This is a genomic window from Amycolatopsis sp. NBC_01488, assembly GCF_036227105.1.
Taxonomy (GTDB): Bacteria; Actinomycetota; Actinomycetes; order Mycobacteriales; family Pseudonocardiaceae; genus Amycolatopsis.
On the sequence record NZ_CP109434.1, the window covers coordinates 8,580,050 to 8,693,765 of the forward strand.

At 70.8% G+C, this 113,716-nt stretch carries 107 protein-coding genes and 5 pseudogenes (2 of these 112 cut by a window edge); 41 read left to right on the top strand and 71 right to left on the bottom strand.

Annotated elements, in window-relative coordinates:
• The 3 genes in view from OG738_RS40305 to OG738_RS40315 are tightly spaced (at most 13 nt apart) and all read right to left on the bottom strand, a layout consistent with a single transcriptional unit that may run on beyond the window.
• A protein-coding gene (locus tag OG738_RS40305; protein ID WP_329048988.1) for a muconolactone Delta-isomerase family protein crosses the window boundary here: on the bottom strand, positions 1-250 show its 5' portion. It extends 50 nt beyond the left edge of the window; the window shows 250 of its 300 coding nt (coding positions 1-250); it begins with the start codon at positions 248-250; its stop codon lies beyond the left edge, outside the window.
• A 13-nt stretch (positions 251-263) separates the two neighbouring features.
• Positions 264-611 (bottom strand): SgcJ/EcaC family oxidoreductase, encoded by a 348-nt coding sequence (locus tag OG738_RS40310; RefSeq protein WP_329048989.1) that lies wholly within the window; start codon positions 609-611, stop codon positions 264-266.
• Positions 612-616: 5 nt separating this feature from the next.
• Entirely contained in the window at positions 617-1,324 is a 708-nt protein-coding gene (locus tag OG738_RS40315) for an SDR family NAD(P)-dependent oxidoreductase (RefSeq protein ID WP_329048991.1), read from the bottom strand.
• Between the two features lie 118 nt (positions 1,325-1,442).
• Between OG738_RS40315 and OG738_RS40320 the strand changes: the two genes are divergently transcribed.
• The gene (locus OG738_RS40320; RefSeq protein ID WP_329048993.1) at positions 1,443-2,417 is read left to right on the top strand and encodes a LysR family transcriptional regulator; all 975 of its coding nucleotides are present in this window, start codon (positions 1,443-1,445) and stop codon (positions 2,415-2,417) included.
• On the opposite strand, the gene OG738_RS40325 is transcribed toward OG738_RS40320, so the two are convergent.
• Entirely contained in the window at positions 2,344-3,132 is a 789-nt protein-coding gene (locus tag OG738_RS40325) for an SDR family NAD(P)-dependent oxidoreductase (RefSeq protein ID WP_329048994.1), read from the bottom strand. The two genes, OG738_RS40320 and OG738_RS40325, sit on opposite strands and share 74 nt — an antisense overlap.
• Before the next feature lie 87 nt (positions 3,133-3,219).
• On the opposite strand from OG738_RS40325, the gene OG738_RS40330 reads away from it, so the two are divergent.
• The 8 genes from OG738_RS40330 (at position 3,220) to OG738_RS40365 (ending at position 11,588) form a co-directional block, all read left to right on the top strand.
• A complete protein-coding gene (locus tag OG738_RS40330) occupies positions 3,220-4,122 on the top strand; it encodes a LysR family transcriptional regulator (RefSeq protein WP_329048995.1) in 903 nt (300 codons plus the stop codon).
• 478 nt (positions 4,123-4,600) lie between these two features.
• Positions 4,601-5,362 (top strand): 3-oxoacyl-ACP reductase FabG, encoded by a 762-nt coding sequence (gene fabG, locus OG738_RS40335; RefSeq protein ID WP_329048997.1) that lies wholly within the window; start codon positions 4,601-4,603, stop codon positions 5,360-5,362.
• Between the two features lie 5 nt (positions 5,363-5,367).
• Positions 5,368-5,820 (top strand): MaoC family dehydratase, encoded by a 453-nt coding sequence (locus OG738_RS40340; protein ID WP_329048998.1) that lies wholly within the window; start codon positions 5,368-5,370, stop codon positions 5,818-5,820.
• A 110-nt stretch (positions 5,821-5,930) separates the two neighbouring features.
• Complete coding sequence (locus OG738_RS40345; protein WP_329049000.1) at positions 5,931-6,956, top strand: phosphotransferase family protein; 1,026 nt, start codon at positions 5,931-5,933, stop codon at positions 6,954-6,956.
• A complete protein-coding gene (locus tag OG738_RS40350) occupies positions 6,956-8,179 on the top strand; it encodes an acyl-CoA dehydrogenase family protein (RefSeq protein WP_329049002.1) in 1,224 nt (407 codons plus the stop codon). The genes OG738_RS40345 and OG738_RS40350 overlap by 1 nt, the downstream gene beginning before the upstream one ends.
• A complete protein-coding gene (locus tag OG738_RS40355; RefSeq protein WP_329049004.1) occupies positions 8,176-9,360 on the top strand; it encodes an acyl-CoA dehydrogenase family protein in 1,185 nt (394 codons plus the stop codon). The genes OG738_RS40350 and OG738_RS40355 overlap by 4 nt, the downstream gene beginning before the upstream one ends.
• Positions 9,357-10,451 carry an acyl-CoA dehydrogenase family protein gene (locus OG738_RS40360; protein ID WP_329049005.1) on the top strand — a complete coding sequence of 365 codons (1,095 nt, stop codon included), beginning with the start codon at positions 9,357-9,359 and terminating at the stop codon, positions 10,449-10,451. The genes OG738_RS40355 and OG738_RS40360 overlap by 4 nt, the downstream gene beginning before the upstream one ends.
• Positions 10,452-10,700: 249 nt before the next feature.
• Positions 10,701-11,588, top strand: coding sequence for an alpha/beta fold hydrolase (locus OG738_RS40365; RefSeq protein ID WP_329049007.1), 888 nt, complete (start codon positions 10,701-10,703; stop codon positions 11,586-11,588).
• A 37-nt stretch (positions 11,589-11,625) separates the two neighbouring features.
• Here OG738_RS40365 and OG738_RS40370 read toward each other — a convergent pair whose 3' ends face one another.
• Genes OG738_RS40370 through OG738_RS40380 form a run of 3 tightly spaced genes read right to left on the bottom strand, consistent with a single transcriptional unit; the run spans position 11,626 to position 14,913 of the window.
• Entirely contained in the window at positions 11,626-12,249 is a 624-nt protein-coding gene (locus OG738_RS40370; RefSeq protein ID WP_329049009.1) for a TetR/AcrR family transcriptional regulator, read from the bottom strand.
• Between the two features lie 43 nt (positions 12,250-12,292).
• Positions 12,293-13,261 carry a phosphotriesterase family protein gene (locus OG738_RS40375; protein WP_329049011.1) on the bottom strand — a complete coding sequence of 323 codons (969 nt, stop codon included), beginning with the start codon at positions 13,259-13,261 and terminating at the stop codon, positions 12,293-12,295.
• Positions 13,261-14,913 (bottom strand): AMP-binding protein, encoded by a 1,653-nt coding sequence (locus OG738_RS40380; protein WP_329049013.1) that lies wholly within the window; start codon positions 14,911-14,913, stop codon positions 13,261-13,263. The genes OG738_RS40375 and OG738_RS40380 overlap by 1 nt, the downstream gene beginning before the upstream one ends.
• Positions 14,914-15,201: 288 nt before the next feature.
• Between OG738_RS40380 and OG738_RS40385 the strand changes: the two genes are divergently transcribed.
• Positions 15,202-16,026, top strand: coding sequence for a hypothetical protein (locus OG738_RS40385; RefSeq protein ID WP_329049014.1), 825 nt, complete (start codon positions 15,202-15,204; stop codon positions 16,024-16,026).
• A 39-nt stretch (positions 16,027-16,065) separates the two neighbouring features.
• On the opposite strand, the gene OG738_RS40390 is transcribed toward OG738_RS40385, so the two are convergent.
• Positions 16,066-19,125, bottom strand: a complete 3,060-nt coding sequence (locus OG738_RS40390) for a glycoside hydrolase family 2 TIM barrel-domain containing protein (RefSeq protein ID WP_329049016.1) — start codon at positions 19,123-19,125, stop codon at positions 16,066-16,068.
• 146 nt (positions 19,126-19,271) lie between these two features.
• On the opposite strand from OG738_RS40390, the gene OG738_RS40395 reads away from it, so the two are divergent.
• Entirely contained in the window at positions 19,272-20,075 is an 804-nt protein-coding gene (locus OG738_RS40395) for an enoyl-CoA hydratase-related protein (RefSeq protein ID WP_329049018.1), read from the top strand.
• Positions 20,076-20,133: 58 nt separating this feature from the next.
• On the opposite strand, the gene OG738_RS40400 is transcribed toward OG738_RS40395, so the two are convergent.
• Positions 20,134-22,788 (bottom strand): lectin, encoded by a 2,655-nt coding sequence (locus OG738_RS40400; RefSeq protein WP_329049020.1) that lies wholly within the window; start codon positions 22,786-22,788, stop codon positions 20,134-20,136.
• Positions 22,789-22,976: 188 nt separating this feature from the next.
• Between OG738_RS40400 and OG738_RS40405 the strand changes: the two genes are divergently transcribed.
• Positions 22,977-23,504, top strand: coding sequence for a dihydrofolate reductase family protein (locus tag OG738_RS40405; protein ID WP_329049022.1), 528 nt, complete (start codon positions 22,977-22,979; stop codon positions 23,502-23,504).
• 23 nt (positions 23,505-23,527) lie between these two features.
• On the opposite strand, the gene OG738_RS40410 is transcribed toward OG738_RS40405, so the two are convergent.
• The 10 genes from OG738_RS40410 to OG738_RS40455 all read right to left on the bottom strand — a co-directional run bounded on the left by OG738_RS40410 (position 23,528) and on the right by OG738_RS40455 (position 34,025).
• Positions 23,528-25,075 carry an acyl-CoA carboxylase subunit beta gene (locus OG738_RS40410; RefSeq protein WP_329049024.1) on the bottom strand — a complete coding sequence of 516 codons (1,548 nt, stop codon included), beginning with the start codon at positions 25,073-25,075 and terminating at the stop codon, positions 23,528-23,530.
• Positions 25,072-25,842 carry an SDR family oxidoreductase gene (locus OG738_RS40415; protein WP_329049025.1) on the bottom strand — a complete coding sequence of 257 codons (771 nt, stop codon included), beginning with the start codon at positions 25,840-25,842 and terminating at the stop codon, positions 25,072-25,074. The genes OG738_RS40410 and OG738_RS40415 overlap by 4 nt, the downstream gene beginning before the upstream one ends.
• Positions 25,839-26,591: an SDR family oxidoreductase gene (locus OG738_RS40420; protein WP_329049027.1), complete on the bottom strand. Its 753-nt coding sequence runs from the start codon at positions 26,589-26,591 to the stop codon at positions 25,839-25,841. The genes OG738_RS40415 and OG738_RS40420 overlap by 4 nt, the downstream gene beginning before the upstream one ends.
• A gap of 159 nt (positions 26,592-26,750) precedes the next feature.
• Complete coding sequence (locus tag OG738_RS40425) at positions 26,751-27,620, bottom strand: oxygenase MpaB family protein (protein WP_329049029.1); 870 nt, start codon at positions 27,618-27,620, stop codon at positions 26,751-26,753.
• Between the two features lie 174 nt (positions 27,621-27,794).
• Positions 27,795-28,439, bottom strand: coding sequence for a phosphate signaling complex protein PhoU (gene phoU / locus OG738_RS40430; protein WP_329049031.1), 645 nt, complete (start codon positions 28,437-28,439; stop codon positions 27,795-27,797).
• A 211-nt stretch (positions 28,440-28,650) separates the two neighbouring features.
• Positions 28,651-29,367, bottom strand: a complete 717-nt coding sequence (locus OG738_RS40435; protein ID WP_329049032.1) for a hypothetical protein — start codon at positions 29,365-29,367, stop codon at positions 28,651-28,653.
• Between the two features lie 325 nt (positions 29,368-29,692).
• On the bottom strand, positions 29,693-30,952 hold the full coding sequence (locus OG738_RS40440) for a serine/threonine-protein kinase (RefSeq protein WP_329049033.1): 1,260 nt from the start codon (positions 30,950-30,952) through the stop codon (positions 29,693-29,695).
• Between the two features lie 321 nt (positions 30,953-31,273).
• Positions 31,274-31,735 carry an NUDIX hydrolase gene (locus OG738_RS40445; RefSeq protein WP_329049034.1) on the bottom strand — a complete coding sequence of 154 codons (462 nt, stop codon included), beginning with the start codon at positions 31,733-31,735 and terminating at the stop codon, positions 31,274-31,276.
• 231 nt (positions 31,736-31,966) lie between these two features.
• On the bottom strand, positions 31,967-33,133 hold the full coding sequence (locus OG738_RS40450) for an MFS transporter (protein WP_329049036.1): 1,167 nt from the start codon (positions 33,131-33,133) through the stop codon (positions 31,967-31,969).
• 559 nt (positions 33,134-33,692) lie between these two features.
• A complete protein-coding gene (locus tag OG738_RS40455) occupies positions 33,693-34,025 on the bottom strand; it encodes a Sec-independent protein translocase TatB (RefSeq protein WP_329049037.1) in 333 nt (110 codons plus the stop codon).
• A 114-nt stretch (positions 34,026-34,139) separates the two neighbouring features.
• Between OG738_RS40455 and OG738_RS40460 the strand changes: the two genes are divergently transcribed.
• From OG738_RS40460 to OG738_RS40480, 5 genes are all read left to right on the top strand, one after another.
• A complete protein-coding gene (locus tag OG738_RS40460) occupies positions 34,140-34,913 on the top strand; it encodes a polysaccharide deacetylase family protein (protein ID WP_329049038.1) in 774 nt (257 codons plus the stop codon).
• 3 nt (positions 34,914-34,916) lie between these two features.
• Positions 34,917-36,107 carry a YVTN family beta-propeller repeat protein gene (locus OG738_RS40465; protein WP_329049039.1) on the top strand — a complete coding sequence of 397 codons (1,191 nt, stop codon included), beginning with the start codon at positions 34,917-34,919 and terminating at the stop codon, positions 36,105-36,107.
• Between the two features lie 119 nt (positions 36,108-36,226).
• Positions 36,227-36,733, top strand: coding sequence for an SET domain-containing protein-lysine N-methyltransferase (locus OG738_RS40470; RefSeq protein WP_329049040.1), 507 nt, complete (start codon positions 36,227-36,229; stop codon positions 36,731-36,733).
• A 2-nt stretch (positions 36,734-36,735) separates the two neighbouring features.
• Positions 36,736-40,878 (top strand): non-ribosomal peptide synthetase, encoded by a 4,143-nt coding sequence (locus tag OG738_RS40475; RefSeq protein WP_329049041.1) that lies wholly within the window; start codon positions 36,736-36,738, stop codon positions 40,876-40,878.
• Between the two features lie 102 nt (positions 40,879-40,980).
• A complete protein-coding gene (locus tag OG738_RS40480) occupies positions 40,981-41,943 on the top strand; it encodes a hypothetical protein (protein WP_329049042.1) in 963 nt (320 codons plus the stop codon).
• A 13-nt stretch (positions 41,944-41,956) separates the two neighbouring features.
• Here the strand turns inward: OG738_RS40480 and OG738_RS40485 are convergent, their stop codons facing one another.
• From OG738_RS40485 to OG738_RS40495, 3 genes are all read right to left on the bottom strand, one after another.
• Entirely contained in the window at positions 41,957-43,381 is a 1,425-nt protein-coding gene (locus tag OG738_RS40485) for an amidase (protein ID WP_329049043.1), read from the bottom strand.
• Between the two features lie 225 nt (positions 43,382-43,606).
• Entirely contained in the window at positions 43,607-44,038 is a 432-nt protein-coding gene (locus tag OG738_RS40490) for a hypothetical protein (protein WP_329049044.1), read from the bottom strand.
• 131 nt (positions 44,039-44,169) lie between these two features.
• Positions 44,170-44,544 carry a winged helix-turn-helix transcriptional regulator gene (locus OG738_RS40495; RefSeq protein ID WP_329049045.1) on the bottom strand — a complete coding sequence of 125 codons (375 nt, stop codon included), beginning with the start codon at positions 44,542-44,544 and terminating at the stop codon, positions 44,170-44,172.
• 71 nt (positions 44,545-44,615) lie between these two features.
• Between OG738_RS40495 and OG738_RS40500 the strand changes: the two genes are divergently transcribed.
• Entirely contained in the window at positions 44,616-45,542 is a 927-nt protein-coding gene (locus OG738_RS40500; protein ID WP_329049046.1) for an NADP-dependent oxidoreductase, read from the top strand.
• A 417-nt stretch (positions 45,543-45,959) separates the two neighbouring features.
• Positions 45,960-46,499, top strand: coding sequence for a hypothetical protein (locus OG738_RS40505; protein WP_329049048.1), 540 nt, complete (start codon positions 45,960-45,962; stop codon positions 46,497-46,499).
• 375 nt (positions 46,500-46,874) lie between these two features.
• Here OG738_RS40505 and OG738_RS40510 read toward each other — a convergent pair whose 3' ends face one another.
• The 3 genes from OG738_RS40510 to OG738_RS40520 all read right to left on the bottom strand — a co-directional run bounded on the left by OG738_RS40510 (position 46,875) and on the right by OG738_RS40520 (position 50,896).
• Positions 46,875-47,654, bottom strand: coding sequence for a class I SAM-dependent methyltransferase (locus OG738_RS40510; RefSeq protein WP_329049050.1), 780 nt, complete (start codon positions 47,652-47,654; stop codon positions 46,875-46,877).
• A 69-nt stretch (positions 47,655-47,723) separates the two neighbouring features.
• Positions 47,724-49,046, bottom strand: coding sequence for a jacalin-like lectin (locus tag OG738_RS40515; RefSeq protein ID WP_329049051.1), 1,323 nt, complete (start codon positions 49,044-49,046; stop codon positions 47,724-47,726).
• A complete protein-coding gene (locus OG738_RS40520) occupies positions 49,043-50,896 on the bottom strand; it encodes a phosphatase PAP2 family protein (protein WP_329049053.1) in 1,854 nt (617 codons plus the stop codon). The genes OG738_RS40515 and OG738_RS40520 overlap by 4 nt, the downstream gene beginning before the upstream one ends.
• 293 nt (positions 50,897-51,189) lie before the next feature.
• On the opposite strand from OG738_RS40520, the gene OG738_RS40525 reads away from it, so the two are divergent.
• Complete coding sequence (locus OG738_RS40525) at positions 51,190-52,575, top strand: serine/threonine-protein kinase (RefSeq protein WP_329049055.1); 1,386 nt, start codon at positions 51,190-51,192, stop codon at positions 52,573-52,575.
• A 3-nt stretch (positions 52,576-52,578) separates the two neighbouring features.
• Here OG738_RS40525 and OG738_RS40530 read toward each other — a convergent pair whose 3' ends face one another.
• From OG738_RS40530 to OG738_RS40540, 3 genes are all read right to left on the bottom strand, one after another.
• Entirely contained in the window at positions 52,579-53,634 is a 1,056-nt protein-coding gene (locus OG738_RS40530) for a LacI family DNA-binding transcriptional regulator (protein ID WP_329049057.1), read from the bottom strand.
• A gap of 149 nt (positions 53,635-53,783) precedes the next feature.
• On the bottom strand, positions 53,784-55,109 hold the full coding sequence (locus OG738_RS40535) for a serine/threonine-protein kinase (RefSeq protein ID WP_329049059.1): 1,326 nt from the start codon (positions 55,107-55,109) through the stop codon (positions 53,784-53,786).
• A gap of 218 nt (positions 55,110-55,327) precedes the next feature.
• On the bottom strand, positions 55,328-57,358 hold the full coding sequence (locus OG738_RS40540) for an AMP-binding protein (RefSeq protein ID WP_329049061.1): 2,031 nt from the start codon (positions 57,356-57,358) through the stop codon (positions 55,328-55,330).
• 28 nt (positions 57,359-57,386) lie between these two features.
• Here OG738_RS40540 and OG738_RS40545 point away from each other — a divergent pair, with 28 nt between their 5' ends.
• The 4 genes from OG738_RS40545 (at position 57,387) to OG738_RS40560 (ending at position 60,013) form a co-directional block, all read left to right on the top strand.
• On the top strand, positions 57,387-58,481 hold the full coding sequence (locus OG738_RS40545) for a protein kinase domain-containing protein (RefSeq protein ID WP_329056985.1): 1,095 nt from the start codon (positions 57,387-57,389) through the stop codon (positions 58,479-58,481).
• Positions 58,482-58,597: 116 nt separating this feature from the next.
• On the top strand, positions 58,598-59,041 hold the full coding sequence (locus OG738_RS40550) for an Hsp20/alpha crystallin family protein (RefSeq protein WP_329049062.1): 444 nt from the start codon (positions 58,598-58,600) through the stop codon (positions 59,039-59,041).
• Positions 59,042-59,111: 70 nt separating this feature from the next.
• On the top strand, positions 59,112-59,543 hold the full coding sequence (locus OG738_RS40555; protein ID WP_329049063.1) for a DUF6292 family protein: 432 nt from the start codon (positions 59,112-59,114) through the stop codon (positions 59,541-59,543).
• On the top strand, positions 59,540-60,013 hold the full coding sequence (locus OG738_RS40560) for a DivIVA domain-containing protein (protein WP_329049065.1): 474 nt from the start codon (positions 59,540-59,542) through the stop codon (positions 60,011-60,013). Before OG738_RS40555 ends, OG738_RS40560 begins: the two co-directional genes overlap by 4 nt.
• Before the next feature lie 109 nt (positions 60,014-60,122).
• On the opposite strand, the gene OG738_RS40565 is transcribed toward OG738_RS40560, so the two are convergent.
• From OG738_RS40565 to OG738_RS40600, 8 genes are all read right to left on the bottom strand, one after another.
• Positions 60,123-60,305, bottom strand: a complete 183-nt coding sequence (locus tag OG738_RS40565; RefSeq protein WP_329049067.1) for a hypothetical protein — start codon at positions 60,303-60,305, stop codon at positions 60,123-60,125.
• Positions 60,306-60,308: 3 nt separating this feature from the next.
• On the bottom strand, positions 60,309-61,775 hold the full coding sequence (locus OG738_RS40570) for an arabinofuranosidase catalytic domain-containing protein (RefSeq protein ID WP_329049069.1): 1,467 nt from the start codon (positions 61,773-61,775) through the stop codon (positions 60,309-60,311).
• A 34-nt stretch (positions 61,776-61,809) separates the two neighbouring features.
• The gene (locus OG738_RS40575; protein ID WP_329049070.1) at positions 61,810-62,070 is read right to left on the bottom strand and encodes an RICIN domain-containing protein; all 261 of its coding nucleotides are present in this window, start codon (positions 62,068-62,070) and stop codon (positions 61,810-61,812) included.
• Between the two features lie 343 nt (positions 62,071-62,413).
• Complete coding sequence (locus OG738_RS40580) at positions 62,414-63,433, bottom strand: LacI family DNA-binding transcriptional regulator (RefSeq protein WP_329049071.1); 1,020 nt, start codon at positions 63,431-63,433, stop codon at positions 62,414-62,416.
• A gap of 68 nt (positions 63,434-63,501) precedes the next feature.
• Positions 63,502-63,795 (bottom strand): RICIN domain-containing protein, encoded by a 294-nt coding sequence (locus OG738_RS40585; RefSeq protein ID WP_329049073.1) that lies wholly within the window; start codon positions 63,793-63,795, stop codon positions 63,502-63,504.
• Between the two features lie 40 nt (positions 63,796-63,835).
• Positions 63,836-64,018, bottom strand: coding sequence for a hypothetical protein (locus OG738_RS40590; protein ID WP_329049074.1), 183 nt, complete (start codon positions 64,016-64,018; stop codon positions 63,836-63,838).
• Positions 64,019-64,253: 235 nt separating this feature from the next.
• Positions 64,254-64,997 (bottom strand): FadR/GntR family transcriptional regulator, encoded by a 744-nt coding sequence (locus tag OG738_RS40595; RefSeq protein ID WP_329049076.1) that lies wholly within the window; start codon positions 64,995-64,997, stop codon positions 64,254-64,256.
• Positions 64,998-65,392: 395 nt separating this feature from the next.
• On the bottom strand, positions 65,393-65,725 hold the full coding sequence (locus tag OG738_RS40600; RefSeq protein ID WP_329056987.1) for a MerR family transcriptional regulator: 333 nt from the start codon (positions 65,723-65,725) through the stop codon (positions 65,393-65,395).
• A gap of 785 nt (positions 65,726-66,510) precedes the next feature.
• Between OG738_RS40600 and OG738_RS40605 the strand changes: the two genes are divergently transcribed.
• Positions 66,511-66,771 carry a hypothetical protein gene (locus OG738_RS40605; RefSeq protein ID WP_329049077.1) on the top strand — a complete coding sequence of 87 codons (261 nt, stop codon included), beginning with the start codon at positions 66,511-66,513 and terminating at the stop codon, positions 66,769-66,771.
• A 211-nt stretch (positions 66,772-66,982) separates the two neighbouring features.
• On the opposite strand, the gene OG738_RS40610 is transcribed toward OG738_RS40605, so the two are convergent.
• Together OG738_RS40610 and OG738_RS40615 are read right to left on the bottom strand one after the other, a co-directional pair.
• Positions 66,983-67,360 carry an SbtR family transcriptional regulator gene (locus OG738_RS40610; RefSeq protein ID WP_329056989.1) on the bottom strand — a complete coding sequence of 126 codons (378 nt, stop codon included), beginning with the start codon at positions 67,358-67,360 and terminating at the stop codon, positions 66,983-66,985.
• A pseudogene (locus OG738_RS40615) lies at positions 67,361-67,450 on the bottom strand (TetR family transcriptional regulator); the annotation flags it as partial. It lies immediately after the preceding gene.
• 16 nt (positions 67,451-67,466) lie between these two features.
• Here OG738_RS40615 and OG738_RS40620 point away from each other — a divergent pair.
• Entirely contained in the window at positions 67,467-68,363 is an 897-nt protein-coding gene (locus OG738_RS40620) for an LLM class F420-dependent oxidoreductase (protein WP_329049078.1), read from the top strand.
• A gap of 203 nt (positions 68,364-68,566) precedes the next feature.
• The gene (locus OG738_RS40625; RefSeq protein ID WP_329049079.1) at positions 68,567-69,472 is read left to right on the top strand and encodes a hypothetical protein; all 906 of its coding nucleotides are present in this window, start codon (positions 68,567-68,569) and stop codon (positions 69,470-69,472) included.
• A 175-nt stretch (positions 69,473-69,647) separates the two neighbouring features.
• On the opposite strand, the gene OG738_RS40630 is transcribed toward OG738_RS40625, so the two are convergent.
• The 8 genes from OG738_RS40630 to OG738_RS40665 all read right to left on the bottom strand — a co-directional run bounded on the left by OG738_RS40630 (position 69,648) and on the right by OG738_RS40665 (position 77,438).
• Complete coding sequence (locus OG738_RS40630) at positions 69,648-70,526, bottom strand: SIS domain-containing protein (protein WP_329049080.1); 879 nt, start codon at positions 70,524-70,526, stop codon at positions 69,648-69,650.
• 20 nt (positions 70,527-70,546) lie between these two features.
• Entirely contained in the window at positions 70,547-71,854 is a 1,308-nt protein-coding gene (locus OG738_RS40635) for an alpha-glucosidase/alpha-galactosidase (protein WP_329049082.1), read from the bottom strand.
• On the bottom strand, positions 71,851-72,789 hold the full coding sequence (locus OG738_RS40640; RefSeq protein WP_329049084.1) for a carbohydrate kinase family protein: 939 nt from the start codon (positions 72,787-72,789) through the stop codon (positions 71,851-71,853). The genes OG738_RS40635 and OG738_RS40640 overlap by 4 nt, the downstream gene beginning before the upstream one ends.
• Position 72,790: 1 nt before the next feature.
• On the bottom strand, positions 72,791-73,678 hold the full coding sequence (locus OG738_RS40645; protein WP_329049086.1) for a carbohydrate ABC transporter permease: 888 nt from the start codon (positions 73,676-73,678) through the stop codon (positions 72,791-72,793).
• Positions 73,675-74,496, bottom strand: coding sequence for a carbohydrate ABC transporter permease (locus OG738_RS40650; protein WP_329049087.1), 822 nt, complete (start codon positions 74,494-74,496; stop codon positions 73,675-73,677). The genes OG738_RS40645 and OG738_RS40650 overlap by 4 nt, the downstream gene beginning before the upstream one ends.
• A 165-nt stretch (positions 74,497-74,661) precedes the next feature.
• Positions 74,662-75,927, bottom strand: coding sequence for an ABC transporter substrate-binding protein (locus OG738_RS40655; protein WP_329049088.1), 1,266 nt, complete (start codon positions 75,925-75,927; stop codon positions 74,662-74,664).
• Complete coding sequence (locus OG738_RS40660) at positions 75,927-76,760, bottom strand: endo alpha-1,4 polygalactosaminidase (RefSeq protein WP_329049089.1); 834 nt, start codon at positions 76,758-76,760, stop codon at positions 75,927-75,929. The genes OG738_RS40655 and OG738_RS40660 overlap by 1 nt, the downstream gene beginning before the upstream one ends.
• 294 nt (positions 76,761-77,054) lie before the next feature.
• Positions 77,055-77,438 (bottom strand): hypothetical protein, encoded by a 384-nt coding sequence (locus OG738_RS40665; protein ID WP_329049090.1) that lies wholly within the window; start codon positions 77,436-77,438, stop codon positions 77,055-77,057.
• Positions 77,439-77,760: 322 nt separating this feature from the next.
• On the opposite strand from OG738_RS40665, the gene OG738_RS40670 reads away from it, so the two are divergent.
• The 5 genes from OG738_RS40670 (at position 77,761) to OG738_RS40690 (ending at position 82,433) form a co-directional block, all read left to right on the top strand.
• Positions 77,761-78,210, top strand: coding sequence for a hypothetical protein (locus OG738_RS40670; RefSeq protein ID WP_329049091.1), 450 nt, complete (start codon positions 77,761-77,763; stop codon positions 78,208-78,210).
• Between the two features lie 193 nt (positions 78,211-78,403).
• Positions 78,404-78,682, top strand: coding sequence for an ATP-binding protein (locus OG738_RS40675; RefSeq protein WP_329049093.1), 279 nt, complete (start codon positions 78,404-78,406; stop codon positions 78,680-78,682).
• Complete coding sequence (locus OG738_RS40680) at positions 78,657-81,158, top strand: ATP-binding protein (RefSeq protein WP_329056991.1); 2,502 nt, start codon at positions 78,657-78,659, stop codon at positions 81,156-81,158. The genes OG738_RS40675 and OG738_RS40680 overlap by 26 nt, the downstream gene beginning before the upstream one ends.
• Before the next feature lie 153 nt (positions 81,159-81,311).
• Complete coding sequence (locus tag OG738_RS40685; protein ID WP_329049094.1) at positions 81,312-81,602, top strand: hypothetical protein; 291 nt, start codon at positions 81,312-81,314, stop codon at positions 81,600-81,602.
• A 336-nt stretch (positions 81,603-81,938) separates the two neighbouring features.
• The gene (locus OG738_RS40690) at positions 81,939-82,433 is read left to right on the top strand and encodes a chitosanase (protein ID WP_329049096.1); all 495 of its coding nucleotides are present in this window, start codon (positions 81,939-81,941) and stop codon (positions 82,431-82,433) included.
• A 7-nt stretch (positions 82,434-82,440) separates the two neighbouring features.
• Here the strand turns inward: OG738_RS40690 and OG738_RS40695 are convergent, their stop codons facing one another.
• Entirely contained in the window at positions 82,441-84,249 is a 1,809-nt protein-coding gene (locus tag OG738_RS40695) for a glycoside hydrolase family 9 protein (protein ID WP_329049097.1), read from the bottom strand.
• Between the two features lie 76 nt (positions 84,250-84,325).
• Positions 84,326-85,465 (bottom strand): ROK family transcriptional regulator, encoded by a 1,140-nt coding sequence (locus OG738_RS40700; RefSeq protein ID WP_329049098.1) that lies wholly within the window; start codon positions 85,463-85,465, stop codon positions 84,326-84,328.
• 139 nt (positions 85,466-85,604) lie between these two features.
• Here OG738_RS40700 and OG738_RS40705 point away from each other — a divergent pair, with 139 nt between their 5' ends.
• Positions 85,605-86,441 carry a glycoside hydrolase family 16 protein gene (locus OG738_RS40705; protein WP_329049099.1) on the top strand — a complete coding sequence of 279 codons (837 nt, stop codon included), beginning with the start codon at positions 85,605-85,607 and terminating at the stop codon, positions 86,439-86,441.
• A 159-nt stretch (positions 86,442-86,600) separates the two neighbouring features.
• On the opposite strand, the gene OG738_RS40710 is transcribed toward OG738_RS40705, so the two are convergent.
• Positions 86,601-87,434, bottom strand: a complete 834-nt coding sequence (locus tag OG738_RS40710) for an SDR family NAD(P)-dependent oxidoreductase (RefSeq protein WP_329049100.1) — start codon at positions 87,432-87,434, stop codon at positions 86,601-86,603.
• Positions 87,435-87,602: 168 nt separating this feature from the next.
• Here OG738_RS40710 and OG738_RS40715 point away from each other — a divergent pair, with 168 nt between their 5' ends.
• The 3 genes from OG738_RS40715 to OG738_RS40725 all read left to right on the top strand — a co-directional run bounded on the left by OG738_RS40715 (position 87,603) and on the right by OG738_RS40725 (position 89,987).
• The gene (locus OG738_RS40715) at positions 87,603-88,148 is read left to right on the top strand and encodes an MmyB family transcriptional regulator (RefSeq protein ID WP_329049101.1); all 546 of its coding nucleotides are present in this window, start codon (positions 87,603-87,605) and stop codon (positions 88,146-88,148) included.
• Between the two features lie 227 nt (positions 88,149-88,375).
• On the top strand, positions 88,376-89,152 hold the full coding sequence (locus OG738_RS40720; RefSeq protein ID WP_329049102.1) for an SDR family oxidoreductase: 777 nt from the start codon (positions 88,376-88,378) through the stop codon (positions 89,150-89,152).
• A gap of 169 nt (positions 89,153-89,321) precedes the next feature.
• Positions 89,322-89,987, top strand: a complete 666-nt coding sequence (locus tag OG738_RS40725; RefSeq protein ID WP_329049104.1) for a cation:proton antiporter domain-containing protein — start codon at positions 89,322-89,324, stop codon at positions 89,985-89,987.
• 1,904 nt (positions 89,988-91,891) lie between these two features.
• Here the strand turns inward: OG738_RS40725 and OG738_RS44815 are convergent.
• A pseudogene (locus OG738_RS44815) lies at positions 91,892-92,416 on the bottom strand (DUF6531 domain-containing protein); the annotation flags it as partial.
• A gap of 737 nt (positions 92,417-93,153) precedes the next feature.
• Between OG738_RS44815 and OG738_RS40735 the strand changes: the two are divergent.
• Together OG738_RS40735 and OG738_RS40740 are read left to right on the top strand one after the other, a co-directional pair.
• Positions 93,154-94,203: a hypothetical protein gene (locus OG738_RS40735; protein WP_329049106.1), complete on the top strand. Its 1,050-nt coding sequence runs from the start codon at positions 93,154-93,156 to the stop codon at positions 94,201-94,203.
• 458 nt (positions 94,204-94,661) lie between these two features.
• Positions 94,662-95,453 carry an IS630 family transposase gene (locus OG738_RS40740; protein WP_329056992.1) on the top strand — a complete coding sequence of 264 codons (792 nt, stop codon included), beginning with the start codon at positions 94,662-94,664 and terminating at the stop codon, positions 95,451-95,453.
• Positions 95,454-95,701: 248 nt separating this feature from the next.
• Here the strand turns inward: OG738_RS40740 and OG738_RS40745 are convergent, their stop codons facing one another.
• The 9 genes and pseudogenes from OG738_RS40745 to OG738_RS40780 all read right to left on the bottom strand — a co-directional run bounded on the left by OG738_RS40745 (position 95,702) and on the right by OG738_RS40780 (position 103,359).
• On the bottom strand, positions 95,702-95,941 hold the full coding sequence (locus tag OG738_RS40745) for a hypothetical protein (RefSeq protein ID WP_329049108.1): 240 nt from the start codon (positions 95,939-95,941) through the stop codon (positions 95,702-95,704).
• Positions 95,942-96,172: 231 nt separating this feature from the next.
• Positions 96,173-96,358, bottom strand: coding sequence for a hypothetical protein (locus OG738_RS40750; RefSeq protein WP_329049109.1), 186 nt, complete (start codon positions 96,356-96,358; stop codon positions 96,173-96,175).
• Between the two features lie 178 nt (positions 96,359-96,536).
• Positions 96,537-97,343 carry an IS110 family transposase gene (locus tag OG738_RS40755; protein ID WP_329049110.1) on the bottom strand — a complete coding sequence of 269 codons (807 nt, stop codon included), beginning with the start codon at positions 97,341-97,343 and terminating at the stop codon, positions 96,537-96,539.
• A gap of 355 nt (positions 97,344-97,698) precedes the next feature.
• Complete coding sequence (locus OG738_RS40760; RefSeq protein WP_442875948.1) at positions 97,699-98,823, bottom strand: IS701 family transposase; 1,125 nt, start codon at positions 98,821-98,823, stop codon at positions 97,699-97,701.
• A gap of 327 nt (positions 98,824-99,150) precedes the next feature.
• Entirely contained in the window at positions 99,151-99,375 is a 225-nt protein-coding gene (locus tag OG738_RS40765; RefSeq protein ID WP_329049112.1) for a hypothetical protein, read from the bottom strand.
• Positions 99,376-99,880: 505 nt separating this feature from the next.
• Entirely contained in the window at positions 99,881-101,314 is a 1,434-nt protein-coding gene (locus tag OG738_RS40770; protein WP_329049113.1) for an MFS transporter, read from the bottom strand.
• A complete protein-coding gene (locus tag OG738_RS40775; RefSeq protein ID WP_329049115.1) occupies positions 101,311-101,709 on the bottom strand; it encodes a hypothetical protein in 399 nt (132 codons plus the stop codon). Before OG738_RS40775 ends, OG738_RS40770 begins: the two co-directional genes overlap by 4 nt.
• A gap of 58 nt (positions 101,710-101,767) precedes the next feature.
• Positions 101,768-102,196, bottom strand: a pseudogene (locus OG738_RS44820) (NAD(P)H-binding protein); the annotation flags it as partial.
• A gap of 110 nt (positions 102,197-102,306) precedes the next feature.
• A complete protein-coding gene (locus OG738_RS40780) occupies positions 102,307-103,359 on the bottom strand; it encodes an RNA polymerase subunit sigma-70 (RefSeq protein ID WP_329049117.1) in 1,053 nt (350 codons plus the stop codon).
• A 182-nt stretch (positions 103,360-103,541) separates the two neighbouring features.
• Here OG738_RS40780 and OG738_RS40785 point away from each other — a divergent pair, with 182 nt between their 5' ends.
• Positions 103,542-103,949: a tautomerase family protein gene (locus OG738_RS40785; RefSeq protein ID WP_329049118.1), complete on the top strand. Its 408-nt coding sequence runs from the start codon at positions 103,542-103,544 to the stop codon at positions 103,947-103,949.
• A gap of 76 nt (positions 103,950-104,025) precedes the next feature.
• A complete protein-coding gene (locus tag OG738_RS40790) occupies positions 104,026-104,361 on the top strand; it encodes a hypothetical protein (RefSeq protein WP_329049119.1) in 336 nt (111 codons plus the stop codon).
• A gap of 331 nt (positions 104,362-104,692) precedes the next feature.
• Here the strand turns inward: OG738_RS40790 and OG738_RS40795 are convergent, their stop codons facing one another.
• From OG738_RS40795 to OG738_RS40810, 4 genes are read right to left on the bottom strand one after another with little or no spacing between them, the layout of a single operon-like run.
• Positions 104,693-105,043: a hypothetical protein gene (locus tag OG738_RS40795; protein WP_329049120.1), complete on the bottom strand. Its 351-nt coding sequence runs from the start codon at positions 105,041-105,043 to the stop codon at positions 104,693-104,695.
• The gene (locus OG738_RS40800; protein ID WP_329049122.1) at positions 105,015-105,419 is read right to left on the bottom strand and encodes a hypothetical protein; all 405 of its coding nucleotides are present in this window, start codon (positions 105,417-105,419) and stop codon (positions 105,015-105,017) included. The genes OG738_RS40795 and OG738_RS40800 overlap by 29 nt, the downstream gene beginning before the upstream one ends.
• 2 nt (positions 105,420-105,421) lie before the next feature.
• Positions 105,422-105,790, bottom strand: a complete 369-nt coding sequence (locus OG738_RS40805; protein ID WP_329049124.1) for a hypothetical protein — start codon at positions 105,788-105,790, stop codon at positions 105,422-105,424.
• Positions 105,787-106,092, bottom strand: coding sequence for a hypothetical protein (locus OG738_RS40810; protein WP_329049125.1), 306 nt, complete (start codon positions 106,090-106,092; stop codon positions 105,787-105,789). Before OG738_RS40810 ends, OG738_RS40805 begins: the two co-directional genes overlap by 4 nt.
• A 257-nt stretch (positions 106,093-106,349) precedes the next feature.
• Here OG738_RS40810 and OG738_RS44825 point away from each other — a divergent pair, with 257 nt between their 5' ends.
• Positions 106,350-106,640: a transposase gene (locus tag OG738_RS44825; RefSeq protein ID WP_442875842.1), complete on the top strand. Its 291-nt coding sequence runs from the start codon at positions 106,350-106,352 to the stop codon at positions 106,638-106,640.
• Between the two features lie 249 nt (positions 106,641-106,889).
• On the opposite strand, the gene OG738_RS40815 is transcribed toward OG738_RS44825, so the two are convergent.
• From OG738_RS40815 to OG738_RS40845, 8 genes and pseudogenes are all read right to left on the bottom strand, one after another.
• Positions 106,890-107,225, bottom strand: a complete 336-nt coding sequence (locus OG738_RS40815; RefSeq protein WP_329049127.1) for a hypothetical protein — start codon at positions 107,223-107,225, stop codon at positions 106,890-106,892.
• Positions 107,218-108,120: a Hint domain-containing protein gene (locus tag OG738_RS40820; protein WP_329049129.1), complete on the bottom strand. Its 903-nt coding sequence runs from the start codon at positions 108,118-108,120 to the stop codon at positions 107,218-107,220. Before OG738_RS40820 ends, OG738_RS40815 begins: the two co-directional genes overlap by 8 nt.
• A 407-nt stretch (positions 108,121-108,527) precedes the next feature.
• A pseudogene (locus OG738_RS40825) lies at positions 108,528-108,713 on the bottom strand (RHS repeat-associated core domain-containing protein); the annotation flags it as partial.
• Positions 108,714-108,792: 79 nt separating this feature from the next.
• Positions 108,793-109,308 (bottom strand): hypothetical protein, encoded by a 516-nt coding sequence (locus OG738_RS40830; RefSeq protein WP_329049131.1) that lies wholly within the window; start codon positions 109,306-109,308, stop codon positions 108,793-108,795.
• 201 nt (positions 109,309-109,509) lie between these two features.
• Positions 109,510-109,830 (bottom strand): annotated as a pseudogene (locus tag OG738_RS44830) (hypothetical protein); the annotation flags it as partial.
• A gap of 520 nt (positions 109,831-110,350) precedes the next feature.
• Positions 110,351-112,471, bottom strand: a complete 2,121-nt coding sequence (locus tag OG738_RS40835) for a xanthine dehydrogenase family protein molybdopterin-binding subunit (RefSeq protein ID WP_329049133.1) — start codon at positions 112,469-112,471, stop codon at positions 110,351-110,353.
• Entirely contained in the window at positions 112,468-113,445 is a 978-nt protein-coding gene (locus tag OG738_RS40840; protein ID WP_329056994.1) for an FAD binding domain-containing protein, read from the bottom strand. The genes OG738_RS40835 and OG738_RS40840 overlap by 4 nt, the downstream gene beginning before the upstream one ends.
• A gap of 12 nt (positions 113,446-113,457) precedes the next feature.
• Positions 113,458-113,716, bottom strand: the end of a protein-coding gene (locus OG738_RS40845; protein WP_442875843.1) for a 2Fe-2S iron-sulfur cluster-binding protein. The gene runs 566 nt beyond the window's last position; 259 of the gene's 825 nt are visible here — the last part of the coding sequence; its start codon lies off the right edge, out of view — the gene reads right to left on this strand; the stop codon is at positions 113,458-113,460.

Consider the following 113,716-nt stretch of genomic DNA (forward strand, 5'->3'; position numbering starts at 1 on the left):
CCGCCACCGCCATCCAGGCGTGCAGCGGCATCGACTCGAGCACCTGCCGCAGCTCGGCCTCGCCGGCCGCGGCGAACAGCCCGATCGTGCGCCACTCGCCCGGCCCCTCCGGCGGCTTCCAGAGCCGCAGGAGGTGGCCTTGCGCCGCCAGTTCCTTGCTCCGCGCGCTTTCGCGCCGTCGCGTGTCCGCGACTGTCTCGTCGCTCGTGCCCGGCGGGACCGTGGTCGTCATGTCGACGAGGAACTCCATCGTCGTGCTCCTTTCAGAGCCGCGAGACCTGATAGTGGGCGATCAGCCAGGCGTCTCCGGCCCGGCGGACGATCACGCTCAGGTGCACCGAGAGCGTCGGCCGGTCGGTGAAGCCGAAGTCCACGCTCGAATACCCGAGGACCACGTCTTCGGCGAGGCGCCGGGTCTCCAGGATGCGGTAGTCCGCCGTCATGCCGAGCGGCTGGGAGTCGTAGTAGGCGGCCACGCTGTCCCGGCCCACGCTGTAGGGGTGCAGGCCCTGGAAGATCGCGTCCTCGGTGAAGGACGCCGCCACCCGGTCCGGGTCGTGCGCGTCGACCGCGGACTTCCAGGCGTCCAGCACTTCCGTGAGGATGTCCATGGCGGTCAGTGTCCCGCGCTCTGGCCGCCGTCGACGTGCAGGATCTCGCCGGTGACGAACGGCGCGCCCTCCAGGTAGACGACCGCGTCGGCGATGTCGCCGGTGTCGCCCATCCGCCCGAGCGGGTGCAGGCCGGCGAGCGCGTCGTGCGTCGAGGGAGGGTGCATCGGGGTGCGGATGATGCCGAGTGACACGGCGTTGACGCGGACACCCCGCGCGGCGTACTCGATGGCCAGGGACTTCGTGACCGCGTTCAGGCCACCCTTCGTCAGCGACGCCAGCGCCGACGGCACCGCGCTGTTCGCGTGGTCGGTCAGGCTGGTGGTGACGTTGACGACGTGCCCGCCGCCGGTCTCCAGCATCGCGGCGACGGCGCGTTGGGTGACCGTGAAGAACCCGCGCAGGTTCACGCCGGTCACGAGGTCGAAGTCGGCCTCGGTGTACTCGGTGAACGGCTTCCCGACGAAGACGCCGGCGTTGTTGACCAGCGTGTCGACGCGGCCGAACGTCGCCAGCGCCCGGTCGATCACGCGGGCGCCGACGGCCGGGTCGGCGATGTCGCCCGCGACGGCCAGGATCCCGGCGTCGCCCGGCGGGGTGATGGACCGTGAGTTCGCGACCACGGCGTAGCCGAGCTTCCGGTACGCCTCGACCACGGCCGCGCCGATGCCCTGCGAGGCGCCGGTGACGACCGCGACCTTCTGGATGTTCATGGTTCCTCCTGGTGGGTGTGCTTCCCGGACCGAGGATGTGCCGAGCGGAACCGGCCCCGCCACGACCGGCTCGCTTTCAGCTGGGAGGCCCGGGCTCCCACCGCACTAAGCTCCCGGTATGGAGCTACGCCAGCTTCGGTACTTCGTGGCCGTCGCCACCGAACTGAACTTCGGCCGGGCCGCGGAGCGGCTGCGCATCGCCGGGCCGTCGCTGTCCCAGCAGATCAAGGCGCTCGAACGCGACCTCGGCGTCCGCCTCTTCGACCGCGACCGCCGGTCGGTGACGCTCACCGAGTGCGGCGAGTCGCTGCTGCCGCGGGTCCTCGCGCTGCTGGAGCAGGCGGACGAGCTGCGCCGCGCGGCGGCCGGGATCGCCGCGCACGAGCCGGTGCGGCTGGGATACGTCAACTGGCGCCCCGCCGACCTGCTCGACCGCGTGGCGGGCGTCGCGCACCTGCACGTCGACACGTGGGTGCTGCCCTCGCACGCCCAGCTGCGCCGGGTCGCCGAGCAGAGCATCGACCTGGCGATCTGCTGGGCGCGGACGGCCGACCTGGCCGAGCACGACCTGGCGGCCCACCTGCTCGGCGCGGACCGCCTCCACGCGATCGGCACCGGGACCGCCGACGTGCCCGCGCAGGACGTCGTCGTGCTCGTCGACGACGACACCGCCAGCTGGGCGTCGTGGAACCTCTTCGCCGCGGAGTTCGCCCGGGTCACCGGCGCCGAAGTCGTGCGCACCCACGACGGCGGCGTCACCGGCCCGGCGTTCTTCGATCACGTCCGCCGGCTGCGCCGTCCGGTGCTCAACTCCCCGAAGGGCCAGACGACGCCGGTTCCGCCGGACCTCGCCCGCCGGCCGGTGACCGGGCCGGCTCCGCTGTGGACGTGGTCACTGGTGGCCCGCCGCGACGAAACCCGCGCGCCGGTCCTCGCGACGGTCGAGGCGCTCACCCGGGACGTCGCCGCGCTCGACCTCGACACCGGGTGGGTGCCCGCGGACGACCCGCACGCGGCGCTCAGCCGAACGCCCGCACCGCCACGTCCTGCCACGCGGTCCACGTCTTCAGCCGCTCCTGGTACTCCTCGGTGACCGCGGGCAGCGACTTGCCGAGGAACATCCGCAGCGGCGGGTCGGCGGCGTCGACGAGCGCGAGGATCGCCGCCCGGGTGGCGTGCGGGTCGCCGACGTCCCAGTGGCCTTCGCCGGCGGCCGGGTAGTCCGGGTTGGGTGTGCTCCGCCGCGAGCCCACGCTCAGCCAGTCGGTCGCGTACGGCCCCGGCTCCAGGTTGGTGACGTGGATGCCGAACTCCGCGACTTCCTGCGCCAGCGACTGGGAAAGGCCTTCCAGTGCCCACTTCGACGCGTGGTAGGCGCCGATGCCCGGGAACGCGAGCACGCCGCCCTCGCTGGTGACCTGGACGATGTGCCCGCGACGCTGCGCGCGCAGGATCGGCAGCGCCGCCTGCGTGACCCAGAGCGCGCCGAAGAAGTTGGTCTCCAGCTGGGCGCGGACGTCGTCTTCGCCGAGTTCCTCGACGCGGCCGAAGTGGCCGTAGCCGGCGTTGTTGACCACGACGTCCAAGCCGCCGAAATGGTCTGCGGCGCGCCGGACCGCGGCGAACGCGGCGTCGCGGTCGGTGACGTCGAGCTCGAGCGGGAGGACCGCGTCGCCGTACCGCTCGGCGAGGTCGTCGAGGTCAGCAGGAGTGCGTGCGGTGGCGGCGACCCGGTCGCCGCGGTCGAGGGCGGCTTCGGTCCAGTGGCGGCCGAAGCCCTTCGAGGAGCCTGTGATGAACCAGATCATGCTTCCATGCTGGGAGCTCCAAGCCATGAGCACCAGCGATGTCTGCTCATGACTGCCATGCGGTCTGCTCATGGCTAAGCTGCCGGGATGGGAGAAGTGACGCTGACCGGCTTGCGAGTCGTCCGCGAAGTGGCGGCCACGGGCTCGTTCACCGCGGCGGCCGCGTCGCTCGGCTACACGCAGTCCGCCATCTCGCGGCAGGTCGCGATGATGGAAGCCGCCGCGGGCACGGCGTTGTTCGAGCGGCACGCCCGCGGCGTACGGCCGAGCCCGGCCGGGGCGCTCCTGGCCCGGCACGCCACCACCGCGCTCGCCGTCGTCGACACGGCGGAGCAGGAACTGGCGGGCCTGCGCGACCGGCTGGCGGGGCGGCTGTTGATCGGTGTCTTCCCGGCCGCGGCGGCGGTCCTGGTCCCCCGCGCGCTCGCCGTCCTGCGCACCCGGCACCCCGGGCTGGTGGTCACCCTCGACGAGGGGGCGACCCCGGCGCTGCTCGCGCGGCTGCGCGGCGGGCGCACCGAGGTCGTGGTGATCGGGGTCGGCGAGGGGCTGCCCGGCTACGACCTCGCGGGCCTGCACCAGGACGTCCTGACCGAGGACGACCTGCGCGTCGCCGTCCCGGCCGGGCACCGGCTCGCGCACCGGCGGCCGGTGGACGTCGCCGACCTGCGCGACGAGACGTGGATCGTAGGCCGCGGCGGCCGCGGAGAGCCGCAGTTCGGCGCGTGGCCGACCCTGGACGAACCCCGGGTCGGCCACGCGGTCCGCAGCTGGACGACGCGGCTGGGGATGGTGGCGGCCGGGCTGGGGATCGCGCTGCTGCCGGGCGTGGCGGCCGCGTCGGTACCGGCGGGGGTCGTGGTCGTCCCCGTCGAGGATCCGGCCTGGCGCGGCCGATCGGCGGTCGTGCTCACCCGGCCGGGCCGCTCGGCGGGCGCCACCGCGGTCGTCGACGCCCTCCGCGAGCAGGCCGCCGAGATGCGCGGCTGATCACCGGCTTCCCGGCCACGCTTTCGCCCACGCCGCCGACGGCAGCGTCGACCTCGCCCGGATCGCCGCGGAGCTGGACACCTGCGAACCCCGGGCCAGCGACCTGGACCCGCGAGCACTCGTCGAGTGCCTGTTCTTCGGCCCGTGGGCCGTCAGCCCGCGCTTGAGCACATCCTCGACAAGCGTGCTCGCGTGCCCGGCCGCGCCCCTCGCGCCGTCGAAGTGGTTCGGCCGGGCGGTTCACCACCTCGAAGTCACCGATCCGCCGGTACGCGACCCGCCGACCCCGGTGTGACGTTGGCCACCGGCCTTCCCCGGCGCCCGCGGCTTCCTCGGCAAACCCGGTCAGCCCAGGCGGAAGCCCCGAAATCTGCGTACGTTGGCAGCGCGATACGGGCCGTTACCCGTATCGTCCGTGACCAACCGCTTAGTAGGCTCGTGGGCACGAGCCCGCTTCTCAACGACGAGGAGGTCCCCCGTGACCGATTCCCCTTCCCGTGTCGCCGTGGTCACCGGTGCCGGCCGCGGCATCGGTGCCGCCGTCGCGGCGCGGCTGGCCGAGGACGGCTTCGCCGTCGGGCTGCTGGACCTGGACGAGGCCGGCGTCAAGCAGGGCGCCGAGGCGATCGTGGCCAAGGGCGGCAAGGCCGTCGGCGTCGCGCTGGACGTCAGTGACGCCGAGCAGGTCGAGGCGGCCGTCACGCGCGTCGCCGACGAGCTGGGCCCGCCGGTCGTGCTGATCAACAACGCCGGCATCACCCGCGACAACCTGATCTTCAAGATGACCGAGCAGGACTGGGACTCCGTCCTCGGCGTGCACCTCAAGGGCTCGTTCCTGATGACCCGCGCGGTGCAGAAGTACATGACGCAGGAGAAGTACGGCCGGATCGTCAACCTCTCCAGCACGTCCGCGCTGGGCAACCGCGGCCAGGTCAACTACTCCGCCGCGAAGGCCGGCATGCAGGGCTTCACCAAGACCCTCGCCATCGAGCTGGGCAAGTTCAACGTCACCGCCAACGCGATCGCGCCGGGCTTCATCGCCACCGACATGACCGCCGCGACGGCCGAGCGGCTCGGCATGGGCTTCGAGGAGTTCAAGGCCGCGGCCGCGTCGCAGATCCCGGTGCAGCGCGTCGGCACGCCCGACGACATCGCGAACCTGGCCTCGTTCCTGGTCAGCGAAGGCGCCGGGTTCGTCTCCGGCCAGGTCATCTACGCCGCCGGCGGACCGAAGGACTGAGGGCGATGCGCGAGTTCGAGAACCTGGACGCCTTCGCCGCCGCGGTCGGCGAGCACCTCGGGTACAGCGAATGGCTCAAGGTCACCCAGGACCGGGTGAACCAGTTCGCCGACGCCACCGACGACCACCAGTGGATCCACGTCGACGAGCCGATGGCGACCGCGGGCCCGTTCGGCGGCACCATCGCCCACGGCTTCCTGACGCTGTCGCTGCTCTCGGCGTTCGGCCCGAAGATCTACCGCGTCAACGGGATCAAGATGGGGATCAACTACGGCCTCAACAAGGTCCGCTTCCCGCAGCCGGTGCGGGTCGGCTCGAAGGTGCGCGCCGGCGCCGAGCTGGCGGAGATCACCGACATCCCGGGCGGCAAGCAGGCGGTGTCGAAGTGGACGGTCGAGATCGACGGCGAAGCGAAGCCCGCCTGCGTCGCCGAATGGGTGACGCGGTTCCTGGCCTGACGCCGCGTGGCGAGCGGCGCTTTCCCGGTGAAGGTGCCGCTCGCCACGCGCACTATGCGTCATACCGACTAGTCGGTATGCTCCCGTCACACCGTGCTTGAGGAGGCTGGATGAGCCGCACCGACCCGCCGGGACTCGACCTGGGCCGCCTGCGCGCCCACCTGGACGCGCACCGGCCCGGCCTGGTAGCCGGGGAGCTGACCGCCGACGTCGTGGAGGGCGGCCGGTCGAACCTCACCTACGTGGTCGGCGACGGCCGGTCGCGCTGGGTGGTGCGCCGGCCGCCGCTCGGGCACGTGCTGCCCACGGCGCACGACATGAGCCGCGAGTTCCGGGTGATCTCGGGTCTGCGCGACACCGCGGTTCCGGTGCCCGAAGCGATCCTGCTCTGCGAGGACGCCGACGTCGTCGGGGCGCAGTTCTACGTCATGAGCTTCGTCGACGGCACGCCCTACCGGACCGCCGACGAACTCGCGGAACTCGGCGAGGACCGCACCCGGGCGATCGCCGACGCGCTGGTCGACACGCTCGTCGACCTGCACGCGGTCGACCCGGCCGCCGTCGGCCTTGGCGACTTCGGCCGTCCGGAGGGCTTCCTGGAGCGGCAGCTGCGCCGGTGGAAGAAGCAGCTCGACGCGTCCCGCAGCCGCGACCTGCCGGGCATCGAGGAGCTGCACGACCGGCTCGCCGCGGCGGTGCCGGTGTCCGGGACGCCGTCGATCATCCACGGCGACTACCGCCTGGACAACGTGCTGGTCGACGGCGACGACCGGATCTCGGCGGTGCTCGACTGGGAGATGTCGACGCTGGGCGACCCGTTGACCGACCTCGCGCTGCTGGTGGCCTACGCCGAGCGCGACAAGGTGTCGCTGCAGTTCGTCTCGAACGCCAGCTCGGCGCCGGGCTACCCGACGACCGACCAGGTCGTCGCGCGCTACGCCGAACGCTCGGGGCGGGACGTCTCGCAGCTGAACTGGTACGTCAGCTTCGCGTTCTTCAAGCTGGCCGTGATCCTCGAAGGCATCTACTACCGCTACCAAAAGGGCCAGACGGTCGGGGCGGGCTTCGAGGGCGTCGGGGCCGGCGTTCCGCTGCTCATCACGCACGGCAACGAGATTCTCAAAGAGGAGAAGTAATGGACTTCGCGTTCGACGAGAAGACCGAGGAGCTGCGCGGGAAGCTCCTCGAGTTCATGGACTCGCACATCTACCCCGCCGAGCCGGTGTTCGAGCAGCAGCTCGCCGAACGTGACGACCCGTGGGCCATCCCGCCGGTCATGGACGAGCTCAAGGCCGAAGCGCGCAAGCGCGGCCTCTGGAACTTCTTCCTCCCCGGCGAGCACGGCGCGGGCCTGACGAACCTGCAGTACGCGCCGCTGGCGGAGATCACCGGCCGCAGCATCCGGCTCGCCCCGACCGCGGTCAACTGCGCGGCCCCGGACACCGGGAACATGGAAGTGCTCTCGATGTTCGGCAACGAGCAGCAGCAGAAGCAGTGGCTGGAACCGTTGCTGAACGGCGAGATCCGCTCCGCGTTCGCGATGACCGAGCCGGACGTCGCCTCCTCCGACGCCCGCAACATCGAGACCAGCATCCGCCGCGACGGCGACGAGTACGTCGTCAACGGCCGCAAGTGGTACATCTCCGGCGCGATGAACCCCGCGTGCAAGATCTTCATCGTGATGGGCAAGACCGACCCGGACGGCCCGCCGCGCAAGCAGCAGAGCATGATCCTGGTCCCCCGCGACACTCCGGGCGTCACGGTCAAGCGGGGCATGCACGTCTTCGGCTACGACGACAGCGACCACGGCGGCCACGCCGAAGTCCTCTTCGAAGACGTCCGCGTGCCGGTCGAGAACCTGATCGCCGGTGAGGGCGACGGCTTTGCCATCGCGCAGGCGCGGCTCGGGCCGGGCCGCATCCACCACTGCATGCGCGCCATCGGGATGGCCGAGCGGGCGCTGGAACTCATGTGCCGCCGCGCGATTTCCCGTGAAGCGTTCGGCAAGTCGATCGCGCAGCAGGGCGTCGTCCAGGACTGGATCGCCGAGTCGCGCGTGAAGATCGAGCAGCAGCGGCTGCTCGTGCTCAAGACCGCGTGGCTGATGGACACCGTCGGCAACCAGGGCGCGCACACCGAGATCCAGGCGATCAAGATCTCCACCCCGAGCACCGTCGAGTGGATCCTCGACAAGGCCGTGCAGGTGCACGGCGCGGGCGGCGTCAGCCAGGACTTCCCGCTGGCAGCGATGTGGGCGGGCAACCGCACGCTGCGGCTGGCCGACGGGCCGGACGAGGTCCACAAGCGCTCACTCGCCCGGCGTGAGCTGAAGAAGTACCTCTCGGAGGGCGCGAAGTGACTGTCACCGCCGAAGACCTGAGCCGCCAGGCGACCGAGTTCCTGGCCGCGCACGACCCCAAGACGACCGACCCGATGGACTTCCTGCGGGCCCGGTTCGACGCCGGTCTCGCGTGGATCCACTTCCCCGCCGGGCTCGGCGGGCAGAACGCGCCGCGCGCCCTGCAGTCCGTTGTGGACGATGTGTTCGCGGACGCGGGTGCACCGGACAACAACCCGCGCCGGATCGGCATCGGCCTCGGCATGGCCGCGCCGACCATCCTCGCCTTCGGCACGCCGGAGCAGCGCGAGCGCTACCTGCGTCCACTGTGGACCGGCGAGGAGGTGTGGTGCCAGCTGTTCTCCGAGCCGGGCGCCGGCTCCGACCTCGCGGCGCTCGGGACGCGGGCGGTGCGCGACGGCGACGACTGGATCGTCACCGGCCAGAAGGTGTGGACCTCGGGCGCACACGAGTCGCAGTGGGCGATCCTGGTCACCCGCACCGACCCGGACGTGCCGAAGCACCAGGGCATGACGTACTTCCTGTGCGACATGACCGCGCCGGGTGTCGAGGTCCGGCCGCTGCGCCAGATCACCGGCGAGGCCGAGTTCAACGAGGTCTTCCTGACCGACGTCCGGATCCCGGACACGCAGCGCCTCGGCGCGGTCGGCGAGGGCTGGAAGGTCGCGCAGACGACGTTGATGAACGAGCGCGTCGCGATCGGCGGGCACGTCCAGCCGCGCGAGGGCGGGCTGATCGGCATCGTCGCGAAGACCTGGCGCGAACGGCCCGAGCTGCGCACGCCGGAGCTGCGTGACCGCCTGGTGCAGCGCTGGGTCGAAGCGGAGACGCTGCGGCTGGCCGGCACCCGGCTGCGCCAGCAGCTGACGGCGGGCGCGCCCGGGCCGGAGGGCTCGGCCATGAAGGTCGCGTTTTCGGAGCTGAACCAGGCGCTGACCGGCCTGGAGGTCGAACTGCTCGGCGAAGAGGGCCTGGCCTACGACGACTGGACGTTCCGGCGCCCGGCGATCGTCGACTTCACCGGCCGCGAAGCCGGCTACCGCTACCTGCGCGCCAAGGGGAACTCCATCGAGGGCGGCACCTCGGAGGTCCTGCGCAACATCATCGCCGAGCGCGTGCTGGGGCTGCCCTCGGAACCGCGCGTCGACAAGGACGTCGCCTGGAAGGACCTCCCCCGATGAGTGACCTGCTCTATTCCGACGTCGAAGAAGACCTGCGAGCCTCGGTCCGGGACCTGTTGAAGGACAAGGCTTCGGCGGAGGCGCTGCTGGCGCGCGTCGAGACGGCCGAGGGGTACGACCTGAAGCTGTGGCGCACGCTGGCCGAAGAGGTCGGCGTGGCCGGGCTGGCGGTGCCCGAGGAACTGGGCGGGCACGGCGCGTCGGCCCGCGAGGTGGCCGTGGTGGCCGAGGAGCTGGGTCGCAGCGTCGCGCCGGTGCCGTTCCTGGGCAGTGTCGTGCTGGCGACGACGGCGCTGGTCCGCGCGGGCGCGGGCGGGTTCGTCCGGCGGCTCGCGACGGGGTCGGCGATCGGTGCGCTGGCCGTCCCGTTGTCGACGGCACCGGGCGCGGGTTTCCCGTCGTCGGTGACGGCGTCGCCGTCCGGCACGCTTTCCGGCCGGGTGGGCACGGTCGCCGACGCGTCGGTGGCGGACCTGCTGGTCGTGCCGGCCGCGGGTCCGGACGGGCCGGGGCTGTACGTGGTCGAGGCGTCGGTGGCGACGGTGTCGGAGCTGGTGTCGTTCGACCTGACGCGCCGGGTGGCCGACGTGGTCCTGGACAACGCCCCGGCGGTGCTCGTGGCGTCGGGTCCGGACGCGGCCTCGGCGCTGGAGGAGGCCCTGCTGGCCGGGGCCGGGATCCTGGCGTCGGAGCAGACCGGCGTGGCCGAGTGGGCGTTGACGGAGACGGTGTCGTACCTGAAGGGCCGCTACCAGTTCGGGCGGCCGGTCGGCGGGTTCCAGTCGCTGAAGCACCGGCTGGCGAACCTGTACACGGACCTGGTGCTCGCCCGGGCGGCGGCGCGGTATGCGGCCGATTCCCTGGCGACGGGCACGGACGTGCCGATCGCGGTGGCGGTGGCCCAGGCCCGGGTGGCCCCGATCGCGGTGCGGGCGGCGGAGGAGGCGATCCAGCTCCACGGCGGCATCGGGATGACGTGGGAGCACCCGGCGCACCTGTACTTGAAGCGGGCGAAGGCGGACGAGCTGGCGCTGGGGACACCCGGCAAGCACCGGGCCCGGCTGGCCGAGCTGGTGGACCTGCCGGCCTGAGCAGGACGGCGACGGGCTGCGAGCGAGCGGTCTGCCGCGGCGGGGTCGTGAGTGGGAAACAGGGTTAGAACGCGGTTTCCCACTCACGACCGTCGGGCCCCCCGTTCGTGAATAGTATTCAGCTTTTTTCGCATTTTCGCTCATCTGAGCGAAAATTCTGTGAGCCAGGCCACTCGAGAGGCAAAAGGGTGGCAAAAGTGCCCCGCTTCCCATGGTTCTCCCCACCCGTCGCGATCTAGCCTGGGCGCCATGGAATTCGCCGTCGCGCCGACGGAGGCCGGGGCGCCCGCCGCGTTGGAGGAATTGACCGTCGTCGTCGGCGGTCGGCGGCACAGCGCGCTCGCAGCCGGGCCCGAATCGGGAGAGCTCGTCCTGCTGCTGCACGGCTGGCCCGAATTCGCCGACGCCTGGACAGAGCAGCTGCACGCCCTCGGCGAGGCCGGCTACCGCGCCCTGGCCGTCGACCAGCGGGGCTACGCCCGTCACGCGCGCCCCGACGGCGTCGAGCACTACTCGATCGACCACCTCGTCGGGGATGCCCTGGCCTTCGCCGACAGCCAGGGCGCCGACCGGTTCCACCTGGTCGCGCGCGACTGGGGCGGCATGGTCGCCTGGGCGCTCGCCACCGCGCACCCGCACCGGCTGCGGTCGCTGAGCGTCCTCTCCACGCCGCACCCGTCGGCCCTGCAGCGCGCGGCGGCCACCGACGACGGGCAGTTCCACGACCTCGGCTACATCCGCTTCTTCCGCCGCGGCGTCGGGAAAGCCGAGAAATTCCTCTTACGCGACGAAGGCGCGCAATTACGCGCTGTCTACAACCGCCGGATTCCGGTCGCATTCGTCGAGCGCGCCGTCGAACGCCTTTCCGAACCGGGTGCGCTCACCGCGACGCTGAATTGGTACCGGGGCGCCACGAACGACGTATTCGACGTCCCGGCCGGCCGCATCACCGTCCCGACCCTCTACCTGTGGGGCAGCGAGGACCCGTACCTCGGCCAGAGCGCCGCGGAGCTGACGGTCCACCACATCGACGCCGAGTACCGCTTCCAGATCGTCGAGGGCGCCAGCCAGTGGATGGCGATGGAGGTCCCCGACGAGGTCAGCGCCCTCCTGCTGGACCACCTCCGGCGTTACTAGCCGATCTCGCGCACCAGCCCCGGCGCGCGAGGGTCACCTAGCCAGGTGGCCTGAGCGCGTCCAGGAGCAGGTCCGCGTAGTGGTCGCCGACCTGGCGTGCCGACAGCGTCCCGCCGCGGCGGTACCACGACCCGAGGTGGTGGACCGACCCGAAGAAGAAGTCGACGACCACGTCGGCCGGCTTGTCCGTGCGGAACTCGCCCGACGCCTGGCCTTCCTCGACCAGGCCGCGGAAGCGCTCGTGGTACTTGCGGCGCTCGGCGCGCACCGCCTTCTGCTTGTCCGGCGACAGCTGGTGCATCGACTGCAGGAAGATCGTGTTGTCGTCCAGGTTGTCGATGCTCGACACGACGACGTCGGACGCGGCGGCGCCGAGGCGTTCGCGCAGCGGGGCGCTCGACGAGGCGACGCTCTCCAGCTGGCGGGTCTGCTCGCGCAGGACGCGGGCGTAGATCTCGTAGAGCAGGTCGTCCTTCGAGCCGAAGTAGTGGTACATCGCGCCCTTGGTGACGCCCGCGGCCTCGACGATCTCCTGGACGGACGTGCGGTCGAAGCCCTTCTTGGCGAACAGCTTCGTGGCGTGCTCCAGCAGCCGGCGCGGCACGGCGGCCTGGTCGTCGCCGGCCGCCTCGCCCGGCTTCCGGGTGCTCGCTCGGGTCACGGCGAGTACCCCCTCTCCGAGTGTGAAGGCACAGGATAACGGCTCAGTCCCGCCAGGACAGGAACCGCCGCGGGTTGTCCACGAGCATCGTCGTGATGTCCGTTTCGGACACCCCGCGCTCCCGCAGTGCGGGCAGCACGTCGCGGGTGATGTGCAGGTAGTGCCAGTTCGGCGTGAGCACCGGCAGCTGGTCGGCGGGCAGCCAGTCGATGTAGCAGGACGCGTCGTGCGAGAGCACCATGCTGCCCGCGTAGCCGCGCTCGCACAGCGCCGCGACCGTGTTCACCCGCTCCTCGAACGGCAGCAGCAGGTCGAGGCCGAAGCGGTCCATCCCGAGCAGCGACCCGCGGTCGGCCAGCTCGGTCAGGTACCCGAGGTCCGCCGAGTCGCCGGAATGCCCGATCAGCACGTTGCCCAGGTCGACGCCCTCGTCTTCGAAGATCTTCTGCTGCTCCAGCCCCCGCCGGGTGCCCGCGTGCGTGTGGGTCATGATCGGCGCGCCCGTCTCGGCGTGCGCCTTAGCGACCGCCCGCAGCACGCGTTCGACGCCGGGGGTCACGCCGGGTTCGTCGGTGGCGCACTTGAGCAGCCCCGCCTTGACGCCGGTGCCGGCGATGCCCTCGCGGATGTCCCCGACGAACATCCCGACGAGCGGGTCCTCGCCCTGCAGCGTCGTGCCGGGCCCGCGGAAGTGCAGGTAGTGCGGCACGTCGTTGTACGTGTAGAGCCCGGTCGCGACGACGATGTTGACCTCGACCTCGGCGGCGACCCGCTGCACGCGCGGGATGTAGCGGCCGAGGCCGATCACCGTCGGGTCGACGATCGTGTCGATCCCGGCGTCCTTCAGCTCCTTGAGCCGCCGGATCGCCTCGGGGACGTGCTCGTCCTCCTTGAACCCGTCGTGGTCCGGGTAGTTGGCGACGAATTCCGGGCTGAGCACGAAGAGGTGCTCGTGCATCAGGACCTTGCCCAGCGCTTCCGGCGCGATCGCGCCGCGGACGGTCTCGACCATCAGCCCCTCGCCCGGAGTTCACGGCGCAGGATCTTGCCGCTCGTGGTCTTCGGCAGCTCGTCGAGGACTTCGACGGTGCGCGGGTACTTGTAGGCGGCGAGCCGCTCCTTGCACCAGGCGACCAGTTCCGCCGGGTCGGCGGTCGCGCCCGGCGCGGGACTGACGTACGCCTTGACCGTCTCGCCGCGGTACTCGTCGGGGATCCCGACGACGGCGGCCTCGCGGACCGCGGGGTGCGTGTACAGGACGTCTTCGACCTCGCGCGGCCAGACCTTGAAGCCGGACGCGTTGATCATGTCCTTCTTGCGGTCGACGACGTAGACCCAGCCGCGCTCGTCCATGAAGCCGATGTCGCCGGTGAGCAGCCGCCCGCCGGGCAGCGCCTCGGCCGTCGCGTCCGGGCGGTTCCAGTAGCCGGAGACGACCATCGGGCCCTCGACGGCGATCTCGCCCGCCTGCCCGAACGGCAGTTCTTCGCCGTTCTCGCCGAGGATCCGGACGATCGTGTCCGGCACCGGCAGGCCGATCGAGATCGTGCCGGACGCCGGGTCGATCGGCGCTTCCCGCTCGCTGGGTACCGCGACGCAGCCCGCGGTGGTCTCGGTGAGGCCGTAGCCGTTGTGGATGTAGTGGCCCGTCTTTTCGCGGAACGCCTCGACGACCGCCGGGGGCAGTGCGGCGCCGCCGGAATAGAGCATCTTGAACGACGCGAAGTGCTCGCGACTGAAGTCCGGATGAGCCATCAGCGCCATGTAGGCCGTCGACGGGCCGACGGTGTAGAACGGCTGGTGCTCGAGGAAGGCGTCGAGCACCACGCCGGGCTCGAAGCGGTAGGCCAGCACGAGGGTGCCCTCGATGTCGATCGCCGACGCGATCTCGCAGACCATCCCGGTGATGTGGAACAGCGGGGCGAGGCCGAACAGCGTCGCCCGGTCGCCGAGCCCGCTGAAATCGCTGAGCGCGCTCGCGTTGGTGCCGATGTTGCCGTGGGTGTTGGTGGCGCCCTTGGGGGTGCCACTCGTGCCGGAGGTGTAGCTGATCAACGCCGTGTCGTCGAGCGCGAAGGCGGGTTCGGGCGGCTTCGGGCCCGGGGTGGCGGCGGCTTCGAGGAGGTCGGTGGCGCCCGGTGTCTCTTCGCGGGTCACCTTGCCCAGCACGCGTTCGTCGTTCCGCGTCTGGAACTCCAGCTCGCTGGTGGTGAGCGCGATGCCGACGCCGTTCGCGGCCGCGGTCTCGCCGATGTAGGCGTTCCAGCCGCGCTGCGAGCAGACGACCGCCTTGACGCCGGCGTCGGTGAAGACGTGGGTCAGCTCGCGCTCGCGGTACATCGGGTTGACCGGCACGACGATCCCGCCGGCCTTCCACGCGCCGAGCAGCGCGATGACGAACTGCGGGATGTTCTGCAGCACCAGGGCGAGCCGGTCGCCGCGTGCGAAGCCGTGCTGCGCCAGGTAGCGCGCGACGCCGTCGGAAAGCTCGTCGACCTCGCGGTAGCTCAGCCGCGCGTCGAAGTACGCGATCGCCGCCCGGTCGGGGACGCGGTCCACCGCACGGCGGAACGACTCGGGCAGTGTCGTCGGCTCGGCCGGTTCGGCATTCCGCGCTCGTTCGTCGTAGCTCGCGAGCCAGGGCTTCGCGTCGTACCAGCTCATCCAGTGACCTCCCTTGGACACCGACCGGTCGGTATGCCGACGCTAGGAGGCCGGCGCGGTCCGCGTCAAGACCCGGCTTCCGCGGGGAAATGCAGACCTCGCCTTTCACCCTCGAATACGGACGCCGGTTCGAAATGGTTCACCTTCTCTCCTTTTTTCCCTTCGCCCTGGACAAATCCCTGGTGGAGCCGCCACGATAGCCTCCGCGGCCGGTTCGGCCGCGCCATTCGGAACAACCGCGCGCTGCCCGTGTGGACCCTCTATGTTCACGCTAACTTGGAGTGATTCATGCCTGCTACCGGTGGACGACACCGCCTCTCGCGGCGGACGAAGATCGCGACGGCGGCCCTCGGCCTCGGGATCGCGGCCGGGGCGCTGGTGATCGCGACGACCGTCGGCGACCCCGGCGCCGCCAACGCCGCCGGCGCGGCCCCGTCCGGGCAGATCACCTGCCCCGACGTCGCCTCGCAGCTGCCCGCCATCCCCGCCAAGGCCCAAGCCGAGGTCCAGCGCAACCTGGACCTGCTGAACACGCAGATCAGCGAGGCGAACAACCGGCTCGTCACCACCGTGGGCCAGGGTGGCCCGAACTTCGTCCAGAACGCGATCCTCGGACCGCTGAAGGACAAGCGCGTGTCGACGATCGACCGGATCGCCATCGCCATCGGCCGTCAGGGCCAGAAACCGCAGGGCCTCGACAGGCTGGCCACGTGCTCGCTGGGCGGCCAGGCGAACACCGGAACCGGCACCGGAACCGGGGCGGGCACCGGCGCGGCCCCGGCGTCGACGGCACCGGCGGCGGGCACGGGCACCACCGGCACCGCGGCCGGCCAGATCACCTGCCCCGACGTCGCCTCGCAGCTGCCCGCCATCCCCGCCCAGGCCCAAGCCGAGGTCCAGCGCAACCTCGACCTGCTGAACACACAGATCGCCGAAGCCAACAACCGGCTCGTCACCACGGCCGGGCAGGGCGGCCCGAACTTCGTCCAGAACGCGATCCTCGGACCGCTGGAAGACAAGCGCGTCGCGACGATCAACCGCATCGCCACGGCGATCGGCCGCACCGCCGCCAAGCCGCAGGGCCTCGACGCACTCGCCCCCTGCACCCGCTGACCGGCTCGTGAGTGAGAAACAGTGTTCTAACGCTGTTTCTCACTCACGAGCGGTGAGGGCGCTGATGCGGAGGAACGTCCTGGCCGTCATCGTGATCCGGACTTCGGTAGTAGTGGCCGGATCGAACTCGAGCGTCGTCGGGTCGTTCGATCCGCTCCCCCACGTCACCTTCAGGTTCCGCACCGGCTCCCACCCCCGCGCGGTGCGGCAGGCGACGTCGACGCCGTCCGGCCGGCCGTGGGTCGCGTCCAGGACGAAGTTCGCCGTGATCGCGCTGAGCCGCCGGGCCGCGGGCCACGCGAGCGACACCCAGTCCTGAGCGCGCGGGCGGCTCACCGCCGGCAGCGTCGCCGTCGCCTGCTTGACGTAGAAGTTCGACCAGCCCGTGGCGAGGTCGCCGTCCAGCATCGCGGCCGGGAGCGTGTCCGGGGCGCCCGAGTAGCTCGCGTCCGCCGCCGCGAACGCCGGGCTGTCCGGCCGCTCGACGGCTCGGGCACCAGGGCCGTTGCGCTGCCCGAGGTTCGTGCCCGGCACCGTGATCGTTCCCGGAGACAGGCCCGGCGCGCTCGCCGTGACGGTGATCGGGCCCCGGCCGCCGGTCGCGGCGACGACGGCGACGGCCTGGCCGTGGAACGCGGGAATCGTCGGCTGCTGGTAGCCCTGCGCGAGTTCCTGCCGCCCGTTGTCCACCCCGGCGATCCGTCCCGGCCCGCGGACGGCGAACCGCAGCACCGGCTCGGCGCCGGGCACGACGATCCCGTGCGCGTCCACGACGGACGCCGTCACGAACGCCATCGCGCCCTCGCCGCGTGGTTCGGCGCTCAGCGTGACCGCGCGCGGCGGCCCGGCCGTGACCAGCCGGTCCCGGGCCACCTCCCGGCCGCCGGAAGTGGCGATCGCGGTGAGCGTGCCGGGCTCGAAGGGCACGGTCCAGGTCAGGTGCAGCTTGCCGGTGCCGCCGTTCGGGCTGGTGTAGCTGCCGGACGGGGCGTTCTTGTCGTCGCCTGCCGGCTCGCTCGTCTCGAGGTACGGCCGTCCGTCCACAGTGGTCTTGCGAGCGAACTTCTTCACCCCGAGCGACCGTCCGTTGAGGACCAGCTCGACGGTGTCCACAGTGGAATAGACCCAGACCGCGACCGGCTCGCCGGGGCGGTGGGTCGTCCAGTCCATCGGCGTCAGGTGCACCATCGGCGCGGTCGTCCACTGGCTGCGGAAGAGGTGGAAGGCGTCCTTGGGCAGGCCCGCGCTGTCGACCGCGCCGAAGAACGACGTCTTGACCGGGAAGACGTCGTACGGCGTCGGCTCGCCCAGGTAGTCCTGGCCGGCCCAGAGGAACTGGCCCTGGCAGAACTTCCGGTCGCGGTCCTTCTTCAGCGAGTACTCGCCGCTGAACGTCCAGGAGGCCAGGTTGTTGTCGTACGACGACGTCGCCCGCTTGCCCGGCGTGTGGTTCTCCCCCGTGTTGAGCAGGTCCGGGTCCTGGTACGCCCCGCGCGTCGAGGTCTCCGACGACGACTCGGACTCGAAGAAGAACTTGTCCGGGTACCGCGCGTGCAGCCCGTCGATCGACTGGGCGGTGTTGTAGTTGACGCCGAGGCCGTCGAGCTGCTTCAGGATCAGGTCCTGCGGCGAGCCGGGCGCGGGCACGCTCCGGTAGCGGTCCGAGCCCATGACCACCGGCCGGGTCGGGTCGATCCCGCGGACCGTCGCGATGAGCCCCGCCGCGATGGCCGGGCCGCCGGCCATCGACGCGTCCGGCACCTCGTTGCCGATCGACCACAGCACGACCGCGGGCGAGTTCTTGGCCGCGTGGACCATTTCGGCGATGTCGCGCGCGCTCCAGGCGTCGAAGTCGCGGTGGTAGTCGAACTCGACCTTCCCGGTGCGCCAGCAGTCGAACGCCTCGACCATCAGCAGGATCCCGAGCCGTTCGCAGACGGCCACCAGCTCCGGGGCGGGCGGGTTGTGCGCGGTGCGCAGCGCGTTGACGCCCATCGCGAGCATCAGCCGCAGCTGGCGCTCCAGCGCGGCGTAGTCGATCACCGCGCCGAGCGGCCCCTGCGTCGCGTGGAGGTTGACCCCGCGCAGCTTCGCCGGGACGCCGTTGAGCGAGAACCCGTGGTCGGGGTGGAATTCGGTGTACCGGAAGCCGAAGTCCGCCGTGGTGGTGTCGAGCACGCGCCCGGCGACGACTTCCGTGGTCACGCGGTACAGCCGGGGCTTCTCGACCGACCACAGCTGCGGACTGCCGACGCTCTGGGTGGTGATCGCCGTGGCCGTCTGCCCGGCGGCGACGGTCACGGTCGTCACGCCTTTCGCCGCCACCCGGCCGGCCGGGTCGGTGACCGTCGTGCGCACCTCGGCCGTCACCGGGGCGGCGGAGTCGTTCGCGACATCGGTGGCCACGCGCACGGTGCCGCGGCCCGCGGCGATGTCCGGGGTGGTGACGAACGTGCCGTGCCGGGCGACGTGCACCGGCTCGGTGACGACCAGCCGGACGCGGCGGTAGATGCCGCTGCCGGAGTACCAGCGGCTGCTGGGCAGCGGGTTCACCGCCCGCACGGCCAGGACGTTCGGCGTCCGGCCGTCGGTGTGCAGGCGGCCGGTGAGGTCGAAGGCGAAGCCGGTGTAGGCGTACGGGTGGTTGCCGAGCAGCTCGCCGTCGAGGTAGACGTGCGCGTCCGAGTAGACGCCGTCGAACTCGACCGACACGCGGCGGCCGGCGAGCGACGGCGGCAGGGTGAACGTCCGGCGGTACCAGCCGAGGCCGCCGCGGAAGAAGCCGGACCCGCTGTCGGTGCCGGTTCCGGTGGGCGGGAGCTCGATGCTCCAGTCGTGCGGGACGTCGACGACCGCCCAGCCCGAGTCGTCGTAGCCGGGGTTCGCGGCGTCGGCGAAGCGGCCGTCCGGGTCGGTGACGCCGTCGGGGTTCGCGAGGGCGAACCGCCAGCCGGCGCCGAGGTCGGTCTCCCGGCCGGTGACGGCCAGGTCCGGCCGGGTCAGTGCGTCGGCGGCCCGGGCGGCGGGCGCGAGGGCCGAGGTGAGCGCGGCGGCGCCGACGCCGCCGAGGACCAGGCGTCTGCTGGGGGTGTACGGCATCGGGCAGGTCCCTTCCGGCGGCGCTGGTGCGGGCGGAAAGCACTATTGCACAAGGATTTCCGCGCAGCCAAAGGGTTCGACAATTTCGAACTGGCGGTGTGCCAAGCGACCGCTTAGTATGGTCTCCGACCCTCGAGGAGGCGGCCTTGACCGAGTCCACAGTGGACGGTGTGCGGTACGCGGCGGACGGCCCGGTCGCCACGCTGACGTTCGACAAGCCGGACCGCAGCAACGCGATGGACGTCCCCATGCAGGTCCGCTACGGCGGGCTGCTGCGCCAGGCGGACGCCGACCCCGGCGTCCGGGCGGTGGTCGTCACGGGCGCGGGCAAGGCGTTCTGCCCGGGCGCCGACCTGGGCCTGCTCGACGACCTCGCGGCGGCGCCCCCGGCGTCCGGAAGCGGCCACGAGAACTTCCGCGACGTCCTGGCGGCCTCGTCGGTGGGGGTCCCGGTGGTGGCGGCGATCAACGGCGGCTGCGCGGGCCTGGGCTTCGTGATCGCCTGCTCGGCGGACGTCCGGTTCGCCGCGGCGGGCGCGAAGTTCACCACGGCGTTCTCCCGCCGCGGGCTGATCGCGGAGTACGGGATCGCGAAGCTCCTGCCGTCGCTGGTGGGCGAGGGCCGGGCGCGCGACCTGCTGCTGTCCGGGCGGACGTTCACGGCGGAGCAGGCGCTGCAGTACGGACTGGTCCAGGAGGTGGTCCCGGCGGAGGAGCTGCCGCTGCGCGCCCACGCGTACGCGACGGAGCTGGCGACGTACAGCGCGCCGAGGTCCATGGCGGTGATGAAGGCGCAGTTCACCCGGGAGGCCCTGCTGCCACTGGACGAAGCGGCGCGAGAGGCGACAGCGCTGATGATCGAGTCGTTCGGCCGTCCCGAGCTGGCCGAGGGGCTGGCCAGCTGGAACGACCGCCGGGAACCGAAGTTCCCACCCCACCCGGCGGAGTGACCCGGCCGCGGCTCGCCGTGAGTGGTGGTCCGGTGCCGGACCACCACTCACGACCGCGTCAGCCGCGGGTCCAGCTCTGGGCCGCGCTCTGGTTGCAGTCGTAGATCTGCAGCTGTGTCCCGTCGGTCGTGGTGCTGCCCGGGTCGTCCAGGCACCTGCCCGACTGGGGGTTCACCAGTGCTCCCGCGGTGCCCGCCTGCCACTTCTGGGCTCCGGAGCTGTTGCACTGCCACAGCTGGACCTTCGTGCCGTTCGCCGTGCCGCTGTTGCTCACGTCCAGGCAGCCGCCCTGGGCCTGCAGCGAGCCGTCCGCTGCCGAGAACCACTTCTGGGCTCCGGTCGAGTTGCACGTGTACAGCTGGACGTGCGTGCCGTTGCCCGTGCCGCTCTGCGCCACGTCCGCGCACTTGCCCGCGAGGCCCGACGTCAGCGGGCCCAGGTGCGGCAACGTCCCGTTGTACGACGGCGGCGGGCTCGAAGCCGCCCACGACGTGTTCGCCGAGGTTCCCAAGGTGAACGCCAGGGTCCCGCCCGAACCCAGCGCCGACGTCGGCACGTACGCGCTGTTCCACGCCGAGCCGTTCCACGTGGCGCTCTGGACGTACGGGGCGTTGTCCGCCGCCGCCGGGGCGTTCACCGTCAGCGTGGTGCCGCTCGGCAACGTCACCACCGCCTGCGTGAACAGCGGGCTGCCCAGCGCCAGGTCGGCCGTCCCCGGCGTCATCGGGTAGAAGCCCAGGGCGGAGAACACGTACCACGCGCTCATCGCGCCGAGGTCGTCGTTGCCGGCCAGCCCGCCCGGCGCGTCGGTCCAGATCTGGTCCTGGACCTGCCGGACGACCTTCTGCGTCTTGTACGGCTGCCCGACGTAGTCGTACTCCCACGGCAGCTCGAGGCTCGGCTCGTTGCCGAGGTCGGCCTGCGACCCGCCGCTGCCGTGGAACCCGGCCAGCACGCTGTCGAGGTAGCTGACCAGCGACGCGTTGCCGCCGCGCGCCGCGGCGAGGCCCGCCACGTTGAACGGCACCATGCCGGTGTACTGCCAGGACGTGCCCTCGACGAAGTTCGAGCCGCTGGCCGGGTCGAAGCCGCCGGTCCAGGCGCCGCTCGCGTCCTTGGGCTGCATGAACCCGCTGGAGGAGTTGAAGGTGTTCTTCCAGTTCTGCGCGCGGCCCGCGTAGAACGCCTGGTTCGCGGTGTCGCCCAGCGCCCCGGCGAACGCCGAGAGCGCGAAGTCCGCCGTGTCGTACTCCAGCTGCGTCGAGACCGGGCCGTAGAAGTTGCAGCACTGGTAGGTGCCGTTGGCCGGGAGGTAGCCCGGGGCGTTCAGGGCGTTGAGCCCCGGCCGGACGTTGTTGAGCACGCTTGCTTCCTTCAGCATCGCCTGCAGGGCCGCCGACGTGTCGAAGTTCCGCGCCCCGAAGGCGTAATAGCTCGCGAGGATCGCGGTGCCGGGGTCACCGACCATGACGTAGGTCTCGCCGTTGTTCTGCGCCCACTTGGGCAGCCCGCCGCCCTGGGCGTAGTCGGCGACCATCGACTGCGCGATGTCGCTCGTCTGCGACGGCGCCAGCAGCGCGGTCAGCTGCGCTTGCGTGCGGTAGATGTCCCAGCCGGAGAAGTTGGCGTACTGCGCCGAGTGTCCACTCGCGACGGTGTGCACCTGGTTGTCGAACCCGATGTACTGCCCGTTGCGGTCGGAGAACACGTTGGGGTGCAGCAGCGAGTGGTAGAGCGCGGTGTAGAAGACGCGTTGCTGCGCCGCGGTGCCGCCGGCGACCTGGATCCGGCCGAGCAGGGAGTTCCAGCCGTCGTGCGCGGCCTGCTTGGTCGCGGCGAAGTCGAACGCCGGGATGTCGGCCGCGCGGTTGTCGACCGCGTTGGCGACCGAGACGTAGGAGATGCCGACCTTGGCCTGCACCGTGCGGTTGGTCGTCGTGTCGAACCGGACGTACGCGCTGCCCGGCCCGGCGTCCGGCGCGGCCTTGGCCGTCGCGGCTCCGTGCAGCTTCCCGGGTGCCGCCTTCGGGGTCACCGCGGCGGCCGCGGCCGTGCCGCTCGAGCTGAACGGCCGGTCGAAGACGACGTCGAAGTAGAGGGTGTAGGTGAAGCCCGCGCCGCAGAAGTGCCCGGACGTGACCGAACCGGACACCTCGGTCGGGCTGACCACCGTCCACGTCTGGTTCGACGTGCCGTTCTGGCTGCCGTTGAGCTTGAACTGCAGGTTGGCCTGGGACGTCGACGGGAACGTGAACCGGCCGATCCCGGACCGCAGCGCGGCGGCCAGCTCGGTGTTGACCCCGTTGCCGAGGTTCACCGAGTAGGCGCCCGGGCTCGCGGATTCGTTGCCGTGGCTGAAGGACACGGTCGCGCCGGTGTTCACCGCGCCGACCGTCGGCAGGATCGGGACGTCGCCGTCGGCGCCGCAGCCGGGGCCCGACAGGTGCGTCAGGCTGAACCCGGTGACGGACGAGTCGTTGTACTCGTACCCGCCGCCGTCGGGACGGCTGGGCGTGTCGGGGCTCCACTGGAGCATGCCGAACGGGGCGTCCGCGCCGGGGAAGTCGTCGGCGGCGTTGGACGTGCCGATGAAGGGGTTGACCAGCGACGCGGGATCGGTGACCAGTTGCGCCGCGGAGGCGGGAACGGGGATCAGCCCGGCCAAGGCCAGGACGGTCGCGGCGGACAGCCGCATGAGGGTACGCAAGACCATGACACTTGTCCTTCGCCATTGAGCACAAGTTCAGCCAGCGATCCGGAACGGTCCTCGCGCGCTGACACCGTTGTCAACGGTCCGTGGTGATCCTGTCGCGTTCCGGACACGACCGGGTGAAGCCGATGACTTTTCCGGCCGCCGCCGTCAGTACTGAAGTCCGCGAAACCGGCTCGAGGAGACCCACGATGGCGAAATTGCTCTACGGCTTCAGCTGCTCGGTCGACGGCTTCGTCGCCGGCCCGGGCGGCGACATGTCCTGGCTGACCCCGTACCTCGGCCCGGACCCGCTGGTCGACGAGCTGATCCCGGAGATCGGCGCGCTGCTCGTCGGGCGCCGGACGTTCGGCGGCGACGACCCGCACCGCGGCGGTGAAGGCGAGGGCAAGCCGTTCGGCGGCGGCTGGGAGGGCCCGCAGTTCGTGCTCACCCACCGCCCCGCGGCTCCGGCACCCGGGATCACGTTCGTCGACAACCTTGTCGGCGCGGTCGACGCGGCGAAGGCGGCGGCGGGCGAGAAGTACGTCAACGTCCTCGGCGCCGACGTCGCCCGGCAGTGCCTCGAAGCCGGCCTGCTCGACGAGATCCTCGCGCTGCCCGTGCCGGTACTGCTCGGCGACGGCGTCCGGATGTTCGACTACCCCGGCGGCAAGGCCGTCGCGCTCGAAGTGCTGCGGCCGAACTGGTACCGGGTCGTGAGTGAGAAACAGGGTTAGCACACTGTTTCTCACTCACGACCCTAGGGCCGCGTGCCGAACGACGGGCCGCCGAGCAGCTTCGGCAGCACCGCGTAGGCGTCCGGGACCCAGTCGCACAGCCGGGCGCGGGTTTCGCGCGGGTCGATGACGTCCTCGACCGAGAACCGCTCCGCGGTGCGGAACGGCGACCGCACGGCGTCCAGGCGCGCGCGGATCTCCTCGATCCGCGCCGCCCGGTCGTCGGCGACGTCGAGTTCCGCGCGGTAGGCCGCTTCGATGCCGCCCTCGACCGGCAGCGAACCCCAGTCGCCGGACGGCCACGCCCAGCGGCGGACCAGGCGGTGGCGGTTGACCTGGCCCGCGCCGCCGACGCCGAACACGCGCCGGACGATCACCTCGGCCATCGGCACCCGCGCCTGGTAGACCGCCGTCACCGCGCGGGCGCCGTGGCGGATCGCGCCCGCGCGTTCGGCGGCCGCGCCGATCACCATGCCCGCCTGGTCGGTCAGCGACACGAGCGGCAGGTGGAAGGTCTCGCAGAGGTCGACGAGCCGCGTCATGACGTCGGCGCCTTCGGGCGTCAGGGTCGCGCCGCGGTAGGGATCGGTGGCCAGTACGCCGACCGGGTGGCCGTTCAGCCGAGCCAGCCCCGCGTACGCCGAGCCACCGGACACGGCGTAGTCGAACACCGAGCCGTCGTCGAAGACACCGTCGAGCAGCGACCGCAGCCGGTAGGGGTGACGGCGGTTGCGCGGCACCAGCGACAGCAGTGCCTCGGCACGCCGATCCGCGGGGTCCTCTGTGGACGACACCGGCGGTAGTGCGTCCACAGAGGACGGAAGGTAGGACAGGAACTGCTTCGCGACGGCGAAAGCCTCGGCCTCCGACGCCACGATCCGGTCGACCGCGCCGCTGCGCCGGTGGACGTCGGCGCCGCCCAGCTCCTCCTTGGTGAGATCCTCCCCCGTCGCGTGCTTCACCACCGGCGGCCCGGCGACGAACAGCTGCCCGGCGCCGTCGACCAGGACGTTCAGGTGGGACATCACCGCCCGCGCGGCGCCGAGCCCGGCGACCGGGCCCAGGCAGAGCGCGACCACCGGCACCGTCGAGAGGTTGGCCACCACGAGGTCCCAGCCGGGGTTGACCGGGACGTAGGTGAACCCGTGCTGCTCCAGCATCTTGACGCTGCCGCCGCCTCCGGTGCCCTCGATCAGCCGCACCAGCGGCAGCCCGAGCTCGTTCGCGAGCCGCTCGGCGTGGACCTGCTTCTCCATGATCGCCGCGTCGGCGGCACCACCGCGGACGGTGAAGTCGTCGCCGCCGATGGCCACCCGGCGGCCGTCGAGCTTCGCCGTCCCAATGATGAAGTTGGCCGGGGTGAACGACTCCAGCGAGCCGTCCACATAGGACGCCGTACCGGCCAGCGCGCCGATTTCGTCGAAGCTGCCGGGGTCGACGAGGGCGGCGATCCGCTCCCGGACCGTCGAGCGTCCGGCGGCGTGCTGCCGGGCCACCTTCTCCGGCCCGCCCATGCGCTCGGCGAGCTCGCGGCGCCGCGCGATCTCGTCGACCTCCGGCTGCCAGTTCATTCGGCCTCGAGGGCCGCTTCGACCTTGCGCTGCAGCTTGTTCATCCCGCCGAGCCAGCGGTCGGTCTGCGTCGCGCGGGCCGCGTAGTAGTCCGCGACCTCGGGGTGGGGCAGCACGAGGAACTGCTTCGCGTCGATGGCCGCGAACAGCGCGTCCGCGACCTGCTCGGGCTCGATCGCCGACGCGCCCATCAGCAACTGGCCGGCGGTGCCGGTGCTCTCCAGCATCGCGGTGCGCACGCCCTGCGGGCAGATCGCCTGCACGGTGATGCCGCGGTGCCGGTAGGTCGCCGACAGCCACTCGGCGAACGCGAGTGCGCCGTGCTTGGTCACCGAGTACGGCGCCGAGCCGAGGCTGGTGAGCAGGCCGGCGGCGGACACCGTCGCGATGAAGTGGCCTTGGCCGCGTTCGAGCCACGCGGGCAGCAGCAGGTTGGCCGCGCGGACGTGCGCCATGACGTTGACGTCCCAGGTGCGCGCCCAGACCTCCTCGGGGCTTTCCGCGCCACCGAAGGGCGCGATGCCCGCGTTGGCACAGAAGACGTCGATCTCGCCGAGGGTCTCGCGGGCGCTGTCGATCAGCTTCGCGACGCCTTCGGGGCTCGCGACGTCGCCCGCGAACGCCGTCCCGTTGACCTCTTTCGCGATTTCCGCGGCCTTGTCGCCGTCGAGGTCGGCGACGAGCACCTGGGCCCCGCCGGCGGCGAAGCGGCGGGCCAGCGCGGCGCCGATGCCGCCGCCACCCCCGGTGACGACGACGCCGGTCACAGGCCACCGCCCAGGGTCACGCCGCCGTCGAGGACCATGGTCTGGCCGGTGATCCAGCCCGCGTCGTCGGACAGCAGGAACGCGACGGCGCCGGCGATGTCGGCCGGCACGCCGAGGCGCTTCATCGGGTAGGCCGCGGAGACCTCTTCCTCGCGGCCTTCGTAGAGCGCGGTGGCGAACTTGGTCTTGACGACGGCGGGCGCGACGGCGTTGACCCGGATCTTCGGGCCCAGCTCGGCGCCGAGCTCGACGGTCAGCCGGATCAGCGCGGCCTTGCTGACGCCGTACATGCCGATGCCGGGCGACGCGCCGAGGCCCGCGACGGAGGCGACGTTGACGACGGCACCGCCGTGCTCCCCCATCCACGCGTCGCGGGCACGCTTGGTCCAGCCGAGCGGCGCGAGCACGTTGACGCCGAGGATCTTCGCCGCGGCGGCGGGGTCGATGTCGAGGGTCGGGCCGTAGACGGGGTTGATGCCGGTGTTGTTGACCAGGTAGTCGAGCCGGCCGAAGGTCTCGATCGTCTTCGCGACGGCCTCGTCCTGGTGGTCGGTGTCGTCGGCCTTGCCGGGCACGAACATGGCGACGTCGGGGCCGCCGAGGGAGTTGACGGCCTCTTCGAGGGCCTCGGGCTTGCGCGCGGTGATGCACACCTTGGCCCCGCGCTCGACGAGCGTCTTCGCGATCCCGAGGCCGATGCCCCGGCTGGCCCCGGTGACGATCGCGACGCGATCCTTGAACGAGTTCACGGCTGTGTGTCTCCTTCGCGGTGTGGTACCCGGCACATGCTAAGCAGTCGGTCAGTGGCCATTATGGCCGATGCCCCCATGCTCTCAAGCCGACGCACGTCACACCGGACGACTACGCACCGCGCCCCTTCGATCACGCCGGATCGATGCTGAACGGCCTCACCCGGTGGCGGGCAGGGGCGCGGCCATCGCCCAGCGGACGGCCTTGACCAGCGAACTTCCGGCCAAGCGGACCGCCGTGGCCTCCGCCAGCGGCGCGTACGGCACCCGCAGCTTCGGCCGCGTCCACGCCGGCAGCATGCCGACCGCCGAGGCGGCCAGCACGGCGTACGGCACCCGCGCGGCCCACGGGATCGGCGGGGTCAGGAGCAGGAACCGCGCCGCCTGCCGCGCCTGCGCGGTGCCGTGCAGCTCCGGCCGGTACGCCGTGAGAGCGTCGTCGAGCTCCGAGCGCGTCCGGGGTGGTTCGGGCACCCCGAGCTTGCGGGCGATCACCGCCGTCTCGGCGAGGTAGCGGTCGCAGCCGTCCTCGTCGAGCGGGTTCGCGCCATAACGCTGGTGGGCGCGCAGGAAGCTGTCGACCTCGGCGATGTGCACCCAGGTGAGCAGGTGCGGGTCGGCGGCCCGGTACCGCCGGCCGTCCGGCGCGACCCCGGCCACCCGGCCGTGGACGGCCCGGACCACCGAGACGGCTTCCTCGGCGTCGTCGGCCGTGCCGAACGTCGTCACCGCGAGGAACGTGCTGGTGCGCTGCAGCCGGCCCCACGGGTCGCCGCGGTACCCGGAGTGCGCGGCCACGGCGGCCATCGCCAGCGGGTGCAGCGACTGCAGGAGCAGCGCGCGCAGGCCGCCGACGAACATCGCGGTGTCCCCGTGCACCCGCCGGATCGGGCTGTCCGGCTCGAACCACCGCGGTCCGGGGCTGTCGTGGATGCGAGCCCGGGCGCGGGGACCGTCCGGGCCGGCCACCCGCGCGAAGAGGGCGTCCCGCACCCGGGCGCGGATCTCCGGCGGTGAGAGCGTCGCCATCCCCGCAGTCTAGCTGCAGTTTTCCCGGTGGGCCGCCGGCGAACGGCTTCCGCTACGCCGGCACCAGCGGGGTACAGCGCGGCCGCCGGCTCCTTCGCGGCCACGCAGCTCCTCGGGTTCGGGCGCGGACTGTCCTCTTCGGACCGGACACCGCGAAGCAGCCGGACGCGGAGCTCAGACCGGAATGGCCCCGGACTCGGCGAACTCCAGCCGTTTCGCCACGGAGACGGTCTGGTCGGCGAACCGTTCGTAGAACCGCGCCAGCAGCGCGAGGCTGGTCGCGGACTGCACGCCGTGCGGCCATTCGTCCTTGGTGATCTCGCGCAGGACGTCGGCGTGCAGGGCGTCGACGATGTGATCGGTCTCGTTCAGCTCCGAATACGCGCCGGCCGCCTCGCCCGAGATCCGGGCGGCGAGCCGATCGACCATCCCGGCCGCGGTGGTGCTCATGTCGGCGAACACGGGGGCCAGCTCGGCCGGCACGGCCCGGTCGGGGTGGGTGAAGCGCGTGGTGTCGGCGATGTGCGCGGCGAGGTCACCCATCCGCTCGAACTTTTCGGCGCAATAGATCACGGCGAGGATCGTGCGCAGATCCCCGGCGACCGGTGCCTGCAGCGCGAGCAACGACTGGGCGTGCGCTTCGCATTCGGTGCGCGCCCGATCCAGGTCGTCGTCGGCGCCGAGAACTCGCTCGGCCAGCGGCAGGTCGGCGGTCAGCAACGCCGTACTGGCACGGCGCATGGATTCCGCCGCCAGCCGGCACATCGACGTCAGCTGGTCACCGAGTTCCGCCAATTCGTCGTGGAACTTTTCGCGCATCCGGCCAGTATAGGGCTATTTTCCACGAAGAAGGACGCGTATTCGGGGCATTCTCCCGAAGGAAACACCGCCACGGCAGGCAATGATCAATGAATGCGTCGAGCCCGCCGATCCGCGACCTCCCGCGCCGGCTCGCTCGTCCACTGTGGACTGTCGACGGGCGTATGAACGGGGCGCCACCTGATGGCGGCGCCCCGTCCGGCCGGTCGGTCTAGCGGGCCTTGTGCTCGGTCTTGCCCTTGTCCGCGGCCGCGTGGCCGTTGGTGCCGTTGGCCGGCTTCGGGGACGCGGGCTTCTCCGCGGCCGGCTTCGGCGCCGGCTTCGCGGGCGTCGGCGGGACGGCCTGATCAGCAGGCGTCACGACCTTGTCGGCCGGCACCGGAGCCGGCTTCGTGTTCTCCTCCGCCAGCGGGTTGGACCGCTTGACCTGCACGACGGCCACCACCGCGGCGGCCACCGCGCCGAGGGCCAGCAGCCACGGCCAGCGAGACCGGCGGCCGCGGTCGCCGCGCGCCACGTTCTTCGCTTCCTCCAGCGCCACCGCCAGGTCGCGCTTCGCCGTCGCGACGGCCTTGCGCCGCTTGCGGTTCGACTCGTTCGCCGAGCCCGCCACGGTCGCGATCGCCTGCGCCGCCTTGCGGCCGGGGTCGCGCAGCTTCACCGCGCGGGCCAGCACCTCGTCCCGGGCGGCGACCGAGTGCTTCAGCACGTCCCGGCGCGACGACCGGGTGCTCTTGTCGAAGTCCTTGGTCGCCGAGCGGCCGACCTTCGCGAGCTCGTCCGCGCCCTCGGTCAGCTTGCGATCGGTGATCTCCACCGCCCGCGTGGCCGCGGCCACCCCCACCCGTGCCGCCTCGGCGGCGAGATCCCGGACGCCGGCCGCGGCCGTCTTCACCGATCGCCCGACCGGAGCATCGCCCTGGCTCATGTGATCACCTCTCACTAGTCCTGCAGGCAGGGCCTGCTCAGCCTCACACCAGTGGGCTACCCACCAAACGGCCGTCCGGAACCTCGGACCACTCTTCGGTGTCGGTCAGGCCCGCACGTCGGGCAGGCTCTCGCCGCGCTGCAGGCGCCACGCGTCGCCGGATCCGGCGCGGGCCGTCGCGGTCGGCGGGCGACGCCCGGACAGCGAGCCAGAGCGAGTCCGACCCGACCCAGCCGCACGACGAGATGCCGCGCTGGGCGCACAGCGCTCCGCGACTCCGCGAACAGCTGCCGCGGTCGGCGTGCGACACCCGACCGGCGGGCCGTCAGTGGCCGGTCTGGCCCTTTCCCTTCACCGGGCCGTTGCCCTTGGTCTTGCCCTTGGCCTTGCCGTTCTCCGGGCCCGTGGCGTGCACGGCGCCCGAGGTGGCGGGCGGGGGCAGCGGCACCGCCGCGAGCCCCGGGGTCACCGACGCCCCGCCCTGCGACGACCCCATCAGCACGGTCGTCACCGGCGCCGACGCGGACACCGGCGTCGACGGGACCGTGCTGCTCGGGACCACCGATCCGGCCACGGGCTGCTCGCCCGCGTCGGGGCCCGCGACGTCCGGGCGCGTGAGCAGCACGGCGAGCACCACGGCGGTGCCCGCGGTCACGAGACCTCCGGCCGCGACCAGCTTCCGCCGCCGCGTGGGCGCCGGGGCCGGCTCCCGCAGCAGCTCCAGGATCTCACCGGCCGCGGGGCGATCCGCGGGTTCGCGGGCGGTCATCCGTTCGAGGGTGCGGGCCAGCGGTGCGGGCAGACCGGCGGGCACGCGGGGCGGCCGGTGCAGCCGCGCCGTCGCCGACTCGGCCAGCGTGCCCGGGTATTCGCGCTCGGCGGTCAGGCACTCCAGCAGGATCAGGCCGAGCGCGTAGACGTCGGCCGCCGGGCCGGCCCGCTCGCCGACGACCTGCTCCGGGGCCAGGTACGCGGCCGTGCCGGTCACCAGGCCGGTGCCGGTGACGTGCGTCGAATCCAGCTCGTGCGCGATGCCGAAGTCGGAGATCAGCGGGCCGTCGCCGCCGAGCAGGACGTTGGCGGGCTTGAGGTCCCGGTGCACGACCCGCCGGTCGTGGACGTGGGCCAGCGCTTCGGCGAGCTGGGCGGCCAGCTCGGTCACCTGCTCGACCGGCAGCGGCCCGCCGAGCAGGCGCTGCGCGAGGTTCTCCCCCGCCACCAGCTGCATCACCAGGTAGGGCCGGTCGCCGTCGGTGCCGCTGTCGAACAGGGCGACGACCCGGGGGTGGTCGATGCTGGCCTGGATGGTCTTCTCCCGCGCCCGGCGCAGCTGTTCGACGGCCACCGCGCCCCGGTCGTACACCTTGACCGCGACGTCCCGGCGCATCCGCCGGTCGAACGCCTGGTAGACGCGGGCCGTGCCGCCGCTGCCGATCAGGCCGCCGATCTCGTAGCGCCCGGCGATCACCTCCGGCGGCTCGTCGCGGGCCCACCACGGCCCGACTCCGGCGACGTCCAGCGAGTACCGGGGCGAGGTGGCGGCGCCGTCACCGGCGTGCGCGCCGTCCGCTGTTCCGGAATGCACGAGGAGCGACCTCCGCAAGCAGAGTGCGAAACCGGCCGCGAGGCTCGGCGCTGGGCTACGGCTGCTGGACTGAACCGCGGAATGCGGACCCACTCTACGCCCGGACCCGGGTCCGCGGGCTGGTGCTGTGCCCCTCCCGACAACGGCGTTTGGCGGTCCCGCCCAGCGGGAACCTGGTCCGCCCGGCCGACAATCGGCGGTGGGCGCCAACGCCGGGCCCCGCGGTGGGCGAAGCGCGCCGGCGTAGCAGCGGTGACCAGTCCCAGCACGAACATCAGGACTCCGGCGCGAGGCCGAGCACCGCGGTGTTCTCGACGGCGGTCACGCCGGCCGGGGCGACCGCTTGACGTAGTCGTCCACGATCGGGCGCTCCGGGCCGATGACGTCGTCCGGGAGCCGGTCCGGTTCGAAGAACTCGTACCCGGAGATCTCCACCCCGTCCACGTGCACCACCGGGGCGTTCACCCGCGTGACGAACGCGGCCGTCACGTTGTGCACCTCGTCGCCGTGCGGGTAGCGGTAGTAGTACTCCGGTCCGGCGTAGACGCCGAACAGCTCGAGCTCCCCGATCACGAGCCCGATCTCCTCCCGCACCTCGCGGCGGCCGGCGTCCTCGAAGGACTCCCCCGGGTCCAGGAAGCCGCCCGGCAGGCCCCAGTCGCCGCTCTCCGCGCGGGTGACCAGCAGGAGCCGGTCCCGCTCGTCGACGACCAGCACGGAGGTGCCGGGCAGGATCAGCGGCCGGGTCCCGACCAGGGCGCGCAGTTCGGCGATGTAGTTCATGGTGCCCCTCGTTCGGCCGCGGCGGCGAACCGGCTTCCACCGGCAGGTGATCACGACGATAGCGTGGCCGGATCCCGTGGTCGTCGCACTCGGGGAAAGCGGGCCAGGAGATCGAGTACGGGGACTGAGCGGCGACCGTGACGGGGCGGTCGGGTCGGCATGGAGGCGTCCCGCATCGGCGCCTCCGATCGCCACTGTCCTAAGTGGAGTAGGTGGGCCCGGCCAGCCCCGTCAAGCACCGACCTCGGGAATCTCCTGCCCGGGCCGCAGCGGGACCTTCGGGACGATTCGCCGGGGCCGGCGCGGGAACGGGATCACCGTGGCCCGGTGGGCCACCGTCACGTGGCCGCTGGCCGCCTGGCCGAGCAGGATCGCCAGGACCAGCAGCAGCGGTGTCCGCCAGCCGCCCGTGTGCGTGTGCAGCCAGCCGCAGGCCAGCACGCCGAAGCCCGCCATCACGTAGCCCACGCCCTGGACCGAGGCGGACAGTGAGAGCGAGCTGTCCTTGCTGCGCAACGAGATCGTCGTCAGGGCGAACGCGAGCGAACCCATGCCCATGCCGGTCGCGGCGGCCCACGCCCACGGTGCCGCCGCGGGGGCGAGGAGCAGGCCGGCCACGCCGACCACGTTGGGCGCGGCCAAGGCGGCCACGAGCAGGGTCTGGTTGCGCCACCGGCGCGTCCAGCCGGGGACCAGCCACATCATCGGCAGCCCCATGGCCATCGACACCGCGAGGCACGCGCCCGCGGTCGTCGGCGAGACACCCGCGTCACGCAGGATTCCGGGTAGCCAGCCCATGACGAGGAAGGTCACCGTCGAGATCAGTCCGAAGTGGATGGTCAGCGCCGTGGCCCGGACCGGGCGCGAGGCCGGCCGCGGCTCCAGGAACTCGCCGGTCGTGCGCCGCCACACCAGGTGGGCCAGCAGGGCCACCAGCGCCCACCACCCCAGGCCGGCCCGCCACGACGACGACAGCACCGCCGCCGGGGTGATCAGCGCGCCGGCCGTGCTGCCCAGCCCGAGACCGAGCGGGTAGGCGGCGGATCCCTTGGCCAGCAGGGGAAGCACGGTGCCGAGCACGGCGATGGACAGGCACGCCAGCGCCGTCCCGGCCAGGAGCGGCACCGCGCCGCCGAGGACCCGCCCGGCCAGCGCCGCCGCCAGGCCGAGGAGGGACAAGGTGACCGTCCGGTGCGTTCCGACGCGGCCGCACAGCCACGGTGTCGCCCGGCCACCGAGGCCGATCGCCCACAGGGGCAGCGCGACGAGGATCGCGGCGATCAGGGAACCGGCGACGGAGATGTCCGGGAGAGCCGCGCCCAGGCTCGTCACGGCCGGCCTCAGGTTGAGGGCCACTACGAAGATCACGGCGGTGGAAACGGTGGTGGCACGGGACATCGCCCCTCCTCGGCCTCGACGTCCGGAGCGGCGAGCCCAATCAAGCCCCCGCTTCGGCGGAATTGCTTCGGCATCCACGAACGAACGTGCATCGGCACACTTTCCGATCGGTACACGGACCGGCCGGAGGGTCGACTCGAGGAGGCGGAGATTCCGCCTGAACGACAAGGAGGGCGGGCTGCGGCACGATTTCCGGCCATCGCCCGATACGATTTCGCCCGACCCGCACGTGCTGTGAACGAGTCGGACGACAATGCGGCGTTTTCGCCGCTAGAACAGCGATCGTGGAACTTTGAGTTTGCCCGTGAACAATTTACCTCGGGGCACACGGTCCATACTAGATCCGGAGCATGACACGCAGGTTGCGGTTGAGTAACCGCTCTCACCCGGTCACGCACAGAGCGTGACGTAGTCTCAGTGACCGCTTTCCGGATTTCGTACCAACACCGGCCCGTAGCCGGACCGAGAAACGGCAATCACCTTTGTGGACGCCTGATTCCGGCGCCGGGAACCCGCACCACGCGACCTCACCGAACCACAGTCCGCACCGGAGTCGCGCTCAGGTGGCCTCGGAATCGACGGGCGGGCGCTCGCCCGGGCTCAGTCCGACCGACGGCGGTGCGGCGGGGCCGTCGTCCAGGAGGTGGCGCCGCAGCGCCGTCCGGGGGTCGAAGTCGCGCAGCGCCTGGAGGTCCTGCAGCGGCTTGCGCAGCTGCTGGAACTCCGGGCCCAGCTCGGCCTCCAGCCGTTGCTGTGCGCCGGTGGCGAACTCGCGCGCCCGGCGCGCGGAACGGGCCACCGTGGCCACCGCGCCGGGCAGCCGTTCGGGCCCGAGGACGAACAACGCCGCCACCAGCAGGATCACCAGATGTTCCAGGCTCAGACCGAACACCGCGCGGACCGTACCCCGCGGACGCTGAGACCGTCCGGCTTTCTCAGCGTCCTCACAGCGAAGTTGCGACAGGGTGCGGGTGCGGCAGCGTCCCTCCGAGAATCGAGACCGGTTTTGAACGACCCCCTCACCCGCCGTGGCCTCTTCGGCTTCGCGCTGGGTGCCGCCGCGCTGACGGCGTGCTCGGCCCCCTCGCCGTCGCCCGCTCCGGACCCCGGCTCCGCGAGCCGTCCGCCGGCCACGACGACGCCGTCCGTGACGTCGGCCCCGGCGTCGCCGCCGCCGTCCGGCCCGGCCACCGAGGTGAGCCGCGCGACCTCCGGACGGCCCCAGGTCGCGCTGACCTTCCACGGCGCCGGCGACCTCCAGGTCACCCGCGAGGTGCTCGACGTCGTGCACCAGCACGGCGCGCGGATCACCGTGCTCGCCGTCGGGACCTGGCTCGCCGCCCACCCCGACGCCGCCCGCATGGTGCGCGACGGCGGGCACGAGCTGGGCAACCACACCTGGAGCCACCCGGCGCTGTCGGGGTACGCGGCGGAGCCGATGTACGCCGAAATCCAGCGCTGCCGCGACAAGCTCGTCGAGCTCACCGGGTCCCCGGGCGGCTTCTTCCGCCAGTCCCAGGGCCAGCACGCCACCCCGCGCGAGCTCGCCGAAGCCGGGCACGCCGGCTACGCGAAGGTGCTCTCCTACGACGTCGACTCCCTGGACTGGACCGACCCCGGGCCCGCCGCCATCCGGGCGGCGGTGGCGAAGGCCCGCGCGGGCAGCGTGGTGAGCATGCACCTGGGCCACCCCGGCACCGTCGCCGCGCTGCCCGGCATCCTCGCCGACCTCGCCGGCCGCGGCCTCACGCCGGTCACCGCGTCCGAGCTGCTGGCGTAGCCGATGCGCCTCCTGCCCGCTCTCGCCGTCGTCGCCGTGCTCGCCACCGGCTGCTCGTCGGGAGGCAGCGACCCGATGCCCGGCATGCCCGGGATGACCGACCCGCCGCCGGCCGGGCTCCCGCACGAGAGCACCCCGCCCGTGCCGGGCCTGAACCCGCTGCCCGGCATGCCCGCCGTCCCCGACCCGCACGACGTGGACGCCGCCGCCGGGCCCGGCATGCTCTCCCCCGCCGTCGCCGCGGACAAGCCGCTGGTCTACGTGCCCCACAGCGGGTCCGGTGACGTGTGGGTGATCGACCCGGCCACCTTCCAGGTCGTCGCGAAGTACCCGGCGGGCAAGGAACTTCAGCACGTCGTGCCCTCGTGGGACCTGCGCACCCTCTACGCCACCGACGACCGCGGCGACCACGTCCTGCCCTTCGACCCGCGGACGGGGCAGCCGGGCAAGCCGTTCCCCGTCGTCGACCCGTACAACATGTACTTCACCCCCGACGGCCGGTACGCGATCTCGGTGGCGGAACGGCTGCGCAAGCTGGTCTGGTACGACCCGCACACGTGGCAGGTCCACGACGAGACCCCCGCTCCGGACTGCGCGGGCATCGACCACGCCGACTTCTCCCCCGACGGCCGCACCGCCGTCTTCACCTGCGAGTTCGCCGGCCGCGTCGCGGTCGTGGACGTGCCGAGCCACCGGCTGACGCGGATGATCGACATGCCGCACCGCAACACCCGCATGGGCCCGCAGGACATCAAGCTCGCTCCCGACGGCTCGGTGTACTACATCGCCGACTCCGACGCGAACGGCCTCTGGGTCCTCGACGGCGCCGCGACGCACGTCCTCCGCTTCATCCCCACCGGTCACGGAGCCCACGGCCTCTACCTGTCCCGAGACGCGAAACAGCTCTACGTCACCAACCGCCACGAAGGAAGCGTCAGCGTCCTGGACGCCCACACCGGCGCGCCGGTCACGACCTGGCGCCTGCCCGGCGGCGGCAGCCCCGACATGGGCAACGTCACCGCCGACGGCACCCAGCTGTGGCTGTCCGGGCGTTACGACAAGGTCGTGTACGTCCTGTCCACCAAGGACGGCTCACTGATCCGGAAGATCCCCGTCGGCAGCGAACCGCACGGGCTGTGCGTCTGGCCGCAGCCCGGCCGCTACTCCCTCGGGCACACCGGCATCACCCGCTGACCCGGTCCGTAGCAGAAGGTCGTTGAGAGCTTCCTGAGAGCGCGGCGACCCGCGGGCGTGAACTCTCGGCGGCCGGTTCACGTGACCCCGGGTAGACGATCAACCCCAGGAGGTCACCCATGACCGAAACCATCGAGGTACGGCGCGCGGCCGTCGTCCGCAGCGACGGCGAGTACCGGCTCGTGACGAACGAGGCGGTCCCGGCCGGCACGCTGCTGTTCACCCTTGAGGGGGAGCTGACGGCGACGCCGACCCGCTACACCGTCCAGCTGGACGCGGACCGCCACGTCGACATGCCCGCGGGGTCGCCGCTCGAGGAGGTGCTGGACCGCTACTACTGGCGGTTCATGAACCACGCCTGCGAGCCGACGGCGGTGATCCGCGACCGGTCGGTGCTCAGCCTGCGCCCGATCCCGGCGTGGTCGCAGATCACCTTCCACTACGCCAGCACCGAGTACGACATGGCCGAGCCCTTCGCGTGCGAGTGCGGCAGCGGCCGCTGCGACGGCGTCATCCAGGGCTTCCGGCACCTGGCCCGGGAGCGGCGCGAGGAGCTGCGCTCGCTGCTTTCGCCGTACCTGCTGGCCGTGCTCGACGGCCGGATCGCCGAACCCGTCGGGGTGTGACGGTGAGCGAGGCGCTCCAGCCGGCCGAACCCGCCCTCCTCTACCAGTTCTTCGAGCAGTCGGCGCGGCGGTGGCCGGGAGCGGTCGCCCTCGACGTCCCGCCGTCCGGCGGCCGGCCTCGGCGCACCGTCACCTACGGCGACCTGCACCGGCGGTCCTCGGCCGTGGCGCGCGCGGTGCACCGGGCGGTGCGGCGGCCGGGGATCGTCGCGATCCTGTTGTCCCGCACCACCGAAGCCCTCTACCTCGCGCAGCTCGGCGTCCTGCGGTCCGGTTCGGCCTACGTCTGCCTCGACCCGTCGTTCCCCGACGAGCAGCTGGCCCACATCCTCGGCGACGCCGCGCCGGCGTTGCTCGTCACCGACCGGGCCGGGCACGAACGGGCCACGCGGGCCGGCTACACCGGCGCGGTGCAGCGCGTCGACCGACCGGCCGAGCCCTCGGCCCAGGCGGTCATCGCTCCCGCGGCGCCGCCGGGGCTGGCCTACGTCATCTACACCTCGGGCACCACCGGCAAGCCGAAGGGCGTGCTCGTCGGGCACCGCGGGGTGGTCAACCTGATCCGGTCGGACGTCGCGGAGTTCCGGCTCGGCCCCGGCGACCGCGTCGCGCAGGGCTCCTCCCCGGCCTACGACTCCTCGGTCGAAGAAGCGTGGATGGCGTGGGCGTGCGGCGCCACCGTCGTGGTGCTGGACGACGAGACCGCGCGACTGGGTCCCGACCTGGTGCCGTGGCTGCGGCGCGAACGCGTCACCGTGCTGTGCCCGCCGCCGACCCTGCTGCGCGCGACCGCGTGCGAGGACCCGCGGCGGGAGCTGCCCGACCTGCGCCTGCTCTACGTCGGCGGGGAGGCGCTGCCCGCCGACGTCGCGGAGCGCTGGGCGCCGGGCCGCCGGATGGTCAACGGCTACGGGCCGACCGAGTGCACGGTGACCTGCCTGCGCGCCGACGTCGAGCCCGGAAAGCCGGTCGCCATCGGCAAGCCGGTGCCCGGCATGCGGGCCTGGGTGCTCGACGAACGGCTGGAGCCCGTCAAGCCCGGGGAGAAGGGCGAGCTGTGCATGAGCGGCCCGGGCCTGGCGCTCGGCTACCACGCCAAGCCGGAGCTGACGGCGGAGAAGTTCCCGCGGCACCCGCGGCTCGGGCGGCTCTACCGCACCGGCGACCTCGTGCACGCCGAACCGGACGGCACGCTCTTCTACCACGGCCGCATCGACTCCCAGGTCAAGCTGCGCGGCTACCGGATCGAGCTGGAGGCGATCGAGGCGTCGCTGGCGCGGTTCCCCGGCGTGCGGGAGGCGGCGTGCCGGGTCCAGGGCGAAGGCGCGGGGCAGGTCATCGCCGCACACCTCGTGCCGGACGGCGCCATGCCCGATCCGGCCGTGCTCAAGGACCACCTGCGCACTGCCCTGCCCGCCTACATGATCCCGGCGGTCTTCGGGGCGGCGGACACGCTGCCGCGCAGCGCCGGCGGCAAGCTGCGCCGCGACGACCTGCCGGTCCTGGCCACCGGGCGGCGCCACGCCGTCAAGACCGCCGGCACCGCGACCGAGGAGTTCATCGCCGACGCCCTGCGCGAAGTGTTCGGGACCACGGACATCGGGGCCGACGACGACTTCTTCGACGACCTCGGCGGCAGCTCGCTGCAGGCGGCGATGCTCATCTCGAAGCTGCGCGGCAACCCGCTCACCGAGGCCATCGCCGTCCGGGACGTCTACAGCGCCCGCACGGTGGCCGGGCTCGCGAAGCTCGCCGCCCCCGCGGTCCACGACGAGCTGGACGCGGTCGCGGCACCGGCGCGCGGCGCGATCGCCGTCACCGCGGCGCAAGCGGCCTGGTTGCTGGCCGAGCTGGCGATCGCCGCGCCGATCGGCTACTTCGCCGTGTTCCTCGCGCTCCCCTGGCTGGCCGAGCGGATCGGGCTGGTCCCGCTGATCGTCCTGCTCCCGATCGCGGCACTGGTGGCCGGGTTCGGCTGGACGCCGGTGGCCGTGTTCCTCGCCGTCCGCGCGAAACGGGTGCTCATCGGCAAGTTCGAGCCGACGCGGATGCCGGTGTGGAGCGGGTTCCACCTGCGGCTGTGGATCGTGCGGCACCTACTGCGGTTCGTGCCGTGGGGAACCATCGCCGGCACCGAGTTCCAGAACATCGCCCTGCGTTCGCTCGGCGCCCGGATCGGCAAGCGCGTGCACATCCACCGCGGCGTCGACGTCGTCCAGGGCGGCTGGGACCTGCTCGACATCGGCGACGACGCCACCATCGCCCAAGACGCCTCGCTCGGCCTGGTGCAGCTGTCCGAGGGGCACCTGACGATCGGGCGGATCACCGTCGCGGGCGGGGCCACCGTCGACGTCCGCGCGGGCATGTCCCCGAACACCCGGCTCGGCCGCGGATCCTGGCTGGCCGCGTTGTCGTCGCTGCCGTCCGGCACCGCGGTGCCGGACGGGCGCCGCTGGGACGGCGTCCCGGCGCACGACGCGGGCCCCGCACCCCGCGCACCGGTCCCGGTCTTCACGGGCAGCATGCTCTCGCCGTTCGCGCACGGGCTCGCGACCGTCGCGGCGCGGGCGGCCTTCGCCTGGCTGTTCGCCCTCCCGTTCTCGGCGGTCATGATCGCGCTGGTGCTGACCTTCCACGTCACGTACCCGTCCCTGCTCGACGCGCTCACCCAGCCGTGGGCACACCTGGAGTTCCTGCTCGTCCTCGCCGTGGCGACCTGCCTGTCGCTGCTGGTGTCGGTGTGGTGCGAGGCACTCAGCGCCCGGCTGCTCGGCCGCGTCGGCGACGGGGTCATCAGCCGCTGGAGCCTCGCCTACCTCCGGATCGGGCTGAAGACGGGTCTGGTCACCACGGCCGGGAACTGGCTGTCCGGTGGGCTGTTCTGGCCGGTGTGGCTGCGCTGGGCGGGGATGAAGGTGGGGCGCGGCTGCGAGATCAGCACGATCATCGACGTCGTCCCGGAACTGGTCGAGATCGGCCAGGACACGTTCTTCGCCGACGGCATCTACCTCGGCGGCCCCCGCATCCAGCAGGGCACGGTCACCCTGGCACCGGTCCGCCTCGGCCACGACACCTTCCTCGGCAACCACGCCGTCGTCCCGGCCGGCCAACGCCTCCCCCCGGACATCCTGATCGGCGTGTGCACGGTCGCCGACGACCGCGTCATGCGGCCCGGCACGTCGTGGTTCGGCCACCCGCCGATGTTGTTGCCGCGCCGGGAGATCGTGGAAACCGACCGCGGCCTCACCCACGACCCGTCGTTCGCGCGGGTCGTCACGCGGGTGTTCTGGGAGTGGCTGCGGTTCGCGCTGCCGGTCGTGCCCCTGGCCGTCATGACGGCCTGGTTCACCGGAATCGCTTACGTCGCGCGGATTCTGCCGCTGCCCGCCGTCCTCTTCCCGGGCGCCGCCGTCGTCACGCTGGCGAGTGCGATCCTGCCGTGCCTGATCGTGCTCGCGCTGAAGTGGGGCCTGCTCGGCCGGGTCAAGCCGGGCGTGCATCCGTTGTGGTCCTGCTGGTGCAGCCGGTGGGACTTTCTCTACGTCGCTTGGGGGGTCATCGCTTCCGGCGTGCTGTCGGCGTTCGAGGGCACGTTGATGCTGCCCCTGTACCTGCGCCGCATGGGCATGCGCATCGGCAAGCGCGTGGTGCTCGGCGAGGGTTTCGCCCAGGTCGTCGACCCGGACATGCTGCACTTCGGCGACGGTGCGACGGTCAGCGCGATGTTCCAGGCCCACACGTTCGAGGACCGCGTCCTCAAGATCGACCACGTCCACGTGGGCGCCCATTCGACCCTCGCCCACGGCACGGTCCCGTTGTACGGCGCCGAAATCGGCGAGCACACGTACGTCGCGCCGCACAGCGTGATCATGAAGCAGGAGCATCTGCTGCCGCGGCTGCGGTATGCGGGCGTGCCGACGAAGGAGCAGAAAGCCCCCTCGCCGAGGGCGAATCCCGAGCCGCCGACGCAGCCGCTTCGCCAGGCCAGGCGGGTGAAGGCGGACCCGGTGCCGCCGACGCAGGCATTCTGGCAGTTCGACCGGACGTTCGCCGTCCCCGGCGAACAACCGGCCAGGCAGCCGCGGGCGGGCCGTCACCGAGCGGGACACTCCCCGCACGGACGTGCCGACGTCCCGATCACCTGACCTCGTTCATCGGACACCACTCCGACTGGGGACGGTGAACTCGGCGGGATCGGGTAGTCCTACTCACGCGCCACGGGCCGGGGACGGCCTACCGTGCTCGACGTGGATGATCACGAGGTCGAGCCGGCCGGGCCCCGGACGAGCGGGAAGGGGCCGGCCCGCCGGTGCGGAACGGCCGCGACCGTGGGCGCCGCGCTGAGCCTGGTCTGGCTGACGGTGACGAACACCGCTTCCCTGGACGCCGCGCTGTCCCGCGCCGAACTGGGAGCCTTGGGCATCGTGGTCTGGGGGCTACCGGCCGGGGCGTTGCTGGCCTGGCCGCTGCTGTGGGCGGCCGGGGTGAGGCGGGCCGGGCTGGTCGCGCTGCTCGCCCCTGTTCCCGTGGTGGCACTGTGGCATCTACTGGACCTGTTCTGGCTTGACGCCGCGGGGCGCGACGGACGGCTCGGCGCCTGGCCGCTGCCGGTCCTCACGGCTGCGGGGTACGCGGCGGCCGCGCTGGCCACCGCGCCCGGAGTCCGGCTTCGGTGGTGGCGGCCGGCGGTCTCGGCCGCGATGGCGGCCATGGTCGTGGTGGCCGTCGCGGTGACCGGGCCGGCGCAGTCCCGGCAAGCGAACGACCAGCTCGAGGGTCGGCTGCGCGCCTTCGGCCATCCGCTGTATGCCCCGGACCTGCCGGGGTTCCGCCTCGTCAACGCCGGTACCAGCGGCACGCTCGGAGCCGGCCTCACGTTCTACTACCAGCTGTGGTCGACGGACGCACACGGGCGTCAGCTCGAGGTGCGGGCGGAGCAGACGACCGTGCCGGCGGGCTTCGACCCGCCGACCGACTGCCGAGCCGTCCTCACGATTCGGACCGAGGCTGTGCCCTGCGCCTTGGTCGCTCCCGAGGTCTGGTCGATCGACCGGACCGGGTACCGGCTGGACGTCGCCCGCCGGGACGACCAGCTGATCCGGCTCAGCTCGGCCGGCGACGTGTCCGACAACGCCCTGCTCGAGGCCGCGACCAGCCTGCGCGAGCGGCCGGCCGGCTATTTCTCCGGGATTTCGGCCGGCCAGGGCTGAGGACGGCGACGCCCTACTTCGGTGCCCGGAAGCCGCCGGTCTTCGGCTCGAGCAGTTCGGCCAGCCGCAGCGGGGTGCGGTCCTCGAACATCGGGCCGACGAGCTGCACCCCGACCGGGAGGCCCTCGGGGGACCGGCCCGCGGGGACGGCGGTGGCGGGCAGGCCGGGCATGGTGGCCAGGCCGGCCCAGACGAGCTGGTCGAAGTACGGGTACTCGACGCCGTCGATGTCGATGCGCCGTTCCAGCGGCTGGGGGTGGTGGTCGTGCGGGAACGCGGGTGTCGGCGTGATCGGGCACACCACGGCGTCGAACTCGGCGAACAGCTGCCGCCAGCCGTGGCGGTGGACCTCGCGGCGGTTGTTCGCCTCCAGCCAGTCGCGGTGGCTGAACCCCATGGCGCGCAGCCGCACGGCGTCCAGGCTCCGGTCGTCCGCGCTCTCGTACGCTGCGACGGGAAAACGCGCGACGGAGCCGGAAATCAGCAACTGCATGTACAGCGTCGCGGCTTCGGTCAGATCGGGCAGCAGCGGGCTGTGCCGTTCGACGTGGGCGCCGCCGTCGACGAGCGCGGCGGCCACCCGGTCCACGCCCGCCCGCACGGCGGGCCCGGTCGGGATGAGCGGATGTTCGTCGAGGACCAGGACCCGGAAATCGTGGAGCCGCTCGTGGCGGGCGGGCGGCAGTGCCAGCCGGTGCGCCACGCCGAGCGTCAGCGGGTCCGGTCCGGCCATGACGTCGAGCAGGAGCGCGAGATCGCGGGCGCTGCGCGCCATCGGTCCGACGACGGCGAGGTCGAGGTCGACCGGCAACGCCGGCTCGGACGGCGGGACCATGCCGCGGTTGGCCGCCAGCCCGAGCGTCGGCTTGTGCGCGTAGACGCCGCAGAAATGCGCGGGGGTGCGCAGCGAGCCGCCGATGTCGGAGCCGATGGACAGCGCGCCGAACCCGGACGCCAGGGCCGCCGCCGACCCGCCGGAGGACCCGCCCGGCGTGCGACCGCGGTCCCACGGGTTGGTGGTGGTGCCGTAGATCTCGTTGAAGCTCTGGATGTCCTGCAACCCCAACGGCACATTCGTCTTGCCGAGCACCACCGCGCCCGCGGCCTTGAGCCGCGACACCTGCACCGCGTCCTCGGCCGGCACGTAGTCGCGGTGGGCCGGCATGCCCCAGGTCGTCGGCAGGCCGGCGATGTCGTAGGACTCCTTGACCGTCACCGGAACGCCGAGCAGCGGCCGGTCCTCACCCCGCGCGCGGGCCTGGTCGGCCCCGCGCGCGGCGGCCCGCGCCCGGTCGAAGTCCGGCACGCAGATCGCGTTGATCACCTCGTCGTCGCGCTCGATCCGGGCGATCGCCTCGTCGGTCAGTTCCACCGATGTCACCGCGCCGGCGCGCAACGCGGCAACGAGTTCTTCGGCCGTCTGAAAGCTCCATTCCATGAATGCGAAGCTAGCGACCGGCCACCGAGGACACGAAATTCCGGTTCGCGCAACGACAAGAACGAACGGGCCGCCTTCACCGCGCTCTTTCTGCCTCCGAAGGTGGCCCGCCGCAGGTCACGGGCCTACCGTGGGGCAATTCCCTCCGCGCAGGCCAGGAAATGCCGCATCGTGCAACAGGATGGACGTCTCAATTCCGGTCGACGGGCCGGATCGACCGCGGCTCTAGTTCGGCTGCTGCTGGGGGTGACCAGGCGGGGTGTAGCCGGGCGGCGGGATATCCGGCTGGGCGGCCATCGGGTACGGCGCGAAGCCGGGTTGCCGCGGCGGGCGGCCGCTCTTGACGACCGCGATCGCGACCAGGAGCCAGGAAAGCACGACGAGGACGTCGAGCGGGATGCGCACCGCCAGGAAGATCAAGGTGATTTCGTCGAAGCTCAGCCGGCTGGACCTCATCCAGGACGGCGCGTCCAACGACACGTACTGCCACGCGATGCCCGCCGTAGTCGTGACGACCATGACGAGGAAGGCGCCCACCATCAGGCCGGAGACTCCCCGGGCGCGTCCCTTGACCGAAAAGATCAGGCCGAGCACGCCCACCAGGAGCAGCAGCACCCGCGGGACGGTCTCGATGCTCGCCAACGCAAGGGGTGACATGCTGCCCTCCAAGGCTTTCCGTCCGAGCTCGAGACGTCCGAGCGCCGATCCTATTCGGTGCCGCCGCCCCGCGCGGTGCTTTCGGCGAATGGCCAACGGTTCCAGCGCCTGATGCCGCGTCGGACGCTGGATCAGCAGCCTGACAGCTCGGGATCGGCGTCGAGCGCGTCGAGCACCGCGTTGCCGTTCGCCTTCGCCCACTCGGTCAGGCTGCGGATCGGATCGGTCAGCGTCTCCCCGAGCGGGGTGAGCTCGTACTCGACGCGGGGCGGCACCTCGTCATACGCGTGGCGGCGGACGAGTCCGTGCGCCTCGAGCCGCCGGAGCGTCTGGGTGAGCACCTTGCGCGAGATGCCGCCGATCAGCTCGACCAGCTCGCCGTGGCGCACCGGGCCCTTGCTGAGGCCGGCGAGCACGACCACCGTCCACTTGTCGGCGATCAGCTCCACCGTCAGCCGCGCCGGACAGTCGGCGAGAAAGGGGTCACCGGGACCGAAACCGCTCATGACACAAAGGTACCTGGGGGTTCCTGTCGGAAACCTAATCTGGGGTTCTCCCACCCAGAACCAGGAGAGTCATGCGAGTCATCAGCCAGCACAAGCTCGGCGGTCCCGAGGTGTTCACCATCGTGGACGCGCCCGCGCCCCGGCCCCTGCCGACCGAGGTCGCTGTCCGGGTCAAGGCGATCGGGCTGAACCCGCTCGAGGCGCGCCTGCGCGCCGGCGAGTTCCCGCTGCTCGGCCGGCCGCCGTTCGTCCTCGGCTGGGACATCAGCGGCGTGGTCGACCAGGCGCAGACCTGGCGGTTCCGGCCGGGCGACGAAGTGTTCGGAATGCCGCTGTTCCCCCGGCCGGCGAGCGCGTACGCCGAAGTCGTGTCGGCGCCGGCGTTGCACCTGGTGCGCAAGCCGGCGTCGCTCTCCCACGTCGAGGCGGCCGCGTTGCCGATCGTCGGGCTGACGGCGTGGCAGGGCCTCGTCGACCTCGGCCGTGTGACCGAGGGCGACCGAGTCCTGATCCACGGCGGTGGCGGCGGAGTCGGCCACGTCGCGATCCAGATCGCGAAGGCGTTCGGCGCACACGTGATCACCACCGCCGGCGGGAGCAAGCGGAAGTTCGTCGAGGGGTGCGGTGCCGACGAGGTGATCGACTACACGAGCGTCGACTTCGCCGAGGCGGTCCGCGACATCGACCTCGTGCTCGACACGCTCGGCGGCGACACCGTCGAGCGGTCGCTCGGAATCCTCCGCCCCGGCGGTCACCTGGTGACGGCGGTCGCCGAGGAGGACTCTGAGCTCGCCGCCGAGTTCGAGGCGGCCGGCATGCGCTTCAGCGGCATCGCGGTCGACCCCGATCCGGTCGCCCTGCGAGGCCTCGTCGAGCTGGTCGACCAGGGCAGGCTCCGGGTCCACGTGGAGAAGACGTTCCCGTTCGAGCGCGTCGCCGACGCGCACCGGCTGCTCGACGGCGGTCATCTCCGGGGCAAGCTCGTCCTCACCGTCTGATCCCGTCCGTCGGCGGCGACCGGAACGTCGGTCGCCGCCCGGATCGCCCGGGCGATTTCCTCAGCGGTCGCGTCCACGGTGTGGGTGAACGGCCGGCCCACGAACGCCACCACCCGGTACCGACCCTGCGCCACGAATACAGCCGGCGCGGCCGAAGCCGGCTGATCCGCACCTGCGCCGACCACGGCACCGGCAACACGACGCCGAGCGCCGGCAGCCGGCCCCTGATCGACGGTCTCACCAGCAACGCCCCCGAGGAGTCCACGTCCGCCCCTCCGTTCTGCACGACTTCGCGGACGGCCCGATTGACGAAGGACAAATGCACGGGTTTCGACTGCCGTCGAAACGGTTGCCGACGCCACCGCGCCGGCCGGAAACTGCGCGAGTAACGATCACCGTCCAGACAGGAGTCTTCTGTTGCGCAAGTTCTCCTTTTCCCGTGGCCGGATCGCCGCTCTGTCGCTCGCGCTCGCCTCGCTCAGCGCCGTGGCCCTGCCCGGGCCGGCGTCGGCCGCGCCCCGGAGCGACGAGGGAAGCTGCACCGTCGTCCTCAGCAAGGATCGCGACCCGCAGGGTGACTCGAAGGTTCTGGCCAAGGCGTGTTCGACGGTTTCCGCCGCAGACGCCCACGCGAAGGCCACGGCGGCGGCGACCCGAGCCCGCGGTGGCTTCGCCCCGGCAGACCTCATCCTGCTTCAGGAATACACGGACGCCGACTACAAGACGCTGAGCTACACCTTCGTGGCCGCCGATCCGTGCGACAGCTCGGGGTACACCCTCACGAACTACTACCAGGTCGGGCAGTACGTGTCGTCCATGCGAGGCTCCAACGGCTGCGCCCGGGCGGTATTCACCGACTACGCCGACTGGACCGACCACGTGATCCACGCTCTGCCGATCAACTACCTCGGCGAATACTGGAACGACAACGTCAACAAGGTGCACTTCTTCAACTGACGCCTTCGGTGGGGGAGGCGTCCTCCCCCACCGAACGTCGCTTCCTGCAGCCGGTGAAGACGACGCACGCCGCGGCTGGTCGAAGTCCGAAGGCTCCCGGCATCTTCGCCGTCGCGCGCGGCGGCCGGTCGCGCACCTGCCCGGGCCCGGCGCCACGCGACCGCCGACGAGCTGCGTGCCACGCCGGCCGAGCTGGTCCGCCGCCGGACGCTCGGTTTCGACAGCGCCACCACCACGGTCCGGAAGTTGGAGCTGGTAAGCGCGTTGCGCACCCGGTCAAAGCCCGCTTCGTGCCGGTGGACGTCGCGTAAGGCCCGCACCCTGATGGCCCGGGACGTCGGCGGGCCGTGACGGAACTCGGAGTGCGGGTCGCTGCTACAGCGGTGGCGTGTGAGCGGAGTGCGGTGCGAACGCCGTGGCCAGGACCCGCCGCAATCCGTCGAAGGTCGCCAGGACTCGGTGGGCCTCCTCTTGCATCGACCGCATCGCGCGGTCGTCGCCGGCGTCGAAGGTGAGGGACTCCTGCCACAGAGCCTGTTCGGCCGGCCGCCACGCCGGCTTGTCGGCGACCTCGACGTTCACGAATCCGGCGCGCGGCAGCTGCGTGCGCAGATCCACTTGCCGCAATCGCGGGGCCAGCCGCTCGTCGCCGGCGTCCACGGCCTCCCAGCAGGTGACGACCAGGCGTCCGCCGGGCAGGAGAACCCGACGGCACTCCCGCAGCGCGGCCGGCTTCGACTCGGCGAACTGCAGGGAGTCGACGATGAGCACCGCGTCGACCGACGCCGTGCTCAGACCGGTGCTGCCCAGCTCACCCACCCGGAAGTCGGCTCGATCCGCGAGCCCCAGCGCCTGTGCCCGACGCCGAGCGTGCTCGACCGCGACCATCGAAAAGTCCAGCCCGACCACCCGGGAACCGCTGCGCCGCGCGATCTCCAGCCCATACCCGCCACGACCGCACGCCAGATCCAGCAGAACCTGCCCAGCACGCAGGCCGAGCGCCTCCACGACCTCGTCGAGCCCGGCCCCGCCCAGCAGGCTGGTGGACTGCAGGCCCGGTGGAAGGCCCAGCACGCGCCGCACGAGTTCGTCGGCTACCGGCGATTCGATCCGGTCCGCGTACCAGCGGTCGAACTCCGCAGCACTACTCGTCACCTTCCGACCATCCCACATCCCGCCAAGCCCGGCGGCGCGGCACGGTGACCACGTTTCCCACCGCGAGTTCTAGCGCCGGGTGTACACGAAGCCGAGCTTGTCGACCTCGTCGCCGGTACGGCCGTGGAAACCGGCGATCTGCCAGCCGTCGGGCGCTGTCCGCGTGACGCAGTCCGAGGTCACCGAACCTCCCGCGAGCACGCGGCCGAGGTTCGTCGTGAACCGGGCCGAGAAGATCCGCGTGTGGCCGTCGTAGCTGCCCTGGCACAGGGTCGCCGACGTGAGGTACTCGGTGCTGCCCAAGACCAGCGACGTCGCCGTTCCGCCGGTGCCGCCGTGGGCCAGCGTGCGGCCGTCGTCCAGGGTGACGGCGACCTGGTCGAGCCGGGATCCGCTGCGCAGCGCGAGGGTGCGCACCCGGGCCGCCGCCGGGACGTCGTCGGTGAAGTAGTCGCCGTGCGGGCCGCCGAACTGGTCGGACAGGCGGAACGCGGGGTTGCGGGTCCAGCCGAACGTCGTCGTGACGGGGTCGTGGTCGGAGAGCATCCGGCCCTGGTCGTCGAGGAACTTCGCGTGTTCGTTGTCGTACGACGTCGCCTTCAGGGAAATGAGCTTGCTGCCGCGGTAAAGGACCTTGTCGACGACCTCGCAGTCGTTGGTGACCGCTTGCTCGTCGCAGACCAGCGCCGGGCTGCCCGGCGCGGGAGCGGCGCCACCGCGCACCAGCTGGATCCAGGCGTCGGTGAGGCCGTTGTCGGCGGCGAACCCGGCGATCGTGTCGGCAGCGCGGGTGTAGCGGGTGTTGGTGTCGCCCATGACGATGACGGCGTTGCCCGCCGAATGCGTCTTGATGAACCCGGTCAGCTGAGCGAGGTTCGACGCGCGGGACGCCTCGTCGCCGTCGTTGGTGCCGGCGTTCGTGTGCAGGTTGTAGGTGTCGACGTAAACCCCTTCGGCGAGCCGCACGCGCAGGAAGGTGAAGCCCTTCGGCGTCAGGCAGTCCCCCGAGTCGAGCTGGCACGACGTCCAGTGCACGCGCTCGAAGTCGCCGGTGTCGTAAGGCAAGGACGACAGCGAGTTCAGCCCGCTGCCGATCCCGGCGCCGCCGCTGGTCGGGGTCCGGTACGCGTGGGTATCGGTGGAGTAGAGCGCGGCGTGGTAGTTGAAGTCCTCTTCGACGTGCACGAGGTCGTACGCGCCGATCCGCCGGCCGATCTCGGTGGTCGCGGACTGCCGCGGTGTCGGGGCGCTGGAGATGCCCTCGGGCAGGCCCGCGACGTTGTAGCTCAGGACGGAGAAGCTGCCCCCGTCGGCGGTGTCGGCGTGCGCGACGGCCGGGGCGGCGGCGGACAGCACCGCCGCGACCGTCAGCGCGGCAAGGCGTTTCTTCACGGTTTCTCCTGCAGGATTCGGACGGACATTCCGGTCGGGGTGTAGGTGGCCACCGCCCGCAGGCCCGGGCGGTCGACGGTGATCTCCGCGAACCGGCCGGACAGCCGGCGCGCGGTGAGAACCTGGACGCGCCCCCGCGGGCACGACGGGTGCACGACGAGCTCGAGGACACCGCCCGAGATCGCGATGGACCCGTCCGGGGCCGCAAGCAGGTCGCCGGCACGGAGGACGAGCCGGCCGCCGGTCTGGTGGTAGCTCCGCACGCGAAGGCCGTGGTCCGTCCGCAGCGTCCCGTCGCGGACCTCGACCGGTCCGGTGCCGAGCGCGCACGGCGAAGAGGCCACCAGCGTTCCGGCCTCCAGCCGGGCTCCGCCGCGGAAGCGGTTCGCGCCGGTCAGCGTGAGCGTTCCGCTGCCCGCCTTGGTCAGGCCGCCGGCGCCGTCGATGTCGTTGCGCCAGCTGTCCTGCGCGGAGAACCCGCCCCGCGCCGCGTCCAGCACGACGCGGACGTCGGCGTCGAACGCGCCGTAGCCGTCGGCCGCCGCGAAGAGGTTCAACCGCCCCCATTGCTCGGGGCCGTCCAAGACCGGGTCGGGGAACGCCGTCGTGCGCAGGACTTCGCGACGCTGGGCCGCGTCGAGGTAGGGCAGCCGGGTTTCCAGCAGCACCTCGGCTCCCTTGGGCACGGTCGTCGGCGTCCGGGCGGACGGCCGCGGCAGTCCGTAGGCCGAGCGGAACGCCACCATCGCGCCGTTGGCCTGCCGGTCCGCGTATTCGTCGGTTCCGGTGTGCGCCCGGGTGTAGAGCGTGTCGGCGGTGGTGCCGGTTGCCGCCGTCAGGTAGCGGAGCGCCTGCTCGCGAGCACCCGTCTTGAGCGCCGCGTTCTGCGGATCGGCGAGGGTGGCGGCGGCGAGCGCGGTGGCGAGGATCCGGCCGCCGACGACGTCGAGCGGCGAGTGCATCCCGGCGGTGATCCGCGTGTCGGAGAGGTCGTACGCGCGGGCGACCAGCTCCTGGAACCGTTCCGGGATCGCGTACGCCAGCGCGAGGCAGGCGAGGTGGAAGGCGTTGGTGTGCCCGCTCGGGTAGCCGGCGTCGTCCACCGGCGCCGTGCCGCGCTGGCGCAGCAGCTGCGGCGCGACGACCACATCGGACTGGTACACCGGGAACCCGAGTGCGTCGACCCGGCCGGTGTCGACCACCCGGCTGTCGGCGTTCAGGCGCCACGGCCGCGGGTACTGGTAGGCGTACTTGCTCGGGTTGCCCGAGGCGTACGGGCCGCGCAGCGTGTCGACGAGCCGGGCGACCAGGCCCAGCTCGGAATCCTCCGCCCCGGCACCCAATGCCGATCCCGGGGGCGCGTCCGCGGGGACGGCGTCGTCGATCTTGGTCGCCGGCGTGCCTTCCGGAGCGGACGTGATCCCGGTGACGGCTTTCGCGCCGGTGCGGTAGAAACCCGCGAGCGGGCCGAGGCCGCCGATCGCCGCGTAGGACTGGTGCTGCCGGTCGAAGACGAAGGCGCGCTTCGCCTCGGCTTCGGTGCGCCGCCGCGTGACGGCGACGACGTGGTGGACGTTGGCGCGCAGGACGACCGGGTCGAGCACGCGGCCGCCGTCCCACGTGGTTCCGGTGCGCCAGAAGCGCTGCATGCCGGTCAGCGCCCGGACGGCCGCATTGGTTTCGGGAGTCCGGTTGTCCGGGACGTTCGTGCGGTAGCTGTCGACGAAGGCCAGAATCTGCGCTTCGGCCTCGGCCGGAAGAGCGCCGAGCGCCGATCCGGCGACGACGCCGGCGGGAACGAGCGCGGACCAGCGCAGGAAATCCCGCCGGCCCCAGGTGGTCGGACTCACTTCGTTCTCCTGTCGCGGGAAGCGCAGTCGCCGGGGAAGTGCGAGCGCTCAGCGATGATCAGCGGGCCGGCTCGACGCGTCAAGGCCCGGAAGACGGGATTCGCCGATTGGTCACCCCCGCGACGTCCGAAGAGCGAAATCGTCTTGGATTCGACGGATTTTCGACGGCCCGTCGTCGAATTTCGCCGATTCGCTCCCGACGGCTCCGAAGTCTGCTAAGAATTGCGTGCGCCGCTTCGACCGCATTCGGTTCACCCGCGTTCGGCGCGGTATTCCGGCGAGGGTCGCGAGGGGTGGCGTTGGCGTTCGAGGAGCGCATGGTCGGCGGCCGGTACCGGCTGCTCGGGGAGGTCGGCCGGGGCGCGATGAGCGTGGTCTGGCGGGCCCGGGACGAGCGGCTCGACCGGCTGGTGGCCGTCAAGCAGCTCCTGCACGATCCCGCGGCGGACGTCCACGCCGTGTTCGCCGGCTGCGAGCGAGCGGTGCGGGAAGCCCGGCTGACGGCCCGGCTGGGGCACCCGCACGCGATCGCGGTCCACGACGTGCTCGAGGACTGCGGCTCGGTCTACCTCGTGCTCGAGTACCTGGCGTCCCGGTCGCTGACCGACCGGATCGTGGCGGCCGGTCCGCTGCCCGCCGCCGCAGTGGCCGGTGTCGGGCACCAGATCGCCGCGGCACTGGCCGCCGCGCACGGGAGCGGCATCCTCCACCTCGACGTGACCCCGAACAACGTGCTCGTCGCCGACGACGGCACCGCGAAGATCGCGGACTTCGGCATCTCGCGCGCGCTCGGGGACGCGGCGCCGGGCGGGACCGGGGTCGTCGCCGGCACTCCCGCCTACCTCGCCCCGGAGATCGCCCGCGGCGACGAGCCGGGGCCCGCTTCGGACGTGTATTCGCTGGGGGCGACCCTCTACACCGCACTGGAAGGGGCGCCTCCGTTCGGCGCCGACGACGACCCCGTGGCTCTGCTCCACCGGATCATCCACGACGACCCGGCCCCGCCCGCTTACGCGGGCCCCCTCGCCGACGTCGTGCTCCGGCTGCTCGCGCGCGAACCCGGAGCACGACCGTCGATGCCCGAGGCCGTCGGCCTGCTGGCGGCCCTCGGGACTCCGGCCGCCGACGTCCCTTCTCCTGAACACCGCCGCTGGTCGCTCATCGCCTTCGGCCTTGCCGCCGCGCTGGCGGCCGGAGTCGGCTTGTCACTGGCGTTCACCGACCATGCCGAACCTCCGGGGCTCGCGGCGCGGCCGCCGACCACGATCACCGCGGACCACACCGTCCGGTCCACCACCACCGCCGCGTCACCGCCCGCGGCTCCTCGTCCTTCGCGCGTCTTCGCACCGCGCGAGACGGCGGACGCGGCCGGCTGCTCGGCACGCTACGAGCTGACGAACTCCTGGCCCGGCGGCGCCCAGGCGCGGGTCACGGTGCACAACGACCGGACGTCCCGCCTCACCGGCTGGGTGGTCTCGTGGACGGTGCCGGCCGGCACCGACATCCGCGACCTGTGGAACGGCACGCTGGCCCGCCGCGGTGCCACGGCGACCGTGGGCGACGCCGGCTGGAACGCCCTGCTCGACGAGAACGCGTCGACTTCGTTCGGGCTCACCGAAATCCGGACGGCCGACCACGGCCCGCTCCCCGTCCTCACTTGCCGGCCGGCCGGTCCCTGAACCTCACCTCGGAGCGCGGGCGGTCGTCTCCCCCACCATGACGCGCGGCGCCAGCAACTCGACGCCCGTGGTGGACCGGCCGTCCAGCTGCAGCGCCGCCCTCTCCACCGCCAGCTCGCCGAGGGCGCGCGCCGGGATCACCACACCGGTGGGCCGCAGGCGCTGTTGCTTCGCCACGGTTTCCGAACTGACCGCGACGAGCGAAAGGTCCTCGGGCACCCGCAGCCCGCGGCGATGCACCGCGGCCAGCACCAGGGGAAGCGCCTTCTCGTTGTCGACGACCAGTGCGGTCGGCGCCGCCTCCGCGAAGAGGCCGTCCAGGCACGCGGTGATCTCGGCGGCCGAGGACGAGCACGAGCCCGACGCGGCCCGCATGCCGTGCCGAGCGGCGGCGGTGGTGACTCCTTCGAGGAAGCGCGTCGCGTAGCTGATCTTGCCGAGGTAGGTCTCCGGCGGCGGTCCGATGTGGACGACCGACCGGTGGCCGAGGTCGGCGAGGTGGGTGACGCACGCGGCCCCGGCCGCACGGAAGTCGAGGTCGACGCAGGTCAGGCCGTCGGGCCGGTCGGGCACGCCGACCAGCACCGAAGGCTGCCCCGCGGTGAGCAGGATCGGCAGCCGCGGGTCGTCGGCGGCGACCTCCATGACGATCACCGCGTCCGCGAGCGCGGCGGACGTCACCCGCCGCAGACCCGCGATGCCCTCGTCGTGGGTGACCAGCAGCAGGTCGAAATGCCGCGCGCGGGCCGCCGCGGCCGCCGCGGCGAAGAACTCCATCTCCGTGCCCGTGTTCTCGCCGCCGCGCAGCGGCACGGCCATGGCCAGCACCCCCACGCGCTGGGACACCATCGCCGAAGACCACGGCCGGCGCTGGTACCCGACCTTGCGGATCGTCTCCTCGACCAGCCGCCGCGTCCGCGGCGAGATCGGCCGCTTCCCCGTGATCACGTAGGACACCGTGCTCGGCGACACCCCGGCCGCTTTCGCGACGTCGACGATCGTCGCCGCGCCGCTGCCGGGTTCCGTCGTCTCGTCCGCCGCGTCGCGGGGTTTCACCATGGTTGCGAACTTTCTGGGCGACCCATTGTCCGGTTCGTTGTCCGATCGGGCGTTAGCGCTAACACGAATGCGTGAACGCGAACGTTAGTGTTCGCGGGAGCCGCCGGTCAAGCACGGTTCAGCCACGGGATCGACGCCCCGGCCGAGCGTCACGCGGCCGGGCGGCAGCCGGTGACCGGGATGCCCTGGACCCCGCCGCGGCCCGAAGCCACGAAGCCGAACGTGGTCGACTCGCCCGGCTTGAGCAGCGAGTTCCAGTCCGCGCTCCCGACGGTCGCGGTCGCACCGGAGGCCAGCAGCGTGCCGTCCCACAGGTCGTCGATGCTCGTGCCGCGCGAGGGCCAGTCGACCGTCCACCCCGCGATGCCGGACGGCCCGGAGTTCCGCACCGTCACCAGTGCCTGGAAGCCGCCGGGCCAGGACTTGACCACCTGGTAGCGGGCGGCGCAGGTACCCGGTTCCGGAGTGCCGCTCGCGGCCGGCGGCGCCGAGACGAGCCGGCCGGTCGTGGCCCCGGAGGTGGCCCGGCCCGCCGCGACCCCGATGACGGCGGCCGCGCCGGCGACGACGACGGCGGCCACGGCGACCGCCGAAGTCCGCCGTGATCGACGGCGGCGTCCGGGCGGTACCGGGGCGGTCCGTTCGAGTACGGGCGCCACGGAGACGCCCGCCGCCCGGCGGCCCAGCAGCAGTTCCGTCTCCGCCATCGTGGGCCGCGCCGCCGGATCACGGCGGAGCAGGCGGCACACGGCGTCGACGACCGCTCCCGTGCTGCGCGGAGCGCGGATTTCGCCGTGGGCGACCCGTTTCAGGAGCGCGAGCTGGTTCTCGTCGGTCCCGAACGGCGGGCGGCCTTCCAGCGCCGTGTAGAGGGTCGCGCCCAGCGAGAAGACGTCCGACGGGAAGCCGGGGACCCCGCCGTCGGCGACCTCGGGGGCGAGGTAGGCCGGCGTGCCGACGACGAGGCCGCGTCCGGTCATGGTGCCCTCGCCGTGCGCGTGCGCGACGCCGAAGTCGGCGATCCGGGCGGCTCCGTCGGCGGTGATCAGCACGTTGTTGGGGCTGACGTCGCGGTGCAGGATGCCCGCGGCGTGGGCGGCGGCCAGCGCCGAGGCGAGCTGGCAGCCGAGTTCGGCGACGTAGTCGGGCGAAAGCCGGCCGTGCTGCTCGACCACCTCGGTCAGCGTCTCGGCCGGGAGGTACTCCATCACCAGGTAAGACGTGGCTTCGTGCTCGACTACGTCGTAGACGACGACGGCGTGCGGGTGCCGGAGACGCGCGGCCAGGCGGGCCTCGCGGATGATCCGGGCGCGGTCCGAGGCGGCGGCGTCGAGCGAAGGGTCGCGGTACAGCTGCTTCAGCGCGACGACCCGGTCGAGCCGTTCGTCCTTCGCCCGCCACACGGCACCGGTCGCCCCGTGCCCGGCCCGCCCGAGCACGCGATAACGCCCGGCGATCACTGCGCCTTCGTACACGAGCCCGTGCCTCCCCCGAGTTCGGTCGTCCATCATCGGAAGATACGGCCGGAACGCCTCACCGGTTCGACGAACCGGCCCATTCCGTTGCGCCGAGTGGCGGCCGTGGAGCGAATTCGTCGAATTCATTTCACCTGGTGGGAGCGGGCCATTCACGGGACCCCGCTACGGACGAATCAGGAATTCGGTTGTGTCGAAACGATAACGAACAAGACGCGTCACCAGCGGTACGTGCGGCGCAGCTCCTCCTTGACGACCTTCCCGGTCGCATTGCGCGGCAATTCGTCGACGAACACGACGTCCCGGGGCACCGCGAAGCGGGCGAGACGCTGACGCACGTGGGCGCGAACCGTATCGACGTCCAGGTGCGCGCCGGCGGCGAGCACGAGATACGCGGCCACTCGCTGGCCGTACCTGGCGTCGCGGACGCCGACCACGGCCACCTCACGCACTTCGGGGAGCGTGAGCAGGACTTCCTCCACCGACACCGGTGCGATGTTCTCGCCGCCGGACACGATCATGTCGTCTTCGCGCCCCTCGACGAACACCAGGCCGTTGGCGTCGACGTACCCGCGGTCGCCGGTGTCCATCAGCCCGTCGCGGACATCGAGCTCCGCGCCGTCGGTGTACCCGTCGAACAGCAGCCGGTTGCCCACGTAGAGCCGGCCGGCCGCGCCGGGTGGCACCGGTTCACCCGCGCGGTCGAGGATCCGGATCGCCGTGCCGATCGGGGGCCGGCCCGCGGTGCTGCGGGCCGCCCGCAGGTCGCGCGGTCCGGCGATCGCCGCCCACGACACCTCCGTCGAGCCGTAGAGGTTGTAGAGGATGTCGCCGAAGCTGTCCATGAACTCCTCGCCCAGCCGGCCCGGCAACCCCGCGCCGGAGCTGGCGACCACCCGCAGCGAGGACAGGTCGTAGCGGTTCCTGGTCGATTCCGGCAGGTCGAGCAGCCGTCGCAGCATCGTCGGCACCGCGAACAGCGCCGCGCAGCGCTGCCGCTGGATCATCGACAACGTCGCTTCCGCGTCGAACCGCCTGGGCAGCACCAGGCCGGCCCGCAGCGCCATGCCGAGCTGGAGCGCGGCCAGGCCCCAGGTGTGGAACAACGGCGCGGCCACGAAGATCGGCTCCCCCGCTCGCAGCGGTATCGCCGAGAGGACCGCGGCGGCGTCGGCCGCGCTGTGCGGGGTCGGGCGGCGCGCGCCCTTCGGCGGACCGGACGTGCCCGAGGTGAGCACGACGAGACGTCCGGGCTTGCGCGGTGGCGCGATCTTGGTGAGCGGCTGCGCCTCGATCAGGTCTTCGATGGTCGGGCCGCGCCACCCGCCGTCGGGTGGCCAGGTCCAGATCAGCGGAACCTCGGTCGGCAGGTGACCGCGCAGGGCCGCGAACTCGGCGTCGGCCAGCACCAGCTGCGAGCGCTGGCGCCAGGCGAACTCGGCGACCTGCCCCAGTGCCAGCCCGGTGTTCATCAGCGCCACGTCCGCGCCCAGCTTGCTGCAGGCGATCATCGATTCGACCATCGCGCCGTGGTTGCGGCACATCAGGAGGACCCGCGAGCCCTGCGTGATCTCGTACCGTTTCAGCGCCACGGCCAGCCGGGTGGTGCGCTCGTCGACCGCACCGAAGGTCCGGTCGGACCGCTCGTCACTGAGCGCGAGGGACTCGGGCGCGCGGCGCGCGACCGACTCGTAGCCACCGGCCAGGGTGGAGCCCCACCGGCCCACCGACCGCAGCTGCCGCAGAGTGCGGGTGGGCTGGGCAGGCGTGAGGACACCGGCCCTGACCAGGATCCGCGCGAACTCGCGCTTCGCCGGACGCGGCGGGAGCGGGTACGCGGCCGGGACGCCCCCGAGGTGGTCGCTCATCGCGTCGATCGCCTCGAGGATCCGCCGGCGGATCTTCGGCACCGCCGGCGCCCGGCCGTCGAGCACGGTGAGCAGGACGGTGATCGCGCACCCGCCGGGCACCGAACGCAGGACGACGGACATCCGGTGCTGCCTGCCCTGCACGCTGGACCAGGCCAGGTGCTCGTCCTTGCGGTGGACGAAGATCTCCACCTCGTCCTCGCCGCCGGCCCGGTACCGGTAGCGGGCACCCCGGCCGACGGTGCTCGAAATCCGTTCACACCAAGTGATCCCGCGGACGAACCGCGAGTAGAGCTCGGGTCGTCCCACGATCGTCCACACGGCCGAGGGCGGGTGCGGGACCGTGACGTCGACTTCGATGAGCTCCGGTTCCGTCGACATCGATTTCGGCACTCCTCGGCGGTCGCGAATGCGGACTTCGGTCTTCACCGCCCCAGCCGACTTCCCCGGCGCTGAGCATCCGATTCCCCGGAGGCCCTGTCAACACGGACCTGAGCGTTTCGACGGATTCAATCGCGAGCAACCCGCCAGAACAAGCGAACCGCCGAATCCTTCACGTTCGCCTCACACACCGGAGCCCGAATCCCCATCCGGTCATCGCCGCTCGACCGATCGGCTCAACCTGTTCACCGATTCGCCGAACCAATCTCCCCGCGCAGCCGTAGTCCTCGTTGACGCCGTCGACAGCGGAGGGGGACACGGGGTGGCATCGAGGAAAAAGCTCGCCGGCCGATACCGCTTGCTCGATCGAGCCGACGGCGATCCGGCCGGTTCCGCGTGGCGCGCGAAAGACGAATTGCACGACAGGTTCGTCACCGTCAGGCACCTTTCGGCGACGTGCCCCTTCGATGCCGCCCATTCGGACCGCGCTCGCGCCAAAGCGATCCGCGACGCGCGGGTGGCCATCCCGCTACGGCATCCCCATGCGGTCGTCGTGCACGACGTGTTCGAACTGGACGCCACGCCGTACGTCATCACGGAGTACCTGGCCGCGCGGACCTTGACCGAGGTGATCGCGCAGCGAGGAGGTCTCGCGCCCGGTGGCGTCGCCGAACTCGGTGCGCAGCTGGCTTCGGCGCTGGCGGCCGCGCACGCGCAAGGCATCTCCCACCGCGGGATCAGCCCGGACCGCGTACTGGTCACTTCGGACGGCACGGCCAAGATCGCCGACTTCGGACTGGGACCGGGCGCCTTCGTGGCTCCGGAAGTGGCCGCCGGCGCGACCGCGAGCTTCCCGGCGGACGTCTACTCCCTCGGCGCCACCCTGCACGCGGCACTCGACGGAGCGCCCGCCGGCGACCCCGTCGTCGACGCCGTGCTGCGGCTGATGCGACCGCAGCCGTCGGCACGGCCCACGATGGCCGAAGCCGAGCGGATGTTCGCCGGCCTGACCACGCCTCGGCAGCCGGTCGACGCGAGCGCGAACCGGGCCCGCTTCGTGCTCGCCGCGGCGGCGCTCGTCGTGCTGCTGGGTGCGGTCGCCGCCGCCCGTCGGCCGGGCTGATCGTCGCTCAATTGTCATCCTGTCGACGACTTCACACTTGTCATCGATGCGATGACATGTTAGAACGGTGGTGCGTGTTGACAACCAGACGTGACGACTTCTGGAGGTGACTGCGGATGTTGATGCGCACCGACCCGTTCCGCGAGCTGGATCGCTTCGCTCAGCAGGTGTTCGGCACTCCGGCGCAGGGGACCTGGTCCCGGCCCGCCGCCATCCCGCTGGACGCCTACCGCGCCGGCGACGAGTTCGTGGTCTGCTTCGACCTCCCCGGTGTCGATCCCGGTGCCATCGAACTGGACGTCGAACGCAACGTCCTGACGGTGAAAGCCGAACGGCGGCCGCCGGCCGACGGCGACGAGGTGCAGATGCAGGTGTCGGAGCGGTCGTTGGGCGTGTTCTCCCGGCAGCTGTTCCTCGGCGACAACCTCGACACCGACCGGATCGCCGCCGACTACGACCAGGGTGTGCTCACCCTGCGCATCCCGATCGCCGAGCGGGCCAAGCCCCGGCGCATCGAAATCACCGGCGCGACAACCGATCGACAGCAGATCCAGGCCTGACCCGCTTTCGCCGGGTGGCCGGCCCCGAGTGGTCCGGCCACCCGGCGCACGCGCACGAAAGACGTAACCCATGACCACCCCGCTGCACCTCGGCCGGGGCAACCACCCGGCCCTGACCACGCTGCACGACTACCTGGCCGAAGTCACCGCTGCCCTGGGCATCGGCATGGAGTCCTGCACCGTCGACCACGACACCCCGGTCTCCGCCTACATCGCCCTCGACCAGCGCCTGCCCGGTTACCCGGACCGCGACGTCGCCCTGCTCTGGGACGAAGTCCACGGCTGGTCCGCCGCCATCGAAACCCATTCCGCCGAAGACATGATCGTGGTGCGGTACCTCGGCGGCACCACCGTCACCCCGGTGCCGGCGCGGGTCACCCGGTTCCTCACCGCGGTGCAGGAGGACGACCACCGCATCGGCCGCCTCGATCCACCCGCCCTGCGCACCGCCGGGGGCTTGGACGACCTGCATGCCGTCCTCCGCTCGCGGAGGACGGCATGAACACCCAGAGCCTCCCCTTGCCGACCAGCTTCGCGCTCACCCTGCGCGGCTATGACCGCGACCAGGTCGACGAGTACCTCGCCGAAACCCGGGACGAACTGCGGCTGCTCGCCCTCGATCGCGACGCGGCCCTCGCCGAAGCCGAAACCCTGGCCCGGCGGCTCGAAGCGGCACGGACCGAAAACGACCGGCTGCGCGTGCGCTTGGACCGTCTCGTCGGTACTCCGGCCGATCCGGCGGCGGTGGGCGACCGCGTCCGGCGCATGCTCGAACTCGCCCGCACCGAAGCCGACGCCATCGTCACCACCGCGCGCCGACGTGCCGACGCGATCCTCGAGCAGGCCGCCGCGGTCGAGCGGCGCACGGCGGCCCGCTTGCGGGCGATCGACGACTTCCTCGCCCACGCCGAGCACCTGCTCGCCGAGGAACCCGAGCCGATGGCTCCCGGCAAGCACCTCGCCGCCGCGTGAGGCCTCGGCGACCGGCTTCCGCCTCGACGAGCATTCCGGCCGGCGCCCGGACCGAGGTCCGCGTCCACGGCTCCGGCCCGGTACTCGGCGGAACGCCGCCGTTTCCCGGTCACCGCCGGTCGCCGCCGTCGGCGGCGCCGACGTACCGGCCGCTCCGCGCCGCCGCGGCCCCGAGCGTGCTCGCCGCCCCGGCGGCGCCGGGGACCGGCACCAGGGCGCTCGCCGCGAGACCGGCGGTCGCGGCGGCGACCGCCGTCCGGACGCGCCGTGACCGGGATCGACTGGTGGTCACCGCCTAACCCAATGCCCACTGCTGGTTGCTGCCGCCGTTGCAGGTCCACAGCTCGACCGGCGCACCGTTGGCCGTGGAGGCGCTCGTCACGTCCAGGCACAGGCCCGACTGGGCACCGGTGACCGTGCCGTTCGAGTTGACGGTCCACTGCTGGTTGGCCCCGCCGTTGCAGGACCAGGTCACCACCTTCGTCCCGGCGCTGGTCCCGTTGCCCGAGGCGTCCAGGCAGAGCGTGTGCCCGCCGACGGTGGCCGTCAGCTGGTTCGACGACGTGCGGGTCCACGTCTGGTTCGCCTGGCCGCTGCAGCCGTAGATCTGCAGCTGGGTGCCGGGGGTGGTGGTGGAGCCGGGGATGTCGAGGCACTTGCCGGCGCCCACCGCGTGCAGCGGGCCGGTGCTGGTGCCCGTACCGCCGGTGCCGTAGCCGGCCGCGGTGATGTTGGCCTGCACGGCGTTCTCGGTGGCGTCCGACGGGTAGCCGGACGTCATCACGCCTTCGTAGAACGTCCCCGCGGAACCGATGCTGTTGTCTCCCCCGGTGCCGAGGATGATGGCGCCTTCCTTGCGCATCGGGTTGTAGCCGGACACGGCGGGGCGGGAGCCGTTGTAGAAGGTGGACAGGCCGCCGGACTGCGCGTCGCCGCCGCGGATGGACCAGTGGTTGGCCTCGCCCTTGAGGACGGCGGTCAGGTAGCGGTGGTTGACGGTGGGGTCGTTGGCGTTGTAACCGGCGTTGACGCCGGAGTAGAGGCCGTTCTCGAGGTCGGACATGACCCACGGGCCGGGCCCGGTGCCGTAGCCCCAGACCTTGATGTTGCCGAAGTAGACGGCTTCCATGGTGCCGTTGCCGTTGTCCCGGCTGTTGCGCTCGGCGTTGCCGTAGTCGAAGCAGCAGCCGCCGTTGTAGTGCGTGCCGTCGAAGATCGCGTACATGCCCTCCGGCTGGTCACCGGTCGCCGTGCCGGTGGCGTTGTTGTTCCGGTACCCGGTGCCGGGAGCCACGAACACGCCGTAGGCCTTCTGCCCGCCGACGGTGATCGGGGCGGCCGCCGCGTTGGCCAGGTTGTCGTACCCGCCCGCGGCCGGACCGGAGAAGCCGCCCGGCGGGGCCTGGGTGAGGTGGTTGTTCCGGCCGGACTGGTCGTAGATGACGGTGATCAGGCAGGTCGTGCCGCTGCAGAAGGAATCCTGGGCCGCGGCGTTCGCGACGCCGCCCGCGCTCAGGACGCCGATGTCCCTGGTGGCGTTGTCGGAGGCTCGCCGGACTTGGTAGAGCGCGCCGTTGTAGGCACCGTACAACGCCCGGGTGGTGGAGTGAGCCGCCACGCACGGCGTGCCGCCGGCGGCGTAGAGGTCACACGGCCCCTGTGTGGCGGCTTGCGCCGGTGCGACCGGGCCGGCGAGCGCGCCCGCGGCGAGTACCAGTGCGGCTCCCGTGGTTTTCAGGGACGTTCTCCATCGTGGGGTCATGCGCGAACTCCTTTGTCCGGATGAGGTGGTTCTGCTAGCTCCGTGCCCACTTCTGGGTGCTGCCGCCGGTACAGGCCTGCAGGGTCACCGGTGTGCTGTTCGCGGTGCCGCCCCCGTTCGGCCCGCGACACAGTCCTGAATGGACACCGGTGATCGTGCCGTCGGTGCCGGTGTTCCACTGCCGGTTGGTGCCGCCCGTGCAGTCCCGGATGATCGCCCGGGTGCCGGGGGTGGTGGCCGCCCCCTCGGCGTCCGTGAGCAGACCCAGTGCTGTGCGACGGCTGAACTCGGGCATGGCTCGAAGCCTCCTCGGCACCGGGATTGAGTTAGCGCTAACATGCTCTGTTTAGGCTCGGGCGATACCGGCGGTCAAGCCTTTGGCAGGGCCGAACCTGCGAAGTGCAGCTAAATCCCAGCGTGCGCCGCTCGAACGAGGTGTAACTTTCACGCGCTGCGGCGAATGCTTGTGAGCGTGCACATCGCCGTGTCACGCTGCCCTTCGCCTGGCTCTGGAGCGCGAAACGGGTGACCAAGACCACGCGCCTGATCAACCGGCGACAGCCGAACACCCTACCCGAGTGGCCACGAATCGCGCACTGCGGATCTCCTCGCACCCAGATTGTTAGCGCTAACACGATTCAGGCCGTTGCGCGCAGGATGAGCTTGGTGTCCAGCACCGCGCACCGCGGCGCGGCCGAGCCGCCGAGCATCGCGAGCAGCTCACCCGTCATCCGGGCGCCCATCTCTTCGATCGGCTGGCGGACGGTGGTGAGCGGCGGATCCGTCCGGCGGCCGATCGGCAGGTCGTCGAACCCGATGACGGCCACGTCGCCGGGCACCCGCCGTCCCGCGCGGTGCAGGGCCCGCAGCGCGCCGACCGCCATCATGTCGGAGGCGGCGAAGATGGCGTCGACGTGCGGCCTGCGGTCCAGCAGCCGGTGGGTGGCGTGCTCGCCCGAGGCCTGGCCGAAGTCGCCGAACACCACCAGGCCGCGGTCGGCGTGGCCGGCGCCCACCACCGCCTGCCGGTAGCCGAGCAGCCGGTCCACCCCGGCGGTCATGTCCTGGGGGCCGGCGATGGTCGCCACGGTGCGCCGGCCCGCGTCGATGAGGCGCTGCGTGGCCCGCCGCGCACCGCCCCGGTTGTCCACGTCGACGTAGGACGAGCAGTCCCCCTCACGGACCGGGCGGCCCCCGAACACCACCGGGATGCCGAGCCAGTCCAGGTCGAGCGGGCGGCGGCCGTGCATGCCGACGACGAGGGCGCCGTCGACGTGGCCGCCGTCGAGGTACCGCACCACCGGAGCCTGGTAGTTCTCGGTCGCGGGCACGGTGAGCAGGACGAGCTGCAGGCCCGCCTCGGTCAGCTTCTTCCCGGCGCCGGCGGAGATGCGGGCGAAGTAGGGATCGGCGAACAGCCGCAGCACCTCCTCGCACACGACCAGCGCGACCGATCCGGTCCGCCCCGCTGTCGCCCGCGCGGCTCTCTGCCGGGCGTAGCCGAGAGCCGACATCGCCGACTCCACCTGCTTGCGCGTTTTCGGCCGGACCCGCGGAAAGCCGTTGAGCACCCGGGACGCGGTGGCGGTCGACACCCCCGCCGCCCGCGCGACGTCGGCCAGGGTCGGACGGAACTGGGGCACCTCGACGGACGACACGTTCGCTCTCCCAAGACGTCTTTGTCTCTGCAGGGCTCGCCCGAGGATACCGCCGGGTAGCGGGCACCTCAGGCGCGTTGGACCCGGAACCGCTGGTTGGCCCCACCGGTGGCCGTCCGCTGGGAAACCCGCGCGCCGTCGGCGATCGAGGCTTCCCAGACGTCCATCGCCAGGCCGCTGTGCTCGGCCACCAGGGTGTAGTTCACCCCGGCCTGCACCGGCACACCAGACGGCGGGGTCGGCGAATCGAGCTGCGTGAAGAACTTCCACACCTCGCCCGAGGTCCAGGTCTGCCGGCCGCTGCAGGTGCACCCGTCGCGGCGGCCGGGGTCGTGGCCGCCGCCGAACGCGGCCCAGACCACCGGGTTACGGCCCGGCAGCCGGAGTAGGTGAGCAGCCGTCTCATCGCAGGCTCCACTGCCGGCCGGCGGTCGTTGTGTTCGCGCTAACATCCCACTGCTGATCAGGATGACCGGCGCGGTCCACGACGATCACCGAGGCGCCCGTCGATTCGCCGAAGCTCTCGGCGGTGCACGAGCGCGGGTCGGTCCGGAAGTGGTGCCAGGTGCGAGACAGCGTCGTCACGGGTACTCCTCTTCAGGAGCGGAAGGAGCGTGCGGGATGCGCGCTCCGGAATCGTTCAGCTACCGGCCGAACGAGCAAGAGCCAAGATAAGAGTGATCGGCGGCAAAGGTCAATGCGACGGTGAAACTTACTCACCCGCAACGAATCCGACCGGCCGCTCGATCACGACAGTCCACAAAGGAATGAGCGCGGCCGTGCATACCCGAAGCACCACTTCGGGTACGCACGGCAGTGCTCATTGTTTGAAGAGACGCCGTTGGATCTCCCGCCGGTAGTCCTCCAGGGTGTTGTCGAGGTGGCCGGCGGCCGCCTGGGCCGCCTCGTCCGGGTCGCCGTCGCGGATCGCCCGGTAGAGGGCGGCGTGTTCTTCGAGAGCGGCCGACGCGTGGCCGCCGACCGCGCCGGACATCCCGATGATGTTCGTCTGGCGTTGCAGGCGGCGGGCTTCGCGCACGGCCGCGACGAGGAACTGGTTGTGGGACGCGGTGGCGATCGCGAGGTGGAAGTCGTCGTCGCCGCGGTCGAACAGCGCGCTCTGCCCGGTCAGGTGACCGCGCCGGCAGGTGTCGGCGGCGGCCTCGATCGCACGCAGCTCGACCGGGGTGGCGTTCGCCGCCGCCAGCCGGGCGGCCGCGGTCTCCTGGACCCGACGGAACTCGAAGAGCATGTAGACGTGGTCGAGATCGGCGGGCAGGAAGAAGCCGCCCCACCGGGAAGCGCCGAGCATGCCCTCGTCGTCGGACACATACAGCCCACGCCCCTTGTGCGCTCGTACCCGGCCGATCGCCGAGAGGATCTTGACGGCCTCCCGCACCACGGTCCGGCTGGTTCCCATCCGCGCCGCCAGCTCGACCTCGGTCGGCATCCGGTCACCGGGCTTCAGGTCCAGCTCGGCGATCAGCTGCAGGATCTGCTCGGCCACCACTTCGTAGCCGGGCCGGTACGGGACAGGCGATGCGGTTTCCTGGTCACGAGTCACCCGATGAGTATGACTCACCAGGCTCCGGGCAGTGACTGTACCTCGCAGCCCGGCCGTCTGGTCAACACCGGCGAAGCCCAGCATGAAACTTACATACGTTCGCCCAGGTGAAAATGTCGATGGAGGAAGAGGGGTGGGCGCACCTCTTGACGCGGGTCGCACCATGATCTCATATGAGTCGTACACATCCTCGGCGCGGCCCTCCGGTCCATTGTGGACCGTCGAGTGGCACGATCCCGTCCCTGGAGAGGTTCCCGCCATGCATCGTGGCGAACTCGCCACCGCGCACAGTGGCGGCGGCGGTGCGCCGACGGGCCGGAAGCGGTGCGTTTGGCGTGGCGGAAGACCGGATCGCGAAACGCACTACCCCTTCGTGGCCGGGCCGGCACCGCGGTTCAGTCGCCGGCGCGCAGTTCGGTGTTGAGGCGCTGGGCTTCGTGGAGCTGGTCTTCGAGGGTGACGATGCGGCAGGCGGCGTCGATGGCGGTGCCCTGGTCGACGAGTTCCCGCGCCCGGGCGGCCAGGCGCAGCTGGTACCGGGAGTACCGGCGATGGCCGCCGGCGGAACGCTGCGGCGTGATCAGCCCGGCTTCGTCGAGGCTGCGCAGGAAACCTTGGGTCGTGCCGAGCATGTCCGCCGCCCGGCCCATCGTGTAGGCGGGGTACTGCTCGTCGTCGAACTTGTCGGCCCGGCTCGGCGTGTCCGGTCCTTCCTGGTCAGGAATCAAATCCACCTCCACATCACGAAGGACCCCGGGTGCCGTCGACGGCACCCGGGGTCCTCAAGGGTTGGGTTTCACCATTGTCAACCGGCGTTGCCGCCGGCTTCCTGCACCCGCGTCCAGCCGAAAGCCGGATTCCGCGGGGATCGCTGACTCGTGACCGAGCACCACCTCCGAACTCGATGGAACTGCGGCACCCGCGCGGCGCTACCCAGCCGCTGCGGGCGATCCAATGATGGCTCCGTTCCCTTCTTTCCTGTGTTTTCCACTTACTCGGTACTGCTACTTCACTTGCTACGGCCGTCACTGCCGGGGCCCTTCCACTGATCGGTCCCAGCACGCTGACGCCGCTGGTCACTGCCCGGAGCCCCGTTCACTGATCGGCTCCGGCCACCTGACCGGTCCTGCCACTGCACTTGCACACAAACAACTACGGATACTGCTGATCTTCACCTAGCGATACTGCCTGGCTTCACGGGCGCACGAACTCCGCCCGCGTCCTGCGACTACTGCGCCCAGCGACCGGTACTACCTGATCGAACCTTCTTCACCACCCGGCCCTGGGTTACTGCTCCCGGTCACCAGCCGAAACCTTGTTCCGTGATCGGCTCCGCACTGCCTGACCGTCTTGTCTCACCTCGCGGGTAGTTACGTCCTCTCCCGCGCCTGCTTGACGTTGTCTCTCTCGCTACGAGAAGAACTCTACACACACTCGCCATCTAATGTCTACTTCAGCCGACATAGATTTTCTGCCACGTGTCGGAGCGACGGTGAGGAAGAGGGGTACGACCGTGAGTGACGAGGCCGTCCAGGATCCGCTCGAGGTGCGTTACGGCCTGACCGAGGTCGCCGACCTCGGGGAGTACGTCGAGGCGCTGAGGCGATTGCTGGAGCGGGGACGGCGGGAGCGGTGCGTGGCGCTGGTGTCGGAGGCCGAGGCCTACGCGGCGGCGGAGCTGCTCGGGCAGTTCGCGCAGCTCGACCCGCACGCCGCGGTGAACCAGCTGGCCGCGTCCCTGGCCAGCCGGCTCTACAGCCGCCTCGGCGCCTGACCCCGGACTCGAGCGACACCACACGGCCCGCTGCCGCCGCGAGCAAGACATCCAGCCCAGCACGACCGGCTCGGGCGCCGACGACGCGCACGCGGGCGGGAACGCTCCCCGTTTCGGGGATCCGTCCCCCGCCTCCGGTGGTCAGCGCTGCCTTCCTGCAGTTTCGCGAGACAGCCCGCAGGCACCGGCAGCGGTCAGCGCGGCGCGGACATCAGGTGCCGCGCTGGCGCAGTCCGGCGAGTGCCGCGTCGAGGATCGGCTGCCGGTATTCGGCGGTACCGGAGATCTTCGCGATGGCCACCACGAGATCGAGGATCTGGTCGAGGTCGAGGTCGCCGTCGATCTGGTGTGCCTCCTGGGCGGCGGAGAGCAGCGGCTGCCCGGCCGCGACCATCCGGCCCCGGCTCTTGAAGACGGGATCGTGGGTGTCGGTGTGCTCGAGCAGCCCGAGGACGACCGGCCGCTTGGCGGTGACGTACCGGAAGAACCGGCGCAGCCACGTCGTGAGCCGGTCTGCCGGGCTGTCCCCTTCGACGGTCGCGGCGGCGGCGCAGACCTCGTCGACCTCGTCGGCGAGCAGTGCCTCCAGGAGTTCGTGGCGGGTCGCGAAGTTGCGGTACAGGGTCGCCGAGCCGACCCCGGACCTCCGGGCGATCTCGGCCATCGACGTCTCGGCTCCGGTGGCGGCGAAAGCCGTGCGAACACCCCCGTGCCGACGGCGTCGCCGTCACCGGCTCGATCGTGGCCGGCACCCGGCGCCGGCTTCATCGACGCCTCGCCACCGCACGAGCCAAGGAACAGAAGATGAAGCCGGCGTCGACCGGATCAGCGTCATGGACCACCTCTGGCAGATGCCGTCGCTCGGCGCACCCGAGCACGAGATGCTCGAGGCGTACACGACGCTCGGCTGGCTGGCGGCGAAGACCGAGCGGGTCAAGCTGCTCGCGATGGTGACCGCCGTCGGCCATCGCGAGCCCGGTCTGCTCGCGAAGGCCGTGACCACCCTCGACGTGCTGTCCGGCGGGCGCGCGATCTTCGGCATCGGCGTGGGGGCGAACGCGGACGAGTCGGCCGGCCTCGGCCTGCCCTTCCCCCCGGTTGCCGAGCGGTTCGAACGGCTCGAGGAGACGCTGCGCATCGTCCGGCAGATGTGGAGTGCCGACGAGGGCCCGTTCGACGGCAAGCACTACCACCTGGCCCGCACGCTCAACTCCCCGCAGGTGCTCTCCCGCCCGCACCCGCCGATCCTGATCGGCGGCGGGGGCGAGAAGAAGACGCTGAAACTCGTCGCGCGCTACGCGGACGCGTGCAACCCCGCCGCCGTCGACCTCGACGACGCGGCTCGCAAGCTCGGCGTGCTCCGCCGGCACTGCGCCGACGAGGGCCGCGACTACGACCAGATCGAGAAGACGGCCGGCCACCGCTTCGATCTGGGGAAGAACGGCGAGAACGTCACCAAGACGATCGAGCACCTGCACGCGCTCGCCGAACTCGGCTTCACCCAGACCCACGGCCCCCTGCTCCACGTCAGCGAGCCCGGTCGGCTCGACCTGTTCGGCGAAAGGATCATTCCAGCCGTGGAAAAGTTCTGACCGAGAGTGGCTCCCTGCGCAGAGGTCGCGTGACGTCGTCGAGGTCGAAGGGTTGCGAAGCCGGCCGAGTTCTGCCCTCGGGGATGGGACGGGTCGAACTTTCGGGCAACGTTGCGGCCTGCCGGCACCGGTGAACAACCCGGTTCCGGTGCGGACGTCTTCGGAGGCAAAGCTTCGGCAAAGGCTGCGAGAGGGGCGCCGAAATGGAATTCGCCGCGAAGAAGACCATCAAGATGGCCATGGTTTCCGGGGCATTCGCCGCGACGGCACTGCTTTCCGCGTGCAGCGGGAACAGTGTCGCGGGCAGTGGCTCTCCGGCGAAGACCGAGGCGGCGACGGCGGCCGCCGCGGAGCAGGTGCCGGACGGGGGCGGTCAGGGGGCCGCCCCCGGCGGCTCCGGGAGTGGGGGTTCCGCCCCCGTGTCGAACGGCGACGTCGACTGCAGCCGGGACGGCGGCCAGGTCGGCGCACCCGGGCGGCCGAAGATGGACCTGATCGCGGTGGCCGCCACCGACGGCACCACGCCAGGCTGTACCGAAGCCTTCACCGTGATCACCGAGTACTACCAGAAGCTGCCCCAGGCCGAAGGCCCGGGCGAGCGGGTGCTCGACGTCCAGGGGAAGTGGACCTGCGCCCGGCAGGCGGATTCCGCGGGCGGCAGCCAGGGTGCGGTGGTCTGCGGCGTGCCCAACAGCTCCCTGCAGCTGGAGACCAGGCCCTCGGCCGACGCCGGCAAGACGCCCGCCCAGCAGGTCCGCAAGTTCCCGAACACCACCCAGGCCGTGCAGTTCACCGGGTACGACGCCGCAGTGCAGATGGTCCGCTTCCAGCTGGTCACCCGCCTGCCGGGCGGTCCGGACAACAGCCACTACGTGCCGCTCGACGGCAAGACCTACCGGCTTCCGCTGCAGCAGGGCGGCACGGTGCTCAGCGCGGCTTCCCTGTGCCCGGGCGAATCCGTCACCATCGACGACCAGGGCTACGGCACCGGGCCGTGCAGCCAGGACCAGCTGCTCCGGCACCTGAAGAACGGCGACTCGATCCTCGCGCAGATCAGCGTGAACGGTGCCGACCAGATCACCACGGTCAAGGAGATCTACCACCCCTGATCCAGGAAACCGAAGACCGGCAGCCGGGACCGCACCCGGCCGCCGGTCTTTCCGCGAAACGGGTACCCGGCGGAGCCTGGACGGCGCGCCCGGGAACGAAGACCTCCGACGGGCACCCCGGCACGCAAGGTGAACCGGCCGTGGGTAGGTTCGCACCGGTTCGACCAGGTTCCGCTCAGCTCGCCAGGACGACCGAACGCGTCAGGTGGGCCGGCCGGTCCGGGTCGCGCCCGGCGCGCTCCGCCAGCGCGACCGCCAGCCGCTGGATCGCGACCAGCTCGGCCAGCGGGTCCAGCCTCCCCTGCCGCAGGTGCGCGCCCGTGGCTTCGATGCGGGACACCAGATCGGCGTCGAGCGGGGCCAGGCTCCACACCGCCCTTCCCGGGGCCGCCACCGCGATCGGGCCGTGGCGGTACTCCATCGCCGAGTACGACTCCGTCCACCAGGCCGCCGCCTCGCGGACCTTCAGCGCCGCTTCGTTCGCCAAGCCCACCGACCAGTCCGTGCCGAGGAACGAGATCTGGGACGCCGTCACGAAAGCGTCGAGCGGCTCGGTCAGCGCCCGCGTGACGTCGGCGAGGGCTCGCTCCACCGGCAGCCCCAGGTGGGCACGCAGGAGCAGCAGCTGCGTGGTCGGAAAACGGGTCTGCACCACCGAAACCTCGTCGGCGTAGGGCAGGCAGACGACGTCCCCGGACGCGCGGCCCGCCGGGGAGTCCGCCACGGCGGTGATCGTCGTGAGGCGGGTGCCCGGGCGGACGCGGGCGAGCGCGTCGAGGATCTCGGTCGTCGTGCCGGAGCGGGTCATCGCCAGCACCCGGTCGTACGGCCGGTCGAGTTTCGCCTCCGACGCCGCGAAGACGTCGGTGACGCCGTGGCCCGCGTCTTCCCGCAGCCGCGCGTAGCTCTGGGCCATGAACAACGACGTCCCGCAGCCGATGACCACCACGCGCTCGCCCGGCGCGGGCAGCGCGGGCGCGTGGTCCGGCAGCTCCCGCAGGGCGCGGGCCCAGCACGACGGCTGGCTGGTGATCTCGTCGAGGGTGTGCGACATGGTGCTCCCGGTCTCGAAGGTCAGCGGCCGAGGACGGCGCGCAGGGCGGGCTGAAGCCGGTCGCCGTGCGCGCGGACGAGGTCGTCGCACAGCTCGAAGATCCGCTCGACCGGCAGCGCGGCCGCCGTGGCGGGGTCGGTCATCGCGGCGTGCCGGATGTGCCGCGGGTCGTCCTCGACGGCCGCGCGCACGACGAGGTCGTCGACGCTCAGGTACGTCCGGTTGAGCGCGGCGAGCTGCGGCGGCAGCGCACCGATCCGGGTCGGCCGGACGCCGGTGGCGTCGACCAGGCACGGCACCTCGACCACGCCGCCGGCGGGCAGGTTCTCGATCAGGCCGCGGTTCACGACGTTGCCGTAGACCGTCCGCGGGGTGCCGGTGAGGACACTGTGGACGATCTGCGGCGCGTACTCCCCCGTCCCTTCGACGGGCAGCGGCTCGTCGGCCGCGACCGCTCGCCGGGTCCGTTCGTACTCGGCTTCGTTCTCCGCGACGATGTCGAGGTAGGCGCCGATCGGCAGCCGCAGCCGCTCGACCTCGCTGTCGTGCTTGAGGTACCAGGGCACGTACTCGGCGGAGTGCTCGCTGGTCTCGGTCGGGTAGTAGCCGAGCCGCCGCAGCATGTCGAACCGGACTCGCCGGCGCAGCTGCTCGTCGGCGGCGGCCAGCTCCCGCAGCCGCGGGTAGAGGTCGGCGCCCGCGTGCTCGAACCGCAGCACCCACGCCTGGTGGTTGACGCCCGCCGCGACGTAGACGACCTCGTCGAAGGGCACCCCGACCAGCTCGGCGAGGCCGTGCACGGTCCAGTACACCGAGTGGCAGAGCCCGACGACCCGCGTCAGCCCGGTGACCTCGCTCAGGTACTGGACGTTCATCGCCATCGGGTTGGTGTAGTTCAGCAGCCACGCCTCCGGGCAGACGTCGGCGATGTCCGCACCGAGCGCCTTCAGGAACGGGAACGTCCGCAGCGCGCGGAAGATCCCGCCGATGCCGAGGGTGTCGCCGATGGTCTGGCGCAGGCCGTAGCGGGCCGGGACCGCGAAGTCGGTGCGCGTCGCCTCTCCCATCCCGATCTGGACGATGTTCACGACGAAGTCCGCGCCCGCCAACGCTTCCCGCCGGTCGGCGTGCGCGGTGAGCACCGGCTTGACGCCGCGGACGGCGGCGATCCGCCGGGCCGCGGCCAGCGCCGTCGCCAGCCGCTCCGGGTCGATGTCGTGCAGTGCGACGTGGACGCCGTCGAGTTCCGGGTAGGCGAACAGGTCGGCGAGCAGGCCCTGGGTGAACACGACGCTGCCCGCGCCGACGAGGGTGATCTTGGGGGTCATGCGGGGTCCGATCCGATGCGTTCGAGGTGGACGAGGACGTCGTCCCACGTGGCCTGGCCGGCCGTGCCGCCGCGGGCGCGGACGGAGAATCCGCCGCAGACGACACCGCAGCGCAGGGCCGTCGCGAACGGCAGCCTGGCCAGGACACCGGCGAGGAAGCCGGCGTTGAAGCTGTCGCCGGCGCCGACGGTGTCGACGGCGTCCGCCGGGACTCCGGAGACGAAGGTGAACTCGCCGCCGTGGCAGGAAAAGGCACCCTCGGCGCCGTCCTTGACCACGACGGCGGGGCCGCGCGCGGCCAGCACCGCGGCGGCCTGACGCACGTCGGGCACCCCCGCCAGCCGGACGGCCTCCGCGGCGTTGGGCAGGAGGAAGTCCGTCTCCCGCAACAGGTCCCCGACGTCCCACGTGCCGGCCGGGTCGTCGTTGGTGTCGACGGACGTCGTCGCGCCGTGCGCCCGGGCGGTGCGCAGCAAGCCCGGCAGGCCCGCGGCGAGGGCCGGCAGCAGGAAGTAGGACGACGAATGGACGTGGCGGCTCGTTTCCAGGAGCTCCGGCGGGACGTCGGCCGCGGTCGTCGTGGCGAGCGTGCCGGCGGCGGTGACGATCGCGCGGTCGCCGTCGCGGGTCAGCACGGTGGTCAGCGGGGTCGCCACGTCGGGGTCGGTCCGCAACGCGCTCGTGTCGACGCCGCGGTCCTCGAGCGCGGCGCGGACGAACCGGCCGCTCTCGTCGTCGCCGACGCGGCCGGCGATGGCCACCTTCAGGCCGAGCCGGGCGGCGCCGGCGGCGGTGATGGCGCCGGACCCGCCGAGGGCGAGCGTGCCGAAGGGCGCGAGCTGCTCCCGCTGGCCGAACGCGAGGTCCGTCCGCAATGGACCGATGATGACGTCGGGGTTGGCGTCGCCGACCACCAGGAGGTCGAACCGGTGCATGTCAGGCCTTGAGTCCGCTGGTGGTGATGGACTGGACGAACGTCTTCTGCGCGCCGAGGAAGGCCAGCAGCACGGGCATGACGGTGATGACGTTGCCCGCCATCACCGCGGCCCAGTTCGTGTGGTGCTGGCCCTGGAACGTCGTGAGGCCCAGCTGCAACGTGTAGGTCGTGTCGTGGTTGAGCGCGACCAGCGGCCAGGTCAGGTCGTTCCAGGTGCTCAGGAACGTCAGCACGGCCACCGTGCTGAGCGCGGGCCTCGACAGTGGCAGCACGATCGTGCACAGCACGCGCAGCCGCGAGCAGCCGTCGATCCACGCCGCCTCTTCGAGTTCGCGCGGCAGCGAGAGGAAGAACTGGCGCAGCAGGAACACCGCGAACGGCGTGACCAGCGACGGGACGATGAGCGCGCCCAGGCTGTCGATCAGGCCGAGCTTCTTCATCACCAGGAACGTCGGGATCATGGTGAGCTGGAACGGGATCGCCATCGTCGCGACCATCAGCGCGAGCAGCGCCCGCGACCCGGCGAACCGCATCCGCGCGAAGGCGTAGCCGCCCAGCACGCCGAACAGCAGGTTCGACGCGACGGTCACCGCCGAGACGATCAGCGAGTTCGTGAACCAGCGCACGAAGAGCGCGTTCTCGAGGACGTAGCGGTACCCGGCGAAGTCCACATGGGACGGCCACAGCGCGGGCGGGAACCGGTTGATCTCGGCGTTGCTCATCACCGAGCTGAGCAGCAGCCACCCCAGCGGCGCCGCGAACACCAGGGCCAGCGGCGCGAGCAGCAGGTGCCACGGGCTGAAGGGCAGCCGGGGCCGGCGCAGCACGGGCAGCGCGCGGGTCGCGGGCACGTCGAGCCGGGCGGGCCGGGCCGGCTGTGTCGTCATCGGAGGGCCTTCCCCGGCCGGCGCAGCACCCGCAGGACCAGCACGACGACGAGCAGGGCGAGCGCGAGGACGTAGGCCGACGCCGCGCCGTAGCCGGCGGTGAAGTTCTTGAACGCCTGCTCCCAGACGAAGTAGACGATCACCGTCGTCGAGCCGAGCGGGCCGCCCTTGGTCGTCACGTAGACCAGGTCGAACACCTGCAGCGACGTGATCAGCTGCCACAGCACCAAGAACGCCGTCACCGGGGTGACCGCCGGCAGCGTCACGTGCCGCAGGACGCGCCAGGTGCCGGCGCCGTCCAGCCGCGCGGCCTCGATCAGCGACGGCGGGACGTCCTGCAGCGCGGCCAGGTACACCACGACGCAGAACCCGGTGCCGCTCCACAGCGTGATCCCGACCAGCACCAGCAGCGCCTGCGCCGGATCGGTCAGGAAGCCCTGCGGGGACACGCCGAGGTGGTGCAGCAGGGAGTTGGCCGCGCCGAACTGCGGGTCGAGGATGAAGGAGAACAGCACGCCCTGGGCCGTCGCCGAGAGCACGAACGGGACGAACACGAGCGTCCGGTACACCCCGGCCAGGCGGATGCGCCGGTTCAGCGCCTGCGCCAGCAGGAACCCGAACAGGATGCTGAGCGGGACGTAGAGCACCGTGTACAGCACGGTGTTCCGGATAGCTTGAGCGAAGTGCGGGTCCTGGGCGAGGGCGGCGTAGTTGTCGAGCCCGACGAACCGGCTGGGCGTGACGAGGTCGTCGGCCTGGAACGACAGCAGCAGCGACCAGGCCACGGGCACCACGCCGAGGCCGAGGATGACGAGCACGGCGGGTGAGACGTAGGCCCACGCGGCGGCGGTTTCGCGCCGCCGCCTGCGTTGTCCGGGCGTGACTGAGCTTTTCGGGGGTTCCGGGTGATGGAGCCCCCGGCCCGAGGCGGGGCCTCGGCTTGGCACGGTGATGGGCCTCGGCAGTCCGGGCATGGCGGCTCCCTATCGCGGAATGATCAGGGCGGCGTTCGCGGCCGCGGCGCAGTCGCGCAGCGCGTCGACCGGCGTCGACCGGCCGAGCAGCACGGCGACGATCGCGGTGCCGACGGCCGCCGACACCTGGGGGTAGGCCGGGTGCACCGGCCGGACGCGGGCGTGGTCCAGCGCGTCGACGAACACCGGCAGGCCCGGCGTCTCGGCGGTTTTCTGCTGCCACGCGGGCAGTTGCTGCGTCCGGCGGCTCAGCGGGAGGCTGCCCGCGCCGTCGTCCCAGCGCACGTCCTGGGCCGGGTCCGCCAGCCAGGCCAGGAAGGTGCGCGCCGCCTGGACGCGCTCCTCGCCGTTGTCGAACAGCGTCCAGGTGTCCGGGCCGGAGATCGTCACCGGACGGCCGCTGAAGCTGGGCAGCGGCACGACCGCGTAGTCGATCCCGGCGTCGGCGATGTCGGGCAGCTGCCACGGGCCGGTCGGGACCATGCCGATGTGGCCCGCTTCGAACGCCTGGTACATCTGCTCGCTGCCGGTCTTCGGGTCGAGGTAGACGGACTTCGCCGCGGCGAGGTCGCGGACGACTTCGAGAGCCCGCACGCCTTGGCCGGCGAACCCGATGCCGCGCCCGCCCGCGCCGATGACGTCGCCGCCGAGGTCCCACACCATCGGCCAGATCCGCCACACGGTGTCCTCGTCGCCGGTGGCGGGCCACGCGGTGCCGAAGGTGCCGTTTCCCGCGTCGGTGAGCTTCCCGGCCGTGTCGACGAAGTCGGCCCACGTCCAGCCCGCGGCGGGCAGCGGGAGCCCGGCCCGCTCGAACAGCGCCTTGTTGCACACCACGGCCAGGGAGTCGAGCAGCGCCGGGACCGCGCGGACGCGGCCGTTGACGGTGACCGCCTCGCGGGCCGGCGCCCAGAAGCCGGGACCGGCGTCGACGAGGTCGGTGACGTCGACGACCTGCGGGCTGCGCGCCACGTCGGCGAGGTCCGAGCCGAAGACGTAGGCGATGTCCGGGAACGACCCCGACGCGAGCGCCGCGGTGACCTTCTGCAGCATCGCGTCGGCGAGGACGCCGCCGCCCAGGTCGATCCGGATGCCGGGGTGCGTCCGGTGGAAGTCCGTGACGAGGGCGTCGAGGACCTTCTTGCCGGTGTCGGTCTGGCCGTGCCAGACCTCGACGGTCACCGGGCCGCCGGTGGACCGCGCCGGGCCGCAGCCGGCCACGGCCGCGCCGAGAGCCAGCCCGCCCGCGCCGCGCAGGAATCCGCGGCGGTCCATCAGCAGGTCTTGCGGACGTAGCCGGCTTCGCCCTTCGGGACGACGTCGCGGTCGCGGCGCACGATGCTGAGCGAGCCCCACCGGCTGCACGCGGTCCTGAGCCCGCTGTCGGTGTACTCGATGACGATCACGTGGTCGCCGAACGCGGGCGTGAACTCCCCGCAGTTCTTCTGCTGCCCGCACTCTTCGGCGATGGCGAAGTCGAGGCCGTTCGCCTGGCGCTGCCCGGCCAGTTCCGAGGTGTTCTTCTGGGCGATGGCCAGGCCCTTCGCGTGGGCGTGAGCGGACAGCAGGCGGATGTAGGCCTGGGCGTCGCTGTCGGACAGAAGCCCGTTGGAGCGCGTGAAACTGTCGTAGTTGTCGGGTTCGATCGCCTGGTAGCCCTTGGCCGCGCAGTCGTCGACCCAGGCGTTCACCTTGGCGGCGACGCGCTGGCGCTTGCCGGCGGTGCGCAGGTCGAGCAGGGCTTCGCCCCAGTCCTCGTCGACGACCACCTTGCCGGTGGCGTCGCGGAGCAGGAGGTCGTTCCACTCCCCTTCGGCGCCGGGCTGGGCCTGGAAAGCGTTGACGTAGCAGATGTTGTAGAGCCCGGCGGCGGGCTGGGCGGTGTGGTCGCGGCTGAGGACCTTGACGTCGTTCGCCGGGGCGTAGGCACCGCCGATCTGGTAGTCGAAGCCGGCTTTGACGGGCGGGAGTGCCACGGCCTGCGTGCCGGCCGGTGCGGCGGAGGCGGAACACGCGGTCCCGGCGACCACCACGGCGGCCAGCGCGGCGCCGGCGAGGAACTGAACGCGGGAAGAGGACATCATCGAACTCCGGATGATGGTGGGCACGACCCCGCCTCGGACCACGAGCGCGTCCTGGCGACTCAGTCCGGGCTCGCGGCGGAGGCCGACATACCGGCTGGGCGTACCTCTGACGTCGGGCGTCCGTTCCGACGTGCTCAGCAGTAAAGCGAGCAACACCGGGCATGTCAAGTGCGTGATAGTGCAGGAAGTGCGCCTCTATTGGACATAATTGCGCTATTCCTCACGAGCGCGCAGCGCTTCGTCGCGATCAAGCTGGGCTCGTCGACCGGGTCGGCTCGACCAGCGGCAGAAGAGCCCGACGACGAGCCGGGGCGCGCGTTACTGGTGCCAGCCGATGTTGATGTCGGCGTCGAACCTGCTCATGGTCGCGGCGACCTGGACGTTCCCGCCGGCGGTGTGGCAGGCGATGGTCCCGACCCGGTGCCCGCTGGTCATGTCGAGGTTCGCCACGCAGTCGTTGTGGTACATCAGCCACACCTGGCCGGTGTCCGCCGGGCCGCCGCCGGTGAACTGCGAGGTGATGTCGTAGTCGACGTAGATGGTGCCGGCCGCGGCCCGCCACTGACCGGTTATGCACTGTGTCGTGTTCGGGCAGTACTGGTACGCCGAGTCCGCCGGAGCCGCCGAGGCGGCGCCGGGAAGCACGGCCAGCGCGAGCCCGGCCACCGCCGCGCCCACCAGCATCGGTCGTGTCCTGCTCATTACCCATCCCCCTGTTCGTCGCGGTCGACCTTGATCTTCCGGTCATGATCACGGCCGCGGCAATCGTTTCGACTCCGATCGAAAGGGTCACCCGCGCAGGTGTCGCGGCGCGGCAGCGCTCCTCGACGACGACGTTTCGACGTCACTGAAAAGGGTTGCCGCGCCCACTGCGGGATGCGCAAGATCAATCTCGCGTCAAGATCGAACCGCCATTTCACCTCTCGATCAACGAGAACCGTTCTCGTGCCTGCGCCTGCGATGACCGATGCCTGCTCGTCGCGACGCGGTTTTGCCGTGCCCTAAGGGAATTCTGGGAGTATTGGTGACCATTTCGACCGAATCGAATCCGCGTGCCGACAAGCGGAAACTGCTGCCCGCGCTCGGCAAGGGTGCCGCCGTGCTGGCGGCGGCCACGCTCGGCTTCGGCCTCGCGGCCACGCCCGCGTCCGCGGCCCCGGCCGCCCCCGCGTACCCGAACTGCGGCGGCACTTTCGACCACGGCTACCTCGGCGGCCCGCCCGACAGCAGCGGCAACTTCGCCGTCCGGATCGAGTACCACAACGTCGGCGCCTGGATCGGATCGCAGACCGGCGACGCCGTCGTCACCAGCGCGGCCGGCAGGTCGCACGTCTACAACACGGTCAACCCCAACGGAACGTATTTCGTCGCCGTCTTCAACACCGAAGAAACCGGAACCGCGACCCTCGCCCTGTTCCGGGGGGACGGCCCGCACGTTTGCTCGACCAGTTTCAGCATCGGCGTCATCGCCTGACGAACCAGAATTGAATGGGCCGGGTGCGACCTCTCGTTTCGCGCCCGGCCCGTTCGTTCGACCGGCCGGCGGCCCCGAGCAACGGCTGCTACGCCGGCGCCACCCTGCACAGCGGTCGTCGCCGGGTACGCACGGGTGAAGGTGCATTCTCGCGCGTAGGTGGACGGGCCGGGCGAACTCTATGGTGTTGGGCATGACAGGTGAGTTCGTCGGGCGGGTCCGCGAGGCCGATCTGCTCGCCGCCCGGCTCGACGAGGCGCGGTCCGGGCGCGGCCGGCTCGTCCTGATCACCGGGGAGCCGGGGATCGGCAAGACCCGGCTCGCGCAGGAGACGGTTGCGCGGGCCGCGGCGGCGGGCGTCCCGGTCGCCTGGGGCCGAGCCAGCGACGACGAGGGTAGTCCGCCGTACTGGATCTTCCGGCAGATCGTCAGCGCTGGGCGGCAGGCTGCCGCCTGCCCTCGCCGGAGGTGACACGACGGCCGACTCGGCGACGGCTCGCTTCGAGGCGTTCGAAGCCGTCGCCGACCAGTTGCGCGGCGCCGCCGAGCCGGCCGGGCTGCTGGTGGTGCTCGACGATCTGCAGTGGGCCGACGCGGCGTCGCTGGCGCTGCTGGTGCACGCCGCGCGCGGGATGTCGCGGTCGAGGCTGCTGTTCGTGGCGACCTACCGGGACACCGAGACCGGCGGCCGCGAGGCGTTGACGTCGGCGCTGGCGGCGTTGGCCCACGAAGCGGAGCAGACGCGCGTCCGCCTGGTCGGGCTGCCGACCGCGGACGTCCAGCGCCAGCTCGAGCTCGCCACCGGCGACGCGGTGTCCTCGGACGTCGCCGCGGTCGTCAGCCGCCGCACCGGCGGCAACCCGTTCTTCGTGAACGAGCTGGCGCCGCTGCTCGAAGGTGACACGCTGCCGGACGGCGTGCTCGACACCGTCCGCGCGCGGCTGGCCCGGCTCAGCGGCTGCTGCCGGGAGCTGATCGCCACCGCCGCCGCGCTGGGGAGTGAACCGGTGCCGCCGGAGCTGGCCGCGGTGACCGACCGGCCGGTCGAGGTCGTGCTCGGCGCGCTCGACGAGGCCGGCGCCGCGGGCCTGCTCGTCCGCGCGGACGGGTGGCGTTTTCGCCACGACCTCATCCGCGAAGCAGCGCGGGTCGACCTGCCGACGGCGACCCGCGCCGGCGCGCACGCCCGGATGGCGGCCTGGCTGGCCGCTCGTCCCGATGCTGCCGAGCGGGCCACGGAAATCGCGCACCACTGGCTGGCGTCGCTGCCGGTCGGGGAGCCCCGCGAGGCCGTCGAATGGGCCGAGCGCGCGGGCGACCAGGCGCTGGACCGCCTCGCCTGGGAACAGGCGGCCGACCGCTACCGGCAGGCGCTGGACGTCGGCGCGCCGCTGTCGGCCGGCGACCGGGGACGGTTGCTGCTGCGGCAGGCCACCGCGTTGACCCGCAACGGCGACATCCAGCCCGCCGCAGCGATCCTCGCTCGGGCAGCGGAGGCTGCGCGCGAAGCCGGTGACCCCCATGCGCTCGGCGCGGTTGCCCTTGCCATGGAAGGACTTTCCGATCCGTGGGGCGAATTCCGCGGCGATCGGCTGGCGGCCGAGGCACTCGCCCAGCTGCCCGACGAGGACAGCCCGATGCGCGCCCGGCTGCTGGCGTTGCTGGCGGGTGAGGCCGGGTTCGTCGGCGGTGTCGACCCGGAACGCGTGTCGGGCGAGGCGCTCGCGATGGCGGAACGGCTCGGCGACACGCGGGTGCTCCGCTCGGCGCTGCGATCCCGGCAGATGGCGCGTTCGGGGCCGGACGGCGTGTACGAGCGGCTCGAGCTGGCCGAGCGGATGTACGCGCTCGGCCAGTCCGAACAGGACGACGAGACCACGCTGTGGGGCTGGCTCTGGCGGTTCGACGGGTTCATGATGCTCGGCCGGGTGGACGACGCGGAGGCGACGCTGACGCCGATGCGGCTGCTGACCGACCGGTTGCGGCGGCCGCTCGCCCGGTGGCAGTACCTGCGCGCCGTGGCCGCCGTCCAGGCGAGCCGGGGCCGGTTCGACGACGCCATCGCAACGGTCCGGGAGTGCTTGCGGCTGACCGAGGGCCGTACGCACGACTCGATGCGCGGCGTTTCGCTGTTCGTGCTGATCATCATCGACGGTCTTGCGGGCCGCGGCGACCTGCTCACCGCTGAGGAGTTCGAGTTGTTCGACCGCTACACGCCGGCCTTCGCCTCACCAATCTACGCGCTCTACCTGGCGCGGCGGGGGGATTTCGAGCGTGCCGGGCTGATCATGCGCCGCTCCGAGGGCCCCGACGCGTTTCCCCAGCCCGCGCTGCTGCCCGCGCTCGCGACCAGGGCCGAGCTGGCGGCGATGCTCGGCGAGCCGGACATCGCCGCGGACATGGCCGCCCGGCTGCGACCCGCCGCCGACCTGTTCGTCACCGGCGGCGCCGGGACCGTGACGAACGTCGGCTCGGTGCGAACCTACCTGGGGATCGCGCAGGCGGCGTGCGGGCGGCTCGACGAGGCCGTCCGCGAGATCCGGCTCGGTATCACCGCCAACGACACGGCCGGCCTGGCGCCGTACGCCGCCCTCGCCCGCTTCGAGCTGGCCCAGGTGCTGGCGCGCCGTCGTCGTCCCGGCGACCTCGAGGCGGCTGCCGCGTTGTGCGCGACGGCGACGGCGTCGGCCGCACAGCTCGGGATGGCGCCGCTGCGTCATCGTGCCGACGAGTTCGCGGCGACCCTCCGCGGCGACGCGCCCGCCGGGCTGACGCCGCGTGAAGCCGAGGTCGCCGGGCATGTCGCGCAGGGCCTGACGAACAAGCAGGTCGCGGCGTTGATGCACATTTCCGAGCGCACGGCCGAAAGCCACGTCCAGCACATCCTGGCCAAGCTGGGCCTGGCCAACCGCACCCAGATCGCCGCCTGGTCGGCCCAGCGCTCCTGACCGCGACGCGGACCCCGTTCCGCACGCGACACCTTCAGCGGCATTCCGTACCCGCTCTCCGTACCAGCACGGATCCCCCTGGCGCGCGCGGCTGACACGGTGGTCGCACGCCCTGGCGACGCCGGGGACGCAGCCACGGGACAGGGAGTAGCAGTGACCAATCCGGGATTCATGGGACAGCAGGCCGCCCAGCAGGCGGCGGCCTCCGCGCGGAACGCCGCGATGCAGCAGGCGTCCCGCGCAAGCCAGCAGACCGTCCGGCATGCCAGCAGCCTCAACCACCAGACGTACCACCCGGCCCGAGGCGTGGTCGGCCGGCTGTTCACCTTCGTGTTCGGCCTCGTCACCTTCGCGGTGGCGCTGGGCATCCTGCTGCTCATCCTCAGCCAGGCGCAGCCCCAGTGGTACCACCAGATCCTCACCTGGCTCCACCACCTGTCCTGAGCGAAGACCAGCAGCCGGCTTCTCGCGACATCGCCTCGCGGGCCGCAGACCGGCGTGCACCCGCGGAGCCGCCGCCGGGTTCGCCTTGACCGCAGAACTGGCATTCGGTGCCGGTGTCGGTGAGCGGCCCGGCGGTGCAGGCGCGGCGCCCCTGGTCGTCCTCCTCGGCTTGCCTGGTGCTCACCTTGATGCGACCGCGGGACCGCAACTTGGTGTGCCCTGTCCAGGCACTGCAGGTTCCGGGAGCCGGCAAGGGGCGCCCGTCTCACTGGACCCGCGTGGCGGTCGACCGCAAGCTTTCCCCAAAGTCTCCTCAACCCTCGGCGGCGACAGTCGATGGGCCCGGCGAGCACGGGCGCCGGGTCCGGTTTCCGAACAGAGGAGAAGCGACATGAGCAACTGTTCCCCCATGGCGAGATCCGGGCGGGTGGGTCGAAGAACTCCGGTTACCCCGACGCCTGGCGGCAGGCCGCGGGTGACCAGGTCTTCCGCGACGTCCAGGAGTCCGAACGGGACCGGAGCTATTTCGACCCGGCCGTTTCACTGGCCAAACAGGACGGTCTGCGAGCGCTGGGTCAGTTCGCCTGCTACGACGCTGCGGTGGTGCACGGGTACAACGGCCTCCAGTCGATCCGTTCCCGCGCGCTCGGGCGCGCCACCCCGCCGGCCCAGGGCGGCGACGAGGCCGCATATCTCAACGCTTTCCTCGACGAGCGCGTGATCGAGATGAAGAAGGAAGCCGCGCAACGCGTCTGGCTCCAGCAAGGCAACTTCGACCTCGCCACCCGGCTTCGCCGGCACGTTTACGGCCAGGCCTTCGAAATCGCGTGACGGACCTTCATCCGGCCGAAGCAAGCGCGAAGTACAGCAGTCCGGTCGCGGTGAAGTCGTCGGCGGGCTCGACGCTCTGCCAGGCTCCGACGTCGTCGAGGTAGCGGGCACCGTGGCCGTCGAAGCGGGCGAAGTCCGGGACGGCGCAGGCACGCATCGTCGGGAAATGGTTGAGCTCGGCGAACTTTTTCGCTTGGTTCGGGCCGTTCACCGCGGCGCCGGCGAGGGGCTCGCCGGTCAGGTTGGCGGCCTGGTGTTCCGGGCAGTGCGGGTAGACGGTACCGGCGCCGATGACGAACGACGAGCCCCATGCGTTCGCGCCGAGCACCCAGTTTCGCTGCCCGGTGGCGAATGCGGCATAGGTGCCGGTGCCGGTGACGCGCGCGTGGAGCAGCGCGGTCGTGGCGAGGCCGAAGGTGTGCGGGACGGAGTCGAACTCCGTGTAGCTCGCTCCGGCGCGGAAAGGATCCTTGGCGGCGCGGTCGCGGCCGGCGTCGAGCTGGCGCGTGAGGTCACCGAGCAGGTCCTCACGGCTGACGTCGGCGACCGGCTGTCCTCGGTCGACGAGGCGGATGAGGTCCGCGTGCGCGAGTGCGCTGACGTCCCCCACGCCAAGGGTGCCTTTGGTATCCGACGCGAGGTATGCGGCAGCCCAGCTTCCGGCGTCGCGGGCCCAATCGCCGGTGCGCGGATCATCGAGTGCCTGGCCCGCCAAGGCGAGTTCCGCCGCCGCGAGTTCGAGGTCGTCCTGCCAGGAGTCCTCCGGGTAGAAGGCGTGCGGGAACGCGGTGGTCAGCTCGCCGTCCGGCCGGCGATCCGCCTGGGCGTAGAGCTTCGCGGCCTTGTCGAGCTTGCGCCGCGCGCCGTAGCCGGTGTCCAGCTGGGCGGCGAGGGCGAACGCGGCCGCGACCTTGCCGGCCAGGTTCGGGCTGATCGGCGCTCCGGGCTCGGCGGCCCGGAACACCGGCCGGTCGGTGAGCTCGTCGGTCTCCGGAAGCCGCCAGATGTCGTGGTCGGAGCGGACGGCCTCGTTCCCCGCCCCGATGCCGACCTGGGCGTAGAGCGTGCCGGAGTCGTCGTCCCACATCCGGTCCAGCCAGTCCATGCCGTGCCGGGTCTCGGCGGCGAGATCGGCGCCGCCGACGCGTGAATCCCGTTGCGCCAGCAACAAAGCCGAGACCGAGTACGCGGCGGTGTGCGTGAACTTCAGGAAGTCCCCCGCGTCGGCCCAGCCGCCGGACACGTCGACCGGGCCGCCGTCCGGAGCCAGCTGCCCGTCGAGCAGTTCCGTGCCTTCCTCGTTGTAGCGCGGCGTCCGGTAGACCGTCGCGTGGCGGTCGTTCAGGTGCGCCGGTCCGCGCCGCAGGCCTGATCGGACGAAGCCGGCGCCGTCCCGCTGGGCTTGGAAGAACTTGACGTTCGACGCGACGATGGGCCCGAACAGGTCGGCGGCCGGGGCCACCCGGAACGGCGGCGACGGCGGAGCACCGGGTACCTGGACTCGATAGCTGCCGGGCGTCTTCACCGCCGAAAGGTCCAGCACCCGCACTGCCGTGAAGGAATCGTTCCAGGCTCCGGTCGTCGCGCCCGCGGCACCGGAGAACACCGTCTGCCCGGCGGTGTCGACGACCTGGAACCCGACTTCGCCGGGGTCCTGCTGAGCGAACAGGTAGGCGTGCTTGGTTTCCCCGGGTGCGTAGCCGACCTGGTCCACCCGGACGAAGCCGGTGACCGGCGGTTCGGGAGTGGCGCTGCAGCCGGCGAAGAGCGCGGTGCCGAGCACGACGGCGATCGGTGCGGACATCTTGGGACGCATTGCGCGACCTTCACCCCGGTTCGATGAGACGACGATGGGATATCACCTGTTCATGAGAGGTGCCAACAGCGTTGGCTCACAGCGGGAACAGCTTGGACTTGGCCATGGCCAATGCGGCGTGCAGCGCTCCGGTGCGGACCGCGTCGCCCGGTACCGCGCTCAGCTCGAGGCGGGGCCGCGACACCGCGATCTCCGCCAGGTCCGCCCCGATCAGCTCGAGCAGTGCCCCGCCGCCGGCTTCGGCGACGTCCCCGGCGAGCACGATCAGCTCGGGATCCAGCACGGACACCACCGAGGCCAGGCCCGTGGCCAGCCTGGTCGCGAGTTCGGCAAGGAACGGGCCGGGCCCGGCGCGGCCGACGGCCTCGGCCGCCGACTCCCCGCCGACGCCGTGTGCCCGGGCAAGCTCCAGGACCGCCGCGGCACCGGCCGTCAGCTGGAAGCCGCCGTGCCCGCCCCGGCCGACGTCGCGGGACAACGGCGCGCCTGGCACCGGCAGGTAGCTGACCTCACCGGCGGCGCCGTTGGCACCATGGCGGATCCGGCCGTCCACCACCACGGCCATGCCCAGCCCGTCGGACACCCACAGCAGGACGAAGCTGTCGACGCCCTGCGCGTGACCGATCCGCATCTCCGCGATCGCCGCCGCGTTCACGTCGTTCTCCAAGGCGACGTCGATCCCCAGCGCGGCGGTCAGGGAGGCCGGCAGATCCGGCAGATGCCACCCGGTCATGTGCGGCGCGAACCCCAGTTCACCCGTTCGCGGATGGATCGCACCCGGCGTCGCGATCACCACCTGGTGCAGGTCGGCGACCCGGAGGCCCGCCTGGGCCGCAGCGGCTTCGATGGTGGGACGCAGCCGCGTGAGGGAGCCTGCGGGGACTTCGCGTTCGGCCACGGAGACTCCGGTCGCGTCCACGATGGCGACCGCGGTACGCCACGGCGTCACGCTGACCCCCGCGACATGCACCGAGCGCGGGTTCGCGACGAACAGCCTGGCGTTCGGCCCCCGCTCCCCGGCCCCGTCGACACCGGCCGGCAGCACGAGACCGCTCGCCTCCAGCCGGCCGATCACCTGGGTCACGGTCGGATGCGTCAGCCCGGTCAGCTCGACGAGTTGCGCCCTCGACAGCGCGCCCCGCGCCAGCAGCAGCTCGAACGCCGCCTTGTCGTTGATGGTCCGCAAGAGCCCCGGACGCCCCGGTTTGGTGATCAACAAACTCCTTCTTGCAGGATTCCTTCATGAAGCTTCGCCCAGTATGGCACATGCTTGACGGTCAGCGTCGCAGGTCATAGCCTCGTCCACTATATGAAGGGTTCCTTCATATAGTGGTCTCCGACCTCGAGGAGGAGTCTTGAACCGTCTCTTGAGGATCTGCGGCGCCTTGATGCTCTTCGGAGCAGCGCTGACGCCGGTCACACCGGCCATCGCCGCGCCGGCGTGGATCCCGGTCTGGCAGGACGACTTCGACGGGGAAGCCGGCAGCCCGCCGGACCCGGGCAAGTGGACCGCCCAGATCGGCGGCGACGGCTGGGGCAACCAGGAACTGGAGTACTACACCGCCAGTACCCGCAATGCCGCGCTCAACGGTGAAGGTCAGCTGGCCATCTCCGCGCTCGAGGAACAGCCGGAAGGCTCTACGTGCTGGTACGGCCCGTGCCGGTACAGCTCGGCGCGGTTGACCACCAAGGACAAGTTCGCCCAGCAGTACGGCAAGATCGAAGCCAGGATGAAGGTGCCTTCGGGCAAGGGCATGTGGCCGGCCTTCTGGATGATGGGCAACGACTTCGACACCGCGGAATGGCCGAACTGCGGCGAGATCGACGTCATGGAGAATGTCGCCAGCGAGCCGGACACCGTGTACGGCACCCTCCACGGCCCCGGCTACTTCGACGAAAACGGCCCGGGCGGATCCACTCGCACCCCGGACGGCACCCCGCTCTCCGCGGCCTTCCACACCTACGGCGTCGAGTGGCAGCCGAACTCGGTGTCCTGGTTCATCGACGACACGCGCTACCTGACCTTGACGCCCGCCAACATCCCCGCCGGCAACCGCTGGGTCTTCGACCACCCGTTCTTCACGCTCCTGAACCTCGCGGTGGGCGGAACCTGGCCGGGCAGCCCCGACTCCTCGACCGCATTCCCGCAGCAGCTGCTCGTCGACTACGTCCACGTGTTCAGCGCCGCCTGACACCGGCGTATCCCTTGGCCCGGCCCCGACAGCCAGGCCAAGGGATACACCCCGGGGCGCCGGTCGTCGCACACGAGCGGGCTGCTCTTCGGCCCGATTACGATCCAGCACCAGCCGCAGACGGCAGCCAAACGTGTCTGCGCCGACCGATGGTGAAGGTCAGTCCAGGTGCGCGGTGGCGACCGACTTCTCCTGCCACGGCCTGATGTCGTCGGCGATGTGGTCCACCTTGACCTGCCAGCGGTCGATGGCGTCGCCGCCGAGCAACAGGTGGGCAGGCAGCTTGTCCTGACCGGTGACCTCGTGGATGAGGGCCGCGCCCTTGACCGGGTCGCCCAGTTGGGTGTGGTTGGCTTCGCCGACCCAGTCCAATGTGGAGTGTGCCGGGGTGCCGTCGTAGGCCGGGATGCGGTTCGCCGGGACGGACAGCGAGCTCTGGTCGAGGAAGTCGGTGCGGAACACGCCCGGCTCGACGACCATGCTCTGGATCCCGAAGGGCGCCAGCTCCACTGACAATGCCTCGCTGATACCGGCGACCGCGAACTTCGATGCGCTGTACCTGCTCACGCCGGGCTCGCCCTCGAAGCCGGAGCGCGATCCGATGTGGACGATCTTGCCGCCGCCCGCTTCCCGCAGGTACGGCAGCACCGCGCGAGTCATGTTGATCAGCCCGAAGACGTTCAGGTCGAACAGCGACCGCGCCTCGGCGTCGCTGACCTCCTCCAGCGCGCCGAGCAGACCTCGCCCGGCGTTGTTGACCAGGACGTCGATGCCACCGAACCGCTCTGCCACGGACTCCACGGCCGGGCCGATGGCGGCGGTGTCGGTCACGTCCAGCGCGACCGGGAACACCCGCTCGGCGGTCTTGAGGTCGTCGGGCAGGCGGTCCGGGTTGCGCACCGCGACCGCGACCGTGTCGCCGCCGGCCAAGGCCGTGCGGGCGATCTCCGCGCCGAGTCCGCGGGACGCTCCGGTGATGAACCAGGTGGCCATGATCTCGTCCTTCCGCTGGGCCCTTCCCGGGGCCGGTTGATGACTGTGCCCTGCACACAACCAGCCGTGAGCAGCGAAAAGGTGGCCGAACCGGGCCCTGCCGGTCGGGGGACGAACTGGGCGACCCTGAGCCCGGTCCGGCGCCCCGGCCGGCTGCACCCTGGTTCCATGGACACCACACCGAGACTCCCCCGTCAGCGTGTGCGTCCGGCCACCCGCCGGCTCATGGAGGGCCTTCGCGCGCCGGCGTATCTGCTGGGCCGCCGGCTGGACATGCTGGCCGGCAACCGGCTCGCCGGCGCGCTCATCGCGGACTTTCCGTCCGTGCCCCGGCCGGAGCGCAACCAGGCCAGGTTCGTCTTCACCGACCCTCACGCCCGCGAGCTGTTCGCCGACTGGCCCGCCGCGGCGGGCACCACGACCGCGTTGCTGCACCGTTACGCGCGACGCCACCACGACGACCCCGAACTCCGAGAGCTGATCGGCGACCTGTCCATCCGCAGCCCCGAGTTCGCCGCCCGGTGGGCGGACACCCGGCAGCGCACGACCGAGGTCACCGCGTACCACCACCCGCTGGTCGGCGACCTCACCCTGACCTGCCAGACCTGGCGGGAAGCAGGCGACCCGGACCAGCTGCTGGTCGTGCAGACCGCCGAACCGGGGTCATCCTCCGAGGCTGCGCTGACCCTGCTGGCTCAGCTCGCCACCCGGTAGCCACCCCTCGGCCCCGCGGGCCTTCTAGATTTGCGGCGCCGCGCTGCCCGCCGGCCGCCGCGTCCGCGGCAAGCTCGTCATCACCTTCTGAACGTCGCCCGCGCCAAAGGGGACCACTTTGTCCCTGGATACGCGGAGCCCTTTTCGACCCCCTTTTCCGGTGGCACGACTGGTTTTCTGAGGACACAGACCAATCAGGTCCGCCAGGGACTCGGAAAGGAACCATCATGTCGCAGGTCATCACCACCACCCCGCTCACCGGCCGCGTCGCCGTCGTCACCGGCGCCAGCAGCGGCATCGGCGAGGCCACCGCGGAGCGGCTCGCCCAGCTCGGGGCCAAGGTCGCCGTCGCGGCCCGGCGCCAGGAAAACCTCGACGCGCTCGTGGCCCGGATCACCGAAGCCGGCGGCACCGCGCTGGCCGTTGCGCTCGACGTGACCGACCGCGAGGCCGTGCGCGAAGCGGCCCAGCGGGTCGAGCGGGAGCTGGGGCGCGTCGACCTCGTCGTCAACAACGCCGGCGTGCAGCTGATCTCGCCGATCGAAGACCTCAAGGTCGACGACTGGCAGCGCCAGATCGACCTGAACGTCACGGGCGTGATGAACGTTCTCGGCGCGTTCGTGCCCCAGCTGATCGCTTCCGCGGCCGACGGCGGCCCCGCCGACCTGATCACGACGTCCTCCATCGCGGCGACGCGCGTCCTGGAAAAGTTTTCCGTCTACTCGGGAACCAAGGCCTACATCAGCCACTTCTCCCGCCTCGCGCGGGTCGAGCTGGGCCGGAAGATGGTGCGGGTGTCGGCGGTCGAACCCGGCATGGTCGACACCGAGCTGCCCGACCACGTCACCGACCCCGACGCCAGCAAGCTGATGGCCGACCTGCTCAACGACATCGAGTGTCTCAGCCCCGCCGACGTCGCGGAGACGATCGCGTTCATCGCGTCGGTCCCGCGGCACGTCAACCTCACCGAAATCACCATCCTTCCGACGGCCCAGGCGGTCTGACCGCAACGGGTGAGGGGGCGCACCGGCCGGACCGGTGCGCCCCTTCGGCGTTCCCGGCCGCATCTTCAAAGGACCCTCATGCACACCAACGCACTTCTCGTCCTGATCGGGGTCGTGGTGGCAGGCGCGCAAGCGGCTTCGCCGGCTCCAGCTCCCCGCGCCGACGCTGATGTTCCTGGCCGGCGCGGTCCTCGCCTTGCTGCCCACCACCGCCCGGGTCGAGCTGCCCCCGGAACTGGTCCTGGTCGTCCTGCTGCCGATCATTCTCTACTGGGAGGCGTACTCGACGTCCATCGCCCAGGTCCGCCGGTACTGGCGACCGGTGCTCCTCCTGGGCGTCCCGCTCGTGATCGGCACGGCCGCGGTCGCCGCCCTCGTGGCCCATGCGTTCGGCCTCGGCTGGGCGGCGGCCTGGATCCTGGGCGCGGTGCTCGCCCCCGCCGATGCCAGCGCGGTCGCCACCTACGCCCGGGCGCTGCCGTCCCGGTGGATGACCGTGCTGCGCGGGGAAAGCCTCATCAACGACGGCACCGCGCTCGTCGTCCTGGGGATCGCGATCGGCGCCGCCGGCGGGCAGCTCACGACCCTGCGGCTCGGCTGGTCCTACACCGTGGGTATCGCGGTCGGGCTCGCGGTCGCGGTCGTCGTGTTGCTGATCCTGCGCCACGTTCGCGAGCCGCTGGTGGTGGGGACTGTGGCCCTGGCGCAGCCCTTTGCGGCGGCGATGCTCGCCGAGACCCTGCACGCCGCCGTGCGGGTGAAAACATGCGTCGTGCTATTCGATCCGGCCTGCTCGGTGATCGACGCCGGTTGGGTTTGGTCGAGGGTGTCGTAGGACGCGGTGAACAGGGCGCTGGTGCCGGAGGTGACCGAGGTCAGCTGGTTGGTGTCGCTGTAGTTCGCCTGGCCGCCCGGGTTGGTGGTGGTCAGGTTGCCGGCGCCGTCGTAGCCGACTGTCGTGCTGTCGATCTTCGTCATCTGGTTGGCGTTGTTGACGGTGTAGGTGTGACCGTCCCCGGCGGTGACGTTGCCGGCGTTGTCGTAGCTGTAGGTGCGAGCGCCGGCTTTAGTGAGGCGGCCGAGTCCGTCGTAGGTGTTGTCGGCCGTTCCGGAGGCGTCGTTGCGCGACTGGATTTGGCCGGTGTCGGTGCCGTCGGGCCGGGTGTAGCGGTAGGAGGTCGAGAACACCGCTGTCCCGGCCGGGTTCTTGACCGTAATCCCGGTCTGCCGGGCGGACTTGTCGAGGGTGATGGTTTCGGTGGTGCCGCCGGGCAGCGTGGCCGAGGTGCGGTGGTCGGCGTTGTCGTAGCCGTAGGTGGTGGTCTTGGTCGCCTGGTCCTTGATCGAGGTCAGCCGGTTCGCGGGGTCGTAGCCGTAGTAGATCCAGCCGGTGGGGTCGTCGACAGCGGTGACGTTGTCGGCCCGGTCGTAGTGGTAGGTCGCGGTTCCGGTGGTCGTGCCCGCGGTGCGCACGACGCGGGTCAGCAGACGTCGTTCGTAGCTGTTGGTGAAGGTGGCCCCGGTGGTGCTTGCGATGGTGCGGTTGCCGGTTTTGTCGTAGGTGTAGGCGGCCAGTCCAGTGCCGTCGGCCTTGGCGACGGAGACGACGTGGTCGAGCTTGTCGTAGCCGTAGACGAGCTTGATGCCGTTACCATCGGTGACGCTGGTGACCCGGGAGAGCGAGTCGTAGGTGTAAGTGGTCGGCTTCAGCGGCAGTGGCGGAGTGACCGTGATGAGGTTTCCGGCAGTGTCGTAGCCATAGGCGGTGGTGTGCCCGTTGCCGTCGATCGCCGAGGCGACCAGACCACGTGCGTAGGTGTATCGGGCGACGTCGGCGTTAAGCGCATCGGAGTGCACGGCAGTGACGTTGCCGAAGGTGTCGTAGCTGCTGGTGACCTTGTTGCCGGAGAAGTCCGCGATCTGGGTGGGCAGGTGCGGATGGGCGGTGTCGGTGTAGCCGAGGCTCATCGCCGCACCGGTCGGGAGCTTGCCGCCCTTGAGGTTGTTGAGCGGGTCGTAGTCGTAGGTCACCGAGTTGTTCAGCCCGTCGGTCAGCGACGCGACATCACCGTGGGCGGACCAGGACTGGGTACGGTTGTGACCGAGGGCGTCGGTCGCCTTGGTCTGCCGGTACTGGTTGTCGAAGGTGTAGGTGGTCTTGTGGCCGTTCGGGTCGGTCACTATCGTCGTGCCGGTCCCGTAGGCGTAGCCGGTGGTGCTGGCGACGCCGTCGTAGTTGGGTTCGGCCACCTGCGTCACCGCGCCGTTCGCGTCGTAAGTAAGGGTGTACACCCGGCCCAGCGTGGTGGTCAGGCTGGTGATGTGGCCGTCGGCGTCGAGGCCGAAGCTCATCTTGTCGCCGGCTCGGTTGGTGATCCCGGTCATGCGTCCGCTGCTGGGATCCCAGCTGTAGGATGCGGCGATTTGTCCGGTCGGGTCGGTCACCGACTGGGGCAAGCCGTTGCTGTCGCGGATGAGGGTGGTAACCCGGCCCTGGGTGTCGGTGATCGAAGCCAGCGAATAGTCGGAGTTGTAGCGGTAGGTGATGGCGTGACCGTTGCGGTCGGCCTGGGACGAGAGCTGCCCGTCACCGGTGAACGACCACACCTGGCCGGAGTCGTCCTGGGTGAGGTGGTAGGTGCCGTTGGCGAGCTTCGTCAGCGTCGCGTGCGAGCCGGACGGCGTGGTGTAGCTGCCATCGGCGTTCTGCGTGTACTCCGAGCAGTACCCGGTCGCGTCCCGGACGATGACCGAGCCGAGCATCACCCGGAGGCGGATGTCGTCGCCGGCCGAGATCGTCCAGTGCCCGCCCAGCTCGTTGCCCCAGGAGTCTTGGCTGTTGTAGGTGGCGTCGAAGGACATGTCGAGGCCAGTGCCTTTGACCGTCAGCTCGCGGTCGGTGAGCACGGCGTTGCCGTCGGCCCGGTTGACCAGCAGTTCGGTGCGGTCGGAGATGGGGTAGCGGTCCATCGCGAACCACGGCTGGGTTCCGACGGGCGCTCCCGACGCGCAGGTGAGCGTTCGTGGTGACTGCGCGGATCTCGGTGCCGTCCGCGTGGGTCCGGCCGGGAGCCGGTCGGCCGGGACGCCAGTCGGCGTGTGGTTGACGCCGGCCGGCGGGGTCCAGGACGCCGGCAGCGGCACCCCGTGGTGCGCCGGCTCCGGGGCCGCGGACGCGGTCGCCGGAACCGCCGCGACCAGCGCGGCGGTCGAGGTTATCGTGATTGTGCGCAGCACACAGTGCCGCAACGACTTTCGTCGCATGGAAATATGACTCCTCTCGGAGCCTTCCGGCTCCACCCAATAGTTTCGCGAACGTGGGCGGCAGTTCGAACTGTTGGCTGCGTTGCCGATCGCGACTGCCGCTGGCTGGTATTTCGACGCACGCGACTGAGGACCGCGGTGCGGAGAACCGGCCACACCTCGGGAACTGAGAGTGGGCCACCGGCGCGCCGACGGGAACACGCGCCGGAACGGCCATTACGCGCTACAGGTCGCCGGAGAACAGGTCCGTTTGGAGGGACATGTCACCGTTGTGGCTCTGCGCGATGTGGTTCAGGTGTTCGATGTCCACCCGTTTGGTCTATACCTGCGGTGGTTTGATCGCTTAGGATTCTTGGGCTCGTCTCTCGACACGACGTGAGTGGCACCCAGGGGAGGGGTTGGATGAGCACGCTTTACATCCGTGTGTCCGTGGTGACCGATGAGGTACCGGACTCGGCGGGGAGTCGAGCCTGGTTGAAGAGCCACGGCGGAAATCCATGACTTCCGCGCTATCCGGAGCACGAGCCGTGTCGTGCAATGTGTCGCAGCGCCAACAGGGTTCCGGGCGCGACGCTGTAGCTGGCCGGCGATGACTCGCCTTTCGTGACCGTCGCCGTCCTGGGGCACCGACGGCGGTGCTTTTGAGCATTCACCCGGCCTGACCGGATGGTCCAGTTGAGCAGGCAGCCGGACGAACCGCGGGCCGCACCACAACTTCATCAGTTCCGGGAGTGGTCGTGACCACGAATCACCCGAAGAGCAGACGCCACGAGGGTCAGTGGCGAGCTCTCGACGAAGACAGCCTGCTCTACGCGATCGGAGATGTTCTTTACACCGGTGTTTCGCTGAACAACGCCGACATCGTCGTCAGGAAGGTCGTCGCGCCGCTGATCGAGAATGCTCGGAAGAGCTGCGTCGAGCAGCGGGCAACAGCGCACTACGGCTACGACACATTCGACGTCTGGGTCAAACCAGCGCTGGGCGGCCGTGATGGCTCACTCGTAGCTCTGCAGGCGTGCTACGTCCCGGCGGGAGAGCCGTTTCCGGCCAGGCCGCCGATCGCGGTGTGGGAGTGGGGAGAGCCGGCGCCGGGCAGCGGTGGGTCGCTGCGGCATTGGTGGGGCGAAGAGGCGCCGGGCTTCTACGGAGTCGAGGCACCGACCGGTGACTGGCGCGGTGGGCCGACAGGTCGTGATCCCTACCGGTTCATGGACAGCGTCCTGACCGACGACTTCCGGGTGGTGATCACCGCGATGATGCAGGACTTCCGTGACGCGGAGATCGACGAGCCGATGATCATGTTCATGGAACAGTGCCACGTCGCCACGCGGTCGCGGTGTGGCGTCCGAGCGGTCGGACGCAGGAGATCCGGGAGCTACTACGTCGGCTTCTCCGCGAAGGTCGGCCTGAGCCAGGTGCGCCAGGCGGTGTCCGGTCCGCTGATGCGGCAGCTCGGAGCCTTCGCGGCGATCGTCACCGACCCGCTCATCGTGGTGGACGCTGTGCACGAGTCGGTCGTCGTCACGAGCGACGACTTCGCGCACATCGACGTTCCGGTGCCGGCGAACAGCAGTCTTCGAGCCATGGTCCACATGGACCACGCCGAAGGCGTGCTGGACCTGGTTCGGTACTCTGCGAATCATCCCGGTGAGCGGACCCGACCGGTGCGAGGGTCCCTCAAGACTCGCTCAGGTGGTTGGCTCGACGTCCTCGTTCATGCCGTGGGAACGACCAACAGTGCGAAGTCCGACAGGCAATTCGTCATGTGCCGGCTCGAGGTGGCGTGAGTTCGGCCAACAACCGGTCGTCGGCACGTGCGTGCGTCGCGGCCCCGAGGTCATCGGCCCGAGCAAGCGGTAGCCACGTCATACAGGTGAAATCCAATTGCTTGCAGAAGCCTGCGACGCGATCATGGGCCGGTGTCTGGATAGGTGCGACTGGAAGGGGTGAAGTCCGGGCTCCGTAGTGCCTTCACCTGGCGCGGAGACCGCACAGACCAGCATCGCTATGCCGACGTCGCAGGCTGGTGGCGTCGACCCAACCTGCTCGGGCAAGTCGGCCCCGCGCTGGCGCACTTGTTCGCCGGTGAGCAATCCACGGTCGTCCTCGGGCCGGAGTCCCGTGGCTGCCTCCTGGGACCACTGGTTGCCCTGCGCTTCGATGTCGGGGTTCGTCGAGGTTCGCAAAGACCACGTGGCGTCGACCAGCTAAGTTCGGGCCGGCCGCCCGTGATCAGATCTGCCGCATCGCTGCCTGCAAACCGACCGAGCTGGGGTTGCCGTTCACGACCTGGAGCCTGGCCAAGCTGGTCGACTACCTCGCCGAGCGCGCCTGGATCAGGGCGAGCACCGAGACCGTCCGGAAGATCCTGCGCGCGGAGGGTGTGTCGTGGCAGGCGACGAAGACCTGGAAAGCGAGCAAGGACCCGGACTTCGTGGCCAAGGAGACCCGCATCCTCGACCTCTACGACCACCCGCCCGCCGACGGACGGGTGATCTGTGTCGACGAGTTCGGTCCGCTGAACCTGCAGCCCCGTCCCGGTCGCGGCTGGTTCCCTCGCGGCCGACCGGCCCGCCTGCGCGCAACCTACACCCGCACCGGCGGGGTCCGGCACATGTTCGCCGCGCTCGACCTCGCCACTGGGCAGATATTCCACCGGTTCCGTGACCGCAAACGCTGGCCGCAGTTCCTCGACTTCTGCAAGCAGCTGCGCCGCCGCTTCCCGGCCGGGAAGATCTACCTGGTCTGTGACAACTACGGGCCCCACGGCAAGGCCGAGGTCGTCACATGGTGCGCAGCCAACGACATCGAGCTGGTCTACACACCCACCAACGCCTCCTGGCTGAACTGGATCGAGTGCGAGTTCACCGCGGTCCGCTACTTCACCCTCGACGGCAGCGACTACCCCAGCCACGCCGCCCAAGAAGCCGCCATCGCGGGCTACTTGCGCTGGCGCAACCGCCACTGCCACCCGAAACGCCACTTCGCCGTCAACTCCAAGATCCGCCGACCGGATTACCTACCCAACGTTGCTTGATACGGCACTAGCGTCCACCGCACGGCCTGCAACGAACGGAGCGAGGTCGTCCCACCATTCGCTGGGCCAGGTATCGGCGACGGCCTGCAGGACCTCGACCCAGCGTTCACCCTCACACACATACTGGTGCAAAGCATCGACCGCCGCGGAAACGTGTGTCCGGGCGAGGGCGGCCAGTACGTCGACGCTGTGACCGAACCGGTTGCCGTCGTACCCGGTGTTTCGCCCGGCTCGCCAGAGCTGTTCGATTACCGGGTCGATGGACAGCTCGACGTCGAGACCAGCCGGGCGAGGTAAACCGTCCGCTCGTCGACCTGCCGGTCCCACCGGTAGTCCCGGCGCACACAATCCAACACCAGTTCCGGTGCGACCCGATGAGCCGCGACCCAGGCACCGGCCGCGCCGCAGCCGCGTTGCAGCGCTCCATGCAACGTCTTGGCAGGTGCGTAGTACCAGTGGTCGTTCCCGTCATCCGCATCGTCAGCCATCCTGGCCAGTGTGAGTCAGCGCGTGCCCTGCGGCCAGCGAATTCCGAGAGCCCGTGTCCGGCCGGCGGCGCAGGACCTGGTGGATCTGATCTCGGCTGAGCAGGTTCGCAGCGCCGAGGCTGAATTGCTCGACGCGGCCAGGGTGATTCTGCGCGAACTCGCCGAGGTCGGCACGGTCGTCGATCCGGAGTCGTGTTGACCACGCACCGGCCGGGCGACCCTTGGCACGCCTCACGTCGTTCTGGCGAGTGCGCGTACCAGGGCGCGCAACCAGTCTTCGTAACCGTCACTCGCATACCCGTGCTCGGAGATGAGGAACGCAGACGGTCCGGCCGAGCGAATCAGCCGGTCGAGGACCGGCAGCACGATGATCTGCAACGAGAACGGCTCGGCCCTGCGGCCGATCTCAGCTTCCACTGCCCGTACGACTGCGCCTTCTCGCCCGCGCGCCGCTGCCCGGAACGTCTCGATCCCGGCCCGCTTGCGAGCCGAATGCCATGCATTCGCCTCGACCCACCGTCTGCTCACCACCTGCCGCAGCACCGGCTAGCCGGCAAGACCTCGAAGTCCGGTGGACTGAACCTGCTCAGCTCAGTCATGCCCGGCGGTGCTCGCCGCTGGAAGACTCCGCGGGCACCAGCCCGACGTAGGCGCCGATCGAGGCACCGGTGAACCGATGCCAGTCCCCGATCTCGGTCGCCAGACCGAACGCAGTCAACGTGCTCACTCCGCGCAGGCAGCCCAGCCGCCCGACGACCGGCGCGAACTCCGGGGTCGCGGCCAGCTCGGTGATCGCGGCGTCCAGCCGGAACCGCCGAGCCTGCGTACTCAGCGCCGCGTCGTAGGCCTCCTCGAAGGCCAGCCGGACCCCGACCCGGTCGAAGCTCAGCGACCGCAACCAGACCTCGTGCGCCCCAGTCCATGCCGTGCCGTCGTAGAGCAACCCCTGCCGCAGCAACAACTTCGACAGTCGGTGCCGTGCCCGCATCAGGTCCCCGCGGACGTCTTCACGCGCCCGCACCAGATCTCGTGCCGCTTCCTCGGTCTCCCTGGGCACCCGCACCGCGGGCAGTTCCCCGATCCGCAGCAGCCGCGCCAGGCGCTCGGCGTCGCGGCGGTCGGTCTTGACCCGATCACCGGGAGGTCGTTCCAGCTTCGAAGGCGCGACCACCACGCACCGCACCCCGGCCCGTTCCAGAGCCCGCGCCAGGCCGAACCCGGTCGGACCGGCCTCATACGTCACCGCCGCCGGAGCGGGCAGCGCACACACCCACGCCACCACCGCCTCGGTCTTCGGCGACAGCCGCAGCGACCGGATCTCTCCGGCCTCGTTGTCGATCGCGCAAGCCACCACCGATCGGGCATGAACATCCAACCCGACACACGTACGCTCGATAAACACCGGCGCCTCCCGTAAATCGCGGCTCTACCACCACCAAATGTGGCGGCAACCCGCGCCAACTTACGAGCGAGGCGCCGGCCCTTCCATACGGTCTAGCGCTTGACACGAGTCCGGACGCTGGCTGGCTTCATAGGCTCGGGAGAACCTCGAGTCGAGCGGACGAGTGACGCAGAGTGTGCCTAATACGGCAGCCGCAGTCTGGGATGTTTGTCGCGTTGTCGCTGGTAGTGGCCGTGGCGGGCGCGGGTTTGGTGGCGTCGTCGCCACAGTGACCAGTGATCGGTGTGTTCTGGTGGGTGGACGGGGTCGGTGCCGGTGGCCAAGAGTCGTCTGATTTCATTGCAGGATAAGGGAATTAACTGTTCTGCAGTGTCGGAGGTGCCCCCTTTTCGATGCGGGACCGTTCATCGTGGGCGGTGGTGGCGAGGAACGCGGCGGCGAGCATGGACAGGGTGATGTGCCGGTACCACGCCTGGTATTTGCGGACCTGGTAGTGGTCCAAGCCGGTCTCGTTCTTGGCGAACTGGAACGTTTCCTCCACCGCCCAACGGGATCCGGCGACCCGGACGAGCTCGGCAACGGGGACGGGGTAGGTGGAGTGGCAGATGTAGTAGGCCAGCTCGGTGGGTTTGCTGATCGAGCGGCGAACCAGCAGCTGATGCCCGCCGGTGGTGGCGGGGTCGAGCAGCAGCCAGTCGTAGAGCCGGTGTCCTTTGCTGCCGATCCCGGCGGAGAGGCGTTGCCAGCCCTTGCGCGGTGCCGCAGCGGCGAGCTCGTCAGCCCGCAACGTCCCGGCCGGGGTGCCGAAGCGGTGATCACACGAGATGGCCATGACGTAGTTCAGTCCGGCCTGTTCGCACCAGCTGCGCAGTCCGGGGTTGTCGCCGTAGGCCTCGTCGGCGGTGAACCACTCGAGGTCGGAGCCGGTGTCGAGCAGCCGTTCCAGCATCCGCTGGGCGAGCTGGGGTTTGGTCGCGAACGTCACGGTGTCGGCGATCCCGGCCTCACGGCAGCGCTCGGGATCCTCGGTCCACGACTTGGGCAGGTAGAGTTCTCGGTCGATCAACGCGCGTCCCTTGACCGAGACGTAGGTCAGGAACACGCCGAGCTGGCAGTTCTCGATCCGTCCGGCGGTGCCGGAATACTGCCGCTGCACTCCGGCGGATTTGGTGCCCTTCTTCAGGAATCCGGTCTCGTCGGCCACTGCGACCCCACTGCGGTCGCCGAGGTGGGTCAGCACATGGCCGCGCAGATCGTCGCGGACCGCGTCGGCGTCCCAGCGGTAGAAGTTCAGCAACCGTTGCATACCGTCGGGGCACAGGTCGCCGGCCTGCTCAGCGATCGTCCACGAGTTCTTCCGCTCCGCCTTCGACAGCAGCCCCAGCACATACATCCGGGCCCGCCGCCGTGAGTCCGCCTGCGCGAAACGCCCCGCGACCAGCGCGAACACGTCATCGAACCCGGCCTGCCACCGAGCCAGACGATCATCAACTACAGTTCTCGACGCGGCCACCGCGTCTTCTTCGAGATCCAACACACCTTGAAGTCGATCACGCGGTGGCCGCCTTCATGACCACGACACGCCGCCAGGTCACACACTGCGGCTGCCGTACTAAATCAAGGACGATTGTCTGCCGCCCCGGGAGAACCATTCAGCGACCCATGATCATGCGACTCAGCGAGCGACAACCGGGACCCGAAATTCCGGACGCTCACCAGCTCACGGGCAACCAAGCGGATTCTCTACATCTCTGCCGGGTGAGAATCGTCGACCGCGACAATTCTCACCCGGCAGCCCGCTTCGGTGTCAGATGTACCAGTTGACAAGGGTGGGGAGCAGGCTGTTGGCCTTCACGCGGACCATCGGTTCGGCCAGCACGTTGCCCCACGGGACCGTCGCATGGCCCGACAAGCCGCAGCCGATGTCGAACCAGCGTCCCTTCGGGTGGCTGGCGTCGAAGCCCCAGCCCTGCACACATGCCATTTGGTTGTTGGTAACAGTGAAGCTGTAGCCCTGGGTGCGCCCGGGCATGCCGAACACGTTGCAGCCCGAGTGGGACGCGGGACTCCATGTCGCGGGTGCCCCGCCGGCCTGGTGGGCTCCCGTGCAACTGCTTGCAGTCTGCGGCGCGGCCTCAGCGGCAGTTCCACCGCCCATCAGCAGGCCCGCCGCGACCGTGGCCGCCGCGAGCGCCCCCACCCTAGCGAATGAGCGGGAAGCAAAATCAGCATTCATAGTTCTACCCTTCCAGCAACGAGGTGATTGACTTCGGCGAGGCGCCGGACATCGAAAACAGTATCCAGCTGCACACTAAATGCCATACTTTGAAGAGAAACTTAAGGTTGAATTGAGGTCCTGAAACCAAAGGCACGATGAAGTGCGCCGCCAGCCCTAAAACCGTCTGTCGGTCATGTTCAGCTTGAATGCAACTTGTCGAAGAGCTCGCAGCTTTCCAGGACAGCGGTCAATGATCACCAGGCACGGCATCGGCAGCCGAGGTCAGTGCGCGAAGTCGGCGTGCTCGATGGGGTCATGGTCAGCGAGCGCCGTGCAGGTCCGGCTCGGTTCGCGGCGGGTCGCTCGGTGTCGGACCTGCGGGGCTGCGGGCGGCACTCGGCAGGAAGACGGAGACGACCGCCCCCACGAGTGCGGCCGCGCCGGCGCCCAGCAACGCCGGCGTGTAGCCGTCGCTGAACGCGGCGGCCGACCCGTAGCCTCCGGCCGCGGCGAAGACCGCGCCGAGCACGGCGACCCCGAACGCGCCGCCGAGTTGCCGGAACGTGCTGTACACGCCGGAGGCCGTGCCCATGTCGGGCAGATCGACCTCGCTGACCGCCGAGCGGGTGAGCACCGGGATGGCCGCGGCGAAGCCGACTCCGGCCAGGCTCATCGGCACCACCAGCGCCGCATACGCGACGCCGGGATCCGAAACCCAGCCGGTCCAGCCCATGCCGACGGCCTGCAGCAGCAGCCCCGCCACCGCCAGCCTTCGCGCCCCGACCCGGTTGGCCAGGGCACCGGCCAGAGGCGCGACGAGGAACGGCGCCACTCCCCACGGCAGCAGCCGCAGAGCCGCGTCCAGCGGACGGTGCCCCAGGGCGATCTGCTGGAACTGCGCGGTCAGGAACACCGCGCCGCTCATCGACGCGTTGAGGAAGAAGATCGCGGTGTTGCCGGCGGAGAACGCCCGGAACCGGAACAGCCGCAGCGGGATCATCGGCGCCGGAGCACGTCGTTGCCAGCCGGCGAACACCGCCGCGAGCAGCAGGCCCGCGACCAGCGCGCCGACCACCTCGCCGCTGCCCCAACCGGCGTCGCCGCTGCGGATCAGGCCGCACACCAAAGCCAGCACCGCAGCGCTGAGCAGGACCAGCCCCGGCAGGTCGGGGCGCCTGACGGGGCCGCGACTTTCGGCGAGCCGGGTCAGCACCAGCGGGATCGCCGCCGCGGCGATCGGCACGTTCAGCCAGAAGATCCACTGCCAGCTCAGCCCCTCGGTGACCGCGCCGCCGATGATCGGGCCGAGCATCGCGCCGAGCCCGGTGACCCCGCCGTACACCCCGATCGCCCAGCCGCGCCGCTGCGGCGGGAACGCCGCGTTCAGCAGTGACAGCGCCATCGGCATGATCACCGCGGCGCCGGCCCCTTGCACTACCCGTTCGGCGATCAGCCAGCCGATCGACGGCGCTTCCGCGCAGGCCGCCGACGCGAGCCCGAACACGCCCAGCCCGATCGCGAACAGCCGGCGGCGCCCGAACCGGTCGCCCAGCACCGACGCGGTCATCAGCAGCGCGGCGAAGCTGAGCGAGTACGCGGTGACCGTCCATTCGAGATCCGCCAGCGACGCACCGAAGTCACGCTGGATGGCGCTCAGCGCGGTGGCGACCACCAGCATGTCCAGGATGACCATGAACGAGCCGATGCTCGTCAGCGCCAGCGCCCAGGCGCGATCGCGCGAGGTGGCGTTCACCGCGCCGGCCCGGTGAACTCGGCCGAGTGGGCGTGGGCGAAGCCGGCGAAACTGGTCGGGCTCACGCCGAAGGTGTGGTGCGCGGCCACCTCGATCCGCGTTTCCGGGGTGCGCCGGCGCTCCCTGAACTGCTCGTCGAACAAATCCACCATGTGCGGCGGCAGGCCTGCGGCGGTGTAGCGGCGCCGCTTCTCCTCGAACGTCACGTCGACGTAGCGGAACGGCCGGCCGGTCGCGGCGGAGATGCGCTCGACGATCTCGGTCATCGTCAGCGCTTCCGGGCCGGTGATGTCGTAGGCCCGGCTTTCGTGGCCGTCCGCGGTGAGCAGCCCGGCCGCGATCGCGGCGACGTCGGCGACGTCGACCGGGGACAGCCGGGTGTCGCCGATCGGCATCACCAGCTCCCCGGCCGCGGCGTCCACCCCGGTTGATCGAGCCGGGCAGGTAGTTCTGCATGAACTGACTGGGCCGCAGGTGCGTCCACGCCAGCCCGGATCGCTCCAGGTACCGCTCGATCTGGCCGTGCCAGCGGGTGCCGCGGAACACGTCCTGGTCGAAGCCGACGCCGGCTTCCCGGCCGGAGAACTTGACCACGTGCCGCACGCCCGCTGCCTGCGCGGCGTCGATGAAGCTGATCTGCGCGTCGACCATCTCCTCTCGCGGCGACGAGATCAGCAGTGCCCGCTTCACCCCCTCCAGCGCCGGGGCCAGCGCCGAGCGATTGCGCAGATCGCCCTCGACCACCGTGACACCGGGCAGGCCGGTCAGCTCCGGCGCGCGTGCCGCGTCGCGCACCAGGGCCCGCACCGGCACATTCGCCCGGGCGAGCGCCTCGAGCACCGCGGATCCGGCTCTGCCGGCTGCGCCTGTCACCAAGATCATTTCTTCTCCTTGTTGCGATTGTTCCGAGGGAACGGCCGGTCGGCGACGGGCGTCGCCGACCCCCGCGCGCCCCGGCGAGGGGGTCTGGCGCGGCTGTCGGCAGGGGTGGTTCAGAGCTCGGCGGGCAACCCGCACAGGGGGAACAGCCGCGGCAGGTGGAAGAGGGTCATCTCGCTGACCGCGTCGTCCTCGACGGTCAGCACGAGCAGCGCGAACGCCCGGAAGCGGGCCTGCTCGTCCCGGATGTAGACACCGAGTGCGGGCTGCCGGTTCGCGGCCGTCGCCAGCGCGCGCATGCCGCCGGCCATGCCGGGGGTGAAGGCGTGCGAGGCGAGGAACGTCGTGACCGACTCCCGCCCGTCGTACCACGAGGTCGTCGGCGGCATCACCAGGCGCGCGTCCGCCCCGAGCAGGGCGGCCACCGCGTCGATGTCGGTCCGGTCCCACGCGTCGACCATGCCCGCCAGCAGGGACTTCTCGACCTCGCCCAGGCGCGCAAGCGCCCGGTGATCGGTGTCGTCGCGCACCCAGCGCCTCCTGAGCGTCTCCCGGGCGCGCTGCAACGCGCTGTTGACCGACACCACCGTCATGTCCAACGCGGTCGCCGTCTCCTTCGCGGACCACTCGACGACATCACGCAGGATGAGTACTGCGCGCTGCCGTGGGGGCAGGTGCTGGATCGCGGCCAGGAACGCCAGCTCGGTCGCCTCCCGGCGGACCAGCATCGCCTCGGGATCCACCCCCGCGGCGACGACGTTCTCCAGCAGCAGGTCCGGGTAGGGCTCCAGCCACGGCAGGTCCGTCGCGGGCCCCGGCCGGGCCAGCGGATCGGCCGGGCCGGCCACCTCCGGCGGGGTCACCCGCCGCGGACGCCGGCGGAGGGCGTCGAGGCACGCGTTCGTCGCGATGCCGTAGAGCCACGCGCGGAAGGTGGACCGGCCCTGAAAGCTCGCCCGTTTCGTCCACGCGCGCAGAAACGTCTCCTGGACCAGGTCCTCCGCGTCCTGCGTCGCCGCCATGAACCGGTAGCAGTGCAGGTGCAGCTCCGCGCGGTGGCGTTCGACGAGCGCGGCGAAGGCGGCCTCGTCCCCCGCCAGCCCGGCCGCGAGCTCGTCGTCGTCCACCGGTTTCCGCCGTCCCGGCGGGCTCGTCACATCGGTCACCAGCGCAGCACCTTCTTCTTCGCGAACTTCAGCCTATGCACGTATGACGCACCCGGCGTCGCGAACTCACCGGTTCCGGGAAAACCGGCCGAGACGAGCGAATCACCGGTGAGCCGGGCCGCCTCGCCGCGTCACACCTGCTGAGGGCCTGCTCCCAGGTCCCACCCGAGAGGAGACCTCCCATGCCGCAGTTCTTCGTCGAAGCACCCGCCGGTATCCGGCCCGAGGCCAAGCAGACGATGATGCGGGACATCACCGCGGCGATCGACGAGGCGTACCGGATTCCCGACGTGCGCATCTGGCTGCGCGAGTACCCCGCGGACAACGTCGCCCAGGACGGCCGCGCCGGAGCCGAGCCGATCCGGCCCCTCTGCTTCCTCGAGGCCCCGGAGCTGCACAGCGTCGACGCCCGCCGCACCCTGTCGAACAAGATCCACGCCGCCGTCCACGAGGCCTACGACGGGCTGGCCAACACCGCCGAGACCCTGATCCTGATGAACTTCTACCCCCTGGAGAACGCCGGATTCGCCGGTCGCATGCAGTCCGACAACCCGCAGATCGTCGCCGCGGTCACCCAGCTCAACGCCTGACGCCTGGGCCGCGCGGCGCCCTGGGCGTCGCGCGGCTGACCCACACCGAGGAAACACCGCCGAAGGAGCACCCACCATGCGCGACGTCACCATCGTGCGATACCAGACCCACCCCGAGACGGCCGAGGAAAACCAGCGGCTGATTGAGCAGGTGATGGCGGAACTCAACAACCGGGACCCGGGCGGGATTCGCTACACGTCGTTTCGACTCGACGACGGGGTCACCTTCGTCCATGTCGTCGTCAACGAGGACGACAGCGATCCACTGTCGCGGTCGGCGGCGTTCACCACGTTCCAGACGGGCTTTTCCGAACGCCACGTGAGTGCCACCCGGACTCGGAACACCGCTACCGTCATCGGTTCCTACAACTTCTTCGCTCACGGTTCGCGCGGCCTGACGCGGAAGGAGTGATCAGACGCCCCGACCGGCGCATCGGCGACGGCGGCCGCACGCGGGCTTCCCGAGCGCTTGTCCAGAACCTGCGCGGTCTCTGCGGTGCTCAGCCCGACGATCTCGCGCAGGACGACAGCCTGGAGCTGCGGCTCAAGCACTTCGAGGCCTGCGTCAAGCGCAGGCGTGGAGCCTCCACCAGCGAGCATGTCCTGGGCTCGCCTCGCTCGAAGATCGTCAACGATCTGCGCCGGCGCCGGTGGCTGGGCCAGCACGCGTTCGGGTGCCGACGGGCCGCACCCGGTGAGCAAGCTCGCCGACACGAGCGCCACACAGCTCAAGACCGTTGACCTCATGCGGGAGCCGCTGTCGGGTCGACGCGCCATTGCTTCTCGTTGTCCATTCCGGAGTTGGCGGGCATCGGGGGCATGTCGGGAAAGTCGGTGTCGCCCTGCACGAGGGCGGTGGCTTGGGCACGGAAGTCGCCCAGCGTGGAGACAGCCTGAGCGAACAGTCCGTTGATGGAACTGATGAGGGCGGCGAAGGCGTCCACGACCGCGTCGACGACGTCCTTGGACGTGAAGACGTCCACGATCGGGATCGCCGAGGTCACGATCGCCACGATCGTCTTGTAGCCGAGCTTGCCGAGCCCGACAGCGCAGGTTCCAATGAACTCAATGGCTTTGCTGTAGGTCTCGATCACGCACCCGGCGATCCCGGAGAGAATCCCGGACATGCCGCCGACGACGTCTTGCTGTTCGCCCAGCGCCTTCCCGACGGTGCCGGCGTAGGTGCTGAACTGGGCGGCGGCCCGACCCACTCCAGGTGCCCGCCACCGCCTGAACGGCGCTGCCGATCTCGTCACCGGCGTCGGCGAGGGTGTGGTTCCTCGCGAACTCCATGGCCATGTCCTGGACCTGGAACGCATTACCCAGCAGCTTGTTGCGGACGTCGTCGAGCAGCTGGATGATCTCGCCCCGGCCGAGCAGTTCGGCGATCCTGCGGATCTTCCCGTCGGCTTCGTCGGGATAGGGCTGCGGCGCCGCGGCCGCGGCCGGCGGGACAGTCGGTGCGCTCATGGTCAGTGCATCCCCCGCTCCAGGTCGTGCAGACGCTCGAAGTCCGCCTCGTCCTGGCTGTCGTAATAGTCGGCGGCTTTGTCCAGCGCCTCGGCGAACTGCCCCAGCTGCATCGCACCCTTGTCGGTCTTGCCGCGGATGTGGGCAATGGCGTCGTTGAACTTCGCCACGACACCGGCCTGCGCCCCCAGCATGCCCACGTCATCCTCACGCAGGACCACCTGCGCCAGGTCCTCGTGACCGAACTTGATCACCTTGTCGCGCGCAGCGAACACGTCGTCGGTCGCCGCGCGCAAGGCCTGCGGGTAGACCTCGAAACCCGAACCGGCCGCGGCGGTACCGAAAGGGTTGGCGAAGTTGCCGTCGCTCACCGGCCCTCCCCCGCCGCGTCGTCGATCATCGACCGACGTCGGGTCACGGCAGCCGATTCGGCGTTGGTAATCGCGCGCTGGACGTGCCCGGCGAGACTCGCGCCGGTCTGCCCGGCGACCGCGTCCCGGTCGAGGTCAACCGAGACCAGGCCACCCAGTCCGTCGACGGTGACAGTGCCGAGGCCTGCACCGATGGTGAGCACCAGCGGCAGGGCCTCCCCGGTCTTGGCCGCCCGCTCCACCGCGACCACCCGCGCATCGATCTCCTTCGTGAGGTTGTACAGCGCCTCTTCGGAGTTCACCAGCGCCCACCTCCCGATTCCGGCTCGTCAGTCAGGAAATCCAGCTCCTCGAAGTTCTCCTCCGCTTCCGCCTCAGCCGCGCGCCGGGCGGGCACTACCGCGGCCGGCGGGCGCTGGGGCACGGCTGCAGCGACCGGCGCCGGTGGCGGTTGCTTGCCGAACAGGGCGTTCAGCTGCGGCAGCGCCGAAGCAGTGACCGCCTCCCGCTTTCCGGACAGTGGGCCTAATAGGGTCCGGTCTGGAATGGAGGATGGTTAATGCCAGAACGGCGTCGGAAGTTTTCTCCCGAGTTTCGGGATGAAGCGGTCAAGATGGTGATCGAGGGGAATCGTCCGATCGCGCAGGTCGCTCGGGAACGGGGATCAACCCGGGCACGCTCGGGAACTGGGTCGCGCAGTATCGGAAGACGCACCCGGTGGAAGAGGAGCCATTGTCGGTGTCCGATCGTGCCCGCCGCAGGAGGAAGCCGCCGCGGGAACGCGCTGGCCATCTTCGCGAGTTCACCTCGAGCGACCTCGGATTCCGCGGAAGTCGACGTGTCGCCTTAAGCCCAGCACCCTGAGCGCTTCGCACGCCGCGCGCGACCACCCAAACTGCCCGAAGCAGCATGAATCAACCAGCCCGCCGACCAGCCGAAACCAGCGATCTAAACACAACCTGACTCACTTGCTTGACAACTACCGCTTATCCCGTAGCACCGAGGAATTTCAAGAGCACCAGCTCCGATAGCACTCAAATTTGCCAACATCCATCGCCGACGCCATTTGCACTCCCCACGGCGGCACGCCCTTATCTATTCACTTTTGAGCCTGCGCGTTCCCTTTGTCCGTGTTGGTCATCCAGCAAGCCTCGCCAAATGGCTCCCAGCGGAGTGATTTACACACAGCTACCACTCGCGCTACTACCTCTTCTGGAGTCCCTTCCCAGCGCTCAAAGCCCGCATCTCCGATATCACCGGCATCCATGAGACCTTGCCCTATTAGCAACTCAATCATGCGAACGGCAAGATCCTGGAAGTCCGCCGCCTCAGTGGCTGCCATCTCGCGCGCCAACCCGATTACCCGATCAACTGGAACCCAGTCGTCCAAGCCCTCAAATAGAACTTCGCGAAGAGCCGTTTCAATACTATTCATCGCCGATATGCACCTTCAGACCTTTAGAGCCGGGTGGAAAGATATCAACTGTCTCATCGCCGGACTGAGAAGCGGTTCGCCACTGCATGACCGTGCCATCGTCGAGCCGGTAGACATCAGGAATCTTGGCACCACGGGAAGGAAGACGCTGGGCACCGGCAGTCCAGCCGTCGAACATACCGCGTAGTTCCTGAGCGTCACCCACCGTCCGCACATGGCCTTGCTTGCCGGCAGCAAGGTTGTCGAACTCAGAGCGCCAATCGCACAGACCGGCATTGTGGACAAGGACCGCCGTTTCGCCAACGATCACATAGTAAGTGTGAAGATCTTCGATGGTGAGGTTGTAGGTTCGATTGACTGCAGCATAGCGGCGCAGAGATTGAACCGCGATTTGACCTCCGCCGGGCGTTGAAAGATGGTCTCCAACCCTAAGATCCGCGGCGTCAGTCCATGTGCGGGTCGTCTCATCCCAGAAGCGGTGGTGCGCGGTCGTGGCGATAGCGCGCGGCCCAGACGACGTCCCAACCGTGACGTCGACGAAGTCGTGGTCGTCCTCGGTGATGTGCAACGCAGCGACCACGTGGTGCTCGACGAAGCTATCGTCCGGTTCGGAGTTCCTGACCTCGTCGCCGACCTTGACCTCGGCGATCGGCTTGCTGGTTCCATCGGCCATGAGCACCGGCGTGTCGCCAGTGAAGCTGTTCTTTCCAACGCACGCCGCTGCCGCGCTGTCACCGCCGACTGCTTCCGCGGCGATCTTCGCCGCGACGAGAGAACCGCTGTAGTCCCCCAACGCACCCGCGCCGGCACCGGCTGCGACGGCGCCACCGGCCCCGACCGAGCCTTCGATTCCAGCAATCGCTCCGACGACAGCCTCGCCGCCGAGGCGCGCCACCCAGGCACCCGTAGGTATCGAAACGAGGAATCCCACCACGTCGAGGGTCTCTTCGAGACTGGGTGGCGACGGATCACAGGCGCGAACATCAGGGAACTCGTCACAGAACGCGCCGCGGCGAACTGGTCATAGTCAGGCGGTCGCCGATCCGCCGGCTGCAACGACCAGTTGGCGAACTGGGTCTCCCACTTCGACCGCCGCTGCGCCGGCGACATCAGATGGTTCTCTCGGCCGACAAAAGCCGGATACGTCGATCGGGTCTTGTGCGTCACGGCGTTCAACCAGTTACGGGCAACACCGACGTTGTAGCTGTATGCCCGGTCCCAGGCGGCCGGACTCATGGTGCTCATCGCGGCAGAACCGACATACGCAGGACGGCCGTCGATCTGCAGGACCATGCCCGTCGGGTCGCTGAACGACACCAGGCTGTTGTTGCCGTAGCTGTAGGCGTTCAGCGCCTGCGAGTCGCTCGTGTCGAGCACGGGGTCCGCGGTCATGAACCGTCCGGCCAGCGGGTCGTAGTCCCGAGCACCGATATGGGTGACCCCGGTCGTGTTCTGGTACCCGCCGAGGAAACCGTGCTTGTCCGGCACCCCGAATCAACTCCAGAGAAAGCTTGCACCAATCATTCAGTGATGCCACTCGGTACGTCGGACCGATAGACAGACATCACTAGTCAAGATCGATCACACAGTCTCTTGAAAATATTGCTGCCACAATCTCATCCTTGAGTAATTCGCGATCAATATACGGTCTTTCACCAGTTCGCACCGCGCAGAACGTAACATTGCCCGTAAAATAGTTGGCGTCAAAAAGCGTCGGGGAAACTGAGATGTAAGCAGACATTTCGATATCGGGAAATTGGTGCTGTTGCACATGGAGAGCGCGCCAAGCGAAAGCAATTCCCCGCCGCAATAGCTTAGGAACGCGATCGTTTCGAACTTCAGTTAGATCAAGGTCAGGTATTCCACGGCCGTTGACAGCCACCTCGTAGTCCATTATTTGAGAGAATGTCAACCTGTCACCGTGGTAGCTGTCGTACCAGCACGACAATAACACGGCTCCATCGATGATCCGCCATCCTTGCCTCACCACTGCATCCAACTCGGGTGTCAAATCATGTCGACGAAGCGTGCGCAGGACGTGCAGTCCACCAACCGCTTCCGCTTCGGCACTAAGCCATGACACGCCTTCCAACTCCTCTGCAGTGGTGCGTCATCCGCACGTTCCGATTACCCGACTAAAGACATCCGACGCCCGGGTGATGGCCTTCTGATAACCAGGAATCTTCGCCAACTCCCGCTGAATGGAGCGCGGCATCCCCTCAAACTCACCCGTAGACGGGTTGAACTGATACTTTGGAGCGTTCGCGGAATTGACATCTCTGATCTACTCCTGAAAATGCATCTGCTTCATCCCATTGCGAGACTCGATATCAATTCGGTATGCCCCGCGCTGCCACACGGTATAACTCTTGCCATTGAGATCAATGGGGTCGCCACCCTCGTTGTGCACAAGGACAGGCGTATTGCCTGCAAGCACATAGTAGGTATGGACGGTGCTTACTGTGAGTTTGTAGGTGCGATCGACAGCAGTGTATCGACGCACATCTCGCACCGCAATCCGACCATCGCCCGGTGTGGACAGCTGATCGCCGAACCTCAGGTCGGTAGCGTCGGTCCAGGCGTCGGTCGTCGTGTTCCAGAAAGGATGATGCGCCGTGCCTCAACAGGCCTGCTGGCGACAGTCTCTCACCAATTACGGTGGAGCAAATCTGGAGCACAGCCACGGAGCCAACCGCATTCAACTGCACTGGACCGCGCTCAACGGCAGCCAACTGCGCCACGCGACCAGCAGGTTCTCCATAACCGCAGGTCAGAGCCATGATCGGCCCACACTGGCAGTGAGGGGGTCAGGGGTTCGAGCCCCTTGGCTCGGAGCAGGCTGTGACTCTATTCCCTTTCACCTAGCAGGGATCGCCGTGCTGCTGGACGCGGTCGAGGACGTCGGCGGCGGTGAAGACCAGCTGACTGACGTGCATGCCCGACTCGACCTCGGCCCAGGTGATCGGTGTCGAGGCGTCGGGTGGTCGCGGCAGCGCACCGCGCTCAGCGCGGCGTCGCCGGTCAGGTGCCCGAACCGGTCTGACGATGCGCTGGACGCTTTCGACGGCCGCCTTTGCTGCTCGATTCCTGACAAGGACGGGTCGGGGGCCGGTGACGGCCAGACCTCACCCAGCACGAAGTTCGTCTGCGACGACAGTGGCCTGCTCCAGCACGCGGTCGAGGCGGATCGGCAGGACCCGCTGGCGCGTGCCGGTGGCGTGCCACACAGCGTTGGCGATCGCCGCTGCGGTGCCTGCCGTGCCGATCTCGCCGAGGCCGTTGAACCCCGACGGGTCCTGGGGTTCGTAGTCCGGCACGAAGTCGGCCTCGATGTCGGGTACGTCGGCATGCGCGGCGATGTGGTAGCCGGCGAAGTCGCCGTTCGCCAGCCGGCCGGTGCGGGGGTCTCGCACGCTCTCCTCGTGCAGGGCCATGGCCAGCCCCATGATCATCCCGCCGACCACCTGGCTGCGTGCCAGCAGAGGATTGATCACCCGGCCCACGGCGAACATGCCGAGCAGCCGGCGTACCCGTACCTCGCCGGTGGCCGGGTCGACGGTGACCTCCGCGAAGACGGCGCTGTAGGTCTGGCGTTCCGTGTCCGGCTGGAAATCGATCCTCGTGGTGGTGTCGACCGTCGCGGTGATCGGCCGGACGGGATCGTCTAGGTTCTTTTGCAGTTCCTTCGCGGCCTCGGTGATGGCGAAGGACCAGGACGTCGTGCCGCGTGAACCGCCCGCACCCCACGCCATCCCGAGATCGCTGTCGCCGATCCGGATGCGGATCCGCTCGGTGCTGACTGCCAGCGCGTCGGCGGCGACCGCGGTCAGCGCGGTACGGGCGCCCGTGCCGATGTCGCTCGCCCCGACCGACACCGTGAACGTTCCGTCCGTCTCCGCGGTGATCGATGCCTTCGACGGGAACACCCCGGCGCTGAACGACGTGGTGGCCATGCCGCTGCCGATCAGCAGCGGGCCCTCGCGCCGGCGGCGGGGATGCCGGTCGCGCGCCGCCCAGCCGAACCGGCGCGCGCCCTCCCGCATGCAGGAGACCAGGCGGCGGGTGCTGAAGGGCTTTCCCGAGACGGGCGTGACCTTGGGCTGGTTGCGCAGGCGCAGTTCCAGCGGGTCCATGTCCAGCCGCTCGGCGACCTCGTCGATCGCCGACTCCAGGGCGAACGAGCCGGGTGTCGCGCCGGGCCCGCGCATCGAGGCGGGCGGCAGGATGTCGAGGGGCACGGCGGTGAGTTGCGTGCGGATCGCCGGCGCCGAGTACAGGATCTTGGCCTGCTCGGTGCACCACTCGATGTACTCCGAAAGCGGCGAGAGGGCGTAGGCCGCCCGGTGGTGGATGGCTCGCAAGCGGCCGTCGGCGTCCGCGCCGACGGTCATCAACTGGTCCGTTCGAGGCCGCGACGAGGTCGTCTCGAAAACCTGCGCCCGGGTCATGGTGATCCGCACCGGACGTCCGAACCGCCGGCTGGCCATCGACGCGAGCACCACCTGCGGGCCGCAGGCGCCCTTGCCGCCGAAACCACCGCCGACGTGCTCGGAACGAACGTGCACCCGCTCCCGGTCGAGGGACCACAACGCGGCCAGGACCTCGGACACGCTGAACGCTCCCTGGTTGGAGTCCACGGCGTACACGTGGCCGGAGTCCCACCACACGGCCGCGGCGTGCGGCTCCATGGCGCAGTGGCTCTCCTCGGGAGTGCGGTACCGCTCCTCGACCACAACCGCGGACGCCGCCAGCTCCGCACTCAGGTCGCCGATGTCCGCCTCCGGGCCGAAGGCGGTCGACGCCGGCCGCGCGGCCGGGTGTTCCGGACGCAGGTCCAGATCGTGCGGTTCGATGTCACAGGTCACCCGCAGCGCCGCTGCCGCCGCTCTGGCCTGCTCGGGCGTTTCCGCCACCACCAGCGCGAGGGGCCAGCCCGCGTATGGAATCGCCTCGTCCTGCAGTAGCCGGAGGCTGCCGTCCGGGCCGAAGTAGTTGCCGGCCTTGGGATTGAGCCGGGGTGCGTTGCGGTGGTCGAGTACCCCCAGCACGCCCGGCATACCGAGCGCGGTTGACGCGTCGATGTTGCGGATCCGGCCTCGGGAGACGGTGCCGGTCACCATCCAGCCGTGGGCCAGGTCCGGCATCGGCATGTCCGCGGCGTAGTGGACAGCGCCGGTGACCTTGAGCCGGCCCTCGGCCCGGGGGCGTGGCGCGCCGACGGCGCCGGGAGTGGAGCTGGGGCTCATCGGTTCTTCTCCGTTCCACTGAGTTCACCGAGCGCGGCCTCGACCAGGTTCCGCGCCAATGTCACCTTGTATCCGTTGTCGCGCAACGGATCGGCTCCGCTCACCGCCTCCTCGGCGCAGGTCCGGAGCCGGTCGGCGGTGGGTTGGGCACCGCGGAGCAGAGACTCGGCGGAACTGGCTCGCCAGGGACGCGACGCCACACCGCCCAACGCGATACGTACGTCGCGCACCACGCCGTCGCGGATGTCGAGCACGGCGGCGACGGAAACGGTCGCGAAGGCGTACGACGCGCGCTCGCGGACCTTGCGGTAACGCGACGGCAGGCCCGCCGCGGACCCCGGCAGGACGACGGCGGTGATCAGCGCGCCGGGTGGCAACGCGGTCTCGCGGTCCGGCCGGTCACCGACCGGCCGGTAGAACCGTGACAACGGGATCTCACCGGCGCCGTCGAGCGTCTCGTAGCGCACGATCGCGTCCAACGCGGCGAGCGCCACCGCCATGTCCGAGGGATGGGTCGCCACGCAGTGCTCGGAGTGACCGAGTACCGCGTGGTTGTGGTGCACTCCCCCGATCGCGGCACACCCACTGCCGGGCACCCGCTTGTTGCACGGCTGGGAGAGGTCGGCGAAGTAACCGCAACGGGTCCGCTGCACCAGGTTGCCCCCCACCGTGGCCATGTTCCGCAGCTGGCCGGACGCCCCCGCCAAGACGGCCTGGGTCAGCGCCGGGAACCGGCGGCGCACCTCGGGATGCGCAGCCACGTCGCTGTTCGTCGTGGTCGCACCGACGACCAGCCCGCCGTCCGGTGTGTCGCGAACACCGTCGAGCGGGAGCTGTCGTACGTCCACCAGCCGGGTCGGCTCCTCGACTCCGCACTTCATCAGGTCGACGAGATTCGTGCCCCCACCCAGGTACCGGGCGCCGGCATCGTCGGCGACCGCGGTGAGCGCGTCGCGGACCTGTGCCGCGCTGATAGGCGAACTCCCTCACACCGCACCTCCGTCGCGTACCGCGGTCTCGAGCACCGCGCGCACGATCGGCGGGTACGCCCCGCAGCGGCACAGGTTGCCGCTCATCCGCTCGCGCACCTCTGCCTCGTCCAGTTCCGGCGCCCGGTCCGGTGCGTCGCCGGCGGTGACGGCGCTGGGCCAGCCCGCGGCGTGTTCGGCGAGCATCCCGACCGCCGAGCAGATCTGTCCCGGGGTGCAGAAACCGCACTGGAAGCCGTCCAGGCGCAGGAACGCC

Coding starts and splice junctions, on each gene's coding strand:
- OG738_RS40310 (WP_329048989.1), bottom strand. CDS start 611: ATGGACATCCTCACGGAAGTGCTGGACGCCTGGAAGTCCGCGGTCGAC.
- OG738_RS40315 (WP_329048991.1), bottom strand. CDS start 1,324: ATGAACATCCAGAAGGTCGCGGTCGTCACCGGCGCCTCGCAGGGCATC.
- OG738_RS40320 (WP_329048993.1), top strand. CDS start 1,443: ATGGAGCTACGCCAGCTTCGGTACTTCGTGGCCGTCGCCACCGAACTG.
- OG738_RS40325 (WP_329048994.1), bottom strand. CDS start 3,132: ATGATCTGGTTCATCACAGGCTCCTCGAAGGGCTTCGGCCGCCACTGG.
- OG738_RS40330 (WP_329048995.1), top strand. CDS start 3,220: ATGGGAGAAGTGACGCTGACCGGCTTGCGAGTCGTCCGCGAAGTGGCG.
- OG738_RS40340 (WP_329048998.1), top strand. CDS start 5,368: ATGCGCGAGTTCGAGAACCTGGACGCCTTCGCCGCCGCGGTCGGCGAG.
- OG738_RS40345 (WP_329049000.1), top strand. CDS start 5,931: ATGAGCCGCACCGACCCGCCGGGACTCGACCTGGGCCGCCTGCGCGCC.
- OG738_RS40350 (WP_329049002.1), top strand. CDS start 6,956: ATGGACTTCGCGTTCGACGAGAAGACCGAGGAGCTGCGCGGGAAGCTC.
- OG738_RS40360 (WP_329049005.1), top strand. CDS start 9,357: ATGAGTGACCTGCTCTATTCCGACGTCGAAGAAGACCTGCGAGCCTCG.
- OG738_RS40365 (WP_329049007.1), top strand. CDS start 10,701: ATGGAATTCGCCGTCGCGCCGACGGAGGCCGGGGCGCCCGCCGCGTTG.
- OG738_RS40375 (WP_329049011.1), bottom strand. CDS start 13,261: ATGGTCGAGACCGTCCGCGGCGCGATCGCGCCGGAAGCGCTGGGCAAG.
- OG738_RS40380 (WP_329049013.1), bottom strand. CDS start 14,913: ATGAGCTGGTACGACGCGAAGCCCTGGCTCGCGAGCTACGACGAACGA.
- OG738_RS40385 (WP_329049014.1), top strand. CDS start 15,202: ATGCCTGCTACCGGTGGACGACACCGCCTCTCGCGGCGGACGAAGATC.
- OG738_RS40390 (WP_329049016.1), bottom strand. CDS start 19,125: ATGCCGTACACCCCCAGCAGACGCCTGGTCCTCGGCGGCGTCGGCGCC.
- OG738_RS40400 (WP_329049020.1), bottom strand. CDS start 22,788: ATGGTCTTGCGTACCCTCATGCGGCTGTCCGCCGCGACCGTCCTGGCC.
- OG738_RS40405 (WP_329049022.1), top strand. CDS start 22,977: ATGGCGAAATTGCTCTACGGCTTCAGCTGCTCGGTCGACGGCTTCGTC.
- OG738_RS40410 (WP_329049024.1), bottom strand. CDS start 25,075: ATGAACTGGCAGCCGGAGGTCGACGAGATCGCGCGGCGCCGCGAGCTC.
- OG738_RS40425 (WP_329049029.1), bottom strand. CDS start 27,620: ATGGCGACGCTCTCACCGCCGGAGATCCGCGCCCGGGTGCGGGACGCC.
- phoU (WP_329049031.1), bottom strand. CDS start 28,439: ATGCGCGAAAAGTTCCACGACGAATTGGCGGAACTCGGTGACCAGCTG.
- OG738_RS40435 (WP_329049032.1), bottom strand. CDS start 29,367: ATGAGCCAGGGCGATGCTCCGGTCGGGCGATCGGTGAAGACGGCCGCG.
- OG738_RS40445 (WP_329049034.1), bottom strand. CDS start 31,735: ATGAACTACATCGCCGAACTGCGCGCCCTGGTCGGGACCCGGCCGCTG.
- OG738_RS40450 (WP_329049036.1), bottom strand. CDS start 33,133: ATGTCCCGTGCCACCACCGTTTCCACCGCCGTGATCTTCGTAGTGGCC.
- OG738_RS40465 (WP_329049039.1), top strand. CDS start 34,917: ATGCGCCTCCTGCCCGCTCTCGCCGTCGTCGCCGTGCTCGCCACCGGC.
- OG738_RS40470 (WP_329049040.1), top strand. CDS start 36,227: ATGACCGAAACCATCGAGGTACGGCGCGCGGCCGTCGTCCGCAGCGAC.
- OG738_RS40485 (WP_329049043.1), bottom strand. CDS start 43,381: ATGGAATGGAGCTTTCAGACGGCCGAAGAACTCGTTGCCGCGTTGCGC.
- OG738_RS40490 (WP_329049044.1), bottom strand. CDS start 44,038: ATGTCACCCCTTGCGTTGGCGAGCATCGAGACCGTCCCGCGGGTGCTG.
- OG738_RS40495 (WP_329049045.1), bottom strand. CDS start 44,544: ATGAGCGGTTTCGGTCCCGGTGACCCCTTTCTCGCCGACTGTCCGGCG.
- OG738_RS40500 (WP_329049046.1), top strand. CDS start 44,616: ATGCGAGTCATCAGCCAGCACAAGCTCGGCGGTCCCGAGGTGTTCACC.
- OG738_RS40530 (WP_329049057.1), bottom strand. CDS start 53,634: ATGGTGAAACCCCGCGACGCGGCGGACGAGACGACGGAACCCGGCAGC.
- OG738_RS40540 (WP_329049061.1), bottom strand. CDS start 57,358: ATGTCGACGGAACCGGAGCTCATCGAAGTCGACGTCACGGTCCCGCAC.
- OG738_RS40545 (WP_329056985.1), top strand. CDS start 57,387: ATGCGGACTTCGGTCTTCACCGCCCCAGCCGACTTCCCCGGCGCTGAG.
- OG738_RS40550 (WP_329049062.1), top strand. CDS start 58,598: ATGTTGATGCGCACCGACCCGTTCCGCGAGCTGGATCGCTTCGCTCAG.
- OG738_RS40555 (WP_329049063.1), top strand. CDS start 59,112: ATGACCACCCCGCTGCACCTCGGCCGGGGCAACCACCCGGCCCTGACC.
- OG738_RS40560 (WP_329049065.1), top strand. CDS start 59,540: ATGAACACCCAGAGCCTCCCCTTGCCGACCAGCTTCGCGCTCACCCTG.
- OG738_RS40570 (WP_329049069.1), bottom strand. CDS start 61,775: ATGACCCCACGATGGAGAACGTCCCTGAAAACCACGGGAGCCGCACTG.
- OG738_RS40575 (WP_329049070.1), bottom strand. CDS start 62,070: ATGCCCGAGTTCAGCCGTCGCACAGCACTGGGTCTGCTCACGGACGCC.
- OG738_RS40625 (WP_329049079.1), top strand. CDS start 68,567: ATGGAATTCGCCGCGAAGAAGACCATCAAGATGGCCATGGTTTCCGGG.
- OG738_RS40630 (WP_329049080.1), bottom strand. CDS start 70,526: ATGTCGCACACCCTCGACGAGATCACCAGCCAGCCGTCGTGCTGGGCC.
- OG738_RS40635 (WP_329049082.1), bottom strand. CDS start 71,854: ATGACCCCCAAGATCACCCTCGTCGGCGCGGGCAGCGTCGTGTTCACC.
- OG738_RS40640 (WP_329049084.1), bottom strand. CDS start 72,789: ATGCACCGGTTCGACCTCCTGGTGGTCGGCGACGCCAACCCCGACGTC.
- OG738_RS40645 (WP_329049086.1), bottom strand. CDS start 73,678: ATGACGACACAGCCGGCCCGGCCCGCCCGGCTCGACGTGCCCGCGACC.
- OG738_RS40655 (WP_329049088.1), bottom strand. CDS start 75,927: ATGGACCGCCGCGGATTCCTGCGCGGCGCGGGCGGGCTGGCTCTCGGC.
- OG738_RS40665 (WP_329049090.1), bottom strand. CDS start 77,438: ATGAGCAGGACACGACCGATGCTGGTGGGCGCGGCGGTGGCCGGGCTC.
- OG738_RS40675 (WP_329049093.1), top strand. CDS start 78,404: ATGACAGGTGAGTTCGTCGGGCGGGTCCGCGAGGCCGATCTGCTCGCC.
- OG738_RS40690 (WP_329049096.1), top strand. CDS start 81,939: ATGGGCCCGGCGAGCACGGGCGCCGGGTCCGGTTTCCGAACAGAGGAG.
- OG738_RS40695 (WP_329049097.1), bottom strand. CDS start 84,249: ATGCGTCCCAAGATGTCCGCACCGATCGCCGTCGTGCTCGGCACCGCG.
- OG738_RS40710 (WP_329049100.1), bottom strand. CDS start 87,434: ATGGCCACCTGGTTCATCACCGGAGCGTCCCGCGGACTCGGCGCGGAG.
- OG738_RS40715 (WP_329049101.1), top strand. CDS start 87,603: ATGGACACCACACCGAGACTCCCCCGTCAGCGTGTGCGTCCGGCCACC.
- OG738_RS40720 (WP_329049102.1), top strand. CDS start 88,376: ATGTCGCAGGTCATCACCACCACCCCGCTCACCGGCCGCGTCGCCGTC.
- OG738_RS40725 (WP_329049104.1), top strand. CDS start 89,322: ATGTTCCTGGCCGGCGCGGTCCTCGCCTTGCTGCCCACCACCGCCCGG.
- OG738_RS40745 (WP_329049108.1), bottom strand. CDS start 95,941: ATGGCTGACGATGCGGATGACGGGAACGACCACTGGTACTACGCACCT.
- OG738_RS40765 (WP_329049112.1), bottom strand. CDS start 99,375: ATGCCCGGGCGCACCCAGGGCTACAGCTTCACTGTTACCAACAACCAA.
- OG738_RS40775 (WP_329049115.1), bottom strand. CDS start 101,709: ATGCCGATCGGCGACACCCGGCTGTCCCCGGTCGACGTCGCCGACGTC.
- OG738_RS40785 (WP_329049118.1), top strand. CDS start 103,542: ATGCCGCAGTTCTTCGTCGAAGCACCCGCCGGTATCCGGCCCGAGGCC.
- OG738_RS40790 (WP_329049119.1), top strand. CDS start 104,026: ATGCGCGACGTCACCATCGTGCGATACCAGACCCACCCCGAGACGGCC.
- OG738_RS40800 (WP_329049122.1), bottom strand. CDS start 105,419: ATGAGCGCACCGACTGTCCCGCCGGCCGCGGCCGCGGCGCCGCAGCCC.
- OG738_RS44825 (WP_442875842.1), top strand. CDS start 106,350: ATGCCAGAACGGCGTCGGAAGTTTTCTCCCGAGTTTCGGGATGAAGCG.
- OG738_RS40815 (WP_329049127.1), bottom strand. CDS start 107,225: ATGAATAGTATTGAAACGGCTCTTCGCGAAGTTCTATTTGAGGGCTTG.
- OG738_RS40835 (WP_329049133.1), bottom strand. CDS start 112,471: ATGAGCCCCAGCTCCACTCCCGGCGCCGTCGGCGCGCCACGCCCCCGG.